The 113,677-nt window shown below is 73.8% G+C and carries 106 protein-coding genes and 2 pseudogenes (1 of these 108 only partly in view); 55 read left to right on the top strand and 53 right to left on the bottom strand.

The genetic code is table 11. The annotated features are described in order from the left end of the window. A protein-coding gene (locus BLS43_RS09775) for a ParB/RepB/Spo0J family partition protein (protein ID WP_093080674.1) crosses the window boundary here: on the top strand, positions 1-47 show its final stretch. The gene continues 904 nt to the left of window position 1, outside the view; the window shows 47 of its 951 coding nt (coding positions 905-951); its start codon lies beyond the left edge, outside the window; its stop codon occupies positions 45-47. 143 nt (positions 48-190) lie between these two features. Here BLS43_RS09775 and BLS43_RS09770 read toward each other — a convergent pair whose 3' ends face one another. Beyond that, entirely contained in the window at positions 191-1,138 is a 948-nt protein-coding gene (locus tag BLS43_RS09770; protein WP_093080671.1) for a D-alanine--D-alanine ligase family protein, read from the bottom strand. A gap of 529 nt (positions 1,139-1,667) precedes the next feature. After that, a complete protein-coding gene (locus BLS43_RS09765; RefSeq protein ID WP_245707403.1) occupies positions 1,668-3,005 on the bottom strand; it encodes an aminotransferase-like domain-containing protein in 1,338 nt (445 codons plus the stop codon). A 226-nt stretch (positions 3,006-3,231) separates the two neighbouring features. Between BLS43_RS09765 and BLS43_RS09760 the strand changes: the two genes are divergently transcribed. Beyond that, a complete protein-coding gene (locus BLS43_RS09760) occupies positions 3,232-3,888 on the top strand; it encodes a GNAT family N-acetyltransferase (protein WP_093080668.1) in 657 nt (218 codons plus the stop codon). A 94-nt stretch (positions 3,889-3,982) separates the two neighbouring features. Here BLS43_RS09760 and BLS43_RS09755 read toward each other — a convergent pair whose 3' ends face one another. From BLS43_RS09755 to BLS43_RS09720, 8 genes are all read right to left on the bottom strand, one after another. Next, complete coding sequence (locus tag BLS43_RS09755; protein WP_093080664.1) at positions 3,983-5,137, bottom strand: N-acetylmuramoyl-L-alanine amidase; 1,155 nt, start codon at positions 5,135-5,137, stop codon at positions 3,983-3,985. 214 nt (positions 5,138-5,351) lie between these two features. Further along, positions 5,352-5,678, bottom strand: a complete 327-nt coding sequence (trxA, locus tag BLS43_RS09750; protein WP_093080659.1) for a thioredoxin — start codon at positions 5,676-5,678, stop codon at positions 5,352-5,354. 29 nt (positions 5,679-5,707) lie between these two features. Beyond that, the gene (trxB, locus tag BLS43_RS09745; protein WP_093080654.1) at positions 5,708-6,709 is read right to left on the bottom strand and encodes a thioredoxin-disulfide reductase; all 1,002 of its coding nucleotides are present in this window, start codon (positions 6,707-6,709) and stop codon (positions 5,708-5,710) included. Positions 6,710-6,811: 102 nt separating this feature from the next. Next, a complete protein-coding gene (locus tag BLS43_RS09740) occupies positions 6,812-7,441 on the bottom strand; it encodes a hypothetical protein (protein WP_093080649.1) in 630 nt (209 codons plus the stop codon). Beyond that, entirely contained in the window at positions 7,438-7,989 is a 552-nt protein-coding gene (gene sigM, locus BLS43_RS09735; protein ID WP_237194873.1) for an RNA polymerase sigma factor SigM, read from the bottom strand. The genes BLS43_RS09740 and sigM overlap by 4 nt, the downstream gene beginning before the upstream one ends. A gap of 84 nt (positions 7,990-8,073) precedes the next feature. Next, positions 8,074-9,693, bottom strand: a complete 1,620-nt coding sequence (locus tag BLS43_RS09730; RefSeq protein WP_093080644.1) for a protein kinase family protein — start codon at positions 9,691-9,693, stop codon at positions 8,074-8,076. Between the two features lie 59 nt (positions 9,694-9,752). Beyond that, positions 9,753-12,119 carry a DUF6049 family protein gene (locus BLS43_RS09725; protein ID WP_093080640.1) on the bottom strand — a complete coding sequence of 789 codons (2,367 nt, stop codon included), beginning with the start codon at positions 12,117-12,119 and terminating at the stop codon, positions 9,753-9,755. Continuing rightward, complete coding sequence (locus BLS43_RS09720; RefSeq protein ID WP_093080636.1) at positions 12,116-12,610, bottom strand: NUDIX hydrolase; 495 nt, start codon at positions 12,608-12,610, stop codon at positions 12,116-12,118. Before BLS43_RS09720 ends, BLS43_RS09725 begins: the two co-directional genes overlap by 4 nt. An 81-nt stretch (positions 12,611-12,691) precedes the next feature. Between BLS43_RS09720 and BLS43_RS09715 the strand changes: the two genes are divergently transcribed. Continuing rightward, positions 12,692-14,155, top strand: coding sequence for a CCA tRNA nucleotidyltransferase (locus BLS43_RS09715; RefSeq protein WP_245707402.1), 1,464 nt, complete (start codon positions 12,692-12,694; stop codon positions 14,153-14,155). A gap of 43 nt (positions 14,156-14,198) precedes the next feature. Here the strand turns inward: BLS43_RS09715 and BLS43_RS09710 are convergent, their stop codons facing one another. Beyond that, positions 14,199-15,512: an MFS transporter gene (locus BLS43_RS09710; RefSeq protein ID WP_093080632.1), complete on the bottom strand. Its 1,314-nt coding sequence runs from the start codon at positions 15,510-15,512 to the stop codon at positions 14,199-14,201. A gap of 44 nt (positions 15,513-15,556) precedes the next feature. On the opposite strand from BLS43_RS09710, the gene BLS43_RS09705 reads away from it, so the two are divergent. Together BLS43_RS09705 and BLS43_RS09700 are read left to right on the top strand one after the other, a co-directional pair. Further along, on the top strand, positions 15,557-16,150 hold the full coding sequence (locus BLS43_RS09705; RefSeq protein ID WP_093080628.1) for a YqgE/AlgH family protein: 594 nt from the start codon (positions 15,557-15,559) through the stop codon (positions 16,148-16,150). Between the two features lie 58 nt (positions 16,151-16,208). Then, a complete protein-coding gene (locus BLS43_RS09700) occupies positions 16,209-16,562 on the top strand; it encodes a DUF4333 domain-containing protein (protein WP_176921252.1) in 354 nt (117 codons plus the stop codon). A 28-nt stretch (positions 16,563-16,590) separates the two neighbouring features. On the opposite strand, the gene BLS43_RS09695 is transcribed toward BLS43_RS09700, so the two are convergent. Beyond that, the gene (locus BLS43_RS09695; RefSeq protein WP_093080618.1) at positions 16,591-17,031 is read right to left on the bottom strand and encodes an SdpI family protein; all 441 of its coding nucleotides are present in this window, start codon (positions 17,029-17,031) and stop codon (positions 16,591-16,593) included. A 187-nt stretch (positions 17,032-17,218) separates the two neighbouring features. On the opposite strand from BLS43_RS09695, the gene leuS reads away from it, so the two are divergent. After that, a complete protein-coding gene (gene leuS, locus BLS43_RS09690) occupies positions 17,219-20,068 on the top strand; it encodes a leucine--tRNA ligase (protein WP_093080614.1) in 2,850 nt (949 codons plus the stop codon). 93 nt (positions 20,069-20,161) lie between these two features. On the opposite strand, the gene BLS43_RS09685 is transcribed toward leuS, so the two are convergent. The 6 genes from BLS43_RS09685 to BLS43_RS09660 all read right to left on the bottom strand — a co-directional run bounded on the left by BLS43_RS09685 (position 20,162) and on the right by BLS43_RS09660 (position 25,178). Further along, positions 20,162-20,626: a hypothetical protein gene (locus BLS43_RS09685; RefSeq protein WP_093080609.1), complete on the bottom strand. Its 465-nt coding sequence runs from the start codon at positions 20,624-20,626 to the stop codon at positions 20,162-20,164. A gap of 220 nt (positions 20,627-20,846) precedes the next feature. Next, complete coding sequence (locus tag BLS43_RS09680) at positions 20,847-21,611, bottom strand: UPF0158 family protein (protein ID WP_093080605.1); 765 nt, start codon at positions 21,609-21,611, stop codon at positions 20,847-20,849. Between the two features lie 44 nt (positions 21,612-21,655). Then, positions 21,656-22,339, bottom strand: coding sequence for an SDR family oxidoreductase (locus BLS43_RS09675; protein ID WP_093080602.1), 684 nt, complete (start codon positions 22,337-22,339; stop codon positions 21,656-21,658). Between the two features lie 147 nt (positions 22,340-22,486). Continuing rightward, a complete protein-coding gene (locus BLS43_RS31965; protein ID WP_425438532.1) occupies positions 22,487-23,044 on the bottom strand; it encodes a C40 family peptidase in 558 nt (185 codons plus the stop codon). A gap of 503 nt (positions 23,045-23,547) precedes the next feature. Next, positions 23,548-24,621 carry an inositol-3-phosphate synthase gene (locus BLS43_RS09665; protein ID WP_093080594.1) on the bottom strand — a complete coding sequence of 358 codons (1,074 nt, stop codon included), beginning with the start codon at positions 24,619-24,621 and terminating at the stop codon, positions 23,548-23,550. Further along, a complete protein-coding gene (locus tag BLS43_RS09660; protein WP_093080589.1) occupies positions 24,618-25,178 on the bottom strand; it encodes a PadR family transcriptional regulator in 561 nt (186 codons plus the stop codon). Before BLS43_RS09660 ends, BLS43_RS09665 begins: the two co-directional genes overlap by 4 nt. A 156-nt stretch (positions 25,179-25,334) precedes the next feature. Here BLS43_RS09660 and BLS43_RS09655 point away from each other — a divergent pair, with 156 nt between their 5' ends. From BLS43_RS09655 to BLS43_RS30480, 4 genes are all read left to right on the top strand, one after another. Beyond that, entirely contained in the window at positions 25,335-25,739 is a 405-nt protein-coding gene (locus BLS43_RS09655) for a DUF5318 family protein (RefSeq protein ID WP_093081281.1), read from the top strand. A gap of 104 nt (positions 25,740-25,843) precedes the next feature. Then, positions 25,844-28,387, top strand: coding sequence for a transglycosylase domain-containing protein (locus tag BLS43_RS09645; RefSeq protein WP_245707401.1), 2,544 nt, complete (start codon positions 25,844-25,846; stop codon positions 28,385-28,387). Then, positions 28,377-29,939 carry a glycosyltransferase family 87 protein gene (locus BLS43_RS09640; protein WP_093080578.1) on the top strand — a complete coding sequence of 521 codons (1,563 nt, stop codon included), beginning with the start codon at positions 28,377-28,379 and terminating at the stop codon, positions 29,937-29,939. Before BLS43_RS09645 ends, BLS43_RS09640 begins: the two co-directional genes overlap by 11 nt. Continuing rightward, complete coding sequence (locus BLS43_RS30480) at positions 29,926-30,546, top strand: NUDIX hydrolase (RefSeq protein WP_093080573.1); 621 nt, start codon at positions 29,926-29,928, stop codon at positions 30,544-30,546. The genes BLS43_RS09640 and BLS43_RS30480 overlap by 14 nt, the downstream gene beginning before the upstream one ends. 271 nt (positions 30,547-30,817) lie before the next feature. Here BLS43_RS30480 and BLS43_RS31865 read toward each other — a convergent pair. Further along, positions 30,818-31,522: pseudogene (locus BLS43_RS31865) on the bottom strand (glycosyltransferase 87 family protein); the annotation flags it as partial. Between the two features lie 278 nt (positions 31,523-31,800). Continuing rightward, positions 31,801-32,565, bottom strand: coding sequence for a deoxyribonuclease IV (locus tag BLS43_RS09625; RefSeq protein WP_093080569.1), 765 nt, complete (start codon positions 32,563-32,565; stop codon positions 31,801-31,803). 250 nt (positions 32,566-32,815) lie between these two features. Between BLS43_RS09625 and rpsF the strand changes: the two genes are divergently transcribed. From rpsF to BLS43_RS09595, 6 genes are all read left to right on the top strand, one after another. Then, the gene (gene rpsF / locus BLS43_RS09620; protein WP_093080564.1) at positions 32,816-33,133 is read left to right on the top strand and encodes a 30S ribosomal protein S6; all 318 of its coding nucleotides are present in this window, start codon (positions 32,816-32,818) and stop codon (positions 33,131-33,133) included. 38 nt (positions 33,134-33,171) lie between these two features. Continuing rightward, on the top strand, positions 33,172-33,702 hold the full coding sequence (locus BLS43_RS09615; RefSeq protein WP_093080561.1) for a single-stranded DNA-binding protein: 531 nt from the start codon (positions 33,172-33,174) through the stop codon (positions 33,700-33,702). A 51-nt stretch (positions 33,703-33,753) separates the two neighbouring features. Beyond that, complete coding sequence (gene rpsR / locus BLS43_RS09610) at positions 33,754-33,990, top strand: 30S ribosomal protein S18 (RefSeq protein WP_093080558.1); 237 nt, start codon at positions 33,754-33,756, stop codon at positions 33,988-33,990. 14 nt (positions 33,991-34,004) lie between these two features. After that, complete coding sequence (rplI, locus tag BLS43_RS09605; RefSeq protein ID WP_093080552.1) at positions 34,005-34,454, top strand: 50S ribosomal protein L9; 450 nt, start codon at positions 34,005-34,007, stop codon at positions 34,452-34,454. Between the two features lie 649 nt (positions 34,455-35,103). After that, positions 35,104-36,540 carry a replicative DNA helicase gene (gene dnaB, locus BLS43_RS09600; RefSeq protein WP_093080548.1) on the top strand — a complete coding sequence of 479 codons (1,437 nt, stop codon included), beginning with the start codon at positions 35,104-35,106 and terminating at the stop codon, positions 36,538-36,540. 225 nt (positions 36,541-36,765) lie between these two features. Then, positions 36,766-37,281, top strand: a complete 516-nt coding sequence (locus BLS43_RS09595) for a DUF1097 domain-containing protein (protein ID WP_176921251.1) — start codon at positions 36,766-36,768, stop codon at positions 37,279-37,281. Between the two features lie 216 nt (positions 37,282-37,497). Here BLS43_RS09595 and BLS43_RS09590 read toward each other — a convergent pair whose 3' ends face one another. Beyond that, positions 37,498-38,409: a cation diffusion facilitator family transporter gene (locus BLS43_RS09590; protein ID WP_093080539.1), complete on the bottom strand. Its 912-nt coding sequence runs from the start codon at positions 38,407-38,409 to the stop codon at positions 37,498-37,500. Between the two features lie 177 nt (positions 38,410-38,586). On the opposite strand from BLS43_RS09590, the gene BLS43_RS09585 reads away from it, so the two are divergent. Next, complete coding sequence (locus BLS43_RS09585) at positions 38,587-38,895, top strand: DUF3040 domain-containing protein (protein ID WP_093080535.1); 309 nt, start codon at positions 38,587-38,589, stop codon at positions 38,893-38,895. A 62-nt stretch (positions 38,896-38,957) separates the two neighbouring features. Here the strand turns inward: BLS43_RS09585 and pcaD are convergent, their stop codons facing one another. The 5 genes from pcaD to BLS43_RS09560 are packed head-to-tail and all read right to left on the bottom strand — an operon-like array spanning position 38,958 to position 41,969. Continuing rightward, on the bottom strand, positions 38,958-39,728 hold the full coding sequence (gene pcaD / locus BLS43_RS09580) for a 3-oxoadipate enol-lactonase (RefSeq protein ID WP_093080530.1): 771 nt from the start codon (positions 39,726-39,728) through the stop codon (positions 38,958-38,960). Further along, complete coding sequence (locus tag BLS43_RS09575) at positions 39,725-40,360, bottom strand: CoA-transferase (protein ID WP_093080526.1); 636 nt, start codon at positions 40,358-40,360, stop codon at positions 39,725-39,727. The genes pcaD and BLS43_RS09575 overlap by 4 nt, the downstream gene beginning before the upstream one ends. Then, positions 40,357-40,989 (bottom strand): CoA-transferase, encoded by a 633-nt coding sequence (locus BLS43_RS09570; protein ID WP_176921250.1) that lies wholly within the window; start codon positions 40,987-40,989, stop codon positions 40,357-40,359. The genes BLS43_RS09575 and BLS43_RS09570 overlap by 4 nt, the downstream gene beginning before the upstream one ends. Before the next feature lie 33 nt (positions 40,990-41,022). Continuing rightward, positions 41,023-41,565 (bottom strand): DUF1707 SHOCT-like domain-containing protein, encoded by a 543-nt coding sequence (locus BLS43_RS09565; protein ID WP_093080521.1) that lies wholly within the window; start codon positions 41,563-41,565, stop codon positions 41,023-41,025. 59 nt (positions 41,566-41,624) lie between these two features. Next, on the bottom strand, positions 41,625-41,969 hold the full coding sequence (locus BLS43_RS09560; protein ID WP_093080518.1) for an MmcQ/YjbR family DNA-binding protein: 345 nt from the start codon (positions 41,967-41,969) through the stop codon (positions 41,625-41,627). A 91-nt stretch (positions 41,970-42,060) separates the two neighbouring features. On the opposite strand from BLS43_RS09560, the gene BLS43_RS09555 reads away from it, so the two are divergent. After that, on the top strand, positions 42,061-42,966 hold the full coding sequence (locus BLS43_RS09555) for an aldo/keto reductase (RefSeq protein WP_093080514.1): 906 nt from the start codon (positions 42,061-42,063) through the stop codon (positions 42,964-42,966). On the opposite strand, the gene BLS43_RS09550 is transcribed toward BLS43_RS09555, so the two are convergent. Both BLS43_RS09550 and BLS43_RS09545 read right to left on the bottom strand, forming a co-directional pair. Continuing rightward, positions 42,932-44,416 (bottom strand): SDR family oxidoreductase, encoded by a 1,485-nt coding sequence (locus BLS43_RS09550; RefSeq protein WP_093080509.1) that lies wholly within the window; start codon positions 44,414-44,416, stop codon positions 42,932-42,934. The genes BLS43_RS09555 and BLS43_RS09550 overlap by 35 nt on opposite strands. 16 nt (positions 44,417-44,432) lie before the next feature. Next, positions 44,433-45,719, bottom strand: a complete 1,287-nt coding sequence (locus tag BLS43_RS09545; protein WP_237194914.1) for an AI-2E family transporter — start codon at positions 45,717-45,719, stop codon at positions 44,433-44,435. A gap of 806 nt (positions 45,720-46,525) precedes the next feature. Here BLS43_RS09545 and BLS43_RS09540 point away from each other — a divergent pair. Then, complete coding sequence (locus BLS43_RS09540; protein ID WP_093080500.1) at positions 46,526-47,020, top strand: hypothetical protein; 495 nt, start codon at positions 46,526-46,528, stop codon at positions 47,018-47,020. A 288-nt stretch (positions 47,021-47,308) separates the two neighbouring features. On the opposite strand, the gene BLS43_RS09535 is transcribed toward BLS43_RS09540, so the two are convergent. From BLS43_RS09535 to BLS43_RS09525, 3 genes are all read right to left on the bottom strand, one after another. Further along, positions 47,309-48,565, bottom strand: coding sequence for a D-arabinono-1,4-lactone oxidase (locus BLS43_RS09535; protein ID WP_093080496.1), 1,257 nt, complete (start codon positions 48,563-48,565; stop codon positions 47,309-47,311). A gap of 83 nt (positions 48,566-48,648) precedes the next feature. Then, on the bottom strand, positions 48,649-49,956 hold the full coding sequence (locus BLS43_RS09530) for an amidohydrolase family protein (protein ID WP_093080492.1): 1,308 nt from the start codon (positions 49,954-49,956) through the stop codon (positions 48,649-48,651). Beyond that, positions 49,953-50,570: an NYN domain-containing protein gene (locus BLS43_RS09525; RefSeq protein WP_093080487.1), complete on the bottom strand. Its 618-nt coding sequence runs from the start codon at positions 50,568-50,570 to the stop codon at positions 49,953-49,955. The genes BLS43_RS09530 and BLS43_RS09525 overlap by 4 nt, the downstream gene beginning before the upstream one ends. A gap of 29 nt (positions 50,571-50,599) precedes the next feature. On the opposite strand from BLS43_RS09525, the gene paaI reads away from it, so the two are divergent. Next, positions 50,600-51,025 carry a hydroxyphenylacetyl-CoA thioesterase PaaI gene (gene paaI, locus BLS43_RS09520; protein WP_093080482.1) on the top strand — a complete coding sequence of 142 codons (426 nt, stop codon included), beginning with the start codon at positions 50,600-50,602 and terminating at the stop codon, positions 51,023-51,025. Here paaI and trmB read toward each other — a convergent pair. Genes trmB through BLS43_RS09505 form a run of 3 tightly spaced genes read right to left on the bottom strand, consistent with a single transcriptional unit; the run spans position 51,016 to position 53,775 of the window. Continuing rightward, complete coding sequence (gene trmB / locus BLS43_RS09515; RefSeq protein ID WP_093080478.1) at positions 51,016-51,687, bottom strand: tRNA (guanosine(46)-N7)-methyltransferase TrmB; 672 nt, start codon at positions 51,685-51,687, stop codon at positions 51,016-51,018. The two genes, paaI and trmB, sit on opposite strands and share 10 nt — an antisense overlap. Continuing rightward, entirely contained in the window at positions 51,677-52,750 is a 1,074-nt protein-coding gene (locus BLS43_RS09510) for a glycosyltransferase family 2 protein (RefSeq protein ID WP_218129768.1), read from the bottom strand. Before BLS43_RS09510 ends, trmB begins: the two co-directional genes overlap by 11 nt. Positions 52,751-52,776: 26 nt before the next feature. Continuing rightward, positions 52,777-53,775 (bottom strand): glycosyltransferase family 2 protein, encoded by a 999-nt coding sequence (locus tag BLS43_RS09505; protein ID WP_281245825.1) that lies wholly within the window; start codon positions 53,773-53,775, stop codon positions 52,777-52,779. 179 nt (positions 53,776-53,954) lie between these two features. On the opposite strand from BLS43_RS09505, the gene BLS43_RS30970 reads away from it, so the two are divergent. Continuing rightward, on the top strand, positions 53,955-55,838 hold the full coding sequence (locus tag BLS43_RS30970; RefSeq protein ID WP_176921249.1) for a DUF2339 domain-containing protein: 1,884 nt from the start codon (positions 53,955-53,957) through the stop codon (positions 55,836-55,838). A 60-nt stretch (positions 55,839-55,898) separates the two neighbouring features. Here BLS43_RS30970 and BLS43_RS30965 read toward each other — a convergent pair. After that, positions 55,899-57,056: pseudogene (locus tag BLS43_RS30965) on the bottom strand (PH domain-containing protein); the annotation flags it as partial. 350 nt (positions 57,057-57,406) lie between these two features. Between BLS43_RS30965 and BLS43_RS09490 the strand changes: the two are divergent. From BLS43_RS09490 to BLS43_RS09475, 4 genes are all read left to right on the top strand, one after another. Next, on the top strand, positions 57,407-58,213 hold the full coding sequence (locus BLS43_RS09490) for a hypothetical protein (protein ID WP_093080466.1): 807 nt from the start codon (positions 57,407-57,409) through the stop codon (positions 58,211-58,213). After that, positions 58,206-58,427, top strand: a complete 222-nt coding sequence (locus BLS43_RS09485) for a hypothetical protein (protein WP_093080461.1) — start codon at positions 58,206-58,208, stop codon at positions 58,425-58,427. The genes BLS43_RS09490 and BLS43_RS09485 overlap by 8 nt, the downstream gene beginning before the upstream one ends. Positions 58,428-58,509: 82 nt before the next feature. Beyond that, complete coding sequence (locus BLS43_RS09480) at positions 58,510-60,015, top strand: TldD/PmbA family protein (RefSeq protein ID WP_245707400.1); 1,506 nt, start codon at positions 58,510-58,512, stop codon at positions 60,013-60,015. Then, on the top strand, positions 60,012-61,394 hold the full coding sequence (locus BLS43_RS09475) for a metallopeptidase TldD-related protein (RefSeq protein ID WP_218129766.1): 1,383 nt from the start codon (positions 60,012-60,014) through the stop codon (positions 61,392-61,394). The genes BLS43_RS09480 and BLS43_RS09475 overlap by 4 nt, the downstream gene beginning before the upstream one ends. Before the next feature lie 18 nt (positions 61,395-61,412). On the opposite strand, the gene BLS43_RS09470 is transcribed toward BLS43_RS09475, so the two are convergent. Together BLS43_RS09470 and BLS43_RS09465 are read right to left on the bottom strand one after the other, a co-directional pair. After that, positions 61,413-62,222 carry an alpha/beta fold hydrolase gene (locus BLS43_RS09470; RefSeq protein WP_093080452.1) on the bottom strand — a complete coding sequence of 270 codons (810 nt, stop codon included), beginning with the start codon at positions 62,220-62,222 and terminating at the stop codon, positions 61,413-61,415. A 99-nt stretch (positions 62,223-62,321) separates the two neighbouring features. After that, positions 62,322-62,855, bottom strand: coding sequence for a TetR/AcrR family transcriptional regulator (locus BLS43_RS09465; RefSeq protein WP_093080448.1), 534 nt, complete (start codon positions 62,853-62,855; stop codon positions 62,322-62,324). A 189-nt stretch (positions 62,856-63,044) separates the two neighbouring features. Here BLS43_RS09465 and BLS43_RS09460 point away from each other — a divergent pair, with 189 nt between their 5' ends. From BLS43_RS09460 to BLS43_RS09435, 6 genes are all read left to right on the top strand, one after another. Continuing rightward, positions 63,045-64,583, top strand: a complete 1,539-nt coding sequence (locus tag BLS43_RS09460) for an MFS transporter (protein WP_093080444.1) — start codon at positions 63,045-63,047, stop codon at positions 64,581-64,583. 301 nt (positions 64,584-64,884) lie between these two features. Continuing rightward, positions 64,885-65,199, top strand: coding sequence for a hypothetical protein (locus BLS43_RS09455; protein WP_093080440.1), 315 nt, complete (start codon positions 64,885-64,887; stop codon positions 65,197-65,199). 377 nt (positions 65,200-65,576) lie between these two features. Further along, entirely contained in the window at positions 65,577-67,394 is a 1,818-nt protein-coding gene (locus BLS43_RS09450; protein WP_093080436.1) for a phosphoenolpyruvate carboxykinase (GTP), read from the top strand. A 111-nt stretch (positions 67,395-67,505) separates the two neighbouring features. Continuing rightward, positions 67,506-67,766, top strand: a complete 261-nt coding sequence (locus tag BLS43_RS09445; protein WP_093081257.1) for a DUF3311 domain-containing protein — start codon at positions 67,506-67,508, stop codon at positions 67,764-67,766. Then, complete coding sequence (gene mctP / locus BLS43_RS09440; protein WP_093080432.1) at positions 67,763-69,424, top strand: monocarboxylate uptake permease MctP; 1,662 nt, start codon at positions 67,763-67,765, stop codon at positions 69,422-69,424. Before BLS43_RS09445 ends, mctP begins: the two co-directional genes overlap by 4 nt. A 219-nt stretch (positions 69,425-69,643) precedes the next feature. Next, the gene (locus tag BLS43_RS09435; protein WP_143029993.1) at positions 69,644-71,485 is read left to right on the top strand and encodes a hypothetical protein; all 1,842 of its coding nucleotides are present in this window, start codon (positions 69,644-69,646) and stop codon (positions 71,483-71,485) included. Positions 71,486-71,503: 18 nt separating this feature from the next. Here BLS43_RS09435 and BLS43_RS09430 read toward each other — a convergent pair whose 3' ends face one another. Continuing rightward, positions 71,504-71,827, bottom strand: a complete 324-nt coding sequence (locus BLS43_RS09430; protein ID WP_093080424.1) for a DUF3024 domain-containing protein — start codon at positions 71,825-71,827, stop codon at positions 71,504-71,506. Between the two features lie 68 nt (positions 71,828-71,895). On the opposite strand from BLS43_RS09430, the gene BLS43_RS09425 reads away from it, so the two are divergent. Next, complete coding sequence (locus tag BLS43_RS09425) at positions 71,896-72,477, top strand: peroxidase-related enzyme (RefSeq protein WP_093080420.1); 582 nt, start codon at positions 71,896-71,898, stop codon at positions 72,475-72,477. A gap of 43 nt (positions 72,478-72,520) precedes the next feature. Here BLS43_RS09425 and BLS43_RS30475 read toward each other — a convergent pair whose 3' ends face one another. From BLS43_RS30475 to BLS43_RS09400, 5 genes are all read right to left on the bottom strand, one after another. Beyond that, positions 72,521-73,045: a hypothetical protein gene (locus tag BLS43_RS30475; protein WP_218129765.1), complete on the bottom strand. Its 525-nt coding sequence runs from the start codon at positions 73,043-73,045 to the stop codon at positions 72,521-72,523. A gap of 112 nt (positions 73,046-73,157) precedes the next feature. Further along, positions 73,158-73,985, bottom strand: coding sequence for a type 2 periplasmic-binding domain-containing protein (locus BLS43_RS09415; protein WP_176921248.1), 828 nt, complete (start codon positions 73,983-73,985; stop codon positions 73,158-73,160). A 13-nt stretch (positions 73,986-73,998) separates the two neighbouring features. After that, positions 73,999-74,802 carry an amino acid ABC transporter ATP-binding protein gene (locus BLS43_RS09410; protein WP_176921247.1) on the bottom strand — a complete coding sequence of 268 codons (804 nt, stop codon included), beginning with the start codon at positions 74,800-74,802 and terminating at the stop codon, positions 73,999-74,001. Further along, a complete protein-coding gene (locus BLS43_RS09405; protein ID WP_093080410.1) occupies positions 74,799-75,599 on the bottom strand; it encodes an amino acid ABC transporter permease in 801 nt (266 codons plus the stop codon). Before BLS43_RS09405 ends, BLS43_RS09410 begins: the two co-directional genes overlap by 4 nt. Before the next feature lie 2 nt (positions 75,600-75,601). Further along, positions 75,602-76,357, bottom strand: coding sequence for a transporter substrate-binding domain-containing protein (locus BLS43_RS09400; protein ID WP_093081248.1), 756 nt, complete (start codon positions 76,355-76,357; stop codon positions 75,602-75,604). A gap of 196 nt (positions 76,358-76,553) precedes the next feature. Between BLS43_RS09400 and BLS43_RS09395 the strand changes: the two genes are divergently transcribed. The 5 genes from BLS43_RS09395 to BLS43_RS09375 all read left to right on the top strand — a co-directional run bounded on the left by BLS43_RS09395 (position 76,554) and on the right by BLS43_RS09375 (position 81,159). Next, the gene (locus BLS43_RS09395; RefSeq protein WP_425438531.1) at positions 76,554-76,793 is read left to right on the top strand and encodes an antitoxin; all 240 of its coding nucleotides are present in this window, start codon (positions 76,554-76,556) and stop codon (positions 76,791-76,793) included. Positions 76,794-77,040: 247 nt separating this feature from the next. Next, positions 77,041-78,228, top strand: a complete 1,188-nt coding sequence (locus BLS43_RS09390) for a thiamine pyrophosphate-dependent dehydrogenase E1 component subunit alpha (RefSeq protein WP_093080405.1) — start codon at positions 77,041-77,043, stop codon at positions 78,226-78,228. Further along, positions 78,225-79,196 (top strand): alpha-ketoacid dehydrogenase subunit beta, encoded by a 972-nt coding sequence (locus BLS43_RS09385; RefSeq protein ID WP_093080402.1) that lies wholly within the window; start codon positions 78,225-78,227, stop codon positions 79,194-79,196. The genes BLS43_RS09390 and BLS43_RS09385 overlap by 4 nt, the downstream gene beginning before the upstream one ends. Next, positions 79,196-80,629 carry a dihydrolipoamide acetyltransferase family protein gene (locus tag BLS43_RS09380; RefSeq protein ID WP_093080398.1) on the top strand — a complete coding sequence of 478 codons (1,434 nt, stop codon included), beginning with the start codon at positions 79,196-79,198 and terminating at the stop codon, positions 80,627-80,629. Before BLS43_RS09385 ends, BLS43_RS09380 begins: the two co-directional genes overlap by 1 nt. 38 nt (positions 80,630-80,667) lie before the next feature. After that, a complete protein-coding gene (locus BLS43_RS09375; RefSeq protein ID WP_093080394.1) occupies positions 80,668-81,159 on the top strand; it encodes an FxsA family protein in 492 nt (163 codons plus the stop codon). A 42-nt stretch (positions 81,160-81,201) separates the two neighbouring features. Here the strand turns inward: BLS43_RS09375 and BLS43_RS29330 are convergent, their stop codons facing one another. Then, complete coding sequence (locus BLS43_RS29330; RefSeq protein WP_143029992.1) at positions 81,202-81,414, bottom strand: hypothetical protein; 213 nt, start codon at positions 81,412-81,414, stop codon at positions 81,202-81,204. Between the two features lie 114 nt (positions 81,415-81,528). Next, entirely contained in the window at positions 81,529-82,143 is a 615-nt protein-coding gene (locus BLS43_RS09370) for an SIMPL domain-containing protein (RefSeq protein ID WP_176921246.1), read from the bottom strand. Positions 82,144-82,351: 208 nt separating this feature from the next. Between BLS43_RS09370 and BLS43_RS09365 the strand changes: the two genes are divergently transcribed. From BLS43_RS09365 to BLS43_RS09350, 4 genes are all read left to right on the top strand, one after another. After that, positions 82,352-83,542, top strand: coding sequence for an ATP-binding protein (locus BLS43_RS09365; protein ID WP_093080385.1), 1,191 nt, complete (start codon positions 82,352-82,354; stop codon positions 83,540-83,542). 265 nt (positions 83,543-83,807) lie between these two features. After that, entirely contained in the window at positions 83,808-84,128 is a 321-nt protein-coding gene (locus BLS43_RS09360; RefSeq protein WP_093080381.1) for a GroES family chaperonin, read from the top strand. A 65-nt stretch (positions 84,129-84,193) separates the two neighbouring features. Then, entirely contained in the window at positions 84,194-86,947 is a 2,754-nt protein-coding gene (locus tag BLS43_RS09355) for a VanW family protein (protein ID WP_143029991.1), read from the top strand. 75 nt (positions 86,948-87,022) lie between these two features. Continuing rightward, the gene (locus BLS43_RS09350; RefSeq protein WP_093080372.1) at positions 87,023-87,448 is read left to right on the top strand and encodes a CBS domain-containing protein; all 426 of its coding nucleotides are present in this window, start codon (positions 87,023-87,025) and stop codon (positions 87,446-87,448) included. A 34-nt stretch (positions 87,449-87,482) separates the two neighbouring features. Here the strand turns inward: BLS43_RS09350 and BLS43_RS09345 are convergent, their stop codons facing one another. Both BLS43_RS09345 and BLS43_RS09340 read right to left on the bottom strand, forming a co-directional pair. After that, a complete protein-coding gene (locus BLS43_RS09345; protein WP_245707398.1) occupies positions 87,483-88,907 on the bottom strand; it encodes an MFS transporter in 1,425 nt (474 codons plus the stop codon). Between the two features lie 151 nt (positions 88,908-89,058). Next, the gene (locus BLS43_RS09340) at positions 89,059-90,870 is read right to left on the bottom strand and encodes an acyl-CoA dehydrogenase (protein ID WP_093080368.1); all 1,812 of its coding nucleotides are present in this window, start codon (positions 90,868-90,870) and stop codon (positions 89,059-89,061) included. A gap of 196 nt (positions 90,871-91,066) precedes the next feature. Between BLS43_RS09340 and BLS43_RS09335 the strand changes: the two genes are divergently transcribed. Further along, positions 91,067-92,179, top strand: a complete 1,113-nt coding sequence (locus BLS43_RS09335) for a peptidoglycan recognition protein family protein (protein WP_093080365.1) — start codon at positions 91,067-91,069, stop codon at positions 92,177-92,179. Between the two features lie 118 nt (positions 92,180-92,297). Further along, positions 92,298-94,838, top strand: a complete 2,541-nt coding sequence (locus BLS43_RS09330; RefSeq protein ID WP_093080361.1) for a helix-turn-helix transcriptional regulator — start codon at positions 92,298-92,300, stop codon at positions 94,836-94,838. Between the two features lie 39 nt (positions 94,839-94,877). On the opposite strand, the gene BLS43_RS09325 is transcribed toward BLS43_RS09330, so the two are convergent. The 4 genes from BLS43_RS09325 to BLS43_RS09310 all read right to left on the bottom strand — a co-directional run bounded on the left by BLS43_RS09325 (position 94,878) and on the right by BLS43_RS09310 (position 99,898). Then, positions 94,878-96,335: a dynamin family protein gene (locus tag BLS43_RS09325; protein WP_093080357.1), complete on the bottom strand. Its 1,458-nt coding sequence runs from the start codon at positions 96,333-96,335 to the stop codon at positions 94,878-94,880. 52 nt (positions 96,336-96,387) lie between these two features. Beyond that, entirely contained in the window at positions 96,388-98,145 is a 1,758-nt protein-coding gene (locus BLS43_RS09320; protein ID WP_093080352.1) for a dynamin family protein, read from the bottom strand. A gap of 115 nt (positions 98,146-98,260) precedes the next feature. Beyond that, positions 98,261-99,049, bottom strand: a complete 789-nt coding sequence (locus BLS43_RS09315) for an IniB N-terminal domain-containing protein (RefSeq protein ID WP_093080348.1) — start codon at positions 99,047-99,049, stop codon at positions 98,261-98,263. A gap of 36 nt (positions 99,050-99,085) precedes the next feature. Continuing rightward, positions 99,086-99,898, bottom strand: coding sequence for a hypothetical protein (locus tag BLS43_RS09310; RefSeq protein ID WP_143029989.1), 813 nt, complete (start codon positions 99,896-99,898; stop codon positions 99,086-99,088). Between the two features lie 275 nt (positions 99,899-100,173). On the opposite strand from BLS43_RS09310, the gene BLS43_RS09305 reads away from it, so the two are divergent. From BLS43_RS09305 to BLS43_RS09290, 4 genes are all read left to right on the top strand, one after another. After that, positions 100,174-102,036 carry an Hsp70 family protein gene (locus tag BLS43_RS09305; RefSeq protein ID WP_093080342.1) on the top strand — a complete coding sequence of 621 codons (1,863 nt, stop codon included), beginning with the start codon at positions 100,174-100,176 and terminating at the stop codon, positions 102,034-102,036. 153 nt (positions 102,037-102,189) lie between these two features. Beyond that, a complete protein-coding gene (locus BLS43_RS09300) occupies positions 102,190-102,447 on the top strand; it encodes a hypothetical protein (RefSeq protein ID WP_093080338.1) in 258 nt (85 codons plus the stop codon). A gap of 47 nt (positions 102,448-102,494) precedes the next feature. Further along, positions 102,495-103,331 carry a hypothetical protein gene (locus BLS43_RS09295; protein ID WP_093080335.1) on the top strand — a complete coding sequence of 279 codons (837 nt, stop codon included), beginning with the start codon at positions 102,495-102,497 and terminating at the stop codon, positions 103,329-103,331. Positions 103,332-103,411: 80 nt separating this feature from the next. Beyond that, positions 103,412-103,705 (top strand): hypothetical protein, encoded by a 294-nt coding sequence (locus tag BLS43_RS09290; protein WP_093080332.1) that lies wholly within the window; start codon positions 103,412-103,414, stop codon positions 103,703-103,705. Between the two features lie 15 nt (positions 103,706-103,720). Here BLS43_RS09290 and BLS43_RS09285 read toward each other — a convergent pair whose 3' ends face one another. Next, positions 103,721-104,656, bottom strand: a complete 936-nt coding sequence (locus BLS43_RS09285) for an NAD(P)-dependent alcohol dehydrogenase (protein WP_093080327.1) — start codon at positions 104,654-104,656, stop codon at positions 103,721-103,723. A 63-nt stretch (positions 104,657-104,719) separates the two neighbouring features. Here BLS43_RS09285 and BLS43_RS09280 point away from each other — a divergent pair, with 63 nt between their 5' ends. The 4 genes from BLS43_RS09280 to BLS43_RS09265 are packed head-to-tail and all read left to right on the top strand — an operon-like array spanning position 104,720 to position 110,493. Continuing rightward, on the top strand, positions 104,720-105,340 hold the full coding sequence (locus tag BLS43_RS09280) for a TetR/AcrR family transcriptional regulator C-terminal domain-containing protein (protein ID WP_093080323.1): 621 nt from the start codon (positions 104,720-104,722) through the stop codon (positions 105,338-105,340). Positions 105,341-105,381: 41 nt separating this feature from the next. Further along, on the top strand, positions 105,382-105,693 hold the full coding sequence (locus tag BLS43_RS09275; protein WP_093080319.1) for an ArsR/SmtB family transcription factor: 312 nt from the start codon (positions 105,382-105,384) through the stop codon (positions 105,691-105,693). Further along, positions 105,690-106,487, top strand: coding sequence for an SRPBCC family protein (locus tag BLS43_RS09270; protein WP_093080315.1), 798 nt, complete (start codon positions 105,690-105,692; stop codon positions 106,485-106,487). Before BLS43_RS09275 ends, BLS43_RS09270 begins: the two co-directional genes overlap by 4 nt. A 46-nt stretch (positions 106,488-106,533) precedes the next feature. Continuing rightward, on the top strand, positions 106,534-110,493 hold the full coding sequence (locus tag BLS43_RS09265; protein ID WP_218129764.1) for a bifunctional nitrate reductase/sulfite reductase flavoprotein subunit alpha: 3,960 nt from the start codon (positions 106,534-106,536) through the stop codon (positions 110,491-110,493). Here the strand turns inward: BLS43_RS09265 and BLS43_RS09260 are convergent. Then, positions 110,487-111,098: a TetR/AcrR family transcriptional regulator gene (locus BLS43_RS09260; protein ID WP_093080305.1), complete on the bottom strand. Its 612-nt coding sequence runs from the start codon at positions 111,096-111,098 to the stop codon at positions 110,487-110,489. The two genes, BLS43_RS09265 and BLS43_RS09260, sit on opposite strands and share 7 nt — an antisense overlap. A 44-nt stretch (positions 111,099-111,142) precedes the next feature. Between BLS43_RS09260 and BLS43_RS09255 the strand changes: the two genes are divergently transcribed. The 4 genes from BLS43_RS09255 to BLS43_RS30470 form a co-directional block, all read left to right on the top strand. Further along, complete coding sequence (locus tag BLS43_RS09255; protein WP_176921245.1) at positions 111,143-112,003, top strand: alpha/beta fold hydrolase; 861 nt, start codon at positions 111,143-111,145, stop codon at positions 112,001-112,003. Further along, positions 112,000-112,653: a class I SAM-dependent methyltransferase gene (locus BLS43_RS09250; RefSeq protein ID WP_093080296.1), complete on the top strand. Its 654-nt coding sequence runs from the start codon at positions 112,000-112,002 to the stop codon at positions 112,651-112,653. Before BLS43_RS09255 ends, BLS43_RS09250 begins: the two co-directional genes overlap by 4 nt. Next, the gene (locus tag BLS43_RS09245; RefSeq protein ID WP_093080292.1) at positions 112,646-113,137 is read left to right on the top strand and encodes a putative immunity protein; all 492 of its coding nucleotides are present in this window, start codon (positions 112,646-112,648) and stop codon (positions 113,135-113,137) included. Before BLS43_RS09250 ends, BLS43_RS09245 begins: the two co-directional genes overlap by 8 nt. A 163-nt stretch (positions 113,138-113,300) precedes the next feature. Further along, on the top strand, positions 113,301-113,677 hold a 377-nt coding region (locus BLS43_RS30470; protein WP_218129763.1), incomplete at its 3' end, for a hypothetical protein.

Here is a 113,677-nt window from a genome sequence, read left to right as displayed (position 1 = left end):
CGGAGGACTTCGAGCGCATCGCGCGGATGATCGAACAGGGCGGCTGAGTCCCGACTCGTCCACCGAGGCCCGTGCGCGAGACGTGCCGCTCACGGGCCCCCTGTGCGCCGCTGGCTGATCGAGGGTGGATCCGGTACGGCGGGATGTGGACGCACTCGCCGACGTGTCATAACAGGATCCTTCGCGGGTGTCAGCCCCGCTCGATCGCCTTCTCCACGAGGGCGGCGAAGACCGTGCCGAGATCTCCGCCGTCCGCGGCGACCGCGGTCGGCAGCAGCGAGGTGTCGGTGAGGCCGGGCGAGACGTTCACCTCCAGGATCTGCACCCGCCCCTCCCCGTCCACGACGGCGTCCATGCGCGAGAGGTCCCGGAGGCCGAGAAGTGCGTGCGCCTCGAGCGCCGTGCGTTCGAGGAGGGCGATCGTGTCGGCGGGAAGCCGCGCCGGGCAGTGGAACGACGTCGCGCCCGGCGTGTAGCGGGCGGTGTAGTCGTAGACGCCACCGGGCGCCTCCACCTCGACCGGGGGCAGGGCTCGCGGAAGGGTGCCGTCGTGCACGACGGAGACGGCGACCTCCGTGCCCGTCACGAAACGCTCGGCGAGAACCGTGTCGGCGTAGGCGAGGCAGCTGACCATCGCGGCCGGCAGATCCGCGGCCGACCGGACGACCTGGGCACCGAGTGCCGAGCCGCCCTGGTCGGGCTTGAGCATCAGCGGCAGACCGAGACGCTCGACCATCGCGTCGAGCACGGCCTGCGCTCCGAGCTCACGGAAGGTCGTGTGCGGGAGCGCGATCCAGTCGGGAGTGTCGAGGCCCGCGCGGGCGAACTCGGCCTTCGCGGTCGGCTTGTCCCAGGCGCGGCGGCAGGCGGCCGAGGCGGTGCCCACGTAAGGCACCCCCAGGAGCTCCAGGACGGCGTGGATGGCGCCGTTCTCCCCCTCTCCCCCGTGCAGCGCCACGATCGCGGCCGATGGGCGGTCCGTGCGCAGACGCTCGATCAGGGACGCGTCGGCGTCCCACTCGCGAACGTCCACGCCCACCGAACGCAGCGCGCCGGCGAGCCGCTTGCCGGACCGTAGCGAGACCTCGCGCTCGTGGGAGAGTCCGCCCGCCAGTACCGCCACGCTTCGATCGCTCACCCGCGCATTCTCCGCCACGCCGGGGCGAGCGCGGCGGCGGGGATGTTTCACGTGGAACGGGTGTGGCGAGGGAGCGGCCGGTGATGCGTATACGCGGGCAGTGCGGAGGTGGGCGGCGTGCGATCGGGGCTGGGCGGGGGCGCAGGATGCGGGCCGTGATCCGGCGTCTGGGAGATGCTCGGTCACGGATCGACCTCTCGGCGGTGCGGTGGTGGGTGCGCGGCTGGTGATGCGTATACGCGGACAGTGCTGGGGTGCGGTGGCCTGGGACCGAGGCCGGGACCGGGACCGGGACCGGTCCCGGGGCCGGGGCCGGGCGGGGCGCAGGGCGCAGGACGCAGGCCATGATCCAGCGTTCGGGAGATGGTGGGTCGGGAATCGACCTCTCGGCGCCCCGACGGTGGATCATCGTCCGAGCCGAGCCGAGCCGAGCCGAGCCGAGCCGAGCCGAGCCGAGCCGTTCCACGTGAAACATCGACGCCCCGCGGCCATCGGGCCGCGGGGCGTCAGTGGGTCAGGCGTCAGTGGCTCACGCCGTGTCGGGTGAGGGGGTGTGTGCTCCCCTGCGCACCTCCAGTGCGGGCGCGGCGGGGAGGCCGAAGGTGCGGCGCACGTCCATCTCGGCCTCGATCACCGCGGCCAGCCGACGCACGCCTTCGGTGATGCGCTCAGGCGTCGGGTAGCAGTACGAGAGGCGGAGCTGGCGGCTGCCGAGACCGTCGGCGTAGAAGCCGGTGCCCGAGGCGTACGCGACCCGGGCGGTCACGGCGCGGGGCAGCATCGCCTTGGCGTCGACGCCCTCGGGCAGGGTGACCCACACGTAGAAGCCGCCGTCCGGGACGGTCCAGGTGCAGCCGTCCGGGAGGTGGGTCTCGAGCGCGGCCAGCATCGCGTCCCGGCGCTCGCGGTACTGCTCGGTGAACGTCTTCACCTGGGCGCGCCAGTCGTGCTTCTCGAGGTACCGCGACACGATCATCTGCGTGAAGCTCGGCGGGCAGAGGGTCGCGGACTCGGCGGCGAGGACGAGCCGGTCCCGGACCGCGGGCGGGACGAGCGCCCAGCCGACCCGCAGCCCGGACGCGAACGTCTTGGAGAACGACCCGAGATAGATCACGGAGCGGTCCATGGACCGGAGCGCCGGGTACGTCGTGCCGCTGAAGCCGAGGAGGCCGTAGGGGTTGTCCTCGACGACCCCGACCCCGTACTCGGCGCAGAGCTCGAGGATCCGTCTGCGCCGCGACACCGCCAGCGTGACGCCGGCCGGGTTGTGGAAGTTCGGGATCGTGTACAGGAACTTGGGGGTGATCCCACGCCCTGCGAGGGTGCGCAGGGCCTCCTCGAGCAGCTCGGGGACGAGTCCCTCCGAGTCCATCGCGACGTGCACCACGCGGGCCTGGTAGGCGGCGAAGCTGCCCAGCGCGCCGACGTACGAGGGCCCCTCGGCGAGCACGACGTCACCGGGGTCGCAGAACAGCCGGGTGACGAGATCGAGCGCCATCTGCGACCCCACGGTCACCACGACGTCGTTCGGGTCGGCCTCGATCCCCTCCTCCCGCATGACGTCGCAGATCTGCTCGCGCAGCGCCGGGACGCCCTGGGCGGACCCGTACTGCAGCGCGACCTGCCCCTCGCGGGCGACGAGGTCCCCGATCTCGGCGGAGAGCGTGTCCAGCGGGAGGGCGGCGAGGTTCGGCATCCCGCCCGCGAGCGAGACGACCTCGGGCCGGCTGGCGACCGCGAAGAGCGCGCGGATCTCGGAAGCGACCATGCCCTGGGTGCGGACGGCGAAGCGTTCCGTCGGGGCCGCCGCTGCCGCCGCGGTCCGCTCGACGGCGTCGGGGCGGTGCGGGGAGGGCGGGATCGTCACGACGGATCCTCCAGATCGACACGGCAGCGCCACTCGGGCGCTGGGAAACGGCAGTTGAGTGTAACCGGGACGGGTGTACGGCCTGCCCTTCGGCGAGGCCGGGTGACCGGTCGTCGTCGTCGGGGTGTCGCGCGACCTGTCCGCCGACCTACCATCGAGCAGCCCTCGTGATCACGCGGGGGTTCACGACTCGCGGAACCCCAGGGTCCCCGCCGGAGGTAGCACGTTGTCCTGGCACGTCACGGCGGTCAACCTCGACAACCTCGGAGATCTCCCGAAGCGTTGTCGCTCCTGCGTGTTCTGGGAGCTGGCACCGCACCTCGCGAAGCAGGCCGAGGACTTCGGCACCACCGAGCTCGAGAAGGAGGCGTGGGTCTCCGAGATCCTCCTCGAGTGGGGCTCGTGCGGGAAGATCGTCTACATGCGCGGCGCGCCCGCGGGCTACGTCCTGTACGCGCCGCCGGACGCGGTGCCGCGCGCCACGGAGATGCCCACCGGCCCGGTGAGTGCGGACGCGGTGCTGTTGACCACCCTGCAGGTGATGCCGGAGTTCGCGGGCGAGGGTCTCGGGCGGATGCTCGCCCAGGCCGTCGTGAAGGACCTGACCCGCCGCGGCGTGCGGGCGATCGAGGCCTTCGGCGAGGCCAAGCCCGGCACCGAGCCCGGCTGCATCGTCCCGGCGGACTTCCTGCGCAGCGTCGGGTTCAAGACGGTCCGTCCCCACCCGCGGTGGCCGCGGCTGCGGATGGAGCTGCGCTCGGGGCTGGAGTGGAAGGAGGACGTCGAGCACGCGCTCGAGCAACTCCTGGGCACGATCACGATCCCGATGCAGGCCGCCGCACCACCCGCGCCTCGCACCCCCGCGCGCGTACACGCGATCTGAGAGCCCGCTGTACGGGCTCCAGGCGCCCCGAATCACACAGGTGTGAGTCAGGGGCGCGGGACGGCGGGCGCGCAGCTCCTCGGCCCGCACGGGCTCAGATCGCCTGCGCCTGGTTCCGGATCTCGTGGGCGAGCACGTCCGAGAAGGTGAACGTGCCCGTCGGCTGGTCGTTCTGACCGAGCAGGTACAGCCGCTTGACGGCGACGAGGATCCCCTCGGCCACGACGTCCCGGAAGCCGGAGTCGATCAGCTTGCGCCGGTCGCCCATGTGCGTGAGGTAGCCGAGCTCCACCCGGACCGTGGGCATCCGGGTCAGCCGCAGCAGCTCCCACGTCCGGCCCTGGATGCCGCAGTCCAGCATCGCGGTGCGGGTGAGCAGCTCGCGCTGGATCAGCCCGGCGAGCGCCTCCCCCACGGTGGAGGTGGCGCCGGTCCCGTTGCCGAAGTGGAAGGTCGCGAGCCCCTGCGCGTGGATGCTGCGGTTCGCGTCGGAGTGAAGAGAAAGGACGAGGTCCGCGTTCGCCTCGTTGGCGAAGGCGGCGCGTTCGGCGTCCGACGGGCAGGTGTCCTCGCGCCGGGTCACCAGCGCCTCCATGCCGGTGGCCGACATGCGCCCGACGAGCCGCCGGGCCAGGTCCCACATCAGGTCGGCCTCGCACACACCGGAGGCCTGGACACCCCGGTCCAGCCCGCCGTGGCCCGGGTCGATGACGATCCGCTTGCCGCGCATCCGGGGCCCGGCGCGGCGGAGCAGCTCCTGCTCGCGCAGCAGGCCCGGGCTGCCGCCGGTGACCTTGCGACCGAGCTGGCGCAGCGCGCGCAGCGTGGCGGGCCCGCAGACGCCGTCCGCAGCCATGCCGTACTCGCGCTGGAACCGGCGCAGGGCGGCCTCGGTCTGCTCGTCGAACACACCGGAGGGGCGGCCGGGGTCGTAGCCCAGCTCGAGGAGCCGGGTCTGGAGCTGCCCGACGTCGTCACCGCTCATCGGCGCGGACACCAGCAGCGCCAGCATCCGGTCGCCCAGGCTCCACCCGGCCTCGCGCAATGCGCGGTAGGTGTCCGGCCCGACGATCCCGTCGGTGATGAGCCCACGACGCTGCTGGAAGGCCTGGACGGCGCGTTCGAGCTCGACGTCGAACTGGTCGGGAGTGGCGCCCGGGGCGGCGGTGGCCAGCAGGCCGAACCGACGCAGCGTGTCCCTGATCTCGACGACCGCACTTCCACGGTCCCCGCGGCGGAGCAGCTGCATGCACCCCTCGCTCGATCTCGACGTCCTTCAGGCCGCCGACCATTCTGCACCGCGGGGTCCCATTCGAGGCACAGCGCCCCCGACACGGGCGTGTCCCCGCCGCGAACGGCGGGGACACGCGGCGAGCGGCTCGACGCCGCTCGGTGATCATCGCCGGACGCACCGACGGATCGGTGACCGGCCGTATCCTCGAGGCTCCCCGAGGATCCGAGGATCAGAGGTAGTCGGACAGGTCGTTCAGCAGCGCGGCCTTCGGCTTGGCGCCGACGATCGTCTTCACCGGCTTGCCGTCCTTGAACAGGATCATCGTCGGGATCGACATGACCTGGTACTCCTGGGCGGTCTTGCCGTTCGCGTCGATGTCCAGCTTGGCGACCGTCAGGTCGTCCTTGTGCTCGCCGGCGATCTCGTCCAGCACCGGGGCGACCATCTTGCACGGCCCGCACCAGGTCGCCCAGAAGTCGACCAGGACGGTCTTGTCGCTCTTCAGGACGTCGTTCTCGAACGTGGCGTCCGTGACGTCCACGGTGTTGTTGCCCATCCGGGGTATCTCCTTCTCAGCTGTCGAACTCAGTGCACGGCTGCGGCGACGTCCGCCGAGTCCGTCCCGTAGCCGCCGCCCGCGAGCTCGGCGTCGATCGGGGTCTCGGCGAGCCAGCGCTCGGCGTCGATCGCCGCGGAGCAGCCGGAGCCCGCCGCCGTGATCGCCTGCCGGTAGGTGTGGTCCACCAGGTCACCGGCGGCGAAGACGCCGGGGATGTTCGTGTACGTGGTCGGGGCCTGCGTCTTCACGTAGCCCGCGTCGTCCAGGTCCACCTGGCCGCGGACGAGCTCGCTGCGCGGGTCGTGCCCGATCGCGACGAACATGCCGCTGACCTCGAGGGTGCTCTCCTCGCCGGTCACGGTGTCCTTGAGCCGGAGCGCGGAGACGCCGTTCTCCCCGACGACCTCCTCGACGGCCTTGTTCAGCTGCCAGTGGATCTTCGGGTCGTTCTGCGCGCGCTCGAGCATGATCCGCGAGGAGCGGAACTCGTCCCGGCGGTGCACGATCGTCACGGTCCGCCCGAAGCGGGTGAGGAACGTGGCCTCCTCCATGGCGGAGTCGCCGCCGCCGACCACGGCGATGTCCTTGTCCCGGAAGAAGAACCCGTCACACGTGGCGCAGGCCGACACGCCGCGGCCGAGCAGCTCCTGCTCGCCGGGGATGCCCAGGTACCGCGCCGCGGCGCCCATCGCGAGGATGACCGCCCGGGACCGGTAGGTCACGCCGTTGGCGACGACCTCCTTGACCTCTCCCGTCAGACTGACGGAATCGACGTCCTCCGAGCGCAGGTCCGCGCCGAAGCGCTTGGCCTGGCCCCGCATCTGCTCCATCAGGACCGGGCCCATGATCCCGTCGGTGAAACCGGGGAAGTTCTCCACCTCGGTGGTGGTCATGAGCGCGCCGCCGAACTGGCTGCCCTCGAACACCAGCGGGGCGAGCTGGGCGCGCGCGGCGTAGACCGCGGCGGTGTACCCGGCCGGTCCGGAGCCGACGATGATCAGCTCATGGATCTTCTGCTCGGTGCTCACCGATGCCTCACTCCTCGTCCGACGTGTCCGGCCTGCTCAACACGATCCTAGGAGCGGGCATTCCCCTGCTCGCCCGGGCATCCGCTCGACCTGTGGGGTGCGTCACTCTCCGACGGTCTGGTCGGCGAGCAGCCGCCCGCAGTCCGGGGTGACCACGACCGCCCGCACCACGCCCTTCTTTCCCGTCGAGAGGACGATAAGGAGGCCGTCGAGCCCGTTCAGGCGCAGCGGCCGCCCCGCCAGCAGGGCGCCCGTCGGCGGCGCCACCCCGGCCTGGAGCAGGCACGACGCCAGCGCGGCCGGGTCCGCGAGCCGCCCGACCGCCCGGGTCCGCTCCGCGAGCACCCGACCGCTCGCCCCGGCGAGGTCGGTGGGCCCGGGGCCCGGGCCGGTGAGCACGACCCCGACCAGGACCGCCGCCGCGGCGGTGAGCAGCGGTCCCCGGCGCCGCCGACGCGGTCCGCGCCCGGGCGGAGCGGGTGGGGGTCCGCCGCGATCGGTCCGCTCCGTCTCGGCGTCCGCGGCGTCGAGCGCGGCCGCCAGGGACCCCGCGAGCGCCACGGGCATCCGTTCCCGCCCGAGCGTGCCCAGGTCGGCACGGGTGGCGTCCAGCGCGCGCAGGACGTGATCGGTGCCGGCGCCGCCCGCGGCGAGGACGCGTGCCGCGGTCGCCTCGTCCGGGAGGCCTGCGTGGGCCTCGGCGAGCCGCGTGAGCCACCCCCCGCTCGTCATCCGCCCTCCCGCAGGTGCCCGAGGAGCCCGGCGAGCCGGAGCCTGCCCCGCGCACAGCGGCTCTTCACCGTGCCGACCGGCACCTCCAGGATCCTCGCCGCCTCCGCCACCGGATATCCCTCCACATCGACGAGAACCACGGCCAGCCGCTGCTCGACGGGCAGCTCGGCCAGCGCGTCGACCACGGCGAGCCGGGTCATGGCCCGGTCGGCCGGATCGTCCGGCGCGGGGAGCACGTGGTGGCGCCGCCCGACGAGCCCCGGCCGCGCCCGGTCGTGCCGGATCCGGTCGACGCACTTGTGCACCACGATCTGGTGCAGCCAGGTGCCCACCTCGGCCTGGCCGCGGTAGCTCGACGCCCGGCGGTAGGCCGCCACCAACGCCTCCTGCACGACGTCCGCCGCGTCGTCCGGGTCCCGGACCACCCGCAGCGCGACCGACCACAGCCGGTCGCCGTGGCGGCGCACCAACTCGTCGAACGCGCCGCGCTCGCCCGCCCGGTGGGCGGCCAGCAGCTGCCGGTCGGACCGGGCGTCGAGCAGGGGCACGGGGCGGACGGTAGGAGCGTGCCGCGTCCCTCATCGCCGAATGCGGTGGAGTCCTTTGCGATCGTGAACGGGATGGGCTCCCGGTCAGTCGCCCGCGCGGTAGAAGACGACCTCGTCGATCTGGCTGACGTGGGCGTCCCCGCTCCCGCTCAGCGTGGTGATCCAGATGAGCAGGTGCTGCACGGGCTGGCTGTCGGCCAGCGAGATCGTGGTGGTGCCGGAGCGCAGGGTCTCCCGGGTCAAGAGCGTGGTGTCGTCGAGATCGGCGTCGGCGCTGGGCGCGGAGCGGATCTCCACGACGGTCCCGGCGCTGGGCGAGCTGATCGCGAGCTGCGAGAGCTGCTCGGCCCCCACGAAGGACGCCATGAGCCCCACACCCGGCTTCAGCGCGGGCAGCTGCTGCTTGTAGGTGTAGGTCGACCAGGTGGTGGCCGGGTCGCCGTCGACGGCGCGGTCCACCTCGTCCGCGTTGTCCCGGTCCCCGGTCTTGTCGTAGACCTCCACCGACACCCCGCCGATGGCGACGTTGCCCGCGGGACCGCCGGGCACCGCGCTCGCGGCGTTCGACCCGCCGACCACGATCGCGGGCGCGGTGGGCTCGCGGAACATCGCCCCGACCTGCACGCCGAGGTACCCCAGCACGCCCAGGACGAGCGCGGCGAGCACCCCCACGCCGATCGCGAGCTTGCGCCTGCTGCGCGGGTCCCGGGGCGGGGGCCTGCGGGTCTTGGCCTGCCAGACGTCGTCCGGCGCGGCGGTCACCCCGTCGTGCTGCGGGGGGAACAGGGCGGCGCGGTCCTCCTCGGCGACGACGTCCGCGATCATCCGGTGCACCGCCGCGGCGGTGTGCACGCGATCGGCCCCGGGGCTCAGCGCCGCCGTGCAGATCGCGTCGAGCTCCACGGGGACACCGGGCCGCAGGCTCGACGGCGGCACCGGGGCCCCGTCGCCGTCCCGCTGCGGGGAGGGCAGGCCCGCGCGGGCCGCGTCCGAGCCGGAGAGCGGCCAGCGAGAGGTCAGCAGGGTGTAGAGGACGGCGCCGAGGCCGCGCACGTCGTCCTCCGGCCGGGTGCCCGGCCGGGGCAGGACGAAGGCGACCTGCGCGCGGCCGTCCTCGGCCACCCGGATCCGCTGGGGGTGGTCGGTGCCCAGCACCAGCCCACGGCCGTGGGCCTCCTCCGCCGCGGCGGCGAGCGACTGCACCATCCGGGCGGCGCGCGGCGGCTTGAGCAGCCCGTCGGCGACGGCCTCGGTGAGGCTCAGGTCCGCGACCCACTCGGTCACGGCCGCGCCCAGCACGTCCTCCGGCACGCCGGGCGAGCCGGCGGCCAGGACGTCCAGCAGCCGGGCGCAGCCCGCGTGCTCGAAGCCGCCCGCCCGCAGCGCCCGCACGATCATCTCGGCGGCCCGCGCGGTGCCCTCGGGATCGGAGTCCGACTCGTCCGCGGGACGGCGGCGCAGCACCGTCATCCCGACGTCCCGCTGCAGCACGGTGTCCTCGGCCCGCCAGAACTCGGCCCCCGCGCTGAGGTCGGAGCCGACGCGCGCGACCAGCCGGTAGCGGCCTGCCAGGACGGTCCCCGGCCCGGTGCCCACCATCGAGCGCACGACCCGGGGCCGGTCGTCCGGCGGTTCGGCGGGGCTGGGGATCGGTGCGGGCGCAGGCTCGGCGGCGGTGTCCGCGATCTCCTCGGACCGGCTCACGGCGACACTCCGCTCACGCCCCGCGCCTCCACCCCGTACGACTCCCCCAGGTCGTCAGCCTACGGCAGATCTCCGCCCGCAGACGACACCCCGCGCCGTGACGACGCGGGCCGAGCCATCGGGAACTTCCCGCCCCGACCCGACGTTCCGGCAGCCCCGACCACCGGCCGGACCTGTGCGGATGCACCGTTCGGCGGGTCCGCCTGCACCGGCGGGAAAGGCGGCGGCGCGGGCGGAGTGCCGCCGGTTCCCCCGTCCGGACCTGACCCCTTCCTGTCGCCGCGGATCCGGCGCCAGATCCGGCGGGCCGCCAGGAGCACCAGCAACCCGCCCGCGACGGCGGTGAGCCAGACCGTGACCGTGCCGTAGACCGTCGAGCGGACCTGCAGCCGGGTCGGCTCGCCGAGGGCGCCGCCGTCCGGGGTGCGGACGGCCGCCTCGACGGTGAACTGCCCCGCGCGCAGCACCTCGGTGCTGACCCGGACCTGGACCCGGCCGAGCGGGGGCACGCGCTGGACGGGGATGGGTGCCACCCGCAGGCCGGCGGTACTCGTCAGTTCGACGCGAACCGTCATCGTGATCGGCAGCCCGTTCGCGACGGTCAGCGGGACGGGGGCGTCCCGGGTCCCCAGCGAGAACGGTCCCGGCGGCTCCAACACCCGCACCGAGCCGACGAGCTCGCCGATCCGCCCGTCGACCAGGTCGGCCTGGGCCCGGGCCGCGGCGGGGTCGCCGCGCCAGGCGCCCGAGGCCGCGCGGAGCAGCCCGCGCAGCAGCGGGTCGAAGACCTGCTCGGGCGGTGCGCCGACACCGGTCTCGTAGTCGGCGGCGGCGCGCAGCCGCTCGACGTCGTCCCGCGCGGCCACCAGGCTCGACACGACCGCGGGCGGGATCTCCTCGGCCCCGGCGCGCACCGGGTACACCAGTCGACCCTGGTCGGCGCCCGGCGCGGGGCCCGCCGCGATGGACGACCCCAGCGCCCGCGGCTCGATCACACCCGCGGTGAGCAGCCGGTTCATCCCGTCGAGCAACGCGATCGCGCCGGGCCCGTCGACCCGCCACTGGTGCGGCGGCGCGAGCGCGACCGGCCCGGCGGCCGGGTCGCCGGTCAGGGCGCGGAAGGCGAGCGCACCGAGCGCGTCCTGCGTGCCGAGCGCCCCCGGCCCACCCGCGGGGCTGCCGCTCGCCGGTGTGTCGCCGAGCCCGGTGGCGGCGAGGGTGAGCAGCGGGTCGGTGAGCACCGCGGTCGTCGAGGTGTTCCCGTTCGCCAGCGACACGACCCCGCCGCGGCTGCGCTCCACCGAGTCCACGGACAACACCACCGCCGACGAGCCGTCCTGGGCCTCGCCCACGTCGGCCAGGGTGGCCTCGTCCAGGGCCCCGTCGATCGGCCAGACCGTGTCGGCCAGCACCGGGGTGTCGAGCAGCTCGGCCGCGATCCGCCGCCCGTCCGCGACGGCCCGGGCGGCGAGGTCGGACGCGCCGGAGCGGGCCAGGGCGACCAGGTCGACGTCCGACTGGGCGAGGGCGAGCACGCAGCCGCCGCGGACCGTGCCCGCGAGCTTGGCCAGCCAGGCCCGGGCGGCGTCCGCTCCCGCGCCCGCGGTGAGGGTGCCGTCCGCGGCGCGGACCTGGTAGCCGTTCGCCATCTGCGCGGCGGTCTCGACCAGGTCCGGGTCGACCGCGACGCACACCCCGGCCCGCAGCGGCGACCCGACGGGCGCGCGGGTGGCCAGGGCGTCGACCAGCCCGTCGAGCCTGCCGCCGCGGCCGAAGGAGGCGGCGAGGTCGTCGTCGGTGAGGGTCGGGGGCTCGCCGGGGACGGTCGGGAGGCGGTGGGGCGGGTCGACGATCGGGAACAGCAGGGTGGCGGGCTGGGCGGTTCCGGCGGTCCCGGGGGGCGCGGGCTGCCCCGGGACGGCCAGCACCGGCAGCAGCATCCGGGTCGCGGCCATCCGGGCCCGGACGCCGTCCCGCGTCGCGTTGACGTTGACCAGCAGGGCGTGCACCCCGGTCCGGTTCAGCGCGAGGCTCGTGGTGGGCGGGCCGGTCAGCGGAATGCTCAGGTTGACCGGGGTCGACGCGCCGGGGGCGAGGTCGGGCAGGTCGGTGAAGGCGGGGGTCACGGCGTCCGCGGCGTCGTCTCCCGCGAGGGCCTCGCGCACGGCGGCCTCGGTGCGCAGGGGGTCGCTGCGCTGCACCCGCACCCCGATCCCGGTCACGGGGGACGTCCCGGTGTTGGTCAACCGGCCCGACACCACGAGGCTGCTCGAGTCCGAGGTGACGACCCGCGGCCCGATGCCCGCCAGATCGAGCTGCAGTCCGCTGTCCCGCTCCGGGAGGGGGGCGCCCGGCTCCGCCCACGCGGGCGCGGCGCCGAGCAGGAGGACCGCGACGACCGCGACGAGCGCGAGCAGCGCTCTCACGCGGTCTCCTCCAGGAGCTCGGTGGCCCGGCGGATCAGCCTGCGCTCGTCGGCGTAGGCGAGGCGGGACTCGAGCTCCCCCAGCGGCACCCAGGCGACCTCGGCGACCTCGACGTCGTCGTCGCAGAGATCACCGCCGAGCGCGCGCATGAGGAAGTGGTGCACGGTCTTGTGCACGCGGCGGTCTTCGGCGACGAACCAGAAGTCGATGGTGCCCAGGGGTGCGACCACGCGCCCGATGATGCCGGTCTCCTCCTCGACCTCGCGCACCGCCGCCTGCTCGGCCGTCTCACCAGCTTCGATGTGGCCCTTGGGCAGGGACCACAGCAGCCGCCCGCGCCGGTCCAGCCTGCCGATCACCGCCGCGCGGCCCAGTACGTGGTCCACCACGAGCCCGCCCGCGGACGTCTCGTCGACGGTCCGCAGACGGCGGCGCCGCTCGGGCGGTCGTCCTGCGCGGCGCCCTCCGGAGCGGCCGCGGGAGGAGGACATGTGGCGATGGTAACGAGCCCGCGGCGTGCAGGTGGGTTCCCGGCGACCCGGGTGCGTCACGCCCACGTACACTGGCCCGCCGTGTCTGCCCCGCCCGTGATCACCGATGTCGACCCCGCCGCTCTCCGGCGTGCCCAGGAGAATGCCCTCGTGGAGCTGCTCGACATCCCCGCCGTCGCCGACGAGCTCGGCGAGCGCTTCCGCGCGGCCGGGCACGAGCTCTACCTGGTGGGTGGCAGCGTGCGGGACGCGCTGCTGCGCCGCGGCCAGTCCGACCTGGACTTCACGACCGACGCCCGGCCCGAGGCGGTCCTGGAGATCGTCGCGGGGTGGGCGGACGCCACCTGGGACACCGGCATCGAGTTCGGCACCGTCGGTGTCCGGCGCGGGGACGAGACCCTCGAGATCACCACGTTCCGGGCGGACGCCTACGACCGCCGGTCCCGCAACCCCGTCGTGCGGTTCGGCGACACGCTCGAGGCGGACCTGGTCCGCCGCGACTTCACCGTGAACGCCATGGCGGTCGAGGTGCACGCCCCGCGCGGGGACCGGCGCTTCGTGGACCCCTACGGCGGGCTGGCCGCCCTGCACGCGGGCGTGCTGGACACCCCCGCCGCGCCCGAGGAGTCCTTCGCCGACGACCCGCTGCGCATGCTGCGCGCGGCCCGGTTCGTGTCCCAGCTCGGCTTCACCCCGGCCGACCGCGTCGTCGAGGCGATGCAGGCGATGGCGGGCGAGCTGACCCGGATCACCCGCGAGCGGGTGCAGGCCGAGTTCTCCAAGCTGTTGCTGGGGGCCCACCCGCGCCGGGGGATCGAGCTGCTCGTCGACACCGGGCCGGCCGAGTACGTGGTGCCCGAGGTGCCCGCGATGCGCCTGGCGATCGACGAGCACATGCAGCACAAGGACGTCTACACCCACTCCCTGGTCGTCATGGAGCAGGCGATCGAGCAGGAGGAGTCCCCGGACCTCGTGCTCCGGCTCGCCGCCCTGCTGCACGACGTCGGCAAGCCCGCCACCCGCCGCAAGGAACCGGACGGCCGGGTCAGCTTCCACCACCACGAGGTGGTCGGGGCGAAGATGGTGCGCAAGCGGCTGCGCGAGCTGCGCTACCCCAAGGCCGTGATCGACGACGTGGCCCAGCTCGTCTACCTGCACCTGCGCTTCCACGGCTACGGCAAGGGCGAGTGGACCGACTCGGCCGTGCGCCGCTACGTCACGGACGCGGGCCCGCTGCTGGAGCGGCTCCACAAGCTCGTCCGGTCGGACTGCACGACCCGCAACCGGCGGCGCGCCGCGGCGCTGCAGCGCTCGTACGACTCGCTGGAGAACCGGATCGCGGAGCTGCGCAAGCAGGAGGAGCTCGACTCCATCCGCCCCGACCTCGACGGCAACGCGATCATGGAGATCCTCGGCATCCCCCCGGGCCCGCAGGTGGGCAAGGCCTACAAGCACCTGCTGGCGCTGCGCATGGAGCAGGGCCCGCTCACCCGCGACCAGGCCGAGGAGGCCCTGCGCAGCTGGGCGGCGGAGAACCTGCGCTGACGCGCCCGTGCGTGGTAACTGGTGCTCTGGCACCACTTACCACTCACGACCCCGAGCGGCGTAGCTCCAGGTCGTGGCCGACCAGACCCAGCAGGTAGAGCACCGCGGCGCCGCCCAGGAGCCAGTGCGAGTACCCGTCCGGCGGGCTGAGGAGGGCCGCGGCGGCGACCGCGAGCACGTAGCAGGTGTTGAACAGGGCGTCGTAGAGCGCGAAGACGCGGCCGCGGGTCGCGTCCGCGGTCTGCTCCTGGATCGCCGCGTCGGCGCACAGCTTCACGATCTGGCCGCCCGTGCTGAGCACGAACGCGCAGGCCAGCACGGTGGGCAGCGTGATGTAACAGGCGACCACCACCTGCGTGAGACCCGCGATGACCAGCCCCAGCCGGATCGTGTGCGAGCGCCCGAACCGGTGGGTCAGCCACGGCGTGACGAGCGCCGCGACGCCGATCCCGGCCGCCGCGGCGACGACCACCTGCCCGACGCCCGCGAACCCCGCCTTCAGCGGCCCCATGTCCTCGAAGGCGTAGCGGAACAGCAGCAGCGACAGCAGGGTGCTCGTCCCGAAGGCCAGCCGGTGCGCCCCGACGGCGAGAAAGGCGGCACTGACGGCGGGGACCCGCACGACGGCCCGCGCGCCGTCCGCCCAGCCGTGGGCGACGGCCGAGACCGAGCTCGCGACGCCCGCCCGGGACGTCGGGAGGCGCGCCCTGTCCGGGCCGAGGGCACCCGCCGCGAACCCGGCCGCGACGGCCGCGGCCACCAGCGAACCGACGACGGACAGCGCCGCCGTGCCCCCGGACCCGAGATCGCCGGACCCGAGCAGGGCGCGCGCCCCGATCGCCATCGCCCCGCCGAGCGCGGCGGAGGCCGCCCCGGCCGTGGAGGCGACGACGTTGGCCTCGACGAGGTTGCGGGGCTCCACCACGTGCGGCAGCGCCGCCGACAACCCTGCGCCGACGAACCGGCTCACGCCCACCACCGCCAGCGCGCCCAGGTAGAGCAGCGGACCGTCGACGCCGGACGCGACCGCCGCCGCGGTGAGCAGGATCAACACCCCGCGCAGCAGGTTCGCGACGAGCAGGACCCGCCTGCGGTCCCAGCGGTCCAACAACGCCCCGGCGAACGGCCCGATCACCGAGTACGGGAGCAGCATCACCGCCAGGCCCGCCGCGACGGCCAACGGCTCGGCCTGCCGCTCGGGGTTGAACAGCACCGCGCCGCCGAGCGCGGCCTGGAAGAAGCCGTCCCCCCACTGCGCCGGGACGCGCGAGGCCAGCAACCGGCGGAACCCGCGACCGCGCAGGAGGGCGCGAACGCCGACCTTGCGGGTCTCGGAGACCGGTTCGGCGAGCGGCACGGGTTGGAGGGTACGTCCCCCGACCGGGGTGCGAACATGGGTGAGTGAGGGACGAGCGCCCCGGCCGGCAGGCCGCCACCCCGGTCGGACCCGGAACCCTTCTGGTGGCCGCGACGGGCCTCACCGATCCCAACTTCTCCCGCACGGTGGTCTACATCGTGGAGCACCGCGGACAGGGGAGCCTGGGTGTGGTGCTGAACCGGCCGTCGGAGGCGTCGGTGCGGGAGGTGCTGCCGAAGTGGGCGTCCTTCGCGGCGGAGCCGGGCGGTGTGTTCGTCGGCGGGCCGGTCGACGGCACCACCGCGCTCTGCCTGGCGATCCTGCGGCCGGGTGAGCGCCCGGACGGGTTGACCGGCGTCGTCGCGGTGAACGGCCCGGTCGCGCTGGTCGACCTGGACAGCGACCCGGCGGCGCTGACCGGGAAGGTGCGCGGTCTGCGGATCTTCGCGGGCTACTCGGGGTGGGACGCGGGCCAGCTCGACGGCGAGATCTCCCGCGGCGACTGGTATGTCGTCCCGGGTCTGCCGGACGATGTGACGACCGCTCGTCACGCCGACCTGTGGGGCCGGGTGCTGCGCAGGCAGGGCCCGCCCCTGGCCCTGCTGGCGACCTTCCCGGTGGAGATGGGTCTGAACTGACGTACATACGAGCGTCTTAGACGATCGTATGAATACCGCGCCGGCCGAGGGAGGACGCATGAGAGCTCGACCGTTGTTCACGGTCGCCGCCCTGCTCGTGGTCGGAGCCTGTTCCGCCCCGGTCACCGCCCCGGTCACCGCCCCGGTCACCGCCCCGGTCACCGCCCCGGCACCACCGGAGGCGCCCACGACGATCGACGGCGCCCGCCTGGAGCAGGACGTCCAGGACTACCTGCGCTCCGACCCGTCGCTCGCCCCCTTGGCGGCCGGTCGGGTGCAGTGCCCACCGGCGGCGGCGATCGACCCGGACGTCGTCCTGTTCTGTCAGATCACCGGGGTCGGCAAGGTCTGGTCCGTGCCGGTCACCATCCTGGACCGACGCGGCGACTACCGGATCGACAAGCCGTTCTGACGTCCGTCCCAGACGAACGTCTAGACGATCACGCCTGTGCGGGTCGGCACCCGGCGATGAGGTCGCAGCCCGCGCAGGTGCCCGCACACGCCGCGGCCTGCGGCTCGGCGGCGCGGGAGGCGGTCTCGAGCTGCGCGGCGCGGTCCCCGAGCGCCCCGCCGATCCCGGCCAGCACGAACGCGCCGACCAGCCCCACCGCCGTGACCACCCAGGCCAGGGCGGTCGGCGGACCCGCGACCAGCGTGATCCCCGCGAGCAGCGCGATCCCGCCCGCCGCGCCGAGCGGCGGGGCGGCCACCCGGTTGGCCGAGACCCAGGCCGGAGCGGATTCCAGCGTGGCGGCCGTGCGCACCCCGACCCAGCGGTTACGCCGCAGCGCGGACCGCGCGCCGAGCACGGCGATCGCGACCAGGGCGATCCCGACGAGCAGGAACAGCACGGCGAGCACGAGGCGGAGGATCGTCGGCACAGGACCAGGGTAGACACCGCGTCCCGTGTCCTCGGAACCCCGTCACCGCCCGTCGAGCAGCGGCGTTACCCTGGGAGGAAGCGCTCCGCGGCCCCTCGCACGCTGCCGCGACCGATGCGGCCCGGGCCGCCGGGCGGCACACGGATCAGCAGGCCGGACACGGCCATTCCTCGAGGTGAGCGGGACGATGAGCACGGAGAGCACGACGATCGCACCCAGCGAAGGCGGGTCGGCCGGAGCCCCGCCCTTCCGGTACGACGCCACGCTCGCCAACGCGATCGAGCGCCGCTGGCAGGACCGCTGGGCCGCGGAGGGCACCTTCCACGCCCCCAACCCCGGCGAGCCGGGCTCGGAGCGGCCGAAGGCCTACGTGATGGACATGTTCCCGTACCCCTCGGGCGCGGGGCTGCACGTCGGGCACCCGCTGGGCTTCATCGGGACGGACGTGCTGGGTCGGTTCCTGCGCATGAACGGCCGCAACGTCCTGCACCCCATGGGCTTCGACTCGTTCGGCCTGCCCGCCGAGCAGTACGCCGTGCAGACGGGCACGCACCCGCGCACCACCACCGAGGCGAACATCGCCCGGTACAAGCAGCAGCTGCGGCAGCTCGGGCTGGCCCACGACCCGCGCCGGTCGATCGCCACCACGGACGTGACGTACTACCGCTGGACCCAGTGGATCTTCCTGCAGATCTTCGAGTCCTGGTACGACACCGAGGCGGACCGGGCCCGCCCGATCGCCGAGCTGAAGGCGGAGTTCGAGTCCGGCGCGCGGCAGACCCCGGACGGACGTCCGTACAGCGAGCTGGCCGAGGGCGAGCGCCGGGCGCTGATCGACTCGTACCGGCTGGCCTACATCTCCGAGGCGCCGGTGAACTGGTGCCCCGGCCTGGGCACGGTCCTGGCGAACGAGGAGGTCACCGCGGACGGGCGCTCCGAGCGCGGCAACTTCCCCGTGTTCCGGCGCAGCCTGAAGCAGTGGAAGATGCGGATCACCGCGTACGCGGACCGGTTGGCGTCGGACCTGGACCGCGTCGACTGGCCCGAGTCGGTGAAGGCCATGCAGCGCAACTGGATCGGGCGCTCCGAGGGCGCGCGCGTCCGGTTCTCCGCCGGTGCGGGCGACATCGAGGTGTTCACCACCCGTCCGGACACGCTGTTCGGCGCGACCTACATGGTCCTGGCCCCTGAGCACCCCCTGGTGGACGAGCTCGTCCCCGCGTCGTGGCCTGCGAACGTCGATCGCCGGTGGACCGGCGGCGCCGCCACGCCCGCCGAGGCCGTCGCGGAGTACCGCGCCGCCGCCGCACGCAAGTCGGAGCTGGACCGGCAGGAGAACAAGGAGAAGACCGGCGTCTTCATCGGCGCGTTCGCCGTCAACCCGGTGAACGGCGAGTCCGTCCCCGTGTTCGTCGCGGACTACGTGCTGATGGGCTACGGCACCGGCGCGATCATGGCCGTGCCGGCGCAGGACCAGCGGGACTGGGACTTCGCGACGGCGTTCGGCCTGCCGATCGTCCGGACCGTCGACCCGGGCGACTGGGACGGCGAGGCGTTCACCGGCGACGGCCCCGCGGTCAACTCCGCCAACGACGAGATCAGCCTGAACGGGCTGGGCGTCGCCGAGGCCAAGCGCGCCATCACGGAGTGGTTGGCGGACAAGGGGTTCGGCGAGGGCGTCGTGCAGTACAAGCTGCGGGACTGGCTGTTCTCGCGGCAGCGGTACTGGGGCGAGCCCTTCCCCATCGTGTGGGACGAGCACGGCCCGATCGGCCTGCCGGACGACCAGCTGCCCGTCGTCCTGCCGGACGTCGACGACTACTCCCCCAAGACCTACGACCCGGACGACGCGAACACCGAGCCCGAGCCGCCGCTGTCGCGCGCGCAGGACTGGGTGAACGTCGAGCTGGACCTGGGCGACGGGCCCCAGCAGTACCGCCGCGAGACCAACACGATGCCGCAGTGGGCGGGCTCCTGCTGGTACTACCTGCGCTACCTGGACCCGGAGAACACCGAGCGCTTCACCGGCGTCGAGGCGGAGAAGTACTGGGTCGGCAAGGACCTCTCGATCTCGCCGGTCGACCCGGGTGGGGTGGACCTGTACGTCGGCGGCGTCGAGCACGCGGTGCTGCACCTGCTGTACTCGCGCTTCTGGCACAAGGTGCTGTTCGACCTGGGCCACGTGACCAGCGAGGAGCCCTTCCGCAAGCTGTTCAACCAGGGCTACATCCAGGCCTACGCCTACACCGACGCGCGCGGCACCTACGTCCCGGCCGAAGAGGTGGTCGAGGAGTCGGAGGGGCGTTTCACGTGGAACGGCCAGCCGGTCAACCGTGAGTACGGCAAGATGGGCAAGTCCCTGAAGAACGTCGTCACGCCGGACGAGATGTGCGACCGGTACGGCGCGGACACCTTCCGCCTCTACGAGATGTACACCGGACCGATGGAGGCGTCCCGTCCCTGGTCGACCCGGGACGTCGTCGGTCCGCAGCGCTTCCTGCAGCGGACCTGGCGGAACCTGGTCGACGAGAACACCGGCGAGTCGCGGGTCACCGACGAGGAGCCGGACGCGGACACCCTGCGCGCGCTGCACAAGGCGATCGCGGGCGTGCGCGAGGACTACCCGGCCCTGCACTACAACACCGCGGCCGCGAAGCTGATGGAGCTGACGAACCACCTGACCAAGCAGTACCCGGGTGGGGCGCCGCGGTCCGTCGCCGAGCCGCTGGTCCTGATGTTGGCCCCGCTGGCGCCGCACATCAGCGAGGAGCTGTGGTCGATCCTCGGCCACCCCGAGACGCTGGCCTACGCCGACTTCCCGGTCGCGGACGAGCAGTACCTGGTGCAGGACACCGCCGAGTACCCGATCCAGGTCAACGGCAAGGTCCGCTCCCGGGTCACCGTCCCCGCCGACGCCGATCGCGCCGCCGTCGAGGCCGCCGCCCTGGCCGACGAGAAGATCGTCGCCGCCCTCGACGGGGCTGCGCCGAAGAAGGTCATCGTCGTGCCCGGCCGGTTGGTCAACATCGTCCGCTGAGCGGTGTGATCCACCCGTCGGGAGTGGGGCGGTCGGATGTCGACCGCCCGGCTCCCCGACGGTGGATCATCGCCGGGGTGCGGGGCGGGGGCGCTACGTCTCCGACGCCCGGCGCCGCGGGAGCGGGCGGACCCGGTGTCGGGTGGTCTCGACCGTGCCGGGGGCACTCCGGGCCGGGTCGGCGAGCCACTGCTCCACCGCGTCGAGGACGGCGCGGGCGTCGGCGAGCGCGTCGGTGCTCTCCGCGACCGGCGTCTCGGCCCGGGTGCGGGCGGCGAGCTCGGCGCGGTTGAGCAGCGACCGCAGCCGCCGCCCCGTGTCCGGGTCCATGGCCCGCTCGCGCACGACCCGGCGGACGTAGGCCGACACGACGTCCGACGGATGGTCCCGCGACTCGTCCAACGCCGCCAACGCGAGCTGCGCGGCCCCCAGCGCCGAGCGGGCCGCCGCCTCCACCGCCTGGGCCGAGAAGCCGTGTGCGGCAAGGAGTTCCGCGGCGGCGAGATCCTGCCGGGCCCGGCTGGACGCGGGGCGCGGCACACTCTCGGCGGCGCTCATCGCCGACCCGTCCGGCCGCCGGGCCGCGCCGCGGGGCGACGACCGAGGTGTGCGTCTTTCACCGCTGCACGGCGACGCCCGGCCGCGAGACCGACGGCGGCCGATCGGGAGCCGTCGTGTTGCACCGCGGGGAAGCCGGCCGTGGGATCGGGATCCGTGCCGGCGCCCGCTGAAAGGCGCCGCCCCGGCCCGGGCTCCCGCCGCGTCGGTCGGGAGGGCCTCACCGCAGCCGCACCGCCTCGGCGCGGGCGCGCACGAGCCAGGGCTCGACCGGCCGGGAGAGCGCCGCCTGGGACACCGGGTACGCGCACACCGTGATGCCGGAGCGTTCGGTGTGCCGCCACAACATCTCGTCGATCCGACGCAGCTCGGTCCACGGCGAGTCCAGCTCCCCCAGCACCACGAGCAGCTCGAGCGGCGACTCCACCGAGCCCTCGCCGCTGGCCCACGGGCCGACCAGCAGTACCTGGCTCAAGCGGTCGCCGTAGGCGGCGGCGAGCTCCACCGCGACGACGGCGGGCAGGTCCTCGTTCTCCGGTTCGGGGTCCGGGTAGGCGGTCGCGGCGAGCGCCGCGTCCTCCCCGGTGACCAGCCCGGCGTCGACCAGCCAGTCCAGGGCGCGGCGGCGGGCCCGTGCGTCCCGGAAGCGGAACCACTGGTCGCGGACCTCGGGGAAGTCGAACAGCGTGTTCTTGAACCGGCGGAAGGCCCCGCGCCCGTTCAGGGCCCGGTCGAGCAGCTCGGCGGCCCGGCGGTGCTGGACGCCCGCGGTGAAGTCCGCCATGTCCTGGTACCCGTCCCGCGCGCTGGTGGGGGCGATCGCGACCCAGCCCTCGACGTCCGGCTCCGGCTCCCCGCACACGGCCTCCGGGATCACCGGGACGATCCGCCCGGTGGCGGGGTCGATGAACCACTCGACCTCGGGCGTCCGGTCGTCGAGCGCCGTGACCAGCTCGGCGAGGTCGACTCGGGCCGGGTCCAGCATCCCCGCAGCGTATCCGGCGCGGGGCTCCGGTGTCCCGGATCGAGCTACCGCGGCCGGATGACGATCTCGGAGACGTGCGCCTCCGCCGACGCCGTCGCCGCGGACACGATCGCGGCCGCCACCGAGTCGGCCCGCAGGTAGCGGTCCGCCTCGTACCGTCCACCCTCCTGCTCGACGACCGACCGCTGCATCTCGGTGTCGACCCGCCCGGGGTGGACGGAGGCGACCCGCAGGTCCGGCTCCTCGCCGCGCAGGGCGTCGGCGAACGCGCGCAACGCGAACTTGCTCGCGGCGTAGGACGCCCAGCCGGGACGGGCGGTGTGCCCGGCACCGGAGTTGACGAGCACCACCGTCCCGCGCGCGGCCCGCAGGGCCGGCAGCAGCAGCCGGGTGAGTCCGGCGACCGCCACGACGTTGACCTCGAACTGTCGCCGCCAGGTCTCCGGCGAGGTGTCCTCGACCCGCCCCAGCAGCCCGACGCCCGCGGAGTGCACCAGGACGTCGAGCCGCGGCAGGTCCAGCGCGGTCACCGCGGCGGTGACCGAGCCGTCGTCGGTCAGGTCGACCGGCCACGGGGTCGCGCCGGGCAGGTCGACGGCCAGCTTCTCCAGCGCGACCGCGTCCCGCCCGCCCAGGAGCAGGTCGTGGGTGGGGGCGAGGGCACGCGCGGTGGCGGCACCGATCCCGCGCGAGGCGCCGGTGACGAGGGCGAGGGGTCTGGAGCTCATGCCGTGCACCCTAGGAGACAGCCCTCAGCGGCTGATGATCACTCAGGACGGCCGGCCACCGACAACCCTCACCGCCCGATGAGCGAGCGGAAGGGCACCGGGACCCGCGTGCCCCGTCGAGAGCATGCTCGCGGGGTCCCGGTGTGCTCAGACGCGACGGGCGCCGCTGAAGGGCATGTTGTCGACGTTGCTGATCTTCACGGGCTGGCCGCTCGTGCTCGCGTGCACGACCTGGCCGTTGCCGATGTAGATCGCGACGTGGCTGACCGGCTTGTAGAAGAAGACCAGGTCGCCGGGCTGCAGGTCGCTCTTGGAGACCGGGGTGCCGACGGTCGACTGGGCGCGGCTGGTGCGCGGGATCGAGACGCCCGCGTTCTTGAACGCGAACGAGGTCAGACCCGAGCAGTCGAAGGACGACGGGCCGGTGGCCCCGTAGCGGTACGGCTTGCCGAGCTGGGCCAGCGCGGTCTCCAGCGCGGCGGCGCGCTTGGCGGCCGGGGAGGCGTTCAGCGCGGCCGCGGCGACGGCGTTGGAGGGGGCGGCCAGGGCGACGGTCCGCTGGGCCACCTCGACGGGGGCGGCCGCGGCGGTCGGCGCGGCGGGAGCGGCCGGGGTGGCGGCCGGGGCGAGCGAGAAGAATGCCGCTGCCGCTGCGGTGACGGCGACGACGGTGGTGCGCAGGAGCGCGGGGGTGTGCGAAGGCACTCGGTGAATCCTCTGGTCGCACCGCCGGACGACCGCGGACGAGCGCTCGGGGGAGAGCGCCGGTCCACGTGGCGGGTGCGGTGGGGATGTCCCCGCCGACGCCGGGGAGCCCGGGCGGGGAACGGCACCCGCCCGTCTTCCGGGCGGTGACCTCGATCCCGAACACCCGGGTGGTGTGCGGTGTAGCGAGGCCGTCGGCCAAATTACGAACGGATTAACCGCGTCGCTATGACGCATATCGCATTCTACGGTGTCAATTGGGGTGAGGCCGCTCACCAGGGCGGCCACTCATTCGGCCCAACTACACCCGTGATGTTCGCGTGATCGGGGGTCTGTCCACAGCAGAGCAGGTGGTACGTGCACTGCGTGACCTCGTGATGGAACCGTTATTGGGCCGGACGAGTGAAACACCTTCCGGTCTGGAAGGAGCGCGAACATTTCCGGTCCACAAATAAATCGGGCCCCGACCGGAGTGACCGGTCGGGGCCCGAGAGTGACGACGGCTACGCGTCGCCGCGGATGAACGCCTCCACGGCCTCGCGGGCCTCGGAGTCGCTGTACTGCTCCGGCGGCGACTTCATGAAGTAGCTCGACGCGGACAGGATGGGGCCGCCGATCCCGCGGTCCAGCGCGATCTTCGCGGCCCGCACGGCGTCGATGATGATGCCCGCCGAGTTCGGGGAGTCCCAGACCTCGAGCTTGTACTCCAGGTTCAGCGGGACGTCGCCGAACGCACGGCCCTCGAGCCGGACGTAGGCCCACTTGCGGTCGTCGAGCCACGCCACGTAGTCCGACGGGCCGATGTGCACGTTGTCCTTGCCCATGTCGCGGTCGACCTGGCTGGTCACCGACTGGGTCTTGGACACCTTCTTGCTCTCGAGCCGCTCGAGCTCCTTCATGTTCAGGAAGTCCATGTTCCCGCCCACGTTGAGCTGCATCGTGCGGTCGAGCTGCACGCCGCGGTCCTCGAACAGCCTGGCCAGCACCCGGTGGGTGATGGTCGCGCCGACCTGGGACTTGATGTCGTCGCCCACGATGGGGACGCCGGCGTCGGCGAACTTCTTCGCCCACACCGGGTCGGAGGCGATGAACACGGGCAGCGCGTTCACGAAGGCGACCTTCGCGTCGATCGCCGCCTGCGCGTAGAACCGGTCCGCCGCCTCGCTGCCCACGGGCAGGTAGGACACCAGGACGTCCGCACGCGTCTCGCGCAGCACCTGGGCGACGTCCACCGGCTCCTCGTCGGACTCGGTGATCGTCTCGCGGTAGAAGCGGCCCAGCCCGTCGAGGGTGTGGCCGCGCTGCACGGTCACCCCGAGCGGCGGCACGTCCGCGATCTTCACCGTGTTGTTCTCGCTGGCGAAGACGGCCTCCGACAGGTCGGTGCCGACCTTCTTGGCGTCGACGTCGAACGCGGCGACGAAGGTGACGTCGCCGACGTGGTAGCCGCCGAAGTCGACGTGCATCAGGCCCGGGACCCGGGCGGCCGGGTCGGCGTCCCTGTAGTACTCCACGCCCTGGACCAGCGACGCGGCGCAGTTGCCGACGCCGACTACGGCGACTCGCACCTCACTCATGCAGGTTCTCCCTTGTGTCCGGTGGGTCCGGCCTCGTCGCCGGGATGTCGTTCCCGCTCGATGAGCTCGTTCAGCCACCGGACCTCGCGTTCGGTGGTGTCGAGCCCGAGCTCGTGCAGCTCGCGGGTGTAGCGATCGATCTGCTCGCCCGCCCGCGCGAGTGCCGCGCGGATTCCCTCGCGACGTTCCTCGACGGCGCGCCTGCGCCCCTCGAGGATCCGCATGCGGGTCTCGGCCGGGGTGCGGGAGAAGAAGGCGAGGTGTACCCCGAACCCCTCGTCGTCCCACGACTGCGGGCCCGACTCGGCCAAGAGCTCGGCGAACCGCTCCTTGCCCTCCGCCGAGATCCGGTAGGTCCGACGAGACCGCTTGGACCAGCCGGTCTCGGCCTCCTCCTCGGCGATGAGCCCGGCGCGCTGCAGCCTGCGCAGGGCCGGGTACAGCGAGCCGTAGGAGAAGACCCGGAACCCGCCGAGCCGCAGACCCAACTGCTTGCGCAGCTGATACCCGTGCATCGGAGTCTCCAGCAGCAGGCCCAGGATCGCGAACTCGAGCACTGCCGCCTCCTCTCCGTGTCCGGCGCCGGGGACCCCGCTGTCCCCGACGGATCGATGAACCTCACTATATCGGCGCGATACATCTCGACGGGCTATCGAGACCCGCGTCACCGTCGTGTCACCGAATCGTCGGGTCGGGTGAGTACCCTGGTCGCCGTGCTCACCCACCGGCAGGTCGTCGACTACGCGTTGCAGCGCCGTGCGCTGCTCGCGGACGTCTACGCCACGAGGGTGGGCGAGGCCGAGGTGTGCGACGCGAGTCCGTACCTGCAGCGTGCGGCCCGCTTCCACGGCACCCAGACCGACCAGCAGTGCCCCGTCTGTCGGCGGGACCGGCTGACCCACGTCTGGTGGGTCTTCGGCGAGGAGCTGCGGCAGGCCTCCGGATCGGCCCGGCGTCCCGAGGAGCTGGAGGAGCTCGCGGGCAGGCACGGCGAGTTCTCGGTGTACCTCGTGGAGGTCTGCCGAACGTGCGGCTGGAACCATCTGGTCCAATCGTCGGTGCTGGGCACCGGCGCCCGTCCCGACCGACCGCGCAGGCGCAGGACCGCCGCCGAATGACCCCAGCGTGATCCCCGACCCCCGAGAAGACCTGTGAAACCCACGTTCCCCGTCCCGGCCCGCCGTTGCTCCCCACCGGCAGGCGGAGAAGCACGGAGCCCGCGGTGACCGATCAGCGCAGCGACCCGAGCCGATCCGGCGTGCCCCCGCGCGCCCCCGTGCCGGACGTCTGGAACGTCGCCCCCGCGCGTCCGCAGAGCGGACCGCCGCCCTGGAACGGCCGCAACGGCGGCCCGCCCCCTCCGCAGCCTGCGGGCCCGCCGCCGGGAGCCCGACCCGGCTACGGACCGCCCCCCGGCCGCCCCGCCCCGCAGCGCTTCGGCCCGCCGCCGCACCGGCCCGGGCCAATGGGCCCGCCCGGGCGGGAGGCGCCCCTGCTCACGCACGACGCCGGCGTCTCGGGTCCGGACGACCGGCCCACGTCCCTGGCCGTGGCCGAGCCCCCGGGCCCGCCCCCGGCCGGGCCTCCCCGAGGTCGCGGCGGTGGCGGCGACGGGGAGGGCGGGCGACCGAAGGGGAAGCGGGTGCGCCGGATCGCCTTCTGGACCCTCGGGGTGCTGATCCTCGCGCCGTTCGTCGCGTTCGCCGTCGGCTGGATGATCTTCCCGGTGCCGACCGCGCAGGACGCCGCGAACACCCAGGTCGCCACGTTCACGTTCGCGGACGGGAGCCCGCTGGCCACGGTCCGGCCGAACAACATCAACCGGACGAACGTGACCCTGGACCAGGTCCCGAAACACGTCCAGGAGGCCGTGCTCTCCGCGGAGGACCGCTCCTTCTTCACCAACCCCGGCTTCGACGTGTCCGGCATCGGCCGCGCCGTGTGGAACCAGCTCACCGGCGGCATCGGCGGCGGCTCCACGATCACCCAGCAGTACATCAAGGTGACGACCGGGCAGGACCAGGTCTCGCTGCTCCGCAAGTACAAGGAGATCGTGCTCGCCGCGAAGATCTCCAAGGAGCAGACCAAGGAGCAGATCCTCGAGAACTACCTCAACGCCATCTACCTGGGCCGCGGCGCGTACGGCATCCAGGCGGCCAGCCAGGCCTACTTCGGCAAGGACGTCGGCGACCTGACGCCGTCGGAGGGCGCGATGATCGCCGGGCTGATCCAGTCGCCCTCGCGCTGGGACCCGGCGAAGAACCTGGACCGCAGCCAGCAGCGGTGGGCCTTCGTGCTCGACGGCATGGTGCAGCAGGGCTGGATGAGCCCGAGTGACCGGGCCCAGCAGGTCTTCCCGCAGTGGCAGGAGGCCTCGGCCTCGGGCGGCGGCATCCCCGGGGACGCCAACGGCCACATCTACAACCAGGTGCGCGCCGAGCTCGAGGAGAACGGGATCTCCGAGTCGGAGATCAACACCGAGGGCCTGACCGTCGAGACGACGATCGACCCCGCCGCGCAGAAGGCGGCCGTCGACGCGGCGAACGACGTCATGAAGGGCCAGCCGGACAACCTGCGCACGGCGCTGGTCTCCATCGACCCGAAGACGGGTGCCGTGCTGGCCTACTTCGGCGGCAACGACGGCGTCGGGCTGGACTACGCGCAGGCGTCGAAGCAGCCCGGCTCCTCGTTCAAGCCGTTCGTGTTCGCCGCCGGGCTGCAGCAGCCGGACCCGATCGGCCTGGGCACCCAGTACGACGGGTCGTCCCCGCAGACGCTCGCCGGGGTCAAGGTCAGCAACTCCGAGGGCGTGAGCTGCAACCAGTGCTCGGTGAAGACGGCGATGACGCAGTCGATCAACACCGTCTTCTACCGGATGGCGCTGGATGTCGGCCCGCAGAAGGTCGCCGACGCGGCCGCGGCGGCGGGCATCCCCGCCGAGGACCTCAAGAACCCCACCGGCGGTATCGCGCTCGGTGACAAGAACCTGACGACCGAGAACATGGCCGCGGCGTACGCGACCTTCGCGGCGGACGGCGTGCGGCACGACCCGTTCATGGTCCGCAAGGTCACCACCAGCGACGGCCGGGTCATCTTCGACCACACCGCGGGGGCGGCGAGCGGCACGCAGGCCTTCAGCCAGCAGGTCGCGCGGAACGTCACGGAGTCCATGACCGACGTGGCGAGCTCGTCGCGGATCGGGCTGGGCGGCCGCCCGGTCGCCGCGAAGACCGGCACCGTGCAGAGCAGCGTCGAGGGCCAGAACAACGACGCGTGGACCGTCGGCTACACCCCGTCGATCTCCACCGCCGTCTGGGTCGGCACGGACGACAACTCGCCGATCAAGAACTCCGCGGGCAGGCCGATCTACGGCCGGATGCTGCCCGGCTCGATCTGGCAGGAGTTCATGACCACGGCACTGCGCGGCACACCCACCGAGCAGTTCTCGAAGTTCACCCCGCTCGGCCAGGCGCCGGTGTCGGACAACGCCGGCCAGGACCAGCAGGACGGCAACGGCAACGGCGGCCAGGACGCGGACGGCAACGGCCAGGTCGACCCCCACGAGCGCGGCAACGGGAACAACGGCGGCAACGGGAACAACGGCGACCGGAACAACAACGGCGGCGGCGGCAACGGGGACGGCGGGAACGGCGGCGGCGGCAACGGCGGCGGCGGGAACGGCAACGGCGGGAACGGCGGCGGGGGCAACGGCAACCCCGCGGGCTTCACCGACCAGTTCTTCGACCCCGCCCGGAATGGGAACTAGGCTGCCCGGTCCCTCGCGGCGGGTCGTCCCCAGCTGGACCGAGCCGCTCGTCGCCTCGGCCAGCAGGCTCGTCGGCGGCCCGCTGGGCCGCCACGCCCTCGTCGGGCGCGCCGCGTTCTGGACGCCCCTGCGCGTCGTGCTGCTGCTCGCGGTCGTCACGCTCGCCCTGGGCTGGTTCGCGAAGGCGCCGTGCCTGCAGCAGTACCGCACCGAGGACGGGACGCTGGCGCTCGACTGGCAGAACAACCGCCAGTACGTGGCGATGTGCTACTCCGACACCGTCCCGCTCTACTCCATCGAACGGCTGGACGACCCCACCGCGATCCCCTATCGGGACTCCTGGCAGGACGGCGACGGCGCCGTGCGCTACATGGAGTACCCGGTGCTCACCGGGTTCTTCCAGTGGGGCGCCGCCCGGCTGACGGACGTCTGGCAGAGCCTCCCGCTGCCGTCGGCGCTGTCGGTGGTCGTGTACTTCGACATCGTCGCGTCCGCACTGGCGGCCTGTTGGCTGGTCGTGGTCTGGACGGTCGTGCGGATGCGGTCCGCGGGGGACGCGTTCACCGCCGCCGGGCGGAGCAGGCCGTGGGACGCCGCGCTCGTGGCGATCTCCCCGCTCGTCGCGGTGCACGCCTTCACCAACTTCGACGCGCTGGCGGTCGCCCTGGCCTGCGCGGGAATGCTGGCACTGACCCGGAGACGACCGGTCCTCGCCGGGATCCTGCTCGGCCTGGGCGGGGCGGCGAAGCTGTACCCGCTGTTGCTGCTCCTGCCGATCGTGCTGGTGGCGGTCCGGCGGCGGGACGTGGGCGTCGCGGTGCGGACCGTCGCGGCCGCGGCCGTGGCCTGGCTGGCCGTGAACGTCCCGGTCCTGCTGGCCTGGGCCCCGGGGTGGTGGGAGTTCATCCGGCTCAACCGCACGCGTCCTGCCGACCCGGACTCGCTGTACTACGCGCTGTCCTACTTCACCGGCTGGAGTGGGTTCGACGGGCCGCTGGGCCCCGACCAGGCGCCGAACACGCTGAACGCGGTGAGCGCCTCCCTGCTGGTGGCGGCCTGTGCCGGGCTGGTGGTGCTGGCCGCCAAGGCACCGCGCCCACCCCGGGTCGCCTCGCTGGCGTTCCTGATCGTCGCGGCGTTCCTGCTGGTCAACAAGGTGTGGAGCCCGCAGTACTCGCTGTGGTTGGTGCCGCTGGCGGTGCTGGCGCTGCCGCGCTGGCGGCTGCTGCTGGCCTGGATGGCGATCGACGCCCTGGTCTGGGTGCCGCGGATGTTCTACTACGTCGGCCCCGGCCAGAAGGGACTCCCGCCGGACTGGTTCCTCGGGGCCGTCCTGCTGCGGGACGCGACGGTGGTGCTGGTCGCCGTGCTGGTCGTCCGTTCCGTGCTCAGGCCGCAGACCGACCCGCTCCGCGCCCCCGACCCGGAGGCGGACGGCGAGGCGGCGGACGCGGTGCTCGACGCCGACCCCGACTGGCCACTGCGACGCCCGTCACACCGGGCCGCGCGTCCGGTTCCGGTGGGGCAGAGTCCGCAGAATGGACGCCGGTGACCTGCGGGGGATCGTCGAGGCTCGGCTGGCGGCGTTCGAGCGCCGCGGCGTGGACCGACCGGACCTGAAGCGCTCCGCCGTCACGCTGACCCTGGTCACCACGGGTGCGCCGGGTCTCGCGGACGGCCTTGCCTTCCTGCTGACCCGCCGCGCCGCGACCCTGCGCAGGCACGCGGGTCAGTGGGCGCTGCCGGGCGGCCGGACGGACGCCGGGGAGACGATCACCGAGACGGGCCGCCGGGAGCTGGCCGAGGAGGTCGGGCTCGAGCTCGGCGAGGACGCGGTCCTCGGCCTGCTCGACGACTACCCCACCCGCTCCGGGTACGTGATCACCCCGGTGGTGCTGTGGGCGGGCGAGGTCGGCGAGCTCACCCCGAACCCCGAGGAGGTGGCGCACGTGTACCGGATCCGGCTGGCGGACATCGACGTCGAGCCCCGGTTCATCTCCATCCCCGAGTCCGACGCGCCGGTCATCCAGGTCCCGCTGTTCGACCGCTTCGTGCACGCCCCGACGGCAGCGGTGATGTACCAGCTGCGGGAGGTCCTGCTGCACGGTCGCGGGACGCGGGTGGACCATCTGGAGCAGCCGGTGTTCGCATGGCGGTAGGCGCCCGCAGGAACAGGCCGAACAGGATCACCAGCAACACCGCGCGGCCCCACACGCCGAGCACGACCGCCTGCGCGGCGAGCCCGCCCGCGATGCCGCCGTCCAGCCCCGCGTTGAGCACGTAGAACCAGCGGAAGATCCCGATCCCCATCAGGAGGTCGGCCGCGAGGTACCCCGCGATCCACCCCCAGCGGATGCGCAGCAGCACGAAGAACGGCAGCAGCCAGAGCGTGTACTGCGGGGAGTGCACCTTGTGCAGCAGCAGGAAACCGCAGAGCATCGCCGCGCTGACGCCGATCCAGGGGTACTCGGCGCCGCGGCGGTGGATCCGCCACCCGACGGCGGCGGCCACCGCGAAGCTCACCAGGACCAGCACCGGGGAGAGCACGTCGACGAGCGGGCCGAAGTCCGCCTCCCCCAGCAGTGGGCGCAGGCCCCAGAACCAGATCGAGTTGGTGCTGACGTCGACCGCGCGGTTCTCCTGGAACGTGAAGCTGGCCCGCCAGCCCGCATAGCCCGCGAGCGCGAACGGCAGGTTGACCAGCACCACGGTGCCCAGCCCCACCCCGAGCACCCGCAGCGCGCCGAGCCAGTCCACGCCCCTGTCCCGCACGGCACCGTCCGGCCCGCGGGAGAGGACGTAGAGCGCGAGCGGGAGGAGGAACGCGCCGGGGTAGAGCTTCAGCGCGCAGCCCAGGCCCAGCAGGAGCGCGGCGAGCGTGGAGTCGCGGCGCGTGTGCATCACCAGGACCGCGGCCACGGCGGCGGCGACCGCGGGCAGGTCCCAGTTGTGGAAGGCGTAGAGCACCAGCGGTGGGCCGAGCGCCCAGAGCAGCGCCCGCCACCGCGCGAGCCTGCCCAGCATCCAGCCCGTGAGCAGGCCGAACGGGGCGAGCAGCAGCGCGGACCCGAGCAGGAACCCGGCGTCGGTGTGGGCACCGAGCGCCCCGAGCCAGATCAGCACGCCGCTGAGCACCGGGTACTCGACCGCTCCCCCGGTGAGCCGCCCGTCCTCGGTGATCCCGCCCTCGACGTAGGGGAACACGTGGGTGTCGATGGAGCGCCCGATCCACAGGTACTGGATGTCGGAGTAGCAGACGTCTCGGTTCTGGCGGGTGCCGAAGTCCAGCGTGCGGCCCGACGCGTCGAACTCCGGGCCCGCGCAGCGGGCCTTGTTCGCGTAGCCGAGCAGCAGGGTCAGCCCGGTGAGCAGCACGACCAGGACCAGCCCGGCCGTGCCGAACCGGGCCGGTCTCACGCCTTCGCGCGCAGGTAGGCGATGTCCGCCGCCTGCCCCTCCGCCGGGGTCTCCACCACGACCGGGGCCTGCGCCGCGGCGACGACGGCGGCGAGCACCTCGGGCTCGATCGTGCCGTCCGCGACGTTCGCGTGGCGGTCCCGCGCGGAGTCGAACTCGTCCCGCGAGTTGTTCAGGTGCACCAGGTCGATGCGGCCGGTGATCGCCTTGGCCCGCTCCACGACGCCCACCAGCTCCTCGCCCGCGGCGAACGCGTGGCAGGTGTCGAGGCAGAACCCCACGCCGAACTCGCCCACCGCGTCCCACAGGCGGGCCAGCGCATCGAACTTCCGGGCCATCGCGTTGTCCCCGCCCGCGGTGTTCTCGATGAACACCGGCACCGCGAAGCCGCCCTCGGCGTGCTGGCGCTCCACGAACTTGCGCCAGTTGTCGACACCGACGGCCGGGTCCTCGTCCTTCGTGACGTGCCCGCCGTGGACCACCAGCCCGATCGCCCCGACCTCCTTGGCCCCCTCGGCGTGCTGGGTGACGAGCTTGCGGCTGGGGATCCGGATCCGGTTGTTCGGGCTCGCGACGTTCACGACGTACGGCGAGTGGACGACCGTCACCACGTCCGACGCCGCGAGCTCGGCGGCCTTCGGGTGCGGCTGCGGCTTCTTCCACCCCTGGGGGTCGGCGAGGAAGAACTGGACGACCTCCGCGCCGCGCTCGGCCGCCGCGGCCAGCGGATCGTCGTCCCGGACGTGGGCACCGATGAGCATGGCCCGAGCGTAGAGGGGACCCCCGACAGGTCTCGTGTCCGGCGCCGCCCCGCCGAGTTGTCCACAGGGCACCGGGGCGGCGGCGGACCGGGGGAAACGCGCTGGTAATCTCGCCTGCAACCGCTCCGGCCGGTGCCCACCCGGGCACCGTGCGACGAGCCCGAGGGCCCGATTCTGTCGGGGCGGGGTGAGAACCTCCTGCCGCGGAAGCGCCGCGGCCGTTCCAGTCCACAGGAGGTGAGTGGTTCTCATGCGTCATTACGAGATCATGGTGATTCTCGACCCGAGCCTGGACGAGCGCACGGTGCAGCCGTCGCTCGAGCAGTTCCTGACCGTCGTGAAGTCCGACGGCGGTTCGGTGGAGAAGATCGAGGTCTGGGGCAAGCGTCGGCTGGCCTTCGAGATCAACAAGAACGCCGAGGGCATCTACGCGGTGCTCGAGGTCACGGCCGAGCCCGCCACCGTCGCGGAGCTCGACCGTCAGCTGGGTCTGAACGAGTCGGTCCTGCGCACGAAGGTGCTGCGCCGGGACCCCAAGCGCACGCCCGCCCCCGCAGCGGCGAGCTGACACCCCGTCCCGCACGCAGCCACACCTGAGGAGGCCGCATGGCCGGCGAGACTGTGATCACCGTGATCGGCAACCTCACCGCCGATCCGGAGCTTCGGTTCACCCCGTCCGGGGCGGCCGTCGCCAACTTCACGGTGGCGTCCACGCCCCGCACCTTCGACCGCCAGTCCGGCGAGTGGAAGGACGGCGAGGCGTTGTTCCTGCGCTGCAACATCTGGCGCCAGGCCGCGGAGAACGTCGCCGAGACGCTCACCCGCGGCGCGCGCGTGATCGTGCAGGGCAGGCTGCGGCAGCGGAGCTTCGAGACCCGCGAGGGCGAGAAGCGCACCGTCATCGAGATGGAGGTCGACGAGGTCGGCCCCTCCCTGCGGTACGCCACGGCCAAGGTCAACAAGGTCAGCCGCTCCGGCGGCTCGGACTTCGGTGGCGGCGGCTTCGGTGGTGGTGGCGGCGGGAACTCCGGTGGCGGCGGCAACGGCGGCGGCCAGCGCGGCGGCTACGACGACCCCTGGGGCTCGGCCCCGCCCGCGGGCAGCGGCCCGGCGGCGGACGACGAGCCCCCGTTCTGATCTTTTCCACCCTCCGCGCGTGAGCGCGGTGCACATCCAGGAGCATCAGCAATGCCCAAGCAAGTTCTGCGCAAGCCCAAGAAGAAGGTCTGCGCATTCTGCAAGGACAAGGCCCAGGACATCGACTACAAGGACACGGGCCTCCTCCGCAAGTTCATCTCCGACCGCGGCAAGATCCGCGCGCGTCGGGTCACCGGCAACTGCCGGCAGCACCAGCGTGACGTCGCGGTGGCCGTGAAGAACAGCCGCGAGGTCGCCCTGCTGCCGTACACCTCGACCGCGCGCTGAGGAAGGGGATCGACATGAAGCTCATCCTCACCACGGACGTGCAGAACCTGGGTGCGCCCGGGGACATCGTCGAGGTCAAGGACGGCTACGGCCGCAACTACCTGCTGCCCCGCAACTACGCGATCGTCGCCACCCGTGGCGCCGAGAAGCAGGTCGAGCAGATCCGTCGGGCCCAGAAGGCCCGCCAGATCCGCGACCTCGGGCACGCCAAGGAGGTCGCGAACCAGATCGGGCAGCTGTCCGTCACCGTGACCGCCAAGGCCGCGGGCGACTCGGGCCGCCTGTTCGGGTCGGTCACCCCGGCGCAGGTCGTCGAGGCCGTGAAGAAGGCGGGCGGCCCGGCTCTGGACCGCCACGCCATCGAGATCCCGGAGCAGATCAAGAGCGTCGGCACCCACCCGGTGTCGGTGCGCCTGCACCCGGAGGTCACCGCGCAGGTCCAGGTCGCGGTCGTCGCGAGCTGACGCGCAGTCACGTTCCGTCACGAGGGCGGGTTCCCGGTCGAGAGGCCGAGAACCCGCCCTCGTGGCGTTCCGGGCCCCTCGGCACCGTCGGTGGCGATCATGCCGAGGGCCGCTCCCGCCCACCGTCGGCGAGCGGATGCACACCGACCGTTGATCGCGCGGGAGCGACACGCGGAGGTTACGCCGGCGTCGGTCAGTGACCTCTCCGGAGCGCCCGGAGGACGGTGGGTGACAGGTCGCGACACGCCGGACAGCGGACGCGCCGGGCACCTGCCCACAAAAGTTGTCCACACCGCCATCAGGGCATCTGACGTGGTGAAAGGCCCTATGACCAGGGGTTGTCCCCATACTGTCCACAGGACTGTGCGGAGGGCCGCCTGGCCGGGCCCGAATCCGTCCCCACGGGGTCCCCAGGTCTGTCCACAGCGCGGTTTGGGTCTGCGGGCCCGCCCCCGTAGCGTCGGCCCCCGGGTCGCGCGGGTGAGTGCGCGCAGCCCGGCCGACCGTTCGCCGCAGCCTCTCGGAGGCGCCCCGGACGGGTGGTGGACGGGAAGGGGACGTGCCCGCTGCACCCGACGAGAGGTCGGGTGCGGATCGAACCGATGTTCGATATCATGGGCGCGGACGGTGACTGGGGGTGACGTCGGGTATGGCGGTGACGGACGACCGTCCCAATCGGGCGCGTGCGGTCCGCGAGGGGGACGGCCGGGGCGGCGACCAGTACTCGGGCTCCTACGGCGGCGGTGACGCGGCGCCGAGCCCGTTCGACCGCCAGCCCCCGCAGGACCTCACGGCGGAGCAGTCGGTGCTGGGCGGCATGCTGCTCAGCAAGGACGCGATCGCGGACGTGGTGGAGGTGCTGCGGCCGGACGACTTCTACCGGCCCGCCCACCAGACGGTCTACGACTGCATCCTGGACCTGTACGGGCGCGGTGAGCCCGCGGACGCGGTCACGGTGTCCGCGGAGCTGCAGCGCCGCGGTGAGCTGATCCGCCTCGGTGGGGCGCCGTACCTGCACACGCTGATCGCCACGGTGCCCACGGCGGCGAACGCGGCGTACTACGCCGAGATCGTGGCGGAGAAGGCCACGTTGCGCCGGTTGGTCGAGGCGGGCACCCGGATCGTGCAGCTGGGCTACCACGGTGCGGAGGGGGCCGAGGTCGAGGAGGTCGTCGACCGGGCCCAGGCCGCGATCTACGAGGTCACCGAGCGCTCCACCAGCGAGGACTACATCCCCCTCGAGGAGCTGCTGCAGCCCACGATGGACGAGATCGACGCGATCCAGTCCCGGGGCGGGGTGTCGCACGGGGTGCCCACGGGTTTCGTGGACCTCGACGCGGCCACCAACGGGCTGCACCCCGGTCAGATGGTCGTGGTCGCGGCCCGTCCGGGTCTGGGCAAGTCCACGCTCGGGTTGGACTTCGCGCGGTCGTGCTCGATCAAGCACGGCATGACCAGCGCGGTGTTCTCGCTGGAGATGAGCAAGACCGAGATCGTCATGCGGCTGCTGTCGGCGGAGGCGCAGATCAAGCTCGCGGACATGCGCGCGGGCCGGATGCGGGACGACGACTGGACGCGGATGGCGCGGCGGATGTCGGAGATCTCCGAGGCACCGTTGTTCATCGACGACTCGCCGAACCTCACGCTGATGGAGATCCGGGCCAAGGCGCGGCGGCTCAAGCAGCGCAACAGCCTCAACCTGATCATCCTGGACTACCTGCAGCTGATGACCTCGGGCCGCAAGGTCGAGTCGCGTCAGCAGGAGGTCTCGGAGTTCTCCCGGCAGATCAAGCTGCTGGCCAAGGAGCTCGAGGTGCCGGTCGTGGCCATCTCGCAGCTCAACCGTGGCCCCGAGCAGCGCACGGACAAGCGGCCGATGATCTCCGACCTGCGTGAGTCCGGCTCCATCGAGCAGGACGCGGACATGGTGATCCTGCTGCACCGGCCGGACGCGTTCGAGCGGGACGACCCGCGCGCGGGAGAGGCCGATCTGATCCTGGCCAAGAACCGCAACGGGCCCACGGCCAACATCGTCGTGGCGCACCAGCTCCACTACAGCCGCTTCGCCGACCTCGCCCACGGGTGATGACCGGCGTGTGAAATCTGGGCTACGGCTTGGTGCGGCGAGGACGCCCCGAACGGGGTTTTCGATTGCCGAATGGTTTCCAGCGGAAAACATGGGGTCACGCGTCCGCTGAACGCATTGCCGTACCGGGCCTTCAGGATCACTCTTCACTCGTCCGATCGGACCGTCAGCCACCTGCCGGTGGTGTGTCGTCGTGCTCGTCGAGCTGTACGAGGAGATCGAGAGATGAAGCTGCCCGTCGCCCTCGCGTTGGTGATCGGTGTGATCGGTGCGGTCATCACGTACCTGTACGTGGGACCGCTGGGAGGACTGGGACTCATGGTCCCGGCGACGTTCGTGGGAGCGGCGAGCTACTTCGCCGCAGGTGGGGACCGGGCCGCCCTGGCCAAGTCGGTCCCGGCCAACGTCTGGGGGATCGTCTGCGGCACGGTGACCCTCATCCTGATCGGTCTGGCCACGAGCCCGATCGTGATCGGGCTGATCGTGGGCGGGTTGACCGCCGTGTTCATCCTGGGTGCACTCGTGCCCGCGCTCGGGTTCGTGCCGGGATCGGTGTTCGGGTACGCGACCACCGTGATGTTCGGTCTGCTGACCGGCGCCTCCGGCACCGACCTCACGCTGCCCACCGGCCCGTTCACGGTGATGCTGGTGTCGTTCCTGGTCGGTGCGGCCTTCGGCTACGTCAGCAGCGTGCTGGCGGGCAAGCTGGTCGCGAAGCCCGAGGCCGTCCCCGCCGCGTGAGCTGAGGTGACGGTGGGCCATCCGACCCGTCGGACCGGACGGCGCCACCGGGCCACCACCTCGACCGTCATCGCGTCGTCGGCATCCCTGCTTGCCGGCCGGAGCCGGCGACGCACCGGACCGCGGCGATCAGCCGAACCCAGGTTGGTCGCCGCGGTCGGCCCCTGTCAATCCGACCCGCCCGATGCGGATCGCGCGGACCCGCCACGCCTCGGGTCAGTCGCAGGTGTGCTCGTGGCCCACGTGGGCGTGCGGCTCGAGCTGCAGGGTGCTGTGGGTGAGGCCGAACCGCTCCTTCAGCGCCTCGGTCGCCCGGTCCAGCACGCCCGCGCCGCAGCCGGACTCCGCCTCGTCCGCCACCACGAGATGGGCCGAGAGCGAGGGGGTGCGGTCGTTGATGGCCCACACGTGCAGATCGTGGACCGCCTCCACCCCGGGCACCGCGAGCAGCGCCGTGCGCACCTCGTCCACCTCGATGCCCGCGGGGGCGCCCTCGAGCAGCACGTGCCACACCTCGCGCAGCAGGGCGATCGCCCGGGGCAGGATCAGCGCCGCGATCAGCATCGAGGCGAGGGTGTCCGCGTAGGGCCAGCCGGTGGTGAGCAGCACCACCGCCGCGAGCATCACGCCGACCGAACCCAGCGCGTCCCCCAGGACGTGCAGCATGGCGCCGCGCATGTTCATGTTCGCGCGGTCACCGCCGGCCAGCACGACCAGCGACACCACGTTCCCCACCAGCCCCAGCGCGCCGATCACGAGCAGCGGCAGCCCCGGGATCTCGGCGGGTTCGAACAGCCGGTTGACGCCCTCGTAGGCCACCCACGCCACGACGGCGACCAGCAGCGCCGCGTTGATCCCGGCGACGAGCACCTCGACCCGGCCGAGCCCGAAGGTGCGCCGGTCCGTGGCCGGGCGGGTGGACAGGGCCGCCGCGATCACGGCGCCGACCAGCGCGCCGGCGTCCGTCAGCAGATGGCCGAGATCGGCGAGCAGGGCGAGCGATCCGGTGAGGAGCGCCCCGGCGGCGCCGAGCACCGCGCACGCGAGCGTGACGACCAGCGCGATCACCAGTCGCCTGCGGTCGCTCGCCACCGAGTGGCCGTGCCCGTGTCCGTGCCCCGAACCCATGCGGGAACGGTACCTATGCAAAGACGTGCATGTAAAGGATAGGGGGGCCTCACTGCGAGAGCGGGTGGTCACATCACGACCGAGGTCACGATCCGGTCACGTATTCTGCCCGGAAGGTTTCCCGGGTCGACGGCGAGCGGGTGGCCCTCCGTCCGATCCCGAAGGGTGCCTCCACACATGCTGAGCGACCGCGAGCGCAGTCAGTTCGCCTTGATCGAGCAAGGCCTCGTCGCGGGCGACCCGCTGTTCGTGGCCCGCTGCAGCGCCCTGGGCCGCAAGGTCCGCCGGATCGCCCCCGTGCGCGGCGCACGCACCATGCAGGCCGCCGGGATGATCCCCACACTCCTGCTCGTGGGCGGGCTGCTGCTCCTGGTCCTCGGTGGCGCGAGCGCGGCGGTGCCGATCGTCGTCGCGGGGATCCTCATGGCCATGGCCGCCCTGGGCCTGGCGCTCACCAGCCCGCAGCGGCGCGCCCGCCCGTCCTGAGCTGCGGCTGCGCCGCCCGTGCGTGGGAAGTGGTGCTGGAGCACCACTTCCCACGCACGACCTCAGGTGAGGTGGTCCAGGAGGAGGCGGTTGGCCTCCGCCGCGCTCTGCCACGTGGCGACGTGTCCGCCGGGGATCACCTCGAACCGGGCGCCCGGGATGGACTCGGCCAGCGTGCGCGAGTGCGGCACGATCGGCGTCGCGAGATCGTCCGCACCCCCGATGACCAGCGTCGGCGGGGTCACGGCCTGCAGCCGGTCGCGGTGGTCCCAGTCGACGATCGCCGCGCAGCTGGCGGCGTACCCGGGGTCCGACGTCCCGGCGATCCATCCCGCCGCCCGGGTCAGGACCGCGGGATGGTCGGCGGCCCAGTCCGGGGTGAACCAGCGCTCGGCCACCGCCTCCGCGATCGCGCCGGTGCCCTTCTCCCCGACCGTCTCGATGCGCTGCCGCCACGGCCCCTTGTCCTCGAAGTACGAGGTGGTGCAGCACAGCGCCAGGCGCGACACGCGGTCGCCGTGCTCGGAGCCCAGGTACATCCCGATCATCGCCCCGAGCGAGAGCCCGCACCAGGCGAAGCGGTCCACACCCAGGTCGTCGAGGGTGGCGAGGGCGGACTCGGCGAGCCCGGCGATCGAGTAGGGGCCGTCCGGGACCGGCGACCCGCCGTGCCCGAGGTTGTCCAGCCGGATGACGCGGAAGTGCTCGGCCAGGGCCGGGACGTTCGGCTCCCACATCTCCAGGGTGCTCCCCAGCGACCCCAGCAGGACGAGGGTCGGCGCGGCCGCGTCGCTCTCGGGTCCGTCGATGCGGTGGTGCAGCAGAGCGGTCATGCGGCCGATGATGTCAAAGCCGCCTGCTCGGCCTCGCTCGGCGGGGCCGTCTCGACGAGGTCCGCGGAGACCTCGAGCGGCCACCCGGTCTCGGCGCGCACCTGCTCGACGGTGACACCCGGGTGGAGGTCGGTCAGGACGAGCTCGGCCGTGGCCGGGTCGGGCCGCAGCACCCCCAGGTCCGTGACGACGGCGATCGGCCCCGTCCCGGGCAGTCCCACGAGGGCGCGGTCCAGCGGCCCGGACAGCCCACCCGGCGCGGTCACGAAGTCGACCCGCTCCACGAAGGCCGCCAGCCGGTGCGGCAGCAGCACGATCGTCGGCAGGGCGGCGGTGACGTCCGGCAGCAGGCCCGGCCCGGCGAACCGCGCGGTGGGCTCGTCGTAGTCCCCGAGCACGGTGGTGTTGAGGTTGCCGAACGCGTCGATCTGCGCGGCCGTGACCAGGCCGACCTGGGCGCGACGCAGGCTGTAGCGGGGCAGCGACCCGTCGAGCACGATCAGGCCCGGGGCGTGGGTCGCGGCGGCGAGACGGGCCGCGGCGGTCGGGTCGCCGGGCTCGCCCACGCACACCTGCCCGGCCTGCAGCAGCCGGGCGGCGGCCACCAGCCCCGCGGATCCGAGCGCGCTCATGCCCGCGCCTGCGCCAGCCACGCGGTGAACCGCGCCCGGTCGGCGAGGAGCTCGGCCCAGCCGTCCTCGTCCGGTTCGGCGCGCACCACCTCGGCGAACCAGGGCGCCTCCCCGCCGTCCTCGTCCACCACGACGAGCGCGCGGCGGGCCGCGTACAGCGGCGGCAGCCGATCCGGCGAGATCCGGTCCGCCCGCGGCGCGTGCACGATCGCGACGTCCGGGGTGAGGGCGGGCACCGCCGCGAGCTGCTCCCCGGTGAAGGGGCAGCGCACCGTGGCGACGCGGGTGACCGCGGCCAGGTCCGTCCCCGTGTACCCGCGCAGCAGACCGCAGGGCAGGCCGGCGGCCCCGGCGTCGTACGCGGCGGCCATGCCCGTGGCGGTGTGCTCCTCGAGCGCCAGCCCCGAGCGCAGTGCCGCCTGGATGCGCGGCCCCGCGACCGCGCTCGTGACCAGCCGGTCCACGCATCCGGCGCCGACGAGGAGGTCTCCCGACACCCCGGGCGCGGTGGACACCAGGGTCAGCCCGCGGCGGCGCAGCAGGGCCCGCGCCACCGCGACGGGAACCCCCTCCCACGCGACGGTCGAGCCGTCCGGAACCAGCGCGTCGACCACCTCGGCCAGTGCCACGCGCCCACGCTAACCGCTCGGCGGCGGGCAGGCCTAGTGGCGCACGCGGACGTTCCCCACCCGCGTCCGGCCGACGACGACCAGGTGCGGGTTGCCGCGCTCCAGGCTCGGGCCGATCTTGTCCTTGACCTCCCCGAACCCGGTGCGCGCGTCCTCCAGGTCGACCGTGGTGCCCTTCGGCACCCGCAGCTCGAGGTTGCCGAAGGTCAGGTCGAACTCGAGGGCGACGACGGGGACGGAGAAGCGGGCCGACCGGAAGTCCAGCGAGGCGTTGCCGAACCGGGAGCGCACCACGATCCGCGCGGGCACGAGCCACTCGCCCTTGCGGGTGAGGTCCCCGCCGGTGGTGACCAGTTCCAGCAGCTCGCGCCTGCGCGCGACCTCCGCGCCCGGGAGGTCCATCAGCAGCCGGTTCAGGTCGGCCCGCGTGACGGCCTCGGTGGCGGCGGCGCTGCGCTCCCCGTACTCGTCGACGGTCAACCGGCCCTCGGCGAAGTGTTCGCTGAGCAGCCGGGCGACGTGCTCGCGCTCGGCGTGTGACACCCGCAGGTCCTGTGCTCGGAGTTCGTCCCCCATGGCGGGGACGCTAGTCCGGGCCGGGCCCCGCGGGATCCGGGAGAAACCCCGGGAGGACCTCAGGGTCGCTGCTCGCCCCGCATCCGCCACGCGTCCTCCACGAGCTCCGCGAGCCGCGCCGGGCTCACCCGCTCCAGCCGCACCATCACGAAGGGCAGCCCGTCGTAGGTGGGTGTGGTGAAGAACAGGTCCGGCTCGCCGAGCAGCAGCGCCTGCTTCTCCGCCTCGTCGCCGACGTAGAGCACCGCGACGTCCGTGCGGATCACCCGCTTCCCGCCGACGCGGTCCGGGTACGACCAGACGAAGCCCTTGCCGTCGACCCGGAAGTCGAACCCGTCGCTGTCGATCTCCACGACGCCCGCCAGGGACAGGGCGAGGCGCCGGACGTCTTCGGCGTCCGCCACGCCGTCAGCCTAGAACGCCGTCGGCCCGGAACAGGGAGGCACTGGTCACGATCGGCGGCCGTCCCGGCACCGACGGTGTCACCCTGGGCCGATGACCAGCGCCATCACGCACTCCGGGCCCGCCGCTGACGCCGACGCGCGCCCCATCGCGTCGGCGGGCACCTTCCGGATCGGCGAGGGACCTCAGGTCCGTCGGCTCGGGTTCGGCGCCATGCGGATCACCGGCCCCGGCGTGTGGGGTCCGCCCGCCGACCCCAAGGCGGCGATCGACGTCCTGCGTCGGGCCGTCGACCTCGGGGTGAACCTGATCGACACGGCGGACTCCTACGGCCCGGAGACCTCCGAGGACCTGATCCGCGAGGCCCTGCACCCGTACGAGGGGCTGACGATCGCGACCAAGGCGGGGCAGCTCCGGCCCGGCCCCGGCCGCTGGGTGCCCTGCGGGCGTCCGGACTACCTGCGCCAGCAGTGCGAGCTGTCCCTGCGCCGCCTCGGCGTGGAGCGGATCGACCTGTTCCAGCTGCACCGCGTCGACCCGCTGGTGCCCGCCGACGAGCAGTTCGGCGTGCTCGCCGAGCTGCAGTCCGAGGGCAAGATCGGTGAGGTCGGGCTGTCCGAGGTCTCCGTCGAGGTGATCGAGCAGGCCCGGCGCACGGTACCGGTCGCCACGGTGCAGAACCGCTACAACCTCGTCGACCGCAGCTCGGACGACGTGCTGCGCTACTGCACCGAGAACGGTCTCGGGTTCATGCCCTGGCACCCGGTCGCGGCGGGTGGGCTGGCCGAGCCCGGCGGCGCCGTCGCGGAGGTCGCCTGGGCGCACGGGGTCACGGCGCCGCAGGTCGCGCTCGCGTGGCTGCTGCAGCGCTCCTCGGTGATGCTGCCGATCCCCGGCACGTCCGACCTCGGGCACCTCGAGGACAACTGCGCCGCCGCCGAGCTGCAGCTCTCGCTCGACGAGGTCAACCGGCTCGACGAAGGCGTGTCGGCGCTGTAGAGGTGGCCTCGGCGGCCCCGGTGATGTTGCGGACCATCCCCCCGAACACGATGCCGTGGAAGGGCGCGACCGACCACCAGTAGAGGTGGCCGGTCAGCCCGCGCGGCACGAACACGGCGCGCTGGGTGTAGCGCGAGCCCCGCGGGTCCGGCGCCACCCCCATCTCCAGCCAGGCGAGCCCCGGCACCTTCATCTCGGCCCGCAGCCGCAGCAGGGTGCCGGGTTCGATCTCCTCGACCCGCCACCAGTCCAGCGCGTCCCCGACGTGCAGGCGGTCCGGGTCGCGGCGCCCGCGGGTGAGCCCGACCCCGCCCGCGAGCCGGTCCAGCCAGCCGCGCACCGACCAGGCCAGCGGGAACGAGTACCAGCCGCGCTCGCCGCCGATGCCGGTGACGACCCGCCAGAGGGCCTCGGGCGTCGCCGCCGACACCTCCTCGCGGTCGTCGGTGTAGACGGTCCCTCCCGCCCAGGCCGGGTCGCTCGGCAGCGGATCGGACGGCGCCCCCGACACGGCCGCGTTCGACCAGTGGGTCTCCACCTCGCCGTCGCCGATCCGCGCGAGGGCCAGCCGCACGGCCTCCTCGTAGCCGAGGCGGCCCTCGGCGGGCACGTACCGGTCGATGTCCGACTCCCGGCACACGACCTCGTGCACCAGCGACTCGATCAGCGGCGCCGCGATGCCCTTCGGCACGGGCGTGACGATGTTGACCCAGTGCGCGGAGAGCCGGGGGGTGAGTACCGGCGCGCTGAGGATCCGGCGCCGGGGCAGGCCGGCCACGGCGGCGTAGCGCTGCATCATGTCGAGGTAGGTGAGGACGTCCGGGCCGCCGATGTCGAAGGTCCGGTTCACCTCGGGCGGCAGGCCGGCCGCGGCGATCAGGTACCGCAGCACGTCCCGCACGGCGATGGGCTGGATGCGGTTGTGGACCCAGCTCGGGGTGAGCATCACCGGCAACCGCTCGGTCAGATAGCGCAGCATCTCGAAGCTGGCCGACCCCGAACCGAGGATGACGGCCGCCTGCAGCGCCGCCGTCGGGACGCCGGAGCGGAGCAGGATTTCCCCCACCTCGGCCCGGGACTGCAGGTGCTCGGACAGCGGCCCGTCCGGGTGCAGGCCCCCGAGGTAGACGATCCGCCGCACACCCGCCTCGCGGGCCGCCTGACCGAGGATCAGGGCCACCTTGCGGTCGGTCGCCGCGAACCCGTGCTCGGACAGCGAGTGCACGAGGAAGTAGACGACGTCCACGCCCTCGCACGCGGCCCGCACCGCGTCCGGGTCGAGCAGGTCGCCCTGGACGATCTCGGCGTGCGCGGCCCACGGGACGTCCCGCAGCTTCCCCGGGTCGCGGACCAGGCAGCGCACGGACGTGTCCGCGCCGCCCTGGGCGAGGAGGCGGGGCGCCAGCCTGCCGCCGATGTAGCCGGTGGCGCCGGTCACGAGATATCGCACGGCACCGATCGTCGTCTCACCGGCGGTCGGCTGCCAGTCGACGGAAGAGCCGGGTCCACCAGCTCGGGACCCGGATGCGTTGGGCCACGTCGGGGTTGCCCTCGTGCGGGTCCACCGGATTGACGGCGTAGGCGGGTGGCTCGTCGGTGCGCACCCAGGACCGCACGGCCGCGCTGACGACGGCGAGCAGCGGCACGGCCAGCAGGGCGCCGGGGATGCCGGCGATCACCACGCCCGCCGCGACGGCCAGCACCACGGCCAGCGGGTGCAGCTTGACCGCGCGGCCGAGCAGCAGCGGCTGCAGCACGTGTCCCTCCAGCTGCTGCACCCCGATCACCACGGCCAGGATGATCACCGCGGGGATCAGCCCGTTGGCCACCAGCGCGATCAGCACCGCGACGACCCCGGACACCACCGCGCCGACGGTCGGGATGAAGGCGCCCAGGAACACCAGCGCGGCCAGCGGCACCACGAGCGGCACCCCGACGGCCCACAGCCCGATGCCGATGCCGATCGCGTCGACGAAGGCCACCAGGATCGTGGCGCGGGTGTAGCCGACGAGCGTGGCGAAGGCCCGCCGCCCGGCCACGTCGATCTTGTCCCGCCGGTGCCGCGGGGTGGCCTTGAGCAGAAAACCCCAGATCCGCGCGCCGTCGTACAGCACGAAGATCAGCGTGAAGATCGCCAACGCGATGCCCGCGCCCAGCTCGGTGATGGTCGCCGCGGTGGTGAGCACGCCGGTGGTCAGCGTCTCCTGGCCGCTGGTGATCGCCTGCCCGATCTGGCCGGGCAGGTTGCGCAGCTGCTCGGAGCTGAGGTTGAACGGCGCCCCCGCCAGGAACTCCTGGACGGCCTGCAGGCTGGCCGTGAGCTGGCGCTGCAGGTCGGGGAAGCCGCCGATGAACGTGTTGACGACGAACGACAGCAGGCCGCCGATCACCGCCAGCCCGCCGAGCATGGTGAGCGCCACCGCGACCCCGCGGGGCACGCGGTTGCGGGTCAGCAGCTGGACGAGCGGGGCCAACAACGCCGACAGCAGCACCGCGATCGCCACGGGCACCACGACGATGCGCAGCTGGATGACCAGGAAGATCAGCAGACCGAAGGCGGCGGCGATCACCAGCGAGCGGGCGCAGATCTCGGAGATCACCCGCAGCGGGGTGGGGATCGCCGCGGCCGCGCGCTCCTCCCGGTCCTCCGCGCGCGGGGCGGGCTCGGCCCCCGGGGACGCGTGGTGGGGGCCCCGCGCGGGCACCGCCGGGGGCGTGCGGTCGGGCGGCAGCGGACCGGGATCGTCGCTCACCCGCGCACGGTAGCCCCCGTGGGCCCGTCCGGCCCGCCGGTGCGCTCGTGACGTCGGCGGGCCGGGCTGCACTGCTCCGTTGCGGTGAGCGGGCCGCGCGGACGCCACCGAGGTGGAGCAGTGATGTCACGCAGAGTCGAATGACACCCGTGTAGTTGACCTCCACCTGTGGGCCATGTGGTGCACCGGAGTGAGAACCCGCTGACCCTCGGTGAAACTGCGTGATCTTCGGTTGTTGCGAGCGACAGTAGGCGGCGGGCTCGCGGGGGCGCCGGAGGAACACGCCGGGCGCCTCCGATCGACCCCGAAAGTGTGGCCGTCCGAGGGTTGTGACACCGCCGTGACCTGGGCGAGAACGACTTCCGGCGGTCGCTGTCAAGATCGGCTCCGGAGCGGGTTCGGCGGGTCGGCGCGGGGGCGTCCGAGGCCCGCGTCCCGATCGAGTGAGGGCGCGGAGACGATGCACGTGGGAGCCGTCGCCGAGCCCGGACACGGCGGCCGAGACGATCTCCGGCCGGGTCGCAGGCGCCGTCGCCGGCTGCGGAGAGCGATACGGGCGCCTCGGAAGTGGATCTACACCACCCGAACGAATGGAACCCACCGCAAAGTGGGTAACGACCGTGCCCGACCCGTTTCCCCGAGCAGGTGACCCCGTTGTGGGTGGTGTGTGCGGCCGAACGGCCCTGTGGGGACAGGGCCGATGGCACCATCTCGCCGCACACGACGGACGAGAGACGGAGGTGCGGGGCGTGACCGACAGGGAGCGGACCCAGAGCGGGGCTCAGGGATCAGCACGACGGAGCACGGTGCGCGTGCGCGGTGTCGAGGACACCGGACCCTTCCCCGGGCGGCACGCGAGCCGCACCGAGATCGCAGCGGAGACCCCGATCTTCCATGCGCTCACCGTCGGCGGCTGGCGCGGGCGCCAGCACGAGCCGACGGCCCGTCGCGAAGCCCAGCGTGAGGCCCAGCGCGACCGGACGCGCCCCGCGCGGCGCTCCGCCGAGGCGCTCGACGAGTTCCGCCGCGACCCGCTGACCGCGCCGATCCCGGTGCAGGCCCTCGCGTCGCTGAGCACCCCCGCGCCCGCGGCGCCGCCGGTCGCCCCGCCCGTCTCGGCCGGCCCGTCCTACGCCCCGCTCTACGCGGCCCACGTGCCCGCCTACGCCCCCGTGGCCCCGGCGTACACCTCGCTGACCGACACCGGGCCGCAGGCGTTCGGCGACCTGTCTGCGCACGGCGGACGCCACCACCGCAAGGCCGTCGGTTCCGGCTCGGGGCACCACCACCTGTCGTTCTGACGGGTTCCAGGGTTTCCCGCGGCTGGGGAGTCGCGGGGAAATGAGAGAAGCAGGAGGACATCCGCGGTCGCTTCGGGACCGTGGAGGCGTCGATTCGCTGGGGAGCGGACCGACGTCGACCAGGGGCCGGTGGCCCGGGGTCCGGGGGAGTGACCGGACCGCGGCCCCCGGCCCCGTCCTGTTCCGCGAGTCCCCCACTTCGGACACGCGAGTCCCGCGTTCCGGACACGCGAGTCGGACGACCCGGGCCGCGACTCGGGCACCTCGGTCCGGACGGCGGTCCGCGCCTCAGGGGCCGAGCAGCGCCTGCATGTGCGCACCCGCGAAACGACGGTCCGGATCGAGGCGGTCCCGCACCGCGCGGAAGTCCGGCAGCCGGGGGTAGGCGACGGCGAGGTCGGCCGCCGTCCAGTCGTGGCGCCCGGCCCAGTGCGGGCGCCCGCCCATCCCCTCCAGCACCGACCCCACCAGCCGGAACAACGGCCCGTCGTCGGCCCCGCGCGGGCTGCGCACCGCGATCCACCCGGTCGCCCGCCCGAACGCCGGGTGCAGCCAGCCCGTCTCGGCGGGCCCGACGCGGACCTCGACCGGCCGTCGGATCTCGAGCTCCCGCGTCGTCGTCGCGGAATGGAGCTCGCGCAGCGCCGTGGTCAGCGCCTCGCGGGGGACCGCCCACTCCGTGGAGGTCTCGCGGGCGGGGTCCGGGGTCGGCAGCAGCACGTACGGCGCCGCGGTCGGCACCCCCTCCCAGCGCGGCGCGGGTCGCGACCGTTGCGCCGACCACTGCGCCGACAGCTGGGCGGACGCCGAGTGCCCCAGCCGCGTGACGACGCGTCCGATCGCGTCCACCGGACCCGTCGCCTCCGGCACCGGGTCGCGCTGTTCGGCGGGGCCCGCCCACCGCAGCAGCGCCTCGCCGCTGGGCAGGTGCACCTGCAGCGCCGCCCACGGCCGGGTGTCCAGCGGCCCGCCCGGCGCGGTGGCCTCCGCTGGGTCGACGACCTCCTCGTGCCCGTCGACGACGGTCGCGGCCACGGTCCGCAGGCTGACCTCGGTGAGCACGCCGAGCGCGCCGAGGTGGCAGCGCAGGGCGTCGAGATCGGCGTCCTCCGCCCGGCGCAGCGTGCCGGTGCCGTCCACGAACCGCGCCCCGACGACCTGCGCCGACAGCGACCCCACCTGGCGCGACCCGCCATGGGTCCCGGTCCCGATCGCCCCGCCGACGGTGGCGCCCGGGCCGTGCGGGACGGTCGCCAGCGCGCGGCCGTGCTCGGCGAGGGCGGCGTGCACCTCGGTCAGCCGCGCGCCGGCCCGCACGCGGACGACGTCGTCGGCCAGGTCGACGACCCCGGTCAGCGCCGAGCAGTCGAGGTGCACGTCTCCGGTCAGCGACAGGGTGCTCTCGGAGTACCCGGACCCGACGGGCCGCACGGCCAGCCCGCGCTCGGCGGCCCGCCGGACGGCCGCGACCACTCCCGCCTCGTCGAGCGGTCGGTCGGTGCGCTGGGGCCGACAGCTCTGCCCGCCCGACCAGTTCGTCCACATCCCGTCGACCCTACGTCCCGGCGGCACCGACCCGTGGTCATGCAGCACTGAGCGCACGCAACGTGCACTCCCCCGGAACCCCGTCAGTGCAGCCGGGCGGCGATGTCGCGGAGGTCGGCGCGGGTGCGGGCGGCGTCCACCAGGACGGGCTCGCCGTCCTCGACCACCAGGCGGCCCGCGACCCACACGTCCTGGACCAGGCGGGAGCCGCCCGCCCAGACGAGGTTGGAGATCAGCTGGGCGTCGTCGCTCGGGTCGACGAAGGCCTGGTCCTCGAGGTCCACGTGCACCATGTCCGCCCACCGGCCCTCCTCCAGGACGCCGAGGTCGGGGCGGTCGATCGCGGCGGCACCGTCTCGGGTGGCCATGAGCAACACGTCCGCGGCCGTCAGGGCGGCCGCGTCGTCCTCGCGGATCCGGGCGAAGAGCGCGGCGAGCCGGGCCTGGTGCCAGAGGTCGAGGTCGTCCCCGGAGGCGGGGCCGTCGGTGCCCAGCCCCACCCGCACCCCGGCCGCGCGGAGCGACCGGACCGGCGCGACCCCGGCGGCGAGCTTGGCGTTCGAGCCCGGGCAGTGGGCCACGGCGACGTCGCGGGCGGCGTACAGCGCCAGATCCTCCGCCGAGAGCTGGACGGAGTGCGCCGCGAGCACCCGCCCGGACAGCGCCCCGAGCGAGTCGAGCAGCGCGGGCACGGAGCCGTGGCTCGCCCGGACGGCCGTGTCCTCCTGCGCCGACTCCGCCACGTGGACGTGCATCAGCGCCCCCCGCGCCTGCGCCTCGGCGGCGATCGACTCCAGCGCGGCGGGCGAGAGGGTGTACGCGGAGTGGGGTCCGTAGCCGAGCTCGAACCGGTCGTGCTCGCCGAAGACGCGCCCGTCGGCGTCGATCCGGGCGGACACGTCGTCCCGCAGCTCCTCCCACGAGCCGAGCCGGTCCCACCCGGGGGCGGCGAGGATCCCGGGCGTGAGGACCACCCGGGACCCGACGGCGTCCACGGCGGACAGCACGGCGTCGGTGAAGAAGTACATCTCGACGCTGGTGGTGCAGCCGGTGCGCAGGAGCTCGACCGCACCCGCGGTCATCGCGGCGCGCACGTCCTCGGCGGTCAGCTGCGCCTCGGCGGGCCACATGACGTCCTGCAGCCAGGACAGCAGCGGCAGGTCGCCGCCCAGGCCGCGCAGCGGCGCCATCGGCGTGTGGCAGTGCGTGTTGACCATCCCGGGCATCAGGAGGCCCGACAGGATCTGCACCGGCCCCTCGTGCCGCGGCGCGGTGGCGGCGGCCCCGACGTACCCCAGCCGGCCGGAGGGCAGCACGTCGACCACGCCGTCCCGCACGATCGGGAAGCCGTCGCCGCAGGTCAGGACGACGGGTGCGGAGTACCGGATCACCGGCGGGGATCGAGCAGGGACCGCAGCGAGCGGAACGGCGGCAGCCAGGCGCCCTCGTCCGGCAGGGTCTCCAGGGTCATCCGCGGCAGCGGCTCGCGGAACACCCCGTCCATGTCCTCGAGGTCGAGGAACGAGATGGTCTCCGAGGCGAGCGCGAAGTTCGCGTACTCCCGGAACCCGATCACCGTGACGTCGACGTGCTGCTCGATCAGCTTCTCGAGCGGCTCGCGGAAGGCCCGCCCGTCCCCCGACGCGACGACGACGTGGCGCAGGTGGCCCTCCTGCAGGCGCATGTCGATGTGCGCGAGCATGTCGTCGTCGATGTCGCTGTCCTCGGTGATCTTCGGCTTGGCGAAGACCGCGAAACCCACGTTCCGCAGGGCCTCGACCCAGGGCCGGATCACGTCCGTCGAGGTGGGGGCGACGTTGGTGAACACACACGCCTCGGCGACGGCCTCCGGCCCGGCGAGGTCGAGCAGCCAGCGACCCACCGCGTCGAACCGCGGTCGGTACGCCGACGTGGGTCGCGCCCCCAGCAGCGAGCCGAGGCTCATGTCCATGTTGGGCGCATCCCACACGAGCAGGACGCGCGGGAGCGGGCCGGTCGACGTCACCGCGCGACCCTATCCCGCATGATGCTCGGATGGACGAGCAGGAGACCGCCGAACGGGTGGCCGCGGCGATGACGGCGCAGGACGCGGCGATCCGGGCGGCCGGGATCCGGTTGCTGGACATCGGCCCCGGGCGGGCCCGGGCGACGATGACCGTGAGCGAGTCGCACCTCAACGGCCACGGGGTCGCCCACGGCGGCTACCTCTTCTTCCTGGCCGACGCGGCGTTCTCCTTCGCCTGCAACAGCCGCGGGGTGTCCACTGTGGCCGCGGGCGGGGACGTCTCGTTCCTGCGCGCCGGACGGCTGGGTGACGAGCTGGTGGCCGAGGCCCGCGAGATCGCGCTCGCCGGGAAGTCCGGGATCTACGACGTGACGATCACCGCGGGGGACGCGGTGGTCGCCGAGTTCCGGGGCCGCTCGCGCGCCGTGCCGCACCTGCCGCCGCCCTACGCGTAGTACCGGAGGTCCCGGATCGCGCGCCCCTCGCGGACGGCCCGCTGCTCGAACTTGGTGAGCGGGCGGGAGTCCGGGCGGGGCAGCCACGGGTCCATGGCGGGATCCGGCCGCAGGGCCGGGCACGCCGAGCAGACCGCCAGCATCTGGTCCGCGTAGTGCTGCCAGTCCGTGGCCAGGTGCAGCCAGCCGCCCGGGCGCAGCCGGGAGGCGGCCAGCGCCACGAAGTCCGGCTGCACCAGGCGCCGCTTGTGGTGGCGGCGCTTGGGCCACGGGTCCGGGAAGAAGATCCGGACGCCTTCCAGGGAGCGCTCGGGCACCGCGCGTTCCAGCAGGTCCACCGCGTCCCCGCGGAGCAGCCGCAGGTTCTCCAGCCCGAGCTCGCGCAGCCGGATCAGCAGGTGCGCCAGGCCGGGCTCGTAGACCTCGACGGCCACGTGTCGCCGGTCGGGCTCGGCGGCCGCCATCAGCGCCGTCGCCTCGCCGTTCCCCGACCCGATCTCGAGAACGACCGGGCCGACCGGGCCGTCGAGGCCCTCGAGCCGATCGACGTCCGCGACGTCCCCGCCGTACACCGGCCACAGCGTGTCCCAGGCGTGCTGCTGGCCCTCGGTGAGCCGCGTGCGGTGGTGGACGAACGACGGGATGCGGGTGTCAGGCCCCATCAGCGGAGAGGGAGTCGACCTTGGGCGCCTGCGGAGCCGCGACGGAGTCGGAGGCGGGCAGCTGGACGTGCGCGGTGGCCCCGGGCAGCTTGCCCCGCAGGTACCCGGCGGCGGTGAAGCCCAGCGTGGTCACGATGGCGGCGGCCGAGGCCGGGCGCTTGTGGCGCACCTCGCGGAACAGCGCCTTCGGCAGCACGGTGGCCACGTACTTCGACTCGGTGGACAGCGCGTCCCCCTGCCCCACCAGCTTGGAGACGGCGGCCTTCGACAGACCCTCCGCCCAGCTGCGGCGACGCAGGTAGGACCAGTCGACCCGGTCGTCGGACACCCGGTGGTCCACGGCGGCGGCGGGCTCGAAGAGGATCTTCACGTCCCGGCCGTCCGCCGTGTAGGCCTGCCGCGCCCGGATGCAGAGCTCGGTCTCCTCGCAGCCCAGCGGGTTCTTGCCGATCCGGCCGATGTCCTCGGCGAACCCGCCCACCCGCTCGAACACCTCGGCGCGCAGGGACATGTTGCAGCCCATGAGGTTGCGGATCTCGGCCTGCTCGGTGGGCTGGCCGGTGTAGGTGCAGCCGACGATCCAGTCCAGCTCGCCGGTGGCGTCCCGGTTGGTGCCGCCGGGCAGCGTGGAGGGACGGCCGGAGTCGTGGACCGCGGTGCGGGAGACCGGCCACCGGGGGTGGGCGATCCCGCCGACGCCGATCACGTCCTTGTCGGCGTAGGGCGCCAGGAGGGCGCGCAGCCAGCCCTCGCGGGCGGACGCGTCGTCGTCCAGGAACACGACGACCTCGCCGGTCGCGGCCTCGATCGCGGTGTTCCGGGCGCCGGACAGACCCTGCTTGTGCGCGTTGGGCAGCACGGTCACGCCCGTCAGCTCCGCGCGGCACCGCTCCAGCAGCGCCGGGTTGTGGTCGACGACGACGATCGTCTCGACCGGCCGGACGTCCTGGGCCGCCACGGAGTTCACCGCGGCGACGATGTCCGCCCAGCGCTTGTCCGTGTAGACGCAGACCACCACGGTCGCGGTGACCGGGGGCTGCCCGGCCGGCTCGAACAGGTTCACGGGGCGGGGGTCCCTCCTGGATGCGCCTATTTCCTCTTGTCGGCGCGCCGGTGCTCCGACAGCAGGGTACGCAACACCCTGGTGCCGTCCGCGAAGGTCCTCAGGTTCGTCTCGCCGAACATGCGTTCCTTCTCGATCGACGGCACCTCGGTGATCTTGAGGCCCGCCGCGGCGATCCGGCAGTTGAGCACGGTCTCGATCTCGAACCCGTCGCCCCAGATCATCGTCCCGTCCTCGGGCTGCGGGATGTCGGTGTCCGGCAGCTCGAGCATGGGGACCAGGTCGGCCCAGAAGGCGTTGTAGCCGTAGCACAGGTCGGTGTAGGACGTGCCGAACAGCGCGTTCGCCACGGCGTTCAGCCCGGCGTTGCCGGACTTGCGCAGCAGCGTGATGTCCTCGCTGCCGCCGCCCTTCGCGAACCGGGAGCCCTTGGCGAAGTCGGCGCCCGCGATGAGGGCGCGGACGAACGACGGGATCTCGGCGGGGTCGGCCGAGCCGTCCGCGTCGAACATGACGATCACGTCGCCGGTGGCGGCGGCGAACCCGCACGCCATGGCGTTGCCCTTGCCCTTGCGGGTCTGGGTGATGCACCGCACCCAGGGCAGCGTCCGGCGCGCGGTCTCGATCGTGCCGTCCGTGGAGTTGCCGTCCACGACGATGATCTCGTGCACCGCGGGCCGCACGGCCGCGATCGCGGGCAGCACGACCTCGAGGTTGCGCGCCTCGTTGCGGGTCGGCACCACCACCGTCACGGCCGGATTGCCGGAGCGCCGCGGCGCCTGGCGGGGCCGTGGGCGGCGGTCGACGTCCAGCGGTGCCGGGGGCGCCGCCGGACGGCCGCCGTGCGGGGGCATGCCGGGGGCGGGGGCCGGTCGGTAGCCGACGGGCGGCGGGCCGTACGGCGCGGGCCCGGGGCCCTGCGGCGCGTTCGGGGGGAACGGGCCTGCAGGCCGGGGTCCGCGGTACGGCGGCGCCCCGGGTGCCCCGTGGGGCGGTCCCGACCGGGCGGGCGTAACGGCGCTCACACAACCTCCAGAGAGACAGGTCCGCTCCACCGGACCAACGATCCGCCGCCTCCCGGGTTGCGGATGATCCAGATGTCACCCGTTCGGGACGCGGCGCGCGGGGAGCGTGACCGTTTCGTGATCCGATGCTCGTAGTCCCACGCATCCTGCACGGGTGCCGGAGGGGCACGCTCACCGGTATGACCACACCGACCGGTCGTCCGCCCGCCGTCGACGAACGGGTCCATGCCGTCGCGGTCGAGCTGGGCCAGTTGGCCCATCGGGTTGCCACCCTCGGCGACACGCTGAACATGCTGGTGGGAGAGCTGCGGGCCCCGCAGTCCACCGCTCCCGCCGGGATGGCCGTCCGGCCCGCGGGCCCGCACGCCGAGCCGCCTCCGGGACCGCCCGCCGACGCCCTCGGGCCGTTCGGCCCGCCGCGCGTGTCGGGTCCCGCCGGGTGGGCGCCGCCTGCGGGTGTGCCGTGGACCCCGGGCCCGGCCTTCCAGTACGCGGTGCCTGCCGGGCCGCGCCGTCCGACGTGGGTGGACCGGCTGCGGACCGTGTCGAGCGCCGCCCTGCTGGCGACGATCGGCGGTGCGGTCACGCTCCTCGGCGTGGTGCTGCTGCTCGTGCTCGCCGCCTCGCGCGGGTGGTTCGGGCCGACCGCGCGCGTGGCGGCCGGGGCGGCGCTGGGGATCGTGCTGGTCGGGCTGGGGCTGTGGCTGCACCGGGGCCGGACCCGGGTGACCGTGGGGGCCCAGGCCCTGGCCGGCACCGGGGTCGCGGCGCTCTTCCTGTCCCTCGCCGCGGCCGCGGCGCTCTACGACCTGGTCCCCGACCTGGTCGCGGGCGGGCTCGCGATGGTCGTCGCGGCGGGCGGGCTGGCGCTCGCGGACCGCTGGGGCGCGCGCCCGCTCGCCGTCGGGGTGGTCGTCGGCGCGGGGGTGCTGACCCCGTTCGTCGCCGACGGCCCGACGGTCCTCACCGGCGCCCTCGCGCTCGTCCTGCAGATCGTGTGCGCGCCGGTGGTGCTGCGCCGCGGCTGGGCCGCGCCTGCGGTGGTCACGGCCGTGTGGTCGGCGCTGTACTGCGGTGTCGCCGCCGCGGCGTCGGACGCCGGGTGGACCCGGCTCGCGGCGCTGGCGCTGGTGGCGTTGGTCGTCGGCGTGGCGGCCGCGGTCGCCGTGGTCCTGGGCCCGGCCGGACGAGCGGGCTCCGGCAGGCCCGCCGCCGCGGCGGCGGTGCTGGCGGCCGCGGCCGTGCCGGTGCTCGCCGTCGTCGGGCGCGGGGACGGTCCGGCCGAGGCCTGGCCCGCGCTGCTCGCGGCCCTCGTCCTGGCGGCGTTCGCGGTGTGGCGCACGCCGTCCGCGGGCGTCCGGGCCACCGCCACCGCCGTCGCCGGGCTCGCCGTGCTGATCGCCACGGTCACCGCGCTGCGCGGTACGCCCCAGCACCTCGTGCTGGTCGGTGAGGCGGCGGTGCTGCTCGTGGCGGCGGCCGGGCTGCGCAGCCGGGCCCTGCTCGCCGTCGGCGGCGCGTTCGGGCTGGTCGGGCTCGTGTCGGTGCTGGGCGCGGAGCTGCGGGTCGACGCCGTCGTCGGGTCGGTGCCCTTCCGGGGCCTGCCCGCGGCCGTGGTCGCCGGGCTGCTGCTGCTCGCCGCCGCCGTGGCGGCGCTGGTGGCCGCCGGGCGGGTCGGGCTGGTCCGGGCGGACGCGGGAACCGCCGTGCTCTGGGCACCGACGGCGCTCGTCGCGCTCTATGGGGCGACCGGCGCCGTGGTCGCCGCGGCCCTGCTCGTGTCCGGTGGCAGTGGGGTCGGCTTCCTCGCCGGACACGCCGTCGTCACCGTGTCGTGGACGGTGGCCGCACTGGTCCTGCTCGCCCGCGGGGTGACCCGGCCCGCGCTACGGGTGGCGGGCCTGGTGCTGGTGGCGGCGGCCGTCGGCAAGCTGGTGCTGTTCGATCTCGTCGCGCTCGACGGGCTCGCCCGGGTCGCGGCGTTCCTCGGCGCGGGCCTGGTCCTGCTCGCCGCGGGCAGCCGCTACGCGCGCCTGGTCGCCCGCCACGAACGGGACGACTAGCCGCGGCGTCGCGGCCGCGGCCAGCCGCACGCCCGCGCGGGCGTCGACGTCGTGGGCGTGGAACGCGCCGCGGCCCGCGGCCGTGGTCGCGACCACGGTGACCAGCCCCCGCCTGCGCTGCAGCACCGTCTGCCGCACGGTCCACCCGACCACGCCGGTGCGGCGCAGCGCGACCGTGCTGCGCCGCAGCGACCCCGCGCGCACCACCAGGTAGTCACCGCTGACCGCGTGTCCCAGCCCCCGGGCCAGGTCGACGGCGAGGGCGGCCGCGAGCGGCCCGCCCACGACGAGCAGGACGGCCGCCGTGATCATCAGCGCGGGGATCCCGGTGAGCGCCAGCGCGATCACCGGCACCGCCACCGCCACCGCGGCCCGGCGCAGCCTGCGCTGCCGGGCGGCGGCCGGGTGCGGGGCCAGCGCCGCCGCCGTCGGGGCGCGGGACTCGCCCAGGATCACGGCCACGACCCGCTCGGCGAGCCTGCGCGGCGAGGTCGGCAGCAGGGTCCGGTGCTCGGTGCTCTCGGTGCCGCCGACGAGCAGCCCGGTGGCCACGGCGTCCACCCGCGCCGCGCCCGCCAGCCGGGCGCCCAGCGGCTCCACGAGCTCCACGCCCGCCAGCCTGCGCTCCTCCAGCGAGATCGAGCGTGTGGTCACCACGCCCCGCCGGACGCGCAGGGTGTCCCCGGGCTCGCGGTCCAGCCGGAACCCGCTCCAGGTCTCGGCGTAGAGCACCAGCGCGGCGGCCGCGCCGACCGGCAGCACCAGGACCAGGGCGAGCCACACCGGCACCGGGTCCAGCCCGACGACGAGCAGGAGCGTCACCGCCACGCCGAGCAGCGGGGTGGCCGCGGTCAGTACGCCGTAGCGCAGCCAGCGGGGGTCGAGCTCGGCGATCCGGCCGTCCGCGGGTCCCGCCGGGGGCCCGCCGGCCGAGCGCATCCGGTCCAGCAGCAGGGAGCGCAGCCGCTCCGCGTCCATCCGGTCGACGGGCCGCAGCGCCAGCGTCGCCTCGCCGCGGCCGCGTTGCTGCCCGGTGCCGATCCGCAGCACCACCAGGCCGAACGCCCGCAGCACCGGCCCGGCCGTGACGTCCACCGTGCGCACCCGGTCCAGCGGCAGGGACCGCCTGCGCCGCACCAGCGTCCCGGTGTGCAGCTCCACCCGCTCGGGGGTGACCCGGTAGGCCGCGCCGCGCCACCGCGCCCAGGCCCAGGACACCGTGCCGAGCACGAGGACGACCGCCGCGGCGAGGGTCCACAGCGCGGCGACGCCGGCCGCCTCCGGTGCGCGGGTCGCGACGGCCACGACGGCGGCCGCGCCGACCACCGCGGCCGTCACCGTCGCGACCACGCCCGAGGCGGGCACGGTGCGGGAGTCGAGGGAGGCCCACTCCCCCGGATCGTCCTCCACGCCGCACCCCGTCCCGTCTCGCCGCCGACCCGACCGACCACTCTGACGCACGCCCGGCGCCGTGGCGAGTCGCGGGGTCGGGCGATCTTCGTTCGCACCCGTGAACGCTTTCGCCGCGTTCGGGGCCGGGGGCCGGGCGCGGGCGCCATGCTGCCGCCATGGAGTCCCTCGTCCACCCGCACCGGTACGCGGACGCGTTGTCCGCCAGGCGATCCGAGCTGCAGGCACAGCGCCGGGCGGCGGCCGCGCCCCGGGCCGCGCTACGCGCCGAGCTGGCGTTGGTCACCGTGGCGTCGCGGGCGGAACTGCCTGTGGCCCTTCGCGTCCTGCGGGAGTCGACCGCCCCGTGGCTGCGCGCGGCACCCGCCCGGCTGCCCGCCCTGCTGGAACCCGCGCTCGCCGCGCTCCGGTCGGCTGCCGTCGGCTCGGCGCGCGCCGAGGGCGAGGCGGCGGTCCGGCGGGTGGCGGGGAGCCTCTCCGGGCTCGACCCGATCCCCGCCGCGCTGCTCGGGCAGGCAGTGGCCGAGCCGCATCCGGGTCTCCGGTCCCCGGGTGCGGGGCCGGTCCTGCCCGCCCTCCCCCCGCGCGTCGGCTGGGTCGAGGCGCTGGTCCGCTCCGGCGGCGGGGGCGCCGTGCGGGTGGCGCTGGTCCTCGCCGCGGGCGCCCCCGCGCTGGGCCTGACGGTCGCGGGTGGACGGATCCTCCTGCCGCTCACCGTCGGTCTCGCGGTGGCGGCGGTCGCGCTGCTGGCGGTGCACCGCAGGCGGGCCGTCGCGCGGGAGCGGTGGGCCCGCTGGGTCGACGCGGCGCTGGGGGCCGCCGGCGCAGGCCTGCGCGCCGAGCTCGACACCGCGCTCCTCACCCTCGAACAGCGGGCCGGGCCCGTGCTCGACCGGCTCGCCGCCGACCGGCGGGCCGCGATCGTCCACGAACTGCGCACCCTGGGAGGGGCGGAGGATGGCTGAGATCGAGCCGATCCGGGTCGGCATCGGACCTGCGGACCTCGACACCGACGCGGACGGGCACGCGGACACCGCGGCCGTCGTCGAGGGACCGGACCTGGTGCTGCACACCGACCTCGACGGGGACGGGCTCGCCGACCGGACGGTCCGGATCGGGCCGGACACCGTCGGGCCGCGCGAGGTGCACTGGTGGGCGCCGTGGACGTGGTTCGACTGAGTTCGCCGAACCTGTGGACGACTCCGGCGCCCGAGCCCGGTTCGGCGGGGTCGGGTCGGGGAGCGTCGCTACGGTGGGTCCCGTGTCAGCCGAAATGGATCCGGAGTTCCGGGCGCTCCCGCTCGAGGCGTGCGCCGAGGCGGCGATCGCCCGCGCCCGCGCGCTCGGGGCGCAGCATGCCGACCTGCGGATCGAGCGGCTGGTGTCGCAGCGGATCTCGTTGCGGGACGGGGAGGTCACCGGCGTCGCGGACGGGGTGAGCACCGGGCTCGCGGTCCGGGTCCTGGTCGACGGGGTGTGGGGATTCGCCTCGCACGTCGAGCCCACGCCGCGGCGCGCGGCGGAGACCGCGGAGCGGGCCGTCGAGGTGGCACGGACCCTGGCGCCCGTCGCGCGAGAGCGGGTGGAGCGGGCCGCGGAACCCGTGCACGTCGCGGAGTGGGTGTCGGACTACGCGATCGACCCGTTCACCGTGCCCACCGCCGAGAAGGTCGCGCTGCTCACCGAGCGTTCCCGGCGGCTGCTGGCGAGCGACGGGATCGACCACGTGCAGGCCGGGGTCACCCAGGTGCGCGAGGGCAAGTTCTACGCGGACCTCGCGGGCACCCGCACGCTGCAGCAGCGGGTCCGGATCGAGCCCGGGCTCACGGTCACCACCGTCGACCCGGGTGCGGGCACGTTCGAGACCATGAGCACCCTGGCGCCGCCCGCGGGCCGCGGCTGGGAGTACCTCACCGGCACCGCCTGGGACTGGGAGGCGGAGCTGGCCGAGCTCCCGGAGCTGCTGGCGGAGAAGACGAAGGCGCCGTCGGTCGAGGCGGGTGTGTACGACCTGGTGATCGACCCGACGAACCTGTGGCTGACCATCCACGAGTCCGTCGGGCACGCCACGGAGTACGACCGGGCGATCGGCTACGAGGCGGCCTACGCGGGCGGCTCCTTCGCCACGCCGGACCTCCTCGGCACCCTCCGGTACGGCTCGCAGCTCATGCACGTCACCGGCGACCGGACGGTCCCGCACGGCCTGGCCACCATCGGGTTCGACGACGACGGGGTGACCACCGGCGAGTGGGACCTCGTGCGCGGCGGCACGCTCGTCGGGTACCAGGTGGACCGCACGTTCGCCCCGCGGCTGGGTCTCGACCGGTCGAACGGCTGCGCCTACGCGGACTCCCCGCACCACGTCCCCCTCCAGCGGATGGCGAACGTGTCGCTGGCCCCGGACCCGGTGCGGGACACCACGACCGAGGAGCTGATCGCGCAGGTGGACCGCGGGATCCTCGTCGTCGGCGACCGCTCCTGGTCCATCGACATGCAGCGCTACAACTTCCAGTTCACCGGGCAGCGGTTCTTCCGCATCGAGCACGGCAGGCTCGCGGGCCAGCTGCGGGACGTGGCGTACCAGGCCACCACCACGGAGTTCTGGGGGGCGCTGGCCGGGATCGGCGGCCCCTCCACCTGGCGGCTGGGGGGTGCGATGAACTGCGGCAAGGCCCAGCCCGGCCAGATCGCGCCGGTCAGCCACGGCTGCCCGAGCGCGCTGTTCCGCGGGATCCGGGTGCTGAACACGGCGGAGGAGGGGCAGTGAGCACCACGTCCACCACGACCACCTTGACCCCGCAGGAGATCGTCGAGCGCACCCTCGCGGCGGGGCGGCACCTGCTCGGTTGCGTGGTGATCGTCAGCGAGACCAGCGAGGCGGTGCTGCGCTGGGCCAACTCCACCATGACCACCAACGGGTCCACGCTCTCGTCGCGGGTCACGGTCGCGGCGCTGGTGGACCTGCCGGGCGGACCCGCCGCGGGCACGGTGAGCCTGGGCGAGGTCGTCACGGACCCGGCGCGGCTCGTCGACCTCGTGGCCGCGGCCGAACGCAGCGCCCGCGAGGCGGGACCCGCCAAGGACGCCGCACCGCTGCCCGAGCCGTCGGCGGAGGACCCGGGCTGGGGCGAGCCCGGCGCGCGCACCTCGATCGCCGTGTACGCCGACCTCGCGGAGGGGCTGGCCGAGGTGCTGGCGGGGCCTGCGCGCCAGTTCGGGTTCGCCGACCACTCGCTGACCACGAGCTGGCTGGGCACGTCCACGGGCGTCCGGCGGCGCTGGGTGCAGCCGACGGGGTCGGTGGAGCTGAACGCGAAGAGCGCCGACTCGTCCGCGTGGGTGGGCGCGGCGACCCGGGACTACACGGACGTCGACGTCCGGGCCCTGGCCGCCGAGGCCGACCGACGGCTCGCCTGGAGCAGCCGCAAGGTGTCCCTCGAGCCGGGCCGCTACGAGACCCTCATGCCGCCCTCCGCGGTGTCGGACATGCTGGTCTACCTGGGCTGGTCGATGGAGGGCCGGGCCGCGCAGGAGGGTCACAGCGCGTTCACCGGCCGGGCCGCGGTGGGCGAGCGGCTCACCGACCTGCCGCTCACGCTGTACTCGGACCCCGCCGAGCCCGGGCTGGAGTACGAGCCGGTCGTGATCGCGGGCGGCGGCACCGCGGTATTCGACAACGGGGCCCCGACCCGTCGGGTCGAGTGGATCCGCGAGGGCGAGGTCCACGAGCTGCAGTACACCCGCGCCGAGGCCGCCGAGTTCGGCACGGCCTTCACCCCCGCGGGCGACAACATGATCCTGACCGGCGGCTCCTCGGCGTCGATCGAGGAGATGGTGGCGAGCACCCGGCGCGGCCTGCTGCTGACCTGCCTCTGGTACATCCGCGAGGTCGACCCGGCCACGCTGCTGCTCACCGGGCTGACCCGGGACGGGGTGTACCTGGTGGAGGACGGCGAGGTCACCGCCGAGGTGGACCACAACTTCCGCTTCAACTACTCGCCGCTGGACATGCTGCGCCGCACCACCGAGGTCGGGGCCACCGCGCCCGCCCTGCCCCGGGAGTGGAAGGACTACTTCACCCGCTGCCGGTTCCCGGGCGTGCGCATCCCGGACTTCCGGATGAGCTCGGTGTCGCTGGGCCGATGAACACGAGCCCGCCCGAGCTCAGAGGTGCTCCTCCAGGTACCCGCGGACCAGCGGGTGCACGAGGTCCGGGCGGGTCAGCGGCGCCCAGTGCCCGGCGCCGGGCAGGTCGACGCGGGTCCAGTCCGGGCGCGCCTCGGCGAGGACCTCGGTGACCTCTCGGACCGGGCGCAGCGTCTCCGGGTCGCTGACCAGCATCGTCGGCGCGGGACCCGTCGCCAGGTCGGCCAGGGTCAGGCCGGGGTCGGTGACCGCGTCCCACTCGGCGAGCCGGTGCTCGATGCCGTCCTCGATCGGCGCGCGCTCCTCGGGGGTGAACCGGTCCCACGAGCCGGGGCCCAGCCAGAAGTCGGAGGAACCGCGCACCGCCTCCTCGCGCTCACCCGCGGCGAGCCGGGCGCGCAGCCGGTCGCGTTCGGCGCGCACCGCCGCCCAGGACTCCTCGCGCCCGGGGGTGTCCAGCAGCGCGAACGCCGTCGGCTCGAACGCGACGACCGCCGCGACCCGCTCGTCGAGTTCCACGGCGGCCCGCAACGCCACCGCCGCGCCGAGCGAGTGGCCCACCAGCGCGAGCCGCTCGGTGCTCCCCGCGGTCAGCGCGTGCACCAGCCGGGCCTGACCGGCCAACGTCATCCGGTGCTCGCCCGTCCAGGCCGGGGTCGCGCCCTGGCCGTGGACGTCGAGCATGAGCACGCGGTAGCGGTCGGCCAGCGCCTCCGCCAGCCCCGACCACAGCCGCTGCCGCGCGATGCCCCCGATCAGCACCACCGGCGGCCCCGCCCCCACCCGGTCCATGTCGACCTCGACGATGCCCCGTCGTACCACCACCATGTCGAACCCCCGAGCGGGTGGCTCGGCGCCGATCGACGGAGCGTTAACGGTTTCCGACGGGGCGTGACGTGGGTCCCTCCGGCGGGTCCGGCCGGGGACTCAGCCGAGGAGGTCGCGGATCCGGGCCAGCAGGTCGTCGACGCGCAGGCCGCCGGTGAGCGGGGCACCCGTGAGTGTGCGCAGGTAGAGGCCGTCGCCGACGAGCTGGACCAGCCAGGCGAGCACCGGGTCCTCGATCTCGGTCCCGAGGGCGGCGAGGCCGTCCGCGTCGACCTCGGCGAGGGCACGGCGCGCCGACTCCCCCGCCGTGCTGCCGTCCGCGATCCGCAGCGTCGCGAGGTAGGTGCGGGTGAGGCCCGCGGGTGACTCGGCGCCGGGAACGGAGGTCTTGAGGTAGTAGGCCACCGCGCCGCCGGGGTCCTCGCGCATCAGGGCGACGTCCGCCTTGCTGCGCGCGCGCAGCCGCTCCAGCAGGCCCTCGGTCAGGGCCTCCTTCGAGCCGAAGTGGTAGAGCAGGCCGCCCTTGGACACCTCGGCGGCCGCGGCGACGGCCTCGAGGGTCGCGCTCGCCGGGCCCGCCTCGATCAACAGCGTCTCGTACGCGTCCAGGACGCGATCTCGGGCGCTCGGCATCGCCGCACCCTATCGGCGTGCCCGCCCGCGCCGGGGACGCGCGGTGTGGTGGGCCCCCTCACTGCGGGAATGCCGCCTTGCCGTTCACGCGTTCTTGACTGTACCGTCTGGACGGTTCACTACACCGTCTGGACGGTTCATTCCTGTGCCAGATTCGACCACGCCCCGCGTGCAAGGACGTACTTCGCCATGACCGCCACCCTCCCCACGACCCGCTCCGCCTCCCCGGCGCCGGAGCGCGCCGGCGTCCGCGCCTGGCTCGCGCTCGCCGTGCTCTTCCTGCCGACCCTGCTCGTCGCGATCGACAACACGGTGCTGAGCTTCGCGCTGCCCGCGATCTCCAGGGCTCTTCGGCCGGACGCGACCACCCTGCTGTGGATCGTCGACGCCTACCCCCTCGTCCTGGCCGGTCTGCTGGTCACCATGGGCACGTTGGGCGACCGGATCGGGCGACGTCGGCTGCTGACGGTCGGGCTGGTCGGGTTCGGCGCGGTCTCGGCGCTGGCCGCCTTCGCGACGGACGGGGCCCACCTCGTCGCCGCCCGTGCGGCGCTGGGCTTCTTCGGCGCCATGCTGATGCCGAGCGTGCTGGCGATCCTGCGCACGCTGTTCGTCGACCGGACCCAGCGGCGGTTCGCGCTGGCCGTGTGGGCCACCGCGTTCGCGGCGGGCGCCGCGCTCGGCCCGATCGTCGGCGGGCTGCTGCTCCAGCACTTCTGGTGGGGCGCGGTGTTCCTGGTCAACGTGCCGGTCGTCGTGCTGGTGCTGCTCGCCGTCCGGCCGCTGCTGCCCGAGTCCCGGATGGCGTCGCCGGGGCGCCCGGACCTGATCGGCGTGGGGCTGTCCCTGCTCGCCGCGGTGCCCGGCGTCCTCGCGATCAAGCTGGTCGGCGAGTACGGGATCACCCCCGGCGCGGTCGCCGCCGCGGCGGTGGCCGTGGTCGCGGGCGTCCTGTTCGTCCGTCGGTGCCGTGCCCTCGCGGCGGCCGGGCGGCAGCCGCTGATCGACCTGTCGCTGTTCCACACCCCGGTGGTGCGGGTGTCGGTGCTGGCCAACGCCACCACCATGTTCGCCTACACGGGTCTGCTGTTCTTCTCGGCGCAGTACCTGCAGCTGGTGCTCGGGCGCTCGCCGATGCAGGCCGGGCTGGTCCTCGTGCCGGGCATGGTCGCGACGATCCTCGCCGGGCTCGGCGCGGCCGCGCTGGCCCGACGCTTCCCGCTGCGGGTCCTGGTGCCCGCGGGCCTCGTTGTCGCCGCGACCGGGTACCTGCTGTGCACGCAGCTCGGCGCGGACTCGGCGGAGACCCTGTTGCTGGTGGCGACGATCCTGATCGGCGCGGGCATCGGGCTCTGCGAGACGATCACGAACGACGCGATCCTCGCCGCGGCGCCCGCCGACCGGGCCGGGGCCGCCTCCGCGGTGTCGGAGACCGCTTACGAGGTCGGCGCCGTGCTGGGCACGGCGGTGCTGGGCAGCGTGCTCAGCGCGGTCTACCGCGGCGCGGTCGTCACGGACCTGGAGGGGCCCGAGCGCGAGATCGCGACCCAGACCCTCGGGGGTGCGACGGACGTGGCCGCGGGTCTGCCCGCGGACGCCGCGAGCGCGCTGCTCGGCTCGGCCCGCGAGGCGTTCGCCCTCGGCGTCGACGTCACGGCCGCGGTCGGCACGGCGGCGCTGCTGCTGGTGGCGCTCACCGTGATCCGCGGCCTGCGCACCCGCTCATGATCAGCGGTTGTGTGCTCTCAGTGCGGTCCGCACCGCGCTGAGAGCACGCAACGCGTGATCATGCAGCACTCAGTGCACGAAACGTGCCGGCTTGCGGAACCGGTGGAGTTACCCCGGCCGTCGCAGGCGCAAACGCCGTTCGGCGCATCCATCCGTCGTGTTCACCTGCCCGCCCGGCGCGTCCTGCACGGGTCGCCGCACCCGGGCCCGCACCATGGGCGTTGAACCTCGGGTCGGACGAAGTTCGAGAGTGACCCCGCGCCGTCGTCGTCGCGGAGCCGAATGCGAGGAGGTCGGATCCGTGTCGCTGGACGCCGTGAGCGCGTACACCCTGGTCATCGGCGATGAGGAGGGCCCCGCCGACGTGCAGGTCTTCAGCTCGGCCGAGGAGGCCTGGCGGGCCCTGGACGCGGAGATCCGCGAGCGGTGCGGGATGCGTCCCCGCCCGCGTCGGATCACCGACCCGGACGCCGCGGCCCGGTTGGCGGACGCCTGGCGCGCTGCCGAGCCCGGGGACCGCTTCTGGCAGGTGCAGGCGCACCGGCTGCCGATCCTGCTGCCCGCCATCGCGCACACCCCCGCGCGCACTCGTCCCGGGGTGCTCCGCAGCGCCTGAAGAGGGCGGGAATTGTTCCTTCACCGGGCATGGTTGCGTATTTCGAATTCGTAAGTGCCCTGCCCGATTTCACACGGTCGTCATGGGGGCGTCGCACCCCGGAACCACCGGCCGCTGTGCAGAACGTGTGAGTGCTACGCCACCGCGAGCGCCGCGAGCTGCGAAGACGGTGGTGGACGGCTTTGTCCTCACAATCTGTATCGATTCCATGATCGGTGTTGTGAGCCGTTCGACAGTTCATGCCCATGTGGGGAACACGCTTCGGCCGGTAACCTCCGTAGTCATCTTTCCCCGTTACAGCCTCGTCCCGACCAGGCGAGGTTGTTCCAGCATTTCCGCGGGCCGGTTGACGGGGGCCGGCCGGGCAGGAGACACACATGACCGCAGCGACCGTTCCCGGGATCGACGATGCGCCCACGACCAACGCGCGCCTGCTGTCGTGGGTGCGTGAGATCGCCGAGCTGACCCAGCCGGACGCGGTGGTCTGGGCGGACGGCTCGGACGCCGAGTGGGACCGCCTGACGACCAAGCTGGTCGACGCGGGCACCTTCACGCGCCTCGAGAAGAAGCCGAACAGCTTCTACGCCGCCTCCGACCCCGACGACGTGGCCCGGGTCGAGGAGCGCACCTTCATCTGCTCCGCCACCGAGGACGGCGCGGGCCCGACCAACAACTGGGCCGACCCGGCCGAGATGCGGGCCACGCTCCAGCCACTCTTCGCCGGTTCCATGCGCGGCCGCACGATGTACGTCGTGCCCTTCTGCATGGGCCCGCTCGACGCGGACGAGCCGATGCTCGGCGTCGAGATCACCGACTCCGAGTACGTCGTGGTCTCGATGAAGATCATGACCCGGATGGGGTCCTCCGTGCTGCCGCTGCTGGACGCGGCCGGGGACAAGTTCGTGCCTGCGGTGCACTCGGTCGGTGCGCCGCTCGCCGAGGGCCAGGCGGACGTCCCGTGGCCCTGCAACGCCACGAAGTACATCGTCCACTACCCGGAGACCCGCGAGATCTGGAGCTACGGCTCCGGCTACGGGGGCAACGCGCTGCTGGGCAAGAAGTGCTACGCGCTGCGGATCGCCTCGGCCATCGCGCACGACGAGGGCTGGCTCGCCGAGCACATGCTGATCCTCAAGCTGATCAGCCCGGAGGACAAGGCGTACTACGTCGCCGCGGCCTTCCCGTCCGCCTGCGGCAAGACCAACCTCGCGATGCTGCAGCCGACCATCCCCGGCTGGCGCGCCGAGACCGTCGGCGACGACATCGCCTGGATGCGCTTCGGCGCGGACGGCAGGCTCTACGCCGTCAACCCGGAGTTCGGCTTCTTCGGCGTCGCGCCGGGCACCAACTGGAAGTCCAACCCGAACGCGATGCGCACCATCGAGGCGGGCAACGCGATCTTCACCAACGTCGCGCTGACGGACGACGGGGACGTCTGGTGGGAGGGCCTCGAGGGCGACCCGCAGCACCTCGTGGACTGGAAGGGCAACGACTGGACGCCCGAGTCCGGCACCGACGCGGCGCACCCGAACTCGCGCTACACCGTGCCGATCGCGCAGTGCCCGGTCGTCGCGCCCGAGTGGCAGGACCCGAACGGCGTCCCGATCTCCGCGATCCTGTTCGGCGGCCGCCGCAAGACCACCGTCCCGCTGGTCAGCGAGGCGCGGGACTGGCAGCACGGCACCTTCCTCGGCGCCACGATGTCGTCGGAGAAGACCGCCGCCGCGGCCGGTGGCCTCGGCCAGGTCCGCCGCGACCCGATGGCCATGCTGCCGTTCCTCGGCTACAACGTCGGCGACTACTTCCAGCACTGGGTGAACGTCGGCAAGGGCGCGAACGCGGACAAGCTGCCCGCGATCTTCTACGTGAACTGGTTCCGCCGCGGTGAGGACGGCCGCTTCCTGTGGCCCGGGTTCGGCGAGAACAGCCGCGTGCTCAAGTGGATCATCGAGCGGATCGAGGGCAAGGCCGCGGCCGTCGAGACCCCCATCGGCTACGTCCCCACCCCCGACCAGATGGACCTCGAGGGCGTGGACGCCCCCGCCGAGGACGTCGCCGCGGCGCTCGTGGTGGACGTCGAGGAGTGGAAGGCGGAGATCCCGCTGATCGAGGAGTGGTTCGACAAGGTCGGCGACAAGCTGCCCACCTCGATGCGGGACGAGCTCGAGGCCCTGAAGCAGCGCCTCGGCCTGTAAGGCATCTCGCGCGGCGACCCGTCCCGGACCGTTCCGGGACGGGTCGCCGTGCGTTTCGGCGCAGAACGCTTACCCTTCCCGGGCATTCCGTCTCGTCGGGGGAGGGTGGTCATGGCCGACCGATCGGGGCTCCGCTGGAGTCCCTGGAACCTGTTGCTACTGGTTCCGCTGCTGATGCTCGTCACGCCCTGGTTCAACACCAGGGAACCGGTCGTGTTCGGCATGCCGTTCTTCTACTGGTCCCAGTTCCTCTGGGTGCCGGTGGGCGTGATCTGCGTGCTCACGGTGTACCTGCGCACGAAGAACGACGGCGTGCCCTTCCCCGACGCCGACCCTGACGTCGACGACCTCGACGAGGGGGCCCGGCGATGATCCAGTGGGTCGAGCTCGTCGTCTTCGGACTGCTGTTCCTGCTGGTCACGGTCCTGGGTTTCGTCGCATCCCGCTGGCAGAGCAGCGGCAGCAGCATGGACCACCTCGACGAGTGGGGCCTGGGCGGGCGCAGGTTCGGCGCCTGGATCACCTGGTTCCTCGTCGGCGGTGACCTCTACACCGCGTACACCTTCGTCGCGGTCCCGGCGCTGATGTTCGGCGCCGGCGCGCTGGGCTTCTACGCCCTGCCCTACACCGTGGTGCTGTACCCGATCGTCTTCCTGCCGGTGCTGCGGCTGTGGTCGGTCTCCCGGGTGCACGGCTACGTCACGCCCGCGGACTTCGTGCGCGGGCGCTACGGCAGCTCGCTGCTCGCGTTCATCGTCGCGCTCACCGGCATCGTGGCGACGATGCCCTACATCGCGCTGCAGCTCGTCGGGCTCGAGGCGGTGCTGCGCACCATGGGGCTCAACGGGACCGGGTTCGCGGGCCACCTGCCGCTGCTGATCGCGTTCGTGATCCTGGCGGTCTACACCTACCAGTCCGGCCTGCGGGCGCCCGCGCTGATCGCGTTCGTCAAGGACATCCTGATCTACCTGGTCATCCTCGTCGCCGTGATCTACCTGCCCGCCCGGCTCGGCGGCTGGTCGGCGATCTTCGGTGCGGCCGAGCAGAAGTTCGCCCAGCCCAACCCGACGACCGGGCAGCCGACCGGCTCCATCCTCCTGACCGGCAACAACCAGCTGCAGTACATCACCCTCGCACTCGGCTCGGCGCTCGCGCTCTTCCTCTACCCGCACTCGTTGACCGGGGTGCTGGCGAGCCGCGGCCGGGACGTGCTGAAGAAGAACATGGTCGCGCTGCCCGCGTACTCGCTGCTCCTGGGGCTGCTGGCGCTGCTCGGCTTCGTGGCGATCGCGGCGGGCAGCAAGCCGATCACCAACAACGCCACCGGTCGCCCGGACACCAACACGATCATCCCCGTGCTGTTCGACGGCCAGTTCCCGGACTGGTTCGCAGGCGTCGCCTACGCGGCGATCGGCATCGGCGCCCTGGTGCCCGCCGCGATCATGTCCATCGCGGCGGCGAACCTGTGGACGCGCAACATCTACAAGGAGTACCTGCACAAGGCCGCGAGCCCGCAGCAGGAGGCGCGGCAGGCCAAGCTGGCGAGTCTCGTCGTCAAGTTCGGCGCGGTGGCGTTCGTGCTGTTCGTGGACCCGCAGTTCTCCATCGACCTGCAGCTCATCGGCGGCGTGATCATCCTGCAGACGCTGCCCGCCGTGGCCATCGCGCTGTACACGCGCTGGCTGCACCGGTGGGCGCTGGTGGCGGGCTGGGTCGTCGGCATGGGGTACGGGCTCTACCTCCTCTACCTCATCCCGAACCCGGCCGCGGGCAAGGCGCACTTCGGTGGCTCCGCCCTCACCCTGGACAAGCTGACGGTCGTCGGCTGGCACCCGTTCGCGGGCTCCACGGTCCAGATCTACGTCGGGTTCGTGGCGCTGGTACTCAACCTCGTCGTCGCCGTGGTGGTGTCGGCGATCCTGCACGCGGCGAAGGTCGCCCCGGGCTCGGACGCGACGGCGGGCACGGACTACCACGCCGACGAGGGCTCGTCGCGGCTCAAGCCGGTCGCGGACACCCCCGTGCACTGAGCGTCATCATGCCTGGCCCGGCCGCTCGGAGCGGCCGGGCCGGGCACTCACAGGGACACCGGCATCACACGTCCGTGGCGTCCGGTGGGCGCGGAGCGTGGTGTTTTCGCCGCTTTCGGTTGCAGATCCCCTCGTTCGAGGTGGAACATCTCGTGAGCACGACCGATACACCCGGTGACCGCCGATCGGGAACGGCGGGCCAGGGGGAGGTGAGTGTCGGTGCAGGCGAACGCGGAGCAGCCCGAGACCGAGCTCGCCCACGACGCCGAGGTGACAGACCTCGGCGAGTTCGTGGAGCGGCTCGCGGACCAGGCGGAACCCGCCGAACCCGCGGCCGGGCCTGCGGCGCTCGACCCCGCCACCGCGGCCGCCGCCGAGCAGGTCCGCGCCCGGATCGACGCCGGGTCCGCACCCGCGGGCCTGCGGGTGCTCGCCGAGGCGCTGGCCGACTCGGAGATCCCGCAGCCGCGTGACGAGGAGCAGGTCTTCACCGACGTGGTCGGGGCCGCGCGCACCGAGCCCCTGCTGATCCTGGAGGGCCACGATCCCGCTGAGGCGGCGGCCGCGCTCGCCGCCGCCGGGCTGCGGGTCGCGGTCACCGCCGTCGACACCGCCCGGCTCGGTGCCGTGGTCGACGCGGTGCCCGGCGCCGTCGCGGGTCTGCCGACGCTCACCGCGGCCGAGCAGCGGGAGCTGCGGCTGCTGCTGGCCACCGCCACCCCCGAGCGGCTGGCCCGCTCCGGCCGCGAGATCCCGCCGCCGCCCGTGTGGCCCTCCGCCGAGGAGGTGCGGTCGCTCTGCGGGCACGCCGGCGTGGGCGGTCACCGGGGCGCCGGTGCTCCGGACGTGCTGCGGGACGTGCTGAACACGCTCGACGAGGCGGGGCTGGCCGCCGTCGTGGCCGTGGCGCGGGAGACCCGCACCGCGCTCGACGAGCTGGGCCACCGGGACAGCTGGGCGTGGCCGCTGGTCGGGGACCTCGTGCACGGCCTGCACCGTCCGGCGTTCGAGGCGCTGCGCGGTGCCGCCGCGCACAGCCTCTCGGTCGCGGACGCCTCCCGGGACCTGCCTCGGGTGACCCTCGGCGGTCCCCTCCCGCCGGACGCTGTGGCCCTGCTGACCGAGTACCGCGAGTTCCTCGTGGCGGGCGGTCGCGTGCGCAGACACTTCGCCACCGGCATCGCCCGCGAGGTGCAGCCGCTGCTGGCGCTGATCCGGGTGGGCGGCGAGGTGCCCGCCGACCCGGAGCGCGTCCGGGCCGTGGTCCTGCACCTGGAGCTGGCGCAGGCACTCGTCGGGGTGGACGAGGGGTGCCGGGCACTGGACATCCCGCCCCCGCGCGCCGTCGGGGACCTGCGGGCCCTGGTCGACGGGTTGGAAGGGGTCGAGTTCGCCGTCCGCGCGGTCGGCCGCCTCCGGCACGACGTGCTGTTCCTGCACCCCAGCTCGCCGGTCCAGGTCCCGGACCTGGAGTCCGCGGAGCGGGTGGCCGCGGGGATCCTCGACGTCGCCGAGCACGGGTCCGCCCCGGAGGCGGCGCACCGGCTCGACGGGATCGCCGCGGCGTTGAGCGGCACGGGCGAGCTGGTCGTGGAGCACCGGGCTGCGGTCGAGGCGCTGCGCAACCGGGACCCCGAGGCCTACGCCGCCGCGATCGTGGCCCTGGTGCCTGCCCGCCGCGAGGCCGTGGACCAGGCCCGCTGTGACGCGCTGCTCGCCCGCCTGCGGGAGACGGACGCCGGCCTGGCCAGGGCGTGGGCGGAGGGTGCGCGCGGGTTCGTGTGGGGGGTCCCGCTGGACACCCTGCTGATGCGGCTGCCCGCCGCCGACCAGCTCGACGCCGTGCTGGTGCTCGATGCCGCCGAGCTCACCGTCGAACGCCTGCTGGTCGCCGCCGCGGCGCCCCGCCTGCTCGCCGTGGCCGACCGCGCCCCCACCGCGGGCCCCACCCTGCTGGGCGCCCTGGAACGGGCCCACGCCCCCAAGGTCAGAGGCACGAGCACGCCGGACCCGGAAGCCCGCGTGGTCCACCTCCCGACAGCCCGCCGAGCAACCGCCTGACCCTCCACAATGCGGCGGTCAGTCGGTGGCGCGGACCGCGTCCGTCAGGGTCGCCAGGAGGGTGAGGGGGTCCGTCGCCCCCGGTTCCTGGCGCACCCAGCGGTCGCCCCCGCTCGTCGGGAGGTAGAGGGCCCAGGTGTCCTGTTCGCGACGGAGCCGTGCCAGCGGGGTGCTGGACCACACCGTGCCGAGCTCCGGGACGGCGGGCGGTCTGCGGTCGAGGACGGTCAGGGTGTCGCCGACGGAGGTGAACGCGATCCGCCGCCGGTTCCGCGCGTCGGCGGGCAGGCAGGCGGCGCACCACTCGGTCACTCGGGCACGGATCTCCTCGGGCACGGCCATACCCGGGGATGATGACGGGCACCTCGCCCCGGGCGAAAGGGGTGCTGCCGAGCTGTAACGTCCGGGCCATGAGCGATGGGGCGATCAGCAGGTTCGGGCACGTGGAGCTGGCGGACATGCCGGAGGACCTGCGGGAACGGATCGGCGCGATCGCCGAGAAGTCCGGCTTCGTGCCGAACGTCTTCCGCGCGCTGGCGAGGCGCCCCCGCGAGTTGCGGGCCTTCCTCGACTACCACGACGCGCTCATGGACTCCGACGACGGGCTGAGCAAGGCCGAGCGCGAGCTGATCGTGGTCGCGACGTCCGGGGCCAACCACTGCACCTACTGCGTGGTGGCCCACGGGGCGATCCTGCGGGTGCGGACCAAGGACCCGCAGATCGCGGACCGGGTCGCCACGAACCCCTACGCCGTGGAGCTCGGCCCCCGCGAGCGGGCCATCGTGGACCTCGCCCTGATCGTCGCGCAGGACTCGGCCTCGCTGACCGAGTCGGACCTGGACGCCGCCCGCGAGGCCGGCCTGTCCGACGACGAGATCTGGGACGTCGGCGCGATCACCGCGTTGTTCGCCCTCTCCAACCGGATCGCCCACCTCACGGCCCTCACGCCCAACCCGGAGTTCTTCCTGATGGGCCGGTCCCCCCGCTCGTGAGCGGCGATCGTCGCCATGGCGACGATCGCCGCTCACGGGGTGGTCACTCGCAGCCGATGCCGTCCTTGTCGGCGTCGAGACCGTAGATGTCCTTGCCGATCACCCGGACCGGGCCGCGGACGTAGGAGGGGCCGTTGCCCTTGCCGCCCTCGCAGTCGACGTCGGAGTCGATGGGGACGCAGCCGGAGTAGTTCGGGTCGCAGCCGGTCGAACGGGCCGGTGCCTGCGCGGCCGCGGGCTGGGGCGCCCGGGTCTGGGGTGCGGGCGCGGCGGCCTGGGTGCGCGGCGCCGCGGCGGCCCGGGTCGTGGTCGGAGCCGGCTTGCGGGTCGTGGTCGGCGCGGCCGCGCGCCTGGTGGTCGGGGCGGGCGCCTGGGTGGTGGTCGCCGGGGCCGTCGTCGTCGGGGTCGTCGTCGGGGCCGTCGTCAGCGGGGCCCGCGTGGTGGTCGTGGCCGGGCCGCTCGCCGAGGCGATCGAGACCGACTCGGTGTCGGTGGCGCGGCCGCACCCGGCGAGCAGGACGGTGAGCAGGAGGAACCCGGCGGCGGCGCCGGTCCGTACGGAGAACACGTCCCCTTGTCGGCGGATCGTGCGCATTCGCAACGACCGCGCCCGAGGATCATCATTTCTGCGGATCCCCGAGGTCGTGAGCGGCGATAGTCGCCATGGCGACTATCGCCGCTCACGGGGTGGGGGACGGCAGGGAGTCCGCGTCGAGCAGCCAGCGGGAGAGGATCACGTCGTAGGTCCCGTCCGCCCGCAACGCACCCAGTGCCGCGTCGATGGCGGGGGCCACCGCCGCCGGGGCCAGGACGGCGCCCGCGCCCTCGCCCCAGGTGGGGCTGTTGGTCTTCTCCAGCCACCCCCGCCCCGCGACGACGGCGTTCCCGGCGGCCGGGGTGTCGGCGACGAAGGCGTCGAGCTGGTCGGCGAGGACCCGGCGGGCGGCGTCCACGGCCCCGGCGAGCGGCACGATCGTGATCGGCGGCCTGCGGTTGTCCTGGCAGTGGGCGTCCCGTTGGCGCACGTCGGCGTGCTGCGCCGAGCCCGCGACGACGCCGATCCGGTGCCCGCACAACGTCGTGGCCTCGACCCGGTCCGGGTTGCCGGGCGGGGTGACGATCGCCGTGCGGGCGGCGATCCACGGGACGTGGGTCTGTCCGCGGGCGGGCTCGGGCCCGACGTTGGGGTTGATGTTGAGGTCGTGCCGGTTCTCGAACAGGGCCCGGGGCAGCGCCGTCGCGGACACGCCGTCCACCACCGCGCGCAGGCCCAGCTTGGCGGCGAGCGCCTCGGCGAGCTCGCGTTCGGCGCCGGACTCGGCGGGCACGGACACGCGCAGCACGCCGCTGCCGATCAGGGTGGGCGGCGCGAGCGCGGCGATCGCCGGGTCGGCGGCGACCGCGGGCACCGGCGGCTGCACCACCCCGAGCGGCGGCGCCTGCTCGGTGGCGCACCCGGCGAGCACACCGCCCGCCAGGAGCAGGGGGACGAGCACGCGCCGGATCACGGGCACGATCGTGTCATCCCGCCGGCGCGGTGTCCGATTCGGGTGGTTTCGCGGCGTGCAGGACCCGGGACAGGAAGGCGCGGGTGCGCTCCTGCCGCGGGTCGCCGATCACCTGCTCCGGCGGCCCCATCTCGTGGATGACGCCCGCGTCGATGAACAGCACCCGGTCCGCCACCTCGCGGGCGAACTGGATCTCGTGGGTGACCACGAGCATGGTCATCCCCTCGGCCGCCAGCGTCCGCATGACGTCGAGGACGTCCCCGACGAGCTCGGGGTCCAGCGCCGAGGTGGGCTCGTCGAACAGCATGACGTCCGGCTGCATGGACAGCGACCGGGCGATGGCCACGCGCTGTTGCTGCCCGCCGGAGAGCTGCGCGGGATGGGCGTCCTCACGCCCGGCGAGCCCGACCTTCGCCAGGTTCTCCCGCGCGATCTCCTCGGCCGCGGCGCGGTCCCGGCCGAGCACCCGGCGCTGGGCGATGGTCAGGTTCTCCAGCACGGTGAGGTGGGAGAAGAGGTTGAAGCCCTGGAAGACCATGCCGATGGAGCGCCGGGCGCGGTCGAGGTCGCAGTCCGGGTCGGTCATCTCGTGCCCGTCGACGACGACCGTGCCCGCGGACGGCGTCTCGAGCAGGTTGACGCAGCGCAGCAGGGTGGACTTCCCGGAGCCGGAGGCGCCGATGATGCAGAGCACCTCGCCCCGCTGCACCTCGAGGTCGATCCCCTTGAGCACCTCGGTGGACCCGAAGGACTTGTGCAGGCCCTCGATCCGGACGGCGACACTCGGCGCCGACGGCTCGCTCGCGCGCTCGCTCACGCGTCCACCTTCTTGTCCGCGCTCCCGTACTTCCGCTCCAGCCGTCGGGCCAGGTAGGACAGCGGGATGGTGATCACCAGGTAGCAGAGCCCGACGACGAGCAGCGGGGTCAGGCTGCGCACCTGGTTCAACGCGGCCCGGCCGAACTGGGACAGCTCCTGCTGGGCGAGGGTGGTGCCCAGCAGGAACGCCAGCGACGAGTCCTTGGTCAGCAGGATCAGCTCGTTGGTCAGCGGCGGCAGCACCGTGCGGAAGGCCTGCGGCAACACGATGAAGACCATCGTGCGGGTCGGGGACATGCCGAGTGAGCGGGCGGCCTCGACCTGCCCCGGCGGCACCGCCTGGATGCCGGCGCGGATGGTCTCGGCGATGTACGCGCCGCCGACGATCCCCAGCGCCAGCGTGATGGACAGGGTGTGGTCGAGCAGCGTGCCGAAGGCCAGCGGGATCCCGACGCCGATGGACAGCACCACGAGCAGCGCGGGGAGCCCGCGGAACACCTCGACGTAGAGGAACGCCACCGCCCGGTACACCCGCACCGACGACAGCCGCATCAGCGCCACGAGCAGCCCGATCCCGAGCGCCAGCAGGAAGCCGAGCGCGGTGAACACGACCGTGTTCTTGAGCGCCACCACGATGACGTCCGGGAACAGCGAGGCCGCGACCTCGACGTCGAAGAACGCCCGGCCGATGGCGCCCCAGTCGGCCGTGAAGGCGACCACGGCCACCACGACCAGCGCGATCGCGTACTGGATCCCGCGGCTCACGCGGGCGCGCTGCCGGGGGGTCAGGGCCACGGTCAGCTACCGGTGGCGGGGGCCTGGCCGAACCACGTCGTGTAGATCCGGTTGTAGGTGCCGTCCGACTTCGCCGCGGCGAGGGCCTCGTTCACCGCCTGGGTGAGCGCGGTGTTGCCCTTGCGGACGCCGAAGCCGTACTGCTCGCCGGTGTCGAACTCCTTCGTCACCGTCAGCCCGGGGTTCTTCTTGGCGAAGTCGAGCAGCGGGCCGTTGTCGTTGATGGCCGCGTCGACGTTGCCGGTCTGGACGGCGGTCAGCAGCAGCCCCAGGTCCTCGAACGTGACGATCTCGGCGCCCGCGGCGTTCGCGGCGGCGTAGTCCGCGCCGGTCGTGCTGTTCTGCACGCCGAGCCGCTTGCCCGCGAGCTGGCCGAGGTCGGTGATCCCCGCGTCCGCCTTCACCAGCAGCGCCTGCGTGGCGTCGAAGTAGGGGTCGGAGAAGTCGATGTTCTGCTTGCGGGCGTCGGTGATCGTCATCGCGGCGGCGCCGATGTCGCACTTGCCGGTGTCGAGGTCCGCGCCCGACTGGATGGTGTCGAACGGCGTGTCGATGATCTGCGTGGTCACACCCAGCTTGGCCGACACCAGGTTCACCATGTCGACGTCGAACCCGACGATGTCGTTGCCCTGCCGGAACTCGAACGGGTCGTACGGCAGCTGGGTGCACATCGTCAGCGAGCCCTCCTGGACCAGCTGCACGCCGCCGGGCGCCTCCGCCGCTCCGCCCCCGCCGCAGCCGGCGAGCACGGCGGCCATCGCCGCGGCGGTGAGGGGCAACAGGAACGAGCGGGCACGCACGGGGGAACCTCCAGGAGCGATGTTGCAGGGATGCTGGCACCCTTCGGCCCTCGGGGCAGCCCGAGAGGCCAAGCCGTTACTCAGCGGTCACAAGTGGGAACCCGGACATACCGCACCCACGTTGGGTGAGCAGAGACAGGGAAGGGGACGCGCCATGGCAGGCATGTTCAGAAAGCTGGCCGTGTTGGCGGGGGCCGCGGAGGCGGCGCGCCGGTACGCGCAGAAGAACCCGGACAAGGCGAGCAGGTACCTCGACCAGGCCGCCGAGTTCGTCGACAAGCAGACCAAGGGCAAGTACCACGGCCAGATCGCGGGCGTGGCGGACAAGGCCAAGGGCGCGGCGGGCATCAAGCGCAACCCGGGGCCCGGCGAGCCGCCGACCGCGCGCTACTGAGGCGCTACTGACGCGGTACTGAGGCGGTACTAACTCCGAGGATCGGACGCCGAACGATCATGCGCGCGGGACACACGGCCCTCGACGGGTTCGTGTGGTCCCGCGCGGTGCCCGTCGAGGCGTGTCGCGTGCCACTATCGGCGGCAGCGAGGACGTCCGGCGAGGGGCGGGCCGCAGACCCCGTGGACCGCCGCCGGCGTCGTCCGGCACGCCACCCCTGTGCCGGCGTGAGCACGAGGAGGTACGCGTGTCCGATCCGCAGAGCTGGGTGCCGACCGACCCCGGGTCGGCCCCCACCCGCGAACACGTCCTGTCCGGGCTGCACGGTCTGGACGAGGGCGGTCCCGAGCTGGTGCAGCTGCTGACCCCCGAGGGTCTGCGCGTGGACGACGAGCGGTTCGGCGGCCGGGTCGCCGACGTGGGCGTCGAGGAGCTGAAGGGCTACTACCGGGACATGGTCCTGGTCCGCCGCTTCGACCGCGAGGGGAACGCGCTGCAGCGCCAGGGCGAGCTCGGCATCTGGGTGCCGCTGCTCGGCCAGGAGGCCGCCCAGATCGGCGCGGGCCGCGCCCTGACCAGCCGGGACATGGTGTTCCCGAGCTACCGCGAACACGGCGTGGCCTGGTGTCGCGGCATCGACCCCACCGCGCTACTCGGAATCTTCCGCGGCACCGACCACGGCTCGTGGGACCCGCTGGAGGCGCGGTTCCACCTGTACACGATCGTCATCGGCAACCAGTGCCTCAACGCCACCGGCTACGCCATGGGGCAGAAGTTCGAGGGCCGGGTCGGCGGCGACTCCGAGACCGACGAGGCCACGATGTGCTTCTTCGGCGACGGCGCCACCTCCCAGGGGGACGTGCACGAGGGTTTCGTCTGGGCCGCGGCCTTCGACGCCCCCGTCGTCTTCTACTGCCAGAACAACCAGTGGGCGATCTCCGTGCCGCTGGAGAAGCAGACCCGCGTCCCGCTGTTCCAGCGCGCCCGCGGCTACGGCTTCCCCGGCGTCCGCGTCGACGGCAACGACGTCCTGGCCTGCCTCGCCGTCTCCCGCTGGGCGCTCGAGGAGTGCCGCACGGGCAACGGGCCGGTGCTGGTCGAGGCGTTCACCTACCGCATGGATGCCCACACGACCTCCGACGACCCCTCCCGCTACCGGCTCGCCGACGAGCTCGAGCTGTGGAAGCTGAAGGACCCGATCGAACGGGTCCGGGTGCACCTGGTCCGCGAGCTCGGGGTCGGGAGTGAGTTCTTCGACTCGGTGCAGGAGGAGTCGGACGCGCTGGCCGCGCGCTTCCGCGCCTTCTGCCTGGCCATGCCGGACCCGGGCCCGGAGCGGATGTTCTCCGAGGTCTACGCGGACCGCTCGGCGCGGCTGGAGGCCCAGCAGGCCGACTACCTCGCCTACCACGCCTCCTTCGGCGGTGAGCGATGACGACGATGACGCTGGCCAAGGCGCTGAACTCGGGGCTGCGCGCGGCGATGGAGCAGGACCCGCGGGTGCTGGTCATGGGCGAGGACGTCGGCAAGCTCGGCGGGGTCTTCCGGGTGACCGACGGGCTGGCCAAGGACTTCGGCGAGCAGCGCGTCCTGGACACCCCGCTGTCCGAGAGCGGGATCATCGGCACCGCCGTGGGCCTGGCGATCCGCGGGTTCCGGCCGGTCTGTGAGATCCAGTTCGACGGCTTCGTCTTCCCCGGGTACGACCAGATCGTCTCCCAGCTGGCCAAGCTGCGGTTCCGGTCGCAGGGCAAGGTCCCGGTGCCGGTGGTCGTGCGGATCCCGTTCGGCGGCGGGATCGGGGCGGTGGAGCACCACAGCGAGTCCCCGGAGTCGCTGTTCGCGCACGTCGCGGGCCTGAAGGTGGTGGCCTGCTCCAACCCGGACGACGCCCACTGGATGATCCGCCAGGCCATCGCCTCCGACGATCCGGTGATCTTCTTCGAGCCGAAGCGGCGGTACTGGGAGAAGGGCGAGGTGTCCGAGTCGGCGCCCGCCGGGCTGTACTCGTCCCGGGTGGTGCGGGCGGGCACGGACGTGACCGTGGCCTGCTACGGACCGCTGGTGAAGACCTGCCTGGAGGCGGCGTCGGCGGCGGAGTCCGAGGGCCGCTCGCTCGAGGTGATCGACCTGCGGTCGCTGTCGCCGCTGGACCTCGACCCGGTCGTCGCCTCCGTGCGGCGGACCGGACGGCTGGTCGTGGCGTCCGAGGCGCCGTCGGAGTCGTCGGTGACCTCCGAGGTCGCCGCGCGGGTGCAGGAGGAGTGCTTCCACACCCTCGAGGCCCCGGTCCTGCGGGTCACCGGGTTCGACACGCCCTATCCCCCGTCCCGGCTGGAGGAGGACTACCTGCCGGACCTCGACCGCGTGCTCGACGTCGTCGACCGCTCCCTGGAGTTCTGATGGTGGACGTGTTCCGCATGCCCGACGTCGGTGAGGGCCTGACCGAGGCCGAGATCGTCGCGTGGCAGGTCGCGCCCGGCGACACGGTGACGGTGAACCAGATCCTGCTGGAGATCGAGACCGCGAAGGCCGTGGTGGAGCTGCCGTCGCCGTACGCGGGGACGGTGCACGAGCTGCTCGCCTCGCCCGGGGACACGGTGAACGTCGGCGAGCCGATCATCGCGATCGAGACCGGCTCGGGGTCCGCGCCGCCCGCCCCCGCCGCCCCCGCGACCGGCGGGGCGAAGATCGGCGAGGCGGGCGCGGACGGGCGCATCGCGACGCTCGTCGGCTACGGCCCGCGGCCGGGCTCGGCGACCCGGCGGCCCCGCCCCGGCCGCCGCGGCGCCCCCGTGGCCGCCGCGGAGGAGGCGTCCGCGCAGGTGGGACTGTCCGCCGCCGCGGCCACCGCCCCGACCCTCGACCAGCCGGACCCGCGAGTCCCCCGCTCCGCGCCCGCGAGTCCCCCCGATCCGGCGCGCGAGTCGTCCCTGGTGCCGTTGGCCAAGCCGCCGGTCCGCAAGCTGGCCAAGGACCTCGGCGTGGACCTGCGGGAGCTGACCGGCTCCGGGCCGGGCGGGGTGATCACCCGCGAGGACGTGCTGGCCGCGGCCGCACCGAGCGTCGCCGAGTCCTCCACCGCGCCCTCCACCGTGCCCACCGCTCTGCCTGCGGATCCGCACGCCGGGTCCGCGGGCGGCGAGCGGCGCGAGCCGATCCGGGGCGTCCGGAAGGCGACCGCGGCGGCGATGGTGCAGTCCGCGTTCACCGCCCCGCACGTCACGGAGTTCCTGACCGTCGACGTCACCGAGACGATGGCGCTGCGGGAGCGGCTGCGCGGCAGCCGCGCGTTCGCGGACGTGAAGCTCACGCCGCTGGCCTTCGTCGCCAAGGCGGTGTGCCTGGCCGCGCGCCGCACCCCGGCGGTCAACGCGAGCTGGGACGAGGCCGCGGGCGAGATCGTCTACTACGACCGGGTGCAGCTCGGGATCGCCGCGGCGACCCCGCGCGGGCTGATGGTGCCCAAGATCCGGGATGCGGACCGGCTGGACCTGCACGGACTCGCCGTCGCGCTCGGCACGCTCACCGAGACCGCGCGGGCGGGGCGGACCACGCCCGCGGACCTGACCGGCGGCACGATCACGATCACCAACGTCGGGGTGTTCGGCGTGGACTCCGGCACGCCGATCCTCAATCCCGGCGAGGCCGCGATCCTCGCCGTCGGGTCGATCAAGCCGGCGCCCTGGGTGGTCGACGGCGAGCTGGCCGTCCGCACGGTGTGCCGGCTCGCGTTGTCCTTCGACCACCGCCTGGTCGACGGCGAGCAGGGCTCCCGCTTCCTCGCCGACGTCGGCGCGCTGCTGGAGGACCCCGCCACCGCGATGCTGTGGTGATCCGGGAGCAAAAGGGGCGTCCCGTCCGTTGGAGGGGTATGCCGTTCGTCCTGCTGTACCTCGTGGTCGAGATCGTCGCCGTGGTCGCGCTGGGCTCGTTGATCGGGTTCTGGCCGACGGTCCTGGTGCTGCTCGCGGGTTCCTTCCTCGGGCTGCTGCTGGCGCGCCGCGAGGGGGTGCGGGCCGCGCAGGCCATGGCGGAGGCCGCCCGCACCCGCCGGGTCGCCACGAACGAGGCGACCGACGGCATGCTGGTCGCCGTGGGCGGGCTGCTGCTCTTCGTCCCGGGTCTGGTCACGGACGTGTTGGGGCTGTTGTTGCTGCTGCCGCCCACCCGGGCGCTGGTGCGCAGGCGGCTGGTGCGCTCGGCCGAGGAGGCGAACCCGGGGCTGCGGACCGCGCGGATCCGCAGCGAGGGTGTGATCGTGGACGCCGAGGTGGTCGAGCCGGACACCGCCGCGGCGTCGGGCCCGCGGCGCGGCGGGGGTGCCCCGATGGTCATCGAGGGCACGGTCGTCGACGAGCGCTGACACGAGCGCTGAGCCGGGCGCCGAGCCGGTCCGGTAGTCGGCTCAGTCCTCGGCGCTGAACGCGACGGGCAGGAACTCGCCGTCCTGGTGTTGCAGGATCGCGGCCGTGCCGCCGGTCAACAGCAGGCCGGTGGCCACGGAGAGCAGGGCCCGGGCGGTCGCCCGGAACCCGGCGCGACGCCGGGGTTCCGGTCGCATCCGCAGCTCCTGGCGGGTGCGTCGGGTCAGGCGGTGTCGTCCCCCACGAGAACTCACGGTGTCCTCCTTTTCGTCCGTCAAGGACTACTCCGAACGAGTGTCGGGGGACACCGTGCGAATGCGCCACTCGGACGCAGCAATTCACCCTTTAGAACTCGGAATGCAGCGAGATCAGTCCGAGATCAACGTCCAGGTCGTGGTGCACCGGGCACTGACGCGCACGGGTTCGGGGTCCAGGCCGAGGTCGCTGACGTCCGGTGCGGCCTCCGCCATGCGGGCGCGCATCGCCATCATCGGGGCCCCGCCGCCGTGCTCCGCGGCCTCGCTCAGCCGCACCAGGGCGCCCAGCCGTCCGCCCACCGCGGCCGCGTAGCCCTCGGCGCGGCGCCGGGCGTCCTCGACGGCCTTCTGCTGGGCCTGGGCCCGCACCTTCTCGGGCTCGGCGAGCGACCAGCTCGGCCCGGAGAACGAGGCGGGCTCGCTGCCGAGCAGCAGCGACATCGTCTCCTCCAGCGCGGAGAGGTCTGTCACCCGCACCTGGATCGACTCCGTCGCCCGACACCCCGCCGGTTTCCCGGAGCGGTACTCGGTGTGCACCCAGACCCGCCGCGACAGGGTGGTGACCCCGTCGAGGCCCAGCGCCTTCTCGGCCTCGGCGACCCGCGCGCCGAGCGCCTCCACGGCGGCGGCACGCTTGCGCCCGCGCGCCTCGAACGTGACGTCCAGGTCCGCGCGGTCGGCCGTCTGCTCGACCCAGCCGTTGCCTTCGGTGACGATCTCACTCACGGCGTCGAGCTTTCCAGAAATCGTCGTATCGCGGTGTATCGGTGACCCAGTAGAGAGCAGTAGGCGGCCCGATCGTGACGTCTCACGGTTTCTCGCACCGTCTCGGCCACGGGCTAGACGCCCGCAGACGCCGCGATGCGACGACACGCCGTAGCGCCGGATAGCGAAATCTACGGCGAGCACGAGACTCGCCGATACCGTCTGATGCATGGACCCGGTGCGCAATCCGTTCGCTCCCGGCGCAGGTCAGCGGCCACCCGAGCTGGCGGGCCGGGACCGCGAGATCGACGCGTTCGAGATCGTGCTCGAGCGGGTCGCCCGCGGCAGGCCGGAGCGCAGCCTCGTGCTGACCGGTCTGCGCGGGGTGGGCAAGACCGTGATGCTCGGCGAGCTGCGGTCGATGGCGGTCCGTGCGGGCTGGGGCTCCGGGAAGATCGAGGCCCGCCCCGACGCCGACCTCCGCCGCCCCCTCTCCGCCGCACTGCACCGCGCGATCCGGGACCTCGCCGTCCAGCACCCCCGCCAGGAGCGCGTGGACGAGGTGCTCGGCGTGCTCAAGGCCTTCGCGCTGCGGGCGGCGCCGGACGGGGCGCGGCTGCGGGAGCGCTGGCAACCCGGCATCGACGTGCCCGTCCGGAACGGGCGGGCCGACTCCGGAGACATCGAGATCGACCTCGTCGAGCTGTTCACCGAGGTCGCCGAGCTGGCGAGCGAGGTCGCGACGGGCATCGCGATCCTCATCGACGAGATGCAGGACCTGCGCCCGGACGACGTCTCCGCCCTCTGCGCCGCCTGTCACGAGCTGTCGCAGTCCCGGATGCCGCTGGTCGTGGTGGGGGCCGGGCTGCCGCACCTGCCCGCGGTGCTCTCGGCGTCCAAGTCCTACTCCGAACGGCTGTTCAAGTACTCGCGGATCGACAAGCTGGACCGCAAGGACGCGGACTTCGCGCTGATCGCGCCCGCCGAGCGGGAGGACGCGGGCTTCGCCGAGGACGCCCTGGAATCCCTCTACGAGCGCTCCGGCGGCTACCCGTACTTCGTCCAGGCCTACGGGAAGGCCGCGTGGGACGCGGCGCCCACGAACCCGATCCGCGCCGAGGACGTCGCGCTGGCGGCGCCCGAGGCCGAGGCGGAGCTCGCGGTCGGGTTCTTCGGCTCGCGCTACGAACGGGCCACGCCCGCCGAGCGCGAGTACCTGCGCGCGATGGCGGAGGTCGCCGAGGGCGCGGACGATCCCGTCGTGACCTCCGCGCTGGCCCAGCACCTCGGGCGCAAGCCGTCCTCGCTGTCCCCGGCGCGGGACAGCCTGCTCAAGAAGGGCCTGGTCTACTCCGCACAGCGAGGGCAGATCGCGTTCACGGTTCCGCACTTCGGGAGGTACCTGCTCGCGTCCACCTGAGGGGTGCGACTGGGCCGAACGAGTGAACCGCGGGAAACGACGAACGGTGCGTAACGCGGGGTGGGGTCCAGGCGAATTCTGCAGTAGCCCCGCGGCGCTGTCGGACCCCCGACCTGGCAGCTCCGCGGGGTCTTCTCGTTCCCTGTGCGGTGACCACGAGCGTTCGCCGGGTGATCGCGGGCGCGCGAGGACCGGTGAAGGTTCGTCGTCACCGCACATGACACCGCCGGGTGTCCCCGATCGCACTGCCCGTAGCATCGTCCGGGTGCCGGACCCGAAGTTCGAGATCCAGATGCTGCACGACCGCGTCATGATCAAGATCTCCGAGGACGGCGGCGAGCGGCGCAGCTCGGCGGGGATCGTCATCCCGGCCACGGCCCAGGTCGCCAAGCGGCTGGTGTGGGGGGACGTCTTCGGCACCGGCCAGCACGTGCGCAGCGTGAAGGTCGGTGACCGGGTGCTGTTCGCCCCGGACGACCAGTACGAGATCGAGGTGCAGGGCACGGCGTACCTCGTGATGCGCGAGCGGGACCTGCACGCGGTCGCCACGGCGGGGACCGAGCACGGGACCGGCCTGTACCTGTAGTCGTCTCAGTTCTGTCGGCGTCTCTGGGGGGACGGCGGACACCGGTGGGGAAGGAACACGGCTTCATGCCCGAGCGGCAGCACTCGCCCGGCGAGGTGGACGCGGATCACGCGGGAACGGACGCGGGTTCGGGGGCCACCACGGCGACCGGCGCCGGCGAGGTCTCGTCCCGGCGCACGGACAGCCCACGGGGGGACGCGCTCTTCTCGCCCGCGCGGTCCGCACCGCCCGAGCAGGTCACGGCACCCACCCGGGCCGAGGGGCGGGCCACCGCGGCGGTCCCCGCCTCCGGCGCGCCGAAGAAGCCCTCCCCCGCGCCCCGCACAGACGGGGCCGACAGCACCGACACCGTTGACACCACCGCCACCGAGTCACTCGGTGCGGGGGTCGCGAAGGCGGGCGCCGCCCCGGCCGCGGGCGGGCCTGCGCAGGGCGCCGCGACCCCGCCCCAGGGCGTCTCGTCGGCGACCGCGGGCCACACCGCCCCGACCGACGCTCCGGGAGCGCCCGACGGTGCCACCGACGGCGCCGCGGCGACCGCCGCGCCGGCGCAGGCCGGCGGGACGTCCGGCCACGGTGCCGGCGACGCGGCCGGGTCCGCCGCGGCGACCGTCGCCACCCGGTCCGTCGCCCCGACGAACGGGACGCCGGCGCACGGCACGCCCGCGCACGGCACGCCCGCGCACGGCACCCCTGCGCCCACCACTCCCCCCGCGGGGACCTCCGCGCCCGCCGCCGCAGCGGCGTCCACGGCAGCGGCGTCCACGGCGGCGGCGTCCACGGCGGCCGCCGCCGAGGCGACCCCGGGCGCGTCCGGTGACGCCCCGACGGACGCCCCCGCCGACACGGGAGCGACCCCGGCCGCGCCGACCGGCCCGACCGGCACCCCCGCCCAGGGCACCCCGGTGTTCGACGAGGAGGACCGGTCCACCGCGGTCCACGCGGCGGTCGCCCCGGCCACCTCCCCCGGTACCTCCGGCGAGGACACCCAGATCATCCCGCGCGCCTCCGGCCCCGCGGCCGAGCAGCCCACCCGGCCGACCGGCCCCGCCGACCCCCCGACGGAGCAGATCCCCGTGACCCGTGGCGGCGTCCCGCCGGTGCCCCCGCAGCAGCGCCCCGCCCCGACCGGCGAGGGGGACGCCCCCGGCGGCGGGCGGAAGAAGCCGCTGCTGATCGTCGCGGGCGTCGTCGCGCTGCTCGCGGTCCTCTACGTGGCGGACCTCGTGCTGTCCACCGGCAACGTCCCGCGCGGCGTGACCGTGGCCGGGATGCAGCTCGGCGGCCTGTCCAAGGCCGAGGCGAGCGAGCGTCTGCGTACGGCGATCGAGCCCCGGGCCACCCAGCCCGTGCAGGTCACCGCCGGTGAGGTGGAGAGCCGCATCGACCCCGTGGCCGCGGGCCTTCAGGTCGACTACCAGGCCACCATCGAGCAGGCGGGCGAGCAGCCGCTGAACCCGATCACCCGGATCACCTCGTTCTTCACCCAGCGCGAGGTCGGCGTGGTCAACAAGGCGGACGAGCGCTCCGTGCTGACCGCGTTGGAGCAGGTCAAGCCGGTGGTCGACAAGGCCCCCGTCGAGGGCACGGTGCGTTTCGAGGGCACCACGCCGATCGCCGTCGCGCCGGTGCCCGGCCAGGAGCTGGACCTGCAGGCGGCCGTCGGGGTGCTGGAGAGCGAGTGGGCGTCCGGCGCGCCGGTCGCGCTGCCGCTGATCCCCCAGGCGACGATCACCACCGACGAGGACGTGCAGCAGGCGCTGCAGTCGGTCGCCACGCCCGCGGTGTCCGCGCCGGTCACGATCCAGGGCGAGGGCGCGACCGCGACCCTGCGGCCCGCGGACATCGCCTCGGCGCTGAGCTTCCGCGCGGACGCCGCGGCGGACCCGAAGCTCGTCCCGGAGATCAACAACGAGGCGCTCAAGGAGGTCGCCACCCCGCAGCTGGCCTCCTCCGAGACCCCGGGCCGGGACGCCGCGCTGGACTTCTCCACCGGCGCCCCCGTCGTCGTGCCGTCGCAGGACGGGCGCGGCGTCGACTACGACAAGACCTTCGAGGGCCTCGTCGGCGCGCTGACGGCGCAGGGGCCGCGCACGCTCACGGCCGTCTATGCCGACCAGCCCGCCAAGCTGACCACCGAGCAGCTGGGCGCGCTCGGCATCACCGGCGAGATCAGCTCGTTCACCACGGGCGGGTTCGCCGCGGACTCCGGGCGCAACATCCGCCGGGCCGCCGAGCAGATCAACGGCACCATCGTGCAGCCGGGTGAGACGTTCAGCCTCAACAAGCTGACCAACCCGCGCAACGCGGCCAACGGCTACGTCGAGGCCGGGATCATCGAGAACGGGCACTCGGCGCGCGGCATCGGCGGCGGCGTCTCGCAGGTCGCGACCACGCTGTACAACGCCGCGTACTTCGCGGGCATGGTCGACGTGGAGCACAAGGAGCACAGCTTCTACATCAGCCGCTACCCGGCGGCCCGCGAGGCGACCGTGTTCGACGACATCATCGACCTCAAGTTCCGCAACGACGGGCCGACGGGCGTGTTCATCCAGACGATCTGGACGCCGCAGAACCTCACCGTGAAGATGTTCGGCACCAAGCGCTACGAGGTCACCTCGGCGACCGGGCCGCGCACCAACCCGACCGAGCCGCAGACGCTCACCCTGCCCGCCGGGCCCGGCTGCGTGCCCGGCCGCGGCTCGCAGGGCTTCACCACCACGGACACCCGCACGATGCGGAACCTGGAGACCGGCGAGGTCACCAGCAAGACCCGCACCGTGAAGTACAACCCGGTACCGACGGTGGTCTGCCAGTAGCCAGCCGTAGCGTGATCCCGGTCACGGTGCCTACTCTCGTCGGAGACAACGGAGTCGACGACGGGGAGACGGTTGATGCGGATCGCGGACGTGCTTCGGGGCAAGGGGCATGCGGTGGCGACGGTCGAGCCGGAGGTCACCGTGGCCGTCCTGCTGGCCAGGCTGGCCGAGGGCAACTACGGCGCGCTGCCGGTGGTGCGCGGCGGGGCGCTGATCGGCATGGTCTCCGAACGGGACGTGGTGCGGAGGCTGCACGAGCGGGGCGCCGAGCTGCTCGAGGCGCCGGTCGCGGAGATCATGACCACGAGCCTGGCCACGTGCTCGCCCGAGGACAGCGCCGCGGACCTGGCGAAGGTCATGACGACCCGCCGGGTCCGCCACCTGCCGGTCCTGGTGAACGGCGAGCTCGCCGGGATCGTCAGCATCGGTGACCTGGTCAAGGCCCGCATCGACACCCTGGAGTCCGAGCGGCAGCAGCTGGAGAGCTACATCGCCCAGTAGGGCCCCTGCGCGGTGAGTGGTGCCAGAGCACCACTCACCGCGCACGACCGCGGGGCAGGAAGAACGCGACGACCACGGCCACCAGGGAGGCCGAGGCGGCGATCACCAGGACCAGGACGAACGCGGCGTGACTCGGGTGGGTGTGCCCCGCCACCGTCGTCGTCATGCCGGCGAGGACCATGCCCGCCGTGGCGCTGGCGAGGGACGTCCCGACGGCCTTGGTGAGGTTGTTGACGCTGTTCGCGGCGGCGGTCTGCCCGAGCGGGACCGCCCCCATGATCAGCGCGGGCATGGCGCCGTAGGCGATGCCGACGCCGGCGGCGGCGACCGAGACCGCGACGACCACCTGCCACAGCTCGCCGTGCCAGAACACCGCGAACGCGTAGCCGACCGCGGTGACGAGCGCCCCCGTCATCAGCGAGGTCCGCGGTCCGGCCCGCTCGGTGATCCGCGCGGACACCGAGGACATGAGCATCATCGCGATCCCGCCGGGCGCCTGCAGCAGCCCCGCGACCAGCACCGACTGCCCGAAGCCGTAGCCGGTCTCGGCCGAGAGCTGCAGGAGCTGGGGGAAGACCAGCGAGCTGGTGAGGATGCCGAACCCGAACAACGGGGACGTCAGGTTGGTCAGCAGGACCTGGCGGCGTCGGGAGACCCGCAGGTCCACCAGCGGCTGCGCCACGCGGAGCTCCCAGACGGCCCACAGCACGAGCAAGGCCGCCGCGCCGCCGAACAGGCCGAGTGTCATGGGCCTGCCCCAGGTGCTGCCCTTGGACAGCGCGAGGAGCAACGCGAGCAGGCTCAGCGACAACCCGACGGCACCGACCAGGTCGAACCGGCCGCCCGGGGCGGGCGACTCCGGCACGAACCGCAGGACCAGCACGATCACGAGCGCGGCGGTCACCGCGGAGACGACGAACATCGCGTGCCAGGACGCGTGCCCGACGAGCAGCGCCCCGAGCGGGAGCCCGAACGCGCCGCCGACGCCGAGCGAGGCGCTCATTTTGGCGGTGGCCCGGGGCAGCGACCGCACGGGCAGGTGGTCGCGCATCGCGCTGATCCCGAGCGGGATGATCCCGATGCCCATCCCCTGGAAGGCCCGGCCGACGAGCAGCCCCGAGAGGCCCGTGGTCAGCGTGGCGACGCCCGATCCCACGATCACGAACGCCAGGCAGATCAGCATCATCCGGCGCTTGCCGTACATGTCGGCGAGCCTGCCGACCGTCGGGGTGGCGACCGCGGCGCTCAGCAGGGTCGCGGTGACGGCCCAGGAGGCGTCCGCCGCGCTCACCCCGAGCAGCGTCGGGAGCTGCGGGACCAGCGGGACCACCATGGTCTGCTGCATCGAGGCCATGATCCCGGCCAGCGACAGCACGGCGACCAGGGCGCGGGGCCGCCCGCGCCCGGCGAGGTCCGGAGGTGTCGCCGTCGCCATGGGGAGCGGGGCGGTGAGCGACACGGATCCTCCTTGCTGAACACAACAATTGTTGATGGCAACTATAAAGGGTCGATCCGGTCGAGCCACCCGGGTGTGACGAACCAGCCTCGGAACGCACGAACGGGCGCCCCCGGAGTCCGGGGCGCCCGTCGTGGTCCGTCCGGTCCGCGCGCTAGAAGGCGGCCTCGTCGAGCTCCATGAGGGCGTTGTCGGCGGCGGCGACGATCGCCTTGTCGGCGGAGAGCCGGGGCAGGACCTCGCGGGCGAAGAAGCGGGCCACGCCCACCTTGCCCTCGTAGAAGGCCTTGTCCTTGGCGCTCACCTCGCCTGCCAGCGCGGTCTGCGCCACGTCCGCCCCGCGCAGCAGCAGCCACCCGACGAGCAGGTCGCCGACCGCCATGAGGAACCGCACGCTGTGCTGGCCGACCTTGTACAGCTCGGTCACCTCCTGCTGGGAGGCGAACAGGTAGCCGGTCAGCGTGCCGAGCATGGCCTGGACGTCCGCGAGCGCGGTCGCGAGGTGCGCGCGCTCCTCCTTGAGCCTGCCGTTGCCGGTCTCGTTCTCGAGGAACCGACCGATCTCGCCGGCGACGGCCATCAGCGCGGCGCCGTTGTTCCGCACGATCTTGCGGAAGAGGAAGTCCAGCGACTGGATCGCCGTGGTGCCCTCGTACAGCGAGTCGATCTTCGCGTCCCGGATGTACTGCTCGATCGGGTAGTCCTGCAGGAAGCCCGAGCCGCCGAGCGTCTGCAGCGACTGGATGAGCTGCTCCGAGGCCCGCTCCGACCCGACACCCTTGACGATCGGGAGCAGCAGGTCGTTGATCGCCTCGTCCTTCGGATCCGCGCTCTCCCGGATCCGGTCCTGCACGGTGCCGGTGTAGAGGTACAGCGAGCGCAGACCCTCGGCGTAGGCCTTCTGCAGCATCAGCGAACGCCGGACGTCCGGGTGGTGGGTGATGGTGACGCGCGGCGCGGTCTTGTCCGTCTGCCGGGTCAGGTCCGCACCCTGCACGCGTTCCTTGGCGTACTCCAGCGCGTTGAGGTAGCCGGTGGACAGCGTGGCGATGGCCTTGGTGCCGACCATCATCCGGGCGTACTCGATGACCTGGAACATCTGGGCGATGCCGTCGTGCACGTCGCCGAGCAGCCAGCCCTTGGCGGGCACGCCGTGCGCACCGAAGGTGAGCTCGGTGGTCGTGGAGACCTTGAGGCCCATCTTGTGCTCGACGTTGGTCACGAAGGCGCCGTTGCGCTCCCCGAGCGCGCCGGTCTCGGAGTCGAAGTGGAACTTCGGCACGAGGAAGAGCGAGAGGCCCTTGGTGCCGGGCCTGGGGTCGACGCCGGGAGCCTCGGGACGGGCCAGGACCAGGTGCATGATGTTCTCGGTCATGTCCTGGTCGCCGGAGGTGATGAAGCGCTTCACGCCGTCGAGGTGCCAGGAGCCGTCCTCCTGGAGCACGGCCTTCGTGCGGCCCGCACCCACGTCCGACCCCGCGTCGGGCTCGGTGAGCACCATGGTGGCGCCCCAGCCCTTGTCGATCATGATCTCGGCCCAGCGCTTCTGCTCGTCCGTGCCGTTGGCGTGCACGATCGAGGCGAAGTTGGGGCCCGCCATGTACATGTACAGCGCGGGGTTGGCGCCGAGGATCAGCTCGGACGCGGCCCACTGCACCGACGGGGGCACGCCGAAGCCGCCGAGCGCCTCGGGCAGCGACAGGCGGTACCACTCGCCGTCCCACAGCGCCTTGTAGGAGTCCTTGAAGGACTGCGGCAGGGTGGCCGAGAAGGTCTTCGGGTCGTAGACGGGCGGGTTGCGGTCCGCGTCGGCGAAGGACTCCGCCAGCGGGCCGGTGGCCAGCGCGTTCAGCTCGGTCAGGATGTCCTTGGCGGTGTCTCGGTCCACGCCGGTGGCGTCCTGGACGGAGAACAGCTCGAACAGGTTGAACTCGAGGTCGCGGACGTTGCTCTTGTAGTGGCCCATGGCGGTTCTCCATCCCTACTCGCCGGTACGGCCAGCATATTACTCGTCGGTAACTTCGGCAACCGCCTCACACCTTCGGGTCGAGGTGTTGTGCACGGAGCGTGTGTGGCGGGAGGGTTGCGGGGGTCGGAAGTGACTCGTGTGAATCCGCACGGGTGATCCGGACGAGGTGGGGGCCACCATGGGACGACTCGGCGTGACGCGGCGGGGGTTCGTCGTGGGCGGACTCGCCACGGGCGCCCTCCTCGCGGCGCCCGGAGCAGCCCTCGCCGTGCCGGGGGCGGACGCGGGCCGGGAGGCCGCCACCCGCGCGGGCCGCCCGGCCGCCGCGGCGTCCTCCGCGACGTCCGCCGAGGGCGGTCCGGACATCGTGGACTGCGGGGGGTGGGGGGCCCGGCCCAACAGCGCCGTCGTGCCGGTCTGGAACCAGAAGCCCGTCAAGATCCTCGTGCACCACACCGCCGGGCCCAACGGTGCCGACACGAGCCGCGGCGCCGCCGACGCGATGGCGCGCGGCATCCAGAACTTCCACATGGACGCCCGCGGCTGGCTGGACTCCGGCCAGCACTTCACCATCAGCCGCGGCGGGTTCGTGCTCGAGGGCAGGCACCGGTCCCTGGAGGTGCTGCGCGGCGGGCGGCAGCAGGTCGAGGGCGCGCACTGCACCGGACAGAACGTCGTGGCCGTCGGGATCGAGAACGAGGGCACCTACATCGACCAGGACCCGCCCGGCGCGCTGTGGGACTCCCTGCGCGCGACCTGCGCCTACATCTGCGCGCAGTACGGGATCGCGCCCACCGAGCTCTACGGCCACCGGGACTTCAAGAACACGATCTGCCCCGGCGACCGGCTCTACGGCATGCTCCCGCGGCTGCGCGACGAGGTCGCGGGGGTGCTGCGGCAGCGGATCGAGGGCGGGCCGACGAAGGCGAGCTGGCCGCTGCTGCGCCAGGGGGACAGCGGCGAGCACGTGCTCGCCGCGCAGTACCTGCTCGAGGACGCCGGCTACCGCGTCTCCCCCACCGGCCGGTTCAGCACCGCCACCGCCGCCGCGCTCACGGAGTTCCAGCGGGCCACCGGCGCCGAGGACCCCAACGGGATCCTGGGCGGCGAGTCCTGGCCGGTCCTCGCCCGCACCGTGCAGCGCGGCGACGGCTCCCCGGCCGCCCGCGCCGTCGAGACGCTCGCGGCGGGTCGGGGCGCGGAGGCCGTGCCGGACACGGTGGACGCGGCGGCCTGGCAGCGGCTGCTGGGCACCGGCGGGCCCGCGGCGAACACGTCCGTGGATCCGGTGGGCCCGGCTCGGTAGCCGCCGTCACCCTTTCGGTGCGAAAGGCGTTGTGCGGGTGTGCGCGGGGGGTGTCCGAGGGCGGACGCTCAGTAGCCTCGTCCGGCGCGGTCGGGGGGCCGCGGAGGGGGGATCCACCATGGACGGCCTGCCTGCTGCGCAGCCGCTGCTCGTCGGGCTCGCCGCGGATCCGTCGGCGCCGCTCGTCGCGGACGTCGTGGGCCCCGCGGGGACCGGGAAGACCGCCACCCTGCGGGCGATCGCGACACTGTGGACGGATGCGGGCACGGACCCGGACGGCCCCTTCCCCCTCCTCGTCGACGACGCCCACCTGCTGCCCGACGCCGCCGTCGACCGACTGCGCGAGCGCGCGGCCGAACCGGGCGCCCGGATGGTCGTGGCGCGCCGCCCGTGGCCGCGAGACGCCGCCCGGGCCGCACTCGGTGCCGCCCTGACCGCCACGCGCCCGCCGGTGCTGCTCGGCCCGCTCGACCCGGCCGCCGTCACCGCCCGGCTGACCGCGCTGCTCGGCGCCCGGCCCGCGCCCGCGCTGGCCGAGCACGTGCACACCCGCACCGCGGGCGTCCCGTCGCTGGTGGACCGGATGACCCGCGAGCTGGCGGCGAAGGTCGGGCCCGCGCTGACCGGGCCCACCGCGCCGCGGGTGCCCGCCCCGGTCGGCCTGCTCGACCAGATCGCCCACCACCTCTGGGCGCTCGACGCCCGCGTGGCCGAGCTCGTGGTGGCCGCCGCGCTCGGCGCCCCGCTCGACGCCGAGGTGCTGGTCCCCCTGCTGGGCCTGTTCGACGCCGGGGGCGCGGGCGTCGACGAGGTCGACGAGCTGGTCGCGCAGGCCCGGTCGGCGAGCGTCCTGACGCCCGCGGGCGGGCCGCCGCCGCTGGTCACCGCCGCGGTGCTGCGGCACGTCCCCGAGGCCCGCAGGCTGGAGATCCGCCGCGCGCTGGCCGAGATCGAGCTGGACCGCGGCGGGTCGGTGCTGACCGTCGCGCGCGGGCTGCTCGACACCGGCGCCACCGGGGGGCGGGTCGCCGAGGTCTTCGCCGCGGCCGCGGACGAGGAGGCGCGGGCGGGCGCCGACGCGGGCCCGTTCCTCGCCGCCGCCGTCGCCGCCGGAGCCCCGCCGCTGACCCTCGCGGCCCGCCGCGCCGAGGCCTCGCTGCGCACCGGCGCACTCGACGCCGCCCTGCACCACGCCGACGAGGTGCTCACCGCCGCCGACCGCGTGGAGCTCGACGACGCCGTCCGGGCAGGGTCCGTCGCCGCCGCCGTGTTGGCGCACCGCGGCCTGCTCGCCCGCAGCGCGGACCTGTACCGCTGGCTCGCCGATCTCGGGTCCGGGGGCCCGGTGGCGGTCCCGGCGCTGGTCGGCACGGGGGCGATCGCCGAGGCGCGCCGCCAGGACCGCGTGGCACCCGAGCCGGAGCCGCCCCGGGACTCCCCGCGCGCCGTCGCCGACGCGATCGTGCGGACCCTCGCCGCCCGCCCGCCGACGCTGCTCGCCGGGGCCGAGGAGCTGGTCGCGGAGGGCGTCCTCGACTCGGTGTCGGGCAACCCGACCCGCGCGGTGTCCCGGCTGACCCGGGCCGCCGCGCTGCTGGAGTCCGCCCCGCGCGCCGCGCTGCTGCCGGACACCCCGGCGGCGCTCGCGGCGCTCGTCGCGGTGCAGACCGGGGAGGTCGGGGTGGCGCGGTCGGTCCTGGAACGGGCCGTGGCGGTCGAGCTCGGCGGGCCCGCCGCGACGACCCGCCACCGGCTGCTGCTCGGCTGGATCGCCCTGCACCGCGGTGCGTTCGGCACGGCCCGCGCGCACCTGGCCGAGACCGCCCAGGGGCCCGCGCTGGAGCCGCGCGACGAGCTGCTCGCCGCGGCGCTCGACGTCGCGTTGGCCCGCCGCGAGGGCGACCTCGCCGCGCTGGTGCCCGCCTGGGCCAGGGCGCGGGAGGCGATCGTCCGGCACCCGGTGGACCTGTACGTGCTGCAGCCGCTCGGTGAGCTCGCCATCGCGGCCACCCGGCTGCGCGAGCCCGCCTGGGTCCGCCCGCACCTCGACGAGGCCGCGGACCTGCTGGCCCGGCTGGGGTCACCCGCGCTGTGGTCGGCGCCCCTGCACTGGGCGCTGCTGCACGCCGCGATCCTGGCCGAGGACCGCGACGCCGCCGTGACCCACGCCGACGCCCTGCGCGGCGCCGCGCACGGCAGCCGCTTCGCCGAGGCCATGGCGACCGCGGCCCCGCACTGGGTGGCGCTGACGGACGGGCGGGTCGATCCGGAGGGCGTGGAGGAGGCGGCGCGGGGGCTGCACACCGTCGGGCTGTCCTGGGACGGCAGCAAGCTGGCCGGGCAGGCTGCCATCCGCACCGGCGACCGCCGTGCCATGCAGGCCCTGCTGACCTGCGCCCGTCAGCTGCACGGCGGCACCCCGAAACCCACCCCGACACCCACCGCGGAACCCGAGCCGGAGGAGACCGGCGACCTCTCCGAGCGGGAGCGGGAGGTGGCCGCGCTGGTCCTGGAGGGCCTGACCTACAAGCAGATCGGCGAGCGGCTCTTCATCAGCGCGAAGACCGTCGAGCACCACGTGGCGCGCATGCGCCAACGCCTGGGCGCGAGCAGCCGCACCGAGCTCTTCACCCACCTCCGCCGCCACCTCACCCCGTGAGTGGCGATAGTCGCTCTAGCGACCATTACCACTCACGGGTTAGGAGAGGCGCGCGACCAGGCCCTCGGCGGAGCGGACGACGACCCGCGCGGCGTCCGCCGTGGCGCGGCTCGCCAGCGGGCTCTCGGCCCGCCGCTGCCAGCGGACGACGGCGGCCAGCGCGGCGGCGCGGAGCTCGGCGGCCGGGCTGTCCGGGTCCAGGTCCAGGCGCACCGCGGCGCCGCCGCCCTCCCCGCCGAGCAGGCGCTCCGCGTCCGCGAGCGCGTCCGGGGGGAAGACGACCGTGCCCGCGCGCAGGGCGGAGAGCATCCGCAGCTCGGTGAACTCGTGCGCGCCGGACAGGATCCGTTCGCGTTCGGCGACCAGCGGCGCCGACCCGGGCCGCGGCGCCGCCAAGACGCGGTCGAGCGCCAGCAGCGCGGAGCGGGACTTGAGCAGCTCGCGGCGCTCGGCGAACTGCGTGGCGAGGACGGTGCGGAGCTCGTCGAGCCCGCTGTGGCGCACCAGCTCCCGGGACAGGGCCGACGGGTCGGACGTGCCCCGGCGGATCAGCTCGGTGCCCAACCGCACCCCGAACAGCCCGAACCGGTCCACCAGCCCCGCGCGCACCGCGGGCTCCGGGGCCCCGTCCACGGCACGGGTGGAGAACCGGTCGGCGGAGAGCAGTAGCCGGTCCAGGTCCGCCTGCGGCAGCCCGGCCAGCGCGACGAGCGCGGTGAACTCGTCCTGGCGCATCGTCCGCCCGGACTGGGCGAGCAGACCCGCCACCGGCACCACGGTCTGGCACAGCCCGCGCAGGGTGGGGTCCGCGCGGTAGCGGCGCGCGATCCGCCCCGCCGAGGACAACGCGTCGAGCCGCCCGACGCCGATCTCGTCCGCCCGCGACAGCACCGCGATCGTGGTGACCGGCGTGGCCCGCGCGACGTCGGTGTCCCGGAAGGACTCCAGGAACCGCACGTCGGAACCGTGCAGGTGGCGCATCAGGTACACGACGGCGTCGGCGGGCGACGGGGCGTCCGACGGCGTCAGGAAGGCCCCGGCGCGGGCCGCGGTGTCCGCCGTCAGCGAGGCGATGCCCGGCGTGTCGATCAACGTGGTGCCGCGCAGGTACCCGGAGGGCCAGTCCACCACCAGCCGGTCGACGTCCGCGGCGGGCATCCCGAGGTCCAGCTGCAGCGCTCCCTGCTTGCGGGCCAGGGTCAGCGGCCGCACGGCGCCCGCGCGGGAGAACAGCCGCACCCGCGGCGCCGGCGCGTCCTGGTACCAGGTGACGACCCGGGTGCACTCGCCCGCGTCCGTCGGCGCGATCTCCTCGCCGACCAGCGCGTTGAGCAGCGTGGACTTGCCCGCCTTGACCTTCCCGGCGAACGCGACGCGCAGCGGCTCGTCGAACCGGGCGAGATGGTCCTGCAGCAGGGCGACGGCCTGCGGGTCGTCGCCGTACACGGTGCAGGCGCGCCGCAGCAGCTCCCGCACCGCGACCCCCAGCGTGCTCATCGCCCTCCCTCGCTGCGCGAGCTCGGCGCCATCGGTCCGCTCGCCCGCTCGCTCACAGCGCCTCCGCCTTCTTCGCGAGCGACTGCACCCGACCCAGCTCGGCCTCCAGGTCCGCGATCCGCTTGGTCCGCTGCGAGGACTCGGTCGCGACCGCGCTCTGCGCCGCGGCCACCGACGTGGCGAGCGAGCGGGACAGCTCCTCCGCGAGCACCGTGAAGTGGTCGCGGAGCTGGCGCTGGGCGCGGCGCAGGGTGTCCCGGGAGTCCTTGCCGACCTGGAACACCACCTCGTCGATGTGCCGACGCACGGCGGTCTTGGCCTCGGCGCGGCGGCGGTCGCGGACCCGGCGGTACTCGTCCCGGACGGTCTTGCCGCCGAACAGCAGACCCGCCGCGAGCGACACCGGGTTGAGCAGCGCCATCCCGACGAAGGTCGTCGCCAGGCCGATCATCAGCACGCCGCCGTACCCGCCGCGCATGCCGATGAACAGCCGCTGGCCCACCCCGAACCGCTCGCCCTCGGGCTTCTCCAGCGGGTCGACGGACCCGGCGAGCCTGCTGCCGTCGATGGTGATGTCGGGGACGGCCGCGTCGGCGGCCTCGCTGAAGTGGTCGGCCACCTGTTCGGCCAGCCACCGGGCGCGCTGCGCGGTCCACACGTAGTTCGCCGAGGTCGCCTGGCTGACCTGCTGGTGCAGCCACTCCGCGAACTGGTCCCAGATCGTGTTGGGGTCCGCGGCGTCGTCGAGCAGCTGTTCGGCCTCGCGGGTGACCGCGCGCAGCCGGTCCCGCAGGTCGTACTCGATGTCGGAGATGAGGTCGGCGACGCCGTCGTTGAGCGTGATCTGCCAGCGCGCCGAGCGCTGCCGCAGCTCGTCCGCCCGCTCCTTCGCCGAGGTCAGCTCGGCGACCAGCGCCTCGGCGCCCGCGGGGTCCCGCAGCGCGGCCAGCTCCGCGGTGAACCCCGCGGCGAGCTGCTCGGCCACGGCCCGGACGTCCTGGCTGGTCGAGCGCCGGTCCAGGTCCTCGGCCCGGGCCACGACCTTGCGCAGCAGGAACCCGACGAGCGGGGCGAACCCGGACTCGGCCAGCAGCTCCGCGTCGTTCTGGGCGGCGCCGGCGAGCCGCAGGTCCGACGACACGGGGAACAGCTCCGCCTCGACCCCCGCCCGCCGCAGGTGCTCGCGGTCGAGGTCGGCGATCCGCCGCCAGTGCGGGTAGAGGTCGGTCTTGGTCACCACCGCGCCGACGGTCGGGCACAGCTCCATCGCGGCGCGCAGGAAGTCCAGCTCGGGGGCGGTGTACTCCTGCGCGGCGTCGGACACGAGCAGCACGGCGTCGGCCAGGGGCAGGGCCGCCATGGTCGCGGCGCCGTGGGCGGAACCGAGGCCGCCGACGCCGGGGGTGTCGACGAGCACGAGGCCGCCCGCCAGCAGCTTGCGCGGAAGGGTGACCTCGGCGCGCAGCGGGTTCTCGAGCCCCTCGACGACGTGCTCGCCCAGCTGCTCGACCGCGATCGGCGTGCGCTCGTGCTCGCCCACCAGCACCGCGCTCGGCGCCTCCCCGAACCGCACCTCGGTGGGCACGGCGGTGGCGATGTCGTCGTCCACCGGGCACACCGACGCATTGACCAGGGCGTTGACCAACTTGGACTTGCCCTGCTTGAACTCGCCGACGACCAGCACCCGCACGCCCGGATCGGCGAGCCGGGCCTTCGCGGCCTCCAGCCTGGCCCCCAGGTCCGGGCGCCCGTAGGCCGTGGTCGCGGTCAGCGCGAGGTCGACCAGCTCCGTCGTCGCCGGTGACGCCATGTGTTCCCCGTTCCCCCGCCTGCCCCCTCGGCCCCATCCTGGCCTGCGCGCGCGGCGACGGCCCCACCACCCCCCGTGAGGGGGGCGGCGGGGCCGTCGGTGGGCCGAGGGGGGATCAGCCCACGACCGAGGTGACGTCGTTGTGGCTGTCGACGTCGGCGTGGTTGTTCGAATCCGACGTCGTCGTGCTGTGGTCGTCGAGGTCGTAGGAGGTGTGGGAGCTCGTCGAGTCGTTGTAGGACCCGTCGATCGACGTGCTGTCCGTGCTCGAGACGGTCGTGTCGTTGAACGAGCCGTCCGTCGTCGAGGCGCCCGCGGCCGCCCCGGTCACGGAGAACGCGCCGCCCTCGTCGACCGACACGTCGGAGACCGACGCGTGGGTGGCGTCACCGTCGCCGAAGGCGGTGGTGTTGCCGTCGCCCTTGACGTTGCCGTCGCCGAAGACGTTGTCGTCCCCGGTGACGACCTGCGAGTCGCTGATGTCGCCGCCCGCGGCCACCGAGCCGTCGCCCGAGGCGACCACGGTGTGGTTGTCGATCGTCTGGTTGACGTCCCCGCCCGCGTGGATGACCTGGCGGACCGAGTTGTCGACGATGGTGTCGCGGTCGTCGATCCAGTTGTTGGTGACGATGGTCTGCAGGTACTTCACCGCGGACTCGTGGTCGTGGTGGTCCGGCACGGGCGGCGGCGGGGTGTGGTGGTGGTGCTGCTCGTGGTGCTGCGGCGCGGCGGGCCGGTGCTGGTCGGCGACCAGGGCGGCGGCGTCGTGGACCTGCTCGGGGCTCACGGCGGTGAGCCCGCAGGTGGCCAGGTAGCCCTGGGGGTCGGCCTGGAACTCGGCGGCGGCCTTCGGGTCCGACAGCAGGTTCAGCAGCAGCTGGATGAGGGTCGTGGGGGTGTCCATCGCAAGGATCTCCGGTTCAGGTGGGGAGCGGGGAGCTCAGACGTTGATCTCGAGGTCGGACGTGTTGTGGCTGCCGTCGTGGACCTCGTTGCCCACGTTGGTGTTGGTCTCCGAGTGGTCGTCCTGCGAGTAGGAGTACGAGGAGTCGACGTCCGTGTTGCCCGAGTCGGAGATCTCCGTGGTGGTGGTGTCGGTGACGGTGGTGGTGTTGCCGGAGTCCGTCACGTCGTAGTCGCCGGTGGCGGGGCCGGTCACGGAGAACGCGCCGCCGCCGGAGACGCTGACCCCGTGGACGTCCGCGGAGGTGGCGTCGCCGTCGCCGAAGGCGGTGGTGTTGTCGTCGCCGATCACGTTGCCGCTGCCGAACACGTTGCCGCTGCCGGTCACGACCTGGGAGTCCTCGATGTCGCCCTGCGCGGCGACCGCGCCGGCGCCGCTGGCGGCGGTGGTGGTCGTGGTGATGACCTGGTTCACGTCGTCGCCCGCGTCGATGACCTGCTGAACGGGCGAGCCGAGGACGGTATCGCCGTCCTGGACCTCGGTGTGGGTCACGTAGGTCTGGATGTACTCGACGGCGCTGTGGCCCTCGGGCGCGGCCTCGTGGTGGGCGAAGGCCGGGACCGGCCCGCCGACGATGGTGTTGCCGCCGGTGTTGTAGTCCGTGTCGCCGAACTCGACGGTCTGGTTGTCCTGCACGAGGACCAGCGCGTCGTGGACGTCCTCGGCGGTCAGGTCGCCCAGGTCGAGCGCCTGCAGCGTGGCGACCGGGTTGTCGGCGAAGTCCTGCTGGAGCGCGAGGTCCTCGGGCGAGTCGCCGAGCAGGGCCAGGAGGAAGTCGAGCAGCGTCATGGTGATCATCCCCGAGTGAGTCGGTGTGGGCTGCCGAGCGACCCGCTCGGCGATGGCACCGAAGTTAGGGCCGGGCCGTGTCCGGGCCATCGGGGATCCGACGACATCCCCCAAGGGGTGATTAGGGGATCGACTAGGGGCCTGAACGGAGTAGTCACCCATTAGTGTCGACTACGCCTAGAGGAGGATAACGCGGCGCGTGCCTGCGGCGATGGCCGAAGCGTGCGTCATGTCGCCGCACACCGGCGGCGCGGCCGGACAGTCCGGGGGGAACGATGGCCTACCAGCTCGGAATAGACCTGGGTACGACGTTCAGCGCGGCGGCGGTCAGCCGGTCCGTCGGCACGGGCTGGGCGGCCCCCCAGATGGTCGCCCTGTCCGATCGCCGCACCGACCTGCCGTCCGTCCTCTTCGTGGGGGACGACGGCGAGATCCTGGTCGGGCAGGCCGCCGAGCGGCGGGCCGTCACCGACCCGGACCGCGTGGTCCGCGAGTTCAAGCGGCGCCTGGGCGATCCCACGCCGGTGGTCGTCGGGGGCAGGCCGCACCGCCCCGAGGAGCTGTGCGCGCGGCTGGTCCGCTGGATCGTCGACGCCGTCGCCGCGCAGGAGGGCGGGCCCGCCGAGCGGATCGCGCTGACCCACCCGGCCTCCTGGGGCGACCACAAGATGGAGCTGCTGGCCGAGGCGCTCGAGGCGCACGGCCTGACCGTCACCTTCCTCGCCGAGCCGCAGGCGGCCGCGCTGCACTACGCGGCCGGGGAGCGGCTCGCCGCCGGGTCCACCATCGCCGTCTACGACCTCGGCGGCGGCACGTTCGACGCCGCCGTCGTGCGCAAGGACCAGCACGGCCGGTTCTCCCTGCAGGGGCGCCCCGAGGGGCTCGACCGGCTCGGCGGGGTGGACTTCGACCAGGTGGTGTTCGACCACGTCGTCGAGGGGCTGCCGGAGGCGTTCGCGGGCCTCGACGACACCGATCCCGCCGTTCTCGCCGCCGTCGCGCGCCTGCGCCGGGAGTGCACCGAGGCCAAGGAGGCGCTGTCCTCGGACACGGAGGTCAGCGTCCCGGTGCTGCTGCCCGCGTTCCGCGGCGCCGTCCGGATGCACCGCGCCGAGTTCTCCGACGCGATCCGCGAGCAGGTGGCGGAGACCGTCGAGGCGCTGCGCCGCGCCGTCGGGTCGGCCGGGCTCGCACCCTCGGCGCTCGACGCCGTGTTGCTGGTCGGCGGCTCCTCCCGGGTGCCGCTGGTGGGGCAGCTGGTCTCCGAGGAGCTCGGTCGCCCGGTCACGGTGGACACCGACCCCACCCACGCGATCGCCAAGGGCGCGGCGCTGGCCGTCTGCCCGGTGTCCGCCGCGCCGGACGCGCCGGTCACGCCCGTCTCCCCCGCCGTCGGGCTGCCCGTGCTGGTGGGCACGGCCGCGGCGTCCGGAGCCACCGCCACCTTCGCGATGTCCGCGCCGGTGAACGAGGCGGGCCCGTTCGACGGCTGGGCCCACGGGGCCCCGCCACGCCCGCAGGTCGGTGCGCCCGCCCCGGACTGGGAGTACGACGAGGAGCCCCCGGCCAAGCGCCGGGCCGGCCTGATGGTCGGCGCCGGCGCCGCCGCGGCGGTCCTCGCCGTGGTCGGCGCGGTCCTGCTGTGGCCCACCGCGGAACCGGCCGTGACCAGCGGGGTCGGCGGGCTGAACGTGGCGCCGCCCGCCGCGGTGACCTCCGCCGAGGCGGTCCCGCCCCCCACCACCGAGGAGACGGCGGCCTCCGACCCGACCGCGGCGTCGACGGGCGGTGGGGCGCGCTCCGGCGGTGCGGCCGTGACCCCGCGCACCACCCGGCCCACGACCCGGCCGGTCACGCCGCGGCCCGTCGTCCCCGCCCCGCAGGCGCCCGCGCCGGCGCCGCAGAACCCGGCGCCGCAGAACCAGGTCCCGGCGAATCCGCCGGTGCAGAACCCCCCGCAGAACCCGCCGCAGAACCCGGCTCCGGACCCGGTCGTCCCGGACCCCGGCCCGGGAACGGATCCCGGCACGGGCGGCACGGGCGGCACCGGAGGCACCGGAGGCACTGGCGGCGCCAGCGCGTCCCCGCCCGTCGTGGACGGGAGCCCCAGCACCGCGGCCGTCCCGCCGGCCGGCTGACCCGGTCACCCGATTCGGGTCTCGGTTGCGTCTCGGCTCGACCACTGCGCGTGACGCCCCGCGGCGCGGCGCCGATAGTGGTTCCGGGGCGGCGCGCGGGGCGCCGCCGCGAGCGGAACGGGGGATCCGGCGGTGGCACGGTCGGCAGCATGGGTGATCGGTCTCGAGGTCGTGGCGGTGCTCGTCGCGTATCTCGGCTTCGGGTGGCCGGTGCTCCTCGTCGGCGTCCCGGCGCTCGTCGGCACCGCGCTGGTCCTGCTCGCCGTGCGGCTGTCCGAGCAGCCCCGCAAGCGCCTCGCCGCGGCCCGTGCGGCCCGCTACGCGGAGCCTCCGCTGTCGGGCGGGTTGATGAGCGGCTTCTACGAGGTCCCCGTCCAGCGGAGTGAAGAATCGCACCGCGCCCGAGCATGATCGGGCGGGCTCTGCCACGGTAGGGCGGTGCTGATCGGGCCGACGCCGTGCTGATCGGGCTGGCGTTCGCGATCGCCTCCATGATCGGCAATGCGGGGGCCGGACTCCTGCAGTCCGCCGCCGCGGACGAGACCACCTCGCGTCGCCCGCTGGCCCTGCGCCCGCTCTACCTGGTCGGGCTGCTGGTCGACGGGCTGGCGTGGGCGTGCACGGTCGTCGCGCTGCGGCACCTGCCGGTGTTCGCGGTGCAGGCGATCCTCGGCGGGGCGATCGCGCTCACGGCCCTGGCCAGCTGGGCGATCTACGGCGTCCACCTGCGGATCCGGGACCGGCTCGCGGTCACGGCCTGCGTCCTGGGCCTGGCGACGATCGCCGCCAGCGCCCAGGACGAGCCGCCGCAGCCGCTGACCGGGGTCACCGTCCTGGTGCTCTACTCGGCGGTCGCGGTGCTCGCGGTCGCGGCCATCGCCGTGTGGCGGCTGGCCGCCGCCTGGCCGCTGTCGCTGATCGCCGGGCTGGGCTTCGGTGGGACGTCCCTGGCCGTGCGCGCGCTGCAGCTCCCGCCGGGGGTGGAGGCGGACGTGGTGTCGCTGGCCGCGCAGCCCGCGACGTACCTGATCGTGCTGTTCTGGGTCATCGGGATCACCACGTACTCGCGGGCGCTGGTCGTCGGCAGCCTGCCGAGCGTCACCGCCGTGTTCGCGACGACCGAGGTGCTCGCCCCGGGGCTGATCGGGATCGTGCTCCTGGGCGACCGGATCCGCGACGGCTGGCTGCTCCCCTTCGGCGTCGGCCTGGTCGTGGCGATCGTGGGCGTCGTGGTGCTGGCGGGGGCACCGGTCCCGGCGCCCGGCAGGCGCAGGCGCCGCCGCCACGTGCGCTGACCCGGTTCCGCCGCCGGTCTGCTGGGGCTTCGCTGAGAGGGCCGGGGAACGAACGGGAGGGGCCGTGGCGTTCACCGGATATGAACACACTCCTCGTCGACCAGGCCGACTTCGACCTCGTCCTGGCTCGGTGGTTGCGTGACACCGAGCGGACGGCGCCCAACACCCTCCTGCTCACCTTCGATCCCGCGGCGGCCGCCGCCGTGTGCGTGCTCGCCGAGACGGCGCGGCAGGAGATCGAGGTCGGGCTGGAGGACGGCCAGCTCCTCGCCCAGATCACCGTGCCCGCCGAGCAGGCCGACCTGCTCGACGAGATCGTCGTGCGCGCCGAGACCGCGGACCTGCGGGCCCTGCGCCGCGTCCTCGCGGCCTAGGAGCCCGAGGAGTGCTCAGGGGGTGAGCACGAGCTTCCCCCGCACGTCGCCCGCGAGCATCCGGCGCACCGCGGCCGGTAGCTCGGCGAGCGGGAGCACCGAGTCGACGACGGGGCGTGCGTAGCGGGTGAGCTCGCGCAGGTCGGCGGCGTTCTCCGTCGAGACGAGACCGACCAGCCGCTGTCGGACCAGCGGTGACAGCAGCGCGGCCCGCAGGCTGCGGTCCGTGCCGCCCAGCCACCGTCCGCCGGTCTCCGAGCCGACGATCACGAGCCGCCCGCGCGGGGTCAACAGGCTCCGCAGCAGCCGCAGCGGACGGTGCCCGCCGCAGTCGATGATCACGTCGTAGGGGCCGCCCGGCTCGTCGTGGGGGACGGGGTCCGCCCCGAGCGCGCGGACGAGGTCGTGCTTGGCGGGGCTCGCGCTGCCCGTCACGATCGCGCCGAACGCGCCCGCGACCTGCACGGCGAGGCTGCCCACGCCGCCGGACGCGCCGAGCACCAGCACCCGCTCGCCCGCGGCGACCCGGGCCTTGTCGCGGACCGCCTGCAGCGCCGTCAGCCCGGACACGGGAAGCGCGGCGGCACCCGTGGCGTCGAGCTCGGGCGGCCGGGGCACGATCCGGTCCGCCCGGGCGACGGCGAACTCGGCGAAGCAGCCCTCTCCGATCCCGAAGACCGGGTCGCCCACCGCGACGCCCGTGACGCGCTCGCCGAGCGCCTCGACGGTGCCGGCGAACTCGCGCCCGCGCACCGGCGTCCGCGGTCGGCGCACGCCGGTCGCGAGCCGCACCACCTGCGGCATCCCCGCCATCAGGTGCCAGGCCCCGCGGTCGAGGCCCGCCGCCTCGACGCGGACCCGCACGCGTCCCGCACCGGGCTCGGGAACGGCGATCTCGGCGGAGCGCAGCACCTCCGGACCCCCGTAGCGGTCCTGCTCGATCGCTCGCATCACACCAGCCTTACGTTGTAAGTCCATGCGGCGCAGCATAGCCTTACGGTGTAAGTTCCGTCCATGCCGTTGACTCGCGAGCGCGTGCTGGCGACCGCACTGGCCGTGGCGGACGCGGAAGGGCTCGCCGCGGTGACCATGCGGCGGCTCGGCGCGGAGCTGAGCATCGAGGCGATGTCGCTCTACCACCACGTCGTGAACAAGTCCGCGCTGCTCGACGGCATGGTCGACGCCGTGTTCGCCGAGGTCGCGCCGCCCGCGGGGGCGTACTGGAAGGCCGCGCTGCGTCGGCACTACGCCTCGCTGCGCGCGGTGCTCGCCGCGCACTCCTGGGCCATCCCGCTGCTGGACTCGCGCGCCTCCCCGGGCCTCGCCACCCTGGCCCGACTCGACGCCGTGCTCGGCGTCCTGCGCACCGCGGGCTTCACGATCCCGCTGGCCGCGCACGCGATCGCGGCGCTGGACGCGTACGTGTACGGCTTCGCGGTGCAGGAGGCGGGCCTGCGTCAGGTCCCCGTTCCGGACGTCGCCCGGGAGACCGCCGCCGGCCTCGACGAGGGCGCGTTCCCGCACCTGGTCGAGCTCGCCCGCGAGCACGTCGCGCAGCCGGGCTACTCCTTCGCGGCCGAGTTCGACTGGGGCCTGGACCTCGTCCTCGACGGCCTCGGGACGCACCTCACTTAGGTTCCTTGACAGGTATATACCGTTGTAGGTATTCATAGGGGGTGCCCACCCCGTTCGAGGTCCTCGCCCTGCCGCTGCGCCGGGAGATCCTGGACGGCCTGCGAGCCGGGCCCCGCCTCGTCGGCGACCTGGCCGAGGAGCTCGGGGTGGCGCAACCGATCGTGTCCAAGCAGCTGCGCATCCTGCGGGACAGCGGGTTCGTCTCCGTGCGCGCCGAGGCGCAGAAGCGCTGGTACGCGCTGCGCCCGGAGCCGCTCGCCGCCGTCGCGGACTGGCTCGAGCCCTACCGGTGGCTCTGGGATCGCGGCCTCGACCGCTTGGGTGAGCACCTGGACCGCATGGAGGACTCATGACCGACCGCATGTCCACCGCCGACGGCCGCGCGCGTGTCCGCGTCGAGCGCCGCTACCCGCACGCGATCGAGAAGGTGTGGCGGGCGGTGACCGAGCCCGAGCACCTCGGCGCCTGGTTCCCGAGCCCCGTCGAGCTGGACCTGCGCCCCGGCGGAGCCATGCGGTTCGCCGCCTTCGAGGAGGGCGAGGGCGGGTCCGGCCGGGTGGTGGCCGTGGAACCCCCGCACCTGTTCGTCTTCCTCTGGGACACCGAGGAGATCCGGATCGAGCTGACCCCGGAGGCGGGCGAGACGGTCGTCGCGCTCACCCACACGTTCGACGACCGCCCCCTCGGCGCCAGCCTCGCCGCCGGCTGGGGCGCCTGCCTGGCCGCGCTGCGGGCCGTCGTCGCCGGGGAGCCGGTGCCGCCCGCGGGCCGAATGATCGACGAGCACGAGGAGCTCGTCCGGCTGTTCGGCCTGGACCGGCCGGTGCTCACCGAGGGACCCGACGGCTGGTCGGCCCGGTTCGACCGGCAGCTCACCTGCCCCGCGGACGTCGCGTGGGAGCTGGTCCTCGACGGCGCCCCGGCCCCGGAGTTCGACCCGGGACCCGGCGAGCCCGGCGACCACGTCCGCGTCGAGCTGGTGCCGGGGTCCGGGCAGGGTGCGCGGCTGGTCCTGACCGTCTCGGGCGCGGACCCGGCGGAGCGGGAGGCGGCCGTCGCGCAGTGGCGGGGCGCGGTCGAACGCGTCGCGCGGGAGGCGGCGGAGTGGGCGCACAACCGCGAGAAGGCGGATGTGAGCGCTCTGTGACGTCGCGGACCGACGGGGGCAACGTGCGCTTCCTACCGTCACCGGCGTGGGTAGCGTGCGCACCGTCTGTTCGTACTGCGGCGTCGGCTGCGGGATGGTCCTGGACGTCTCCCACGACGTTCCCGGCGGCACGGTCGTCAAGGTCCGCGGAGACGCCGAGCACCCGGCCAACTTCGGCCGGCTCTGCACGAAGGGGGCCCATTCCGCACCGATGCTGACGGCCGAGGGCCGCCTCGACACCGCGCTGGTCGGGGGTGCCCGCACCCCCGTCGACGAGGCCATCTCGCTGACCGCGCGGCGGCTGCGGGAGATCCTCGACGAGCACGGCCCGGACGCGCTGTCGCTCTACGTCTCCGGCCAGATGACCCTCGAGGCGCAGTACCTCGCGACCAAGCTGGCCAAGGGCTTCTGGCGCACCACGTGGATCGAGTCGAACTCGCGGCTGTGCATGGCGAGCGCGGGCACCGGCTACAAGCAGTCCCTGGGCTCCGACGGTCCCCCCGGCTCGTACGAGGACTTCGACCACGCGGACGTCTTCCTGGTCGTCGGGTCCAACATGGCCGACTGTCACCCGATCCTCTTCCTGCGGATGATGGACCGGGTCAAGCAGGGCGCCCGGCTCATCGTCGTCGATCCCCGGCGCACGGCCACCGCCGCCAAGGCGGACCTGTTCCTGCAGGTCGCGCCGGGTACGGACCTCGCGCTGCTGAACGGGCTGCTGCACCTCCTCGAGCCGAACCACGACTTCATCGCCGCCCGCACCGAGGGCTGGGAGGCGATGCCGGAGTTCCTGGCGGAGTACACACCCGCGCACGTGTCGTCGGTGACCGGGGTGCCCGAGGCCGACCTGCGTCGCGCCGCCGACCTGATCGGCGGCGCCGAGAACTGGATGAGCTGCTGGACCATGGGACTCAACCAGTCCACGCACGGCACCTGGAACACGAACGCCCTGGTCAACCTGCACCTCGCCACCGGCGCGATCTGTCGGCCGGGCTCCGGCCCGTTCTCCCTGACCGGCCAGCCGAACGCCATGGGCGGCCGCGAGATGGGCTACATGGGACCCGGCCTGCCCGGCCAGCGGGCGGTGCTCAGCGAGGCGGACCGCCGGTTCGTCGAGGAGCTCTGGGGGATCCCCGAGGGCACCATCCGGCCGGACGTGGACACCGGCGCCGTCGACATGTTCGACCGGATGGCGAACGGCGAGATCAAGGCCTGCTGGATCGTCTGCACCAACCCCGTGGCGAGCATGCCGAACCGCGGGCGGGTCGTCGAGGCGCTGGAGCGCGCCTTCGTCGTGACCCAGGACGTCTTCGCCGAGACCGAGACCAACCCCTACGCGGACGTGGTGCTGCCGGCGTCGATGTGGGCCGAGCTCGAGGGCGTGATGATCAACTCGGAGCGGAACCTGACGCTCCTGCAGCCCGCCGTCGCCCCGCCCGGCGAGGCCCTGCCGGACTGGCAGATCATCGCCCGGGTCGCCTGCGAGATGGGCTACGCCGAGCACTTCACCTACCACTCCGCCGAGGAGGTGTTCGAGGAGCTCAAGGGCGCGTTCAACCCCGCGACCGGCTACGACGTCCGCGGCGCCACCTACGCGCGCCTGCGGGAGGGCCCCGTCCAGTGGCCCGCCGCCCCGGGCGGCCCGGACCGCAACCCCGTGCGGTACCGGGAGCGGTTCGCCACCCCCAGCGGCAAGGCGCAGTTCCTCCCCCGCCCGCACCTGCCCGCGGCCGAGCTCCCCGACGACGAGTTCCCGCTGGTCCTGACCACGGGCCGGGTCCAGCACCAGTGGCACACGCTGACCAAGACCGGCAAGGTCGCCACGCTGAACAAGCTCGACCCGGGCCCGTTCGTCGAGCTCAACCCGGCGGACGCGGGCGACATCCGAGACGGCGACCTTGTCGCGATCACCTCCCGCCGCGGCCGCGCCGTCCTCCCCGCCAGGATCACCGACCGGGTGCGTCCGGGCCTGTGCTGGGCCCCCTTCCACTGGGCGGACCTCTTCGGCGCGGAGCTCGCGGTCAACGCCGTCACCTACGACGCGGTCGACCCGGCGTCCTACCAACCCGAGCTCAAGGCCTGCGCCGTCGCGGTCACCCGCGTGTCCCCCGCTCCCGACACGCGAGTCCTGCCCTCCGAGCCCGCGAGTCCCCCGCTTCCGACACGCGAGTCGGTCACGGTGCTCGCCGCCGCGCTCGGGCTGGGGGACGTGCGGCCGCCGGTGCCGACCGGCGCGGCCCGCACGTACCTCGCGGGGTTCCTCGCCGGCGTCGGGCAGGGGGAGCCGGGGGTGCCCGTCCTGCCCGCCGACGCGCCGGTCGACGCCGAGTCCGCGGCCTGGATCAACGGGATGCTGGCGGGGGCGTTCTCGCGGGCGGCCACCGGTGAGCCCGCCGAGCCGGGTCGGCCGCTGCTCGTCCTGTGGGCCTCGCAGACCGGCAACGCCGAGGGCATCGCCGAGCGCGTGGCCGACCGGCTCGCCGCGCGGCGGCCCCGGCTGCTCAGCATGGCCGACACGACCCCGGCCGCCGTCCCGCCCGGCTCTGATCTCGTGGTCGTGACCAGCACGTTCGGCGACGGCGACGCGCCGGACGTCGGCGTCGACTTCTGGGAGGGGCTGGCCGAACACGCGGGCCTGGAGGACGTCCGGTTCGCGGTGCTGGCCCTCGGGGACCCCAGCTACACCGAGTTCTGCGGCCACGGCCGCCGCCTCGACGCCCGCCTCGCCGAGCTCGGCGCCGAGCGCGTGCTCGACCGCGTCGACTGCGACACCGACTTCGAGGCCCCGGCCGAGGCTTGGCTCGAGGACGTGTCCGCCGCCTTCGGTCCCCATCATCGAGCCACAACCGTCGTTTCCGAGCCCGAGAACGACAGTTGTGGCTCCATAGTGCGGCGGGCGCCCGCGGAACCGGCGCGACCCGCCGCCGTCGAGGCGCACCTGAGCGAGAGCACCCTGCTCAGCCTGCCCGGCTCGACGAAGGAGGTCCGCCGCTTCACCTTCGCCGGTGAGGGCTTCGCCTACCAGGCGGGCGACACGTTGAGCGTCCGCCCGGTCAACCACCCCGAGCTGGTGGCGGAGTGGCTGGAGCTCACCGGCGCCGCCGCCGAGGACCCGGTGACGGTCCGCGGGGTCGAGGTCCCCTTCGTGGAGGCGCTGCGCACCGGCCTCGACATCACGCGCATCACGCCCGCCCTGCTGCAGTTCGTCGCGGAACGCACCGGGGACCGCACCCTGCGGGAGCTCCTCCGGGCGGGCCACGACACCGATCTCGCCCGCTGGACCTGGGACCGCCAGGCGCCGGACGTCCTCGCCGAGTTCGCGGTGCGGGCAGGCGCCCAGGACTGGGTGGACGTGCTCGGTGCCCTCGCCCCGCGTCGGTACTCGATCTCGTCCAGCCCGCTGACCAGCCCGGACGCGATCTCGCTGACGGTCTCGGTCGTCCGGTTCACCAGCCTGCACGGCCGCGCCCGGCGCGGCGTGTGCTCCACGTTCATGGCCGACGCCGCGACCGAGCCGACCAGCGTGCTCGTCACCCCGGCGCCGCGGTTCCGCCCGCCGACCGACGCGGACACCCCCATGATCATGGTGGGCCCGGGGACGGGCGTCGCGCCGTTCCTCGGCTTCCTCGAGGATCGGCAGGCCCGCGGCCACCGCGGCCCGAACTGGCTGTTCTTCGGCGAGCAACGCCGCGCCACGGATTTCTACTACCGCGACGAGCTGACCCGGATGCAGGCCGACGGCGCCCTGAGCAGGCTGGACGTCGCCTTCTCCCGCGACCAGCGGCACAAGGTCTACGTCCAGGACCGGATGCGCGAGCACGGCGCCGAGCTGTGGCGGTGGCTCGATCGGGGCGCCCACTTCTACGTCTGCGGCGACGCCTCCCGCATGGCCAAGGACGTCGACACCGCGCTGCGAGAGGTGATCACCGCGCACGGTGGGACGGACGCGGCGGCCTTCGTCAAGCGGATGACGGCCGAGGGCCGCTACTCCCGGGACGTCTACTGATCGCCCGGGTTCAGCACCGCCTTCACCACGCCCGTGAGGACGCGGCGCAGTAGATCGTCGCTCCCCTCCCCCGGGTCCGCCTTCGCCGCGAGGGCCGCGAGCTCGGGGTGGCGGTCCGCGGCGAGGTACCGGAAGAGCGACGGGCTCACCGGTCCGCTCGCGGCGAAGAGTGCGGCGATCCCGTTGGTCATCGCGATCGCCTCCATCTTCGCCCGGGCCGGAACCTCGACCGGCGCCAGGACGCGGAGCCCCCATTCCAGATGGTCCAGCGCATGCGGACCGAGCGGCGCCGGCACCGCGGACGCCGCGGCGAGCCACGGGTGCGCGCGGTGCAGTGCCACCTGCCGCTCGGTCACCACGAGCAGATCCTCGAGCCAGGCCGCGCTCGGCGTCGGGTGGTCGAGGTCCGCGCTGACCCGGTCGACCATGTGCCCGACCAGCTCCTCGCGCGAGGCGACGTAGCGGTAGAGCCCCGGCGCGCTGCTGCCCACCGCGCGGGCGACCGACCGCATGGTCACGGCGTCGAGCCCGCCCGCGTCGGCCAGCTCGACGGCCGCCGCCGCGATGCCGTCCACGGTCAACGAGCGTGCGGGTCCGGGCGGCATGCCGCTACCCTATCTGTTAACGCTGTTCGCAGATGGAGGTCCGCATGATCCGGTACACCGAGAACGGCGACGTCCGGCTCGCCTACGAGCGCTTCGGCGAGGGCGAGCCGCTCCTGTTGATCATGGGTCTGGACTTTCAGATGGTGTGGTGGCCGGACGGGTTCGTCCAGAAGCTCGTCGAGGCGGGTTTCGCGGTCGTCCGGTTCGACAACCGCGACACCGGCCTGTCGACCTCCTTCGCCCCGGTCGAGGCGCCTAAGCCCTTTCGCGCGCTGCTCGGCCGGGTCCCGCCCGTCTACACCGCGCGCGACATGCTCGACGACGCCCTCGCCGTCGTGGACGCCCAGGGTTGGTCCAGTGCGCACGTGATGGGCGGGTCGATGGGCGCCGCGCTGGCGCAGGGACTGGCCGCGGAGAATCCCGAGCGGGTGCGTTCCGTGATCAGCGCGATGGGTGCGCCCGCCGGCATCGGCGTGCTCCGTACCCTGCGTTACCTGCGGCCGGGCGTGTTCCGCAGGTTGGCGCGCCTGGGGTCCGATCCCGAGGAGCAGCTGGTCGAGATCTACCGGGCGGTCGCCTCGCCCGGCTACCCGTTCCCGGAGGAGTGGGCGCGCGAGGCCGCGCGGATCAGCCACGAGCGCCACCCCCGCGACCAGGGCACCACGCAGCGCCAGCTCGCCGCGGGCCGCGCCCACCGTTTCGCGCCGCTCGCCACGATCACCGCGCCGACGCTCGTCCTCTCCGGTCGCGACGACCCGCTCATCCGGTGGCAGGCCGGGCGCGACACGGCCCGCGCCATCCCCGGCGCCCGCTTCGTCTGCCACCCCGGGATGGGCCACGCGATCCCCGCCGAGCTGTACGACGACGTCGTCGGCGAGATCGTGTCCGTAACCTCCCGGGGGTGAGCGAGCCCGCCTACCTGACCCGCACGCGATCCGGCTACGACGCCATCGCCGAGGAGTGCGCCGACCTCTTCCTCAGCGAGCTGCGGCGCTCCCCGCTCGACCGCGCCCTGCTGGGTGCGTTCGCCGAGATCGTGGGCGCCGAGTTCCCGGACGGGCGGACCGTCGAGGTCGGCAGCGGGCCCGGTGCGATCACCGATCTGCTCGCGGGCCGCGGCCTGGACGTCACCGGGATCGAGCTCTCGCCCGCCATGGTCGCGCAGGCGCGGCGGACCTACCCCGACCGCGCGTACGAGGTCGGGGACATGCGTGCGCTGGCGGCGACCGACCTCGCGGGTCTCGTCGCCTGGTACTCGCTGATCCACATCGCGCCCGAGGAGCGCGCCGCCGTCGTCGCCGGGTTCGCCCGCGCCCTGCGCCCGGGCGGCTACCTGCTGCTCGGCTTCCAGGTCGGCACGGAGGTCCACCACGTGGCGGAGGTCTTCGGCAAGGAGGTCGGCCTGGACTTCCACCGCATGGACCCCGACGACGTGACCGCCCTGCTCGAGGCGGCGGGCTTCGCGCTCGTCTCCCGCACCGTCCGCGCGCCGGAGCCGGGTAGCCGGGCCGCGGCCGTGCCGCAGGCCTGTCTGATCGCGCGGCGGCATGGCTGACTTCGACCTGACCCTGGACGAGCTGCGGGTCGTGGCCCGGTTCGCGGCCGAGGACGCGCAGGAGGTCCTTCCCCTGACCGACGACGACCCGCGTCCGCGCGCCGCGCTCGCGGCGGCGTGGGAGTTCGTGCAGGGCGCTCCGCGGACCCGCCTGCAGCGGGTGACGTCGCTGGACGCGCACCGGGCCGCTGCCGAGGCGACGTCCGAGCCGGCCCGCCTCGCCGCGCGCTGCGCCGGCGACGCCGCGGCCGCCGCCTACCTCCACCCGCTGTTCCAGGCCACCCAGGTCGGCCACATCCTGCGTGCCTCCGCGACCGTCGCCTCCCTGTCCGACGACCCGGAGGCTCGCCTCGCCCGGTCCGTCGCCTGCGCGGACCCGGTCCTGGCCGACGTCCTGCGCCGCTACCCACCCGCCCCCACCGGGTCGTCCCGGATCGCGCGGCTGATGAGCGCGCTGGACGCCGAGCTGCGGACGGCCCGCTGACCGTGGGCTGCGACAACCGCAACGCATAGCGGCGCCCGGTCGGGGTGGTGGTTTCGCGGTGGTCGTGGTGCCAGCCGGCCTGCTCGCGCAGCAGGTTGTGGAATGCGCAGGTGCCGCGGCCGTTGCCCAGGCTCGTCGGGCCGCCTTCGGACCAGCGTCTGCGGTGGTCGAGGTGGGCGATCGGGGCGTCACAGCCGGGTTCGGTGCAGCGGCCGCGGTCGCGGGCGCGGATCCAGTCGGCGAGGACGCCGCCGAAGGCGCGGCGGCGGGAGTCGCCGCCGATGACGATGCCGTCCCGGGCGACCAGCCGCCGCCAGCCCACGCAGGTGGCCTCGTCCAGCAGAGTGGTGGGTCCGAACCCGGGGATCTCCGCCGGCAGCGGGGAGTCGGGGTCCAGCAGCGACTCCACGGGCACGAGGACCTGGATCTCCACCTGAGCCGGTGCGGTGGCGGCCTGCCCGCTCAGCCGTTCGACAAGGGTGTCGGCCATGATCTGCCCGCGGGTCCGGGTGACCGGCTCCGGGGATACCCAGTGTTCGG

Source organism: Pseudonocardia oroxyli (assembly GCF_900102195.1).
Taxonomy (GTDB): domain Bacteria; phylum Actinomycetota; class Actinomycetes; order Mycobacteriales; family Pseudonocardiaceae; genus Pseudonocardia; species Pseudonocardia oroxyli.
Note: the sequence above shows the minus strand (reverse complement) of the source record. Positions and strands in the feature narration are given on the sequence as shown.

Bases quoted from the DNA above. Each gene is read 5' to 3' on its own strand.
- BLS43_RS09460 (WP_093080444.1), top strand. From the start codon at position 63,045: ATGACCGCCACCCTCCCCACGACCCGCTCCGCCTCCCCGGCGCCGGAG.
- BLS43_RS09380 (WP_093080398.1), top strand. From the start codon at position 79,196: ATGGTGGACGTGTTCCGCATGCCCGACGTCGGTGAGGGCCTGACCGAG.
- BLS43_RS09685 (WP_093080609.1), bottom strand. From the start codon at position 20,626: ATGAGCGCCGCCGAGAGTGTGCCGCGCCCCGCGTCCAGCCGGGCCCGG.
- dnaB (WP_093080548.1), top strand. From the start codon at position 35,104: ATGGCGGTGACGGACGACCGTCCCAATCGGGCGCGTGCGGTCCGCGAG.
- trxA (WP_093080659.1), bottom strand. From the start codon at position 5,678: ATGGGCAACAACACCGTGGACGTCACGGACGCCACGTTCGAGAACGAC.
- BLS43_RS09430 (WP_093080424.1), bottom strand. From the start codon at position 71,827: ATGGCCGTGCCCGAGGAGATCCGTGCCCGAGTGACCGAGTGGTGCGCC.
- mctP (WP_093080432.1), top strand. From the start codon at position 67,763: ATGATCCAGTGGGTCGAGCTCGTCGTCTTCGGACTGCTGTTCCTGCTG.
- rplI (WP_093080552.1), top strand. From the start codon at position 34,005: ATGAAGCTCATCCTCACCACGGACGTGCAGAACCTGGGTGCGCCCGGG.
- BLS43_RS09740 (WP_093080649.1), bottom strand. From the start codon at position 7,441: ATGACGAGCGGGGGGTGGCTCACGCGGCTCGCCGAGGCCCACGCAGGC.
- BLS43_RS09245 (WP_093080292.1), top strand. From the start codon at position 112,646: ATGGCTGACTTCGACCTGACCCTGGACGAGCTGCGGGTCGTGGCCCGG.
- BLS43_RS09375 (WP_093080394.1), top strand. From the start codon at position 80,668: ATGCCGTTCGTCCTGCTGTACCTCGTGGTCGAGATCGTCGCCGTGGTC.
- BLS43_RS09285 (WP_093080327.1), bottom strand. From the start codon at position 104,656: ATGCGAGCGATCGAGCAGGACCGCTACGGGGGTCCGGAGGTGCTGCGC.
- BLS43_RS09305 (WP_093080342.1), top strand. From the start codon at position 100,174: ATGGCCTACCAGCTCGGAATAGACCTGGGTACGACGTTCAGCGCGGCG.
- BLS43_RS09625 (WP_093080569.1), bottom strand. From the start codon at position 32,565: ATGCTCATCGGTGCCCACGTCCGGGACGACGATCCGCTGGCCGCGGCG.
- BLS43_RS09395 (WP_425438531.1), top strand. From the start codon at position 76,554: ATGGCAGGCATGTTCAGAAAGCTGGCCGTGTTGGCGGGGGCCGCGGAG.
- BLS43_RS09470 (WP_093080452.1), bottom strand. From the start codon at position 62,222: ATGGTGGTGGTACGACGGGGCATCGTCGAGGTCGACATGGACCGGGTG.
- BLS43_RS09485 (WP_093080461.1), top strand. From the start codon at position 58,206: ATGGCTGAGATCGAGCCGATCCGGGTCGGCATCGGACCTGCGGACCTC.
- BLS43_RS09700 (WP_176921252.1), top strand. From the start codon at position 16,209: ATGAGAGCTCGACCGTTGTTCACGGTCGCCGCCCTGCTCGTGGTCGGA.
- BLS43_RS09320 (WP_093080352.1), bottom strand. From the start codon at position 98,145: ATGGCGTCACCGGCGACGACGGAGCTGGTCGACCTCGCGCTGACCGCG.
- BLS43_RS09270 (WP_093080315.1), top strand. From the start codon at position 105,690: ATGACCGACCGCATGTCCACCGCCGACGGCCGCGCGCGTGTCCGCGTC.
- BLS43_RS30970 (WP_176921249.1), top strand. From the start codon at position 53,955: ATGACCACACCGACCGGTCGTCCGCCCGCCGTCGACGAACGGGTCCAT.
- BLS43_RS09365 (WP_093080385.1), top strand. From the start codon at position 82,352: ATGGACCCGGTGCGCAATCCGTTCGCTCCCGGCGCAGGTCAGCGGCCA.
- BLS43_RS09675 (WP_093080602.1), bottom strand. From the start codon at position 22,339: ATGAGCTCCAGACCCCTCGCCCTCGTCACCGGCGCCTCGCGCGGGATC.
- BLS43_RS09315 (WP_093080348.1), bottom strand. From the start codon at position 99,049: ATGGACACCCCCACGACCCTCATCCAGCTGCTGCTGAACCTGCTGTCG.
- pcaD (WP_093080530.1), bottom strand. From the start codon at position 39,728: ATGACCGCTCTGCTGCACCACCGCATCGACGGACCCGAGAGCGACGCG.
- BLS43_RS09400 (WP_093081248.1), bottom strand. From the start codon at position 76,357: ATGGCCGCCGTGCTCGCCGGCTGCGGCGGGGGCGGAGCGGCGGAGGCG.
- BLS43_RS09330 (WP_093080361.1), top strand. From the start codon at position 92,298: ATGGACGGCCTGCCTGCTGCGCAGCCGCTGCTCGTCGGGCTCGCCGCG.
- BLS43_RS09340 (WP_093080368.1), bottom strand. From the start codon at position 90,870: ATGGGCCACTACAAGAGCAACGTCCGCGACCTCGAGTTCAACCTGTTC.
- BLS43_RS09575 (WP_093080526.1), bottom strand. From the start codon at position 40,360: ATGAGCGCGCTCGGATCCGCGGGGCTGGTGGCCGCCGCCCGGCTGCTG.
- BLS43_RS09350 (WP_093080372.1), top strand. From the start codon at position 87,023: ATGCGGATCGCGGACGTGCTTCGGGGCAAGGGGCATGCGGTGGCGACG.
- BLS43_RS09450 (WP_093080436.1), top strand. From the start codon at position 65,577: ATGACCGCAGCGACCGTTCCCGGGATCGACGATGCGCCCACGACCAAC.
- BLS43_RS09425 (WP_093080420.1), top strand. From the start codon at position 71,896: ATGAGCGATGGGGCGATCAGCAGGTTCGGGCACGTGGAGCTGGCGGAC.
- BLS43_RS09385 (WP_093080402.1), top strand. From the start codon at position 78,225: ATGACGACGATGACGCTGGCCAAGGCGCTGAACTCGGGGCTGCGCGCG.
- BLS43_RS09565 (WP_093080521.1), bottom strand. From the start codon at position 41,565: ATGGGGGACGAACTCCGAGCACAGGACCTGCGGGTGTCACACGCCGAG.
- BLS43_RS09615 (WP_093080561.1), top strand. From the start codon at position 33,172: ATGGCCGGCGAGACTGTGATCACCGTGATCGGCAACCTCACCGCCGAT.
- paaI (WP_093080482.1), top strand. From the start codon at position 50,600: ATGGACGAGCAGGAGACCGCCGAACGGGTGGCCGCGGCGATGACGGCG.
- leuS (WP_093080614.1), top strand. From the start codon at position 17,219: ATGAGCACGGAGAGCACGACGATCGCACCCAGCGAAGGCGGGTCGGCC.
- BLS43_RS09590 (WP_093080539.1), bottom strand. From the start codon at position 38,409: ATGGGTTCGGGGCACGGACACGGGCACGGCCACTCGGTGGCGAGCGAC.
- BLS43_RS09755 (WP_093080664.1), bottom strand. From the start codon at position 5,137: ATGCAGCTGCTCCGCCGCGGGGACCGTGGAAGTGCGGTCGTCGAGATC.
- BLS43_RS09465 (WP_093080448.1), bottom strand. From the start codon at position 62,855: ATGCCGAGCGCCCGAGATCGCGTCCTGGACGCGTACGAGACGCTGTTG.
- BLS43_RS09535 (WP_093080496.1), bottom strand. From the start codon at position 48,565: ATGTGGACGAACTGGTCGGGCGGGCAGAGCTGTCGGCCCCAGCGCACC.
- BLS43_RS09555 (WP_093080514.1), top strand. From the start codon at position 42,061: ATGACCAGCGCCATCACGCACTCCGGGCCCGCCGCTGACGCCGACGCG.
- BLS43_RS09355 (WP_143029991.1), top strand. From the start codon at position 84,194: ATGCCCGAGCGGCAGCACTCGCCCGGCGAGGTGGACGCGGATCACGCG.
- BLS43_RS09290 (WP_093080332.1), top strand. From the start codon at position 103,412: ATGAACACACTCCTCGTCGACCAGGCCGACTTCGACCTCGTCCTGGCT.
- rpsR (WP_093080558.1), top strand. From the start codon at position 33,754: ATGCCCAAGCAAGTTCTGCGCAAGCCCAAGAAGAAGGTCTGCGCATTC.
- BLS43_RS09640 (WP_093080578.1), top strand. From the start codon at position 28,377: ATGGGAACTAGGCTGCCCGGTCCCTCGCGGCGGGTCGTCCCCAGCTGG.
- BLS43_RS09595 (WP_176921251.1), top strand. From the start codon at position 36,766: ATGAAGCTGCCCGTCGCCCTCGCGTTGGTGATCGGTGTGATCGGTGCG.
- BLS43_RS09585 (WP_093080535.1), top strand. From the start codon at position 38,587: ATGCTGAGCGACCGCGAGCGCAGTCAGTTCGCCTTGATCGAGCAAGGC.
- BLS43_RS09665 (WP_093080594.1), bottom strand. From the start codon at position 24,621: ATGAGTGAGGTGCGAGTCGCCGTAGTCGGCGTCGGCAACTGCGCCGCG.
- rpsF (WP_093080564.1), top strand. From the start codon at position 32,816: ATGCGTCATTACGAGATCATGGTGATTCTCGACCCGAGCCTGGACGAG.
- BLS43_RS09255 (WP_176921245.1), top strand. From the start codon at position 111,143: ATGATCCGGTACACCGAGAACGGCGACGTCCGGCTCGCCTACGAGCGC.
- BLS43_RS09680 (WP_093080605.1), bottom strand. From the start codon at position 21,611: ATGCTGGACCCGGCCCGAGTCGACCTCGCCGAGCTGGTCACGGCGCTC.
- BLS43_RS09720 (WP_093080636.1), bottom strand. From the start codon at position 12,610: ATGTCCTCCTCCCGCGGCCGCTCCGGAGGGCGCCGCGCAGGACGACCG.
- BLS43_RS09445 (WP_093081257.1), top strand. From the start codon at position 67,506: ATGGCCGACCGATCGGGGCTCCGCTGGAGTCCCTGGAACCTGTTGCTA.
- BLS43_RS09310 (WP_143029989.1), bottom strand. From the start codon at position 99,898: ATGACGCTGCTCGACTTCCTCCTGGCCCTGCTCGGCGACTCGCCCGAG.
- BLS43_RS30480 (WP_093080573.1), top strand. From the start codon at position 29,926: ATGGACGCCGGTGACCTGCGGGGGATCGTCGAGGCTCGGCTGGCGGCG.
- trmB (WP_093080478.1), bottom strand. From the start codon at position 51,687: ATGGGGCCTGACACCCGCATCCCGTCGTTCGTCCACCACCGCACGCGG.
- BLS43_RS09490 (WP_093080466.1), top strand. From the start codon at position 57,407: ATGGAGTCCCTCGTCCACCCGCACCGGTACGCGGACGCGTTGTCCGCC.
- BLS43_RS09260 (WP_093080305.1), bottom strand. From the start codon at position 111,098: ATGCCGCCCGGACCCGCACGCTCGTTGACCGTGGACGGCATCGCGGCG.
- BLS43_RS09325 (WP_093080357.1), bottom strand. From the start codon at position 96,335: ATGAGCACGCTGGGGGTCGCGGTGCGGGAGCTGCTGCGGCGCGCCTGC.
- BLS43_RS09280 (WP_093080323.1), top strand. From the start codon at position 104,720: ATGCCGTTGACTCGCGAGCGCGTGCTGGCGACCGCACTGGCCGTGGCG.